The organism is Thioalkalivibrio sp. ALE20 (assembly GCF_000381405.1).
GTDB lineage: Bacteria > Pseudomonadota > Gammaproteobacteria > Ectothiorhodospirales > Ectothiorhodospiraceae > Thioalkalivibrio.
The window spans coordinates 170,068-280,330 of the sequence record NZ_KB906473.1 but is presented as its reverse complement, the minus strand read 5'-3'; the positions used below and the strand labels follow the sequence as shown (position 1 = coordinate 280,330).

The following is a 110,263-nucleotide window of genomic DNA, read 5'->3' as shown; positions in this document are numbered from 1 at the left end:
ACGACGTCCGCAGCGCGGACATCTTCAACGGCCGCAACGTGGTGGTGTTTGCCCTGCCGGGCGCCTTCACCCCGACCTGCTCCTCGGCCCACGTGCCGCGCTACAACGAGCTGGCGCCGGTTCTGAAGAAGCACGGCATCGACGAGGTCGTGTGCATCTCGGTCAATGACGGCTTCGTGATGGAAGCCTGGCAGGCCGACCAGGAAGCCGACCGCATCACCTTCCTGGCGGACGGCAACGGCGAGTTCACCGAGAAGATGGGCATGCTGGTCGACAAGAGCGACCTCGGCTTCGGCGAGCGTTCCTGGCGCTATTCCATGCTGGTGCGCGACGGCGTGATCGAGAAGCAGTTCATCGAGCCGGACGAGCCGGGCGACCCCTTCGTGGTCTCCGACGCCGACACCATGCTGTCGTACGTGGCGCCGGATGCGGCCTGCCCCGAGGACGTGGTGGTATTCACCAAGCCGGGCTGCCCGTACTGCGCCAGCGCCAAGCAGATGCTGGAGGACGCGGACCTGGACTACGAGGAGATCGTGCTCGGCCGTGACGCCAGCCTGCGCAGCCTGCGCGCCGCCACCGGCGCGATGACCGTGCCCCAGGTGTTCGTCGGCGGCCACCGCATCGGCGGCTCCGAAGAACTGGAGCAGTGGATCCACCGCGAGCGCCAGGCGGCGTGATCCCGGATCCGGGGCGGGCCCGGCCCGCCCCGGCCACCACGGGTGGCCATCCGTGTCCGCAGGCCGCCCCCCCTCGGACCTGCGGACACGGATGGCGGACCCCGGCGACCGCTCCTTGAGCGCTCGCCATGGCAGACTTCGAATCAGACCGACAACGAACAGGGAAAAGAGCATGGAACACTACGACATCATCGTGATCGGCGGCGGCAGCGGCGGCCTGGCGGTAGCCGAACGCGCCGCGCCCCATGGCGCCCGCGTCGCCGTGTTCGACCCGAAACCGCTGGGCGGGACCTGCGTGAATGAGGGCTGCGTGCCGAAAAAGCTCACCTGGTACGCCGCGGAACACATGAGCCAGGCCCGCCAGGCCGCCGAATTCGCCGTGGACGTGGACATCCGGGGCATTCGCTATGGCGACCTGGCCGAGCAACGGCAAAAGCTGCTCGGCAACCTGAATGACTTCTGGGCCGGGCACCTGGAGAAGCTGGGCGTGACCCATATCGCCGAGCGTGCCCGGCTGAACGGAAGCGACCGCGTGATCAGCGAAAGCGGCACCGAATACCGAGCCGACCGCATCGTGCTGGCCATGGGCGGCGCGCCGGTGGTGCCGCCGCTGGAGGGCGCCGAACTGGGCGCGACCTCGGACGACTTCTTCCAGTGGACCGAACTGCCGGAGTCCATCGCCGTGATCGGGGCCGGCTACATCGGCCTGGAGATGGCCGGGATGCTGCGCTCCATGGGCGTGCAGACCGACGTGGTCGCGATGGAGGACCGCGTGCTGGAGATGTTCGATCCCGCCATCAGCGAAGCCCTGGACCAGCACATGGAGCACCAGGGCATCGGCCGTCACCTCGGGGTGAAGGTGGCCGGGCTGGGCGGCGAACCGGGCGCGGTCACCGTGCAGCTGGAAGGCGGTGAAGAACTCGGCCCCTACCAGCAGGTACTGTGGGCCGTCGGCCGCAAGCCGGCGACCGCGGACATGGGGCTGGAAGAGGCCGGCGTGGAAATCGGTCCCGGCGGCACCATCCCGGTGGACGAATGGCAGGCAACCAATGTCGAGGGGATCTACGCCCTGGGGGACATCATCGGCAAGGGCCCGCTGACCCCGGTGGCGATCGCTGCCGGCCGGCGTCTGGCCGAGCACTGGTATGCCCCCGAAAACAACCCGGTGCCGGTGGACTACGAACAGATCCCCACGGTGACCTTCACCCATCCCACCGCCGGCATGGTCGGACTGACCGAGCCGCAGGCGGTGGAACGCCACGGCGATTCGGTGCGGGTCTACGAGACCCGCTTCGGTGGCCTCGACCGGGCCTTTGCGGAAGGCGAGGTCCCGCCGGTGGTGATGAAGCTGGTGTGCGCCGGGGATGACGAAAAGGTGGTCGGCATCCACATGATCGGCCCCCACGTCGACGAGATGCTGCAGGGCTTCGCGGTGGCGGTGCGCATGGGTGCGACCAAGCGCGACCTCGACCTGACCATCCCGCTGCATCCCACCAGCGCCGAGGAACTGGTGACCCTCAAGCAGGGCCGCCCCGGCCGCGCGGAGGGCCTCGCCGAAGCCGCCTGACCTGCGCTACGGCACCCCGCCGCGCAGGCGCGTGCTACGGGGTTGCGGGCCACCATCCGGGCGACGGCCCATGGGACCTGCAACCCCGAAAGCCGGTGGCTGTAGCATACTTCACGCCACAGAAACGCCGCACGGAGTGCATCTTTTGGCTACCCGCACGGATGTCGAAAACTTCCTCGAGAAACTGCGAAGCGACCTCGACCGGCAGCTGGTGGACATCCCCACCCTGCCGGACATCTCCGTGCAGGCGCTGTTCATCGTGCAGGACGACAACAGCACGATCGCCGACCTGGTCAACCTGATCTCGCGCGACACCGCCCTGGCCTCGCGTCTGGTACGCCAGGCCAACAGCCCCGCCTATCGCGGGCTGCATCGCTGCTCCACCATCCACTCGGCCGTGACCCGACTGGGCATGGAACGAGTGCGCCAGGTCGTGCTGACCCATTCGATGAAGGAAGTCTTCCAGACCGGCAACGAGGCCATCCGCGAGCGCATGGAACAGCTCTGGGCCCACAGCCTGGAGGTCGCGGTCCTCAGCTACCTGCTGGCCCGCCGGCAGCGCCATCTGGACGCGGACATCGCGCTGCTGGCCGGACTGGTCCACGACATCGGCGCCGTGCCCATTCTGCGTCGCGCCGAGAAGGTGGAAGAGATCTACGAGGATCCGCGCGCGATCCAGGCCGCGATCGACGCGGCCCACGTGGCGATGGGCCGGGCGATGCTCAAGAGCTGGAACTTCGACCCGGAGATCGTGCGCGCGGTGGGCGATCACGAAAAGATCCGCCAGGATCCGGGCGCCCACGAGCCGGTCTCCTACACCGACATCCTGCAGGCCGCCAACATCGAGTCCTACGGTGGCACCCGCCACCGCCTCGCCACCGTGGACCGGAGCGAGGTCCCGGCCTTTCGCCGCCTCACCGGCGACCCCGACCGGCTGACCCTGGACTGGGACACCGACGAGACCGGCCTGAACCACGTCAACCAGATCTTCGAGTAGGACCGCCCCTCGAGCAGGGGGCGGGACTCACTCCCACTCGATGGTGGCGGGGGGCTTGCCGGAGATGTCGTAGGTCACGCGCGAGATGCCGGGGATCTCGTTGATGATGCGGCGCGAGACGTGGTCGAGGAAGTCGTACGGCAGATGCGCCCAGCGGGCGGTCATGAAGTCGATGGTCTCCACCGCGCGCAGCGCGACCACGTAGTCGTAGCGCCGGCCGTCGCCCATCACCCCCACCGACTTGACCGGCAGGAACACCGCGAACGCCTGCGAGGTCCGGTCGTACAGATCGGCCTTGCGCAGTTCCTCGATGAAGATCGCATCCGCCCGACGCAGCAGATCGGCGTATTCCTTCTTCACCTCACCGAGGATGCGCACGCCCAGGCCGGGCCCCGGGAACGGGTGGCGGTAGACCATTTCGGTGGGCAGGCCCAGTTCGACACCGATCTTGCGCACCTCGTCCTTGAACAGCTCGCGCAGCGGCTCGACCAGACCGAGTTTCATGTTCTCCGGCAGGCCGCCCACGTTGTGGTGCGACTTGATCACATGGGCCTTGCCGGTCTTGGAGTCGGCCGACTCGATCACGTCGGGGTAGATCGTGCCCTGGGCCAGCCACTTCACGTTTTCCAGCTTGCCGGCCTCCTCGTCGAACACGTCGATGAACAGCCCGCCGATCACCTTGCGCTTGGCCTCGGGGTCCTCGATGCCGGCCAGCGCGCTCATGAAGCGGTCTTCGGCATCCACCCGGATCACGTTCACGCCCAGATGGCGGGCGAAGGTCGCCATCACCTGGTCGCCCTCGCCCTCGCGCAGCAGGCCGGTGTCCACGAACACGCAGGTGAGCTGGTCGCCGATCGCCTTGTGCAGCAGCGCGCCCACCACCGAGGAATCCACCCCGCCGGACAGGCCCAGCACCACGCGCTGGTCGCCGACCTGCTCGCGCACCCGCGCGGCCATGTCCTCGATGATGTTGTCGGCGGTCCACAGCGCCTCGCAGCCGCAGATCTCGTAGATGAAGCGTTCGAGAATCCGCTGTCCCTGCGTGGTGTGGGTCACCTCGGGGTGGAACTGCACGCCATAGAAGCCGCGGTCCGGGTCGGCCATGCCGGCGATCGGCGCGGAGTCGGTGGAGGCCATCAGACGAAAGCCCTCCGGCAGCTCGGTCACGTGGTCGCCGTGCGACATCCACACGTCGAGCATCCCGTAGCCCTCGGGCGTGGTGTGGTCCTCGATATTGCGGAGCAGCGGGGTATGGCCGCGGGCGCGCACCTGGGCATAGCCGAACTCGCGGCGTTCGGAGGGTTCGACGCGTCCGCCCAGCTGTGCGGCCATGGTCTGCATGCCGTAGCAGATGCCCAGCACCGGCGCGCCCAGCTCGAACACCACGTCCTCGGCACGCGGTGGTGCCTCGACGTTCACCGACTCCGGTCCGCCCGAAAGGATGATGCCGGTGGGCGCGAACGCACGGATGTCCTCCGCCGGCATGTCCCAGGCATGGACCTCGGAATAGACTCCGGCCTCGCGGACGCGGCGGGCGATCAGCTGGGTGTACTGGGAACCGAAGTCCAGTACCAGAATGCGGTGGGCGTGCAGATCCTGGGTCATGAGGTCATCCACTGCCCCGGCCGGGCGGCCGGGGTCTGTGTCGGGGATCCGGCCGGCGGGCCGAATCAGTCCATGCGATAGTTCGGGGCTTCCTTGGTGATCGCCACGTCGTGCACGTGGCTCTCGCGCATGCCGGCGGCCGTCACGCGCACGAACTGTGGCTTGCTGCGCATTTCGGCGATGTTCTGCGCGCCCACGTAGCCCATCGAGGAGCGCAGGCCACCCATCAGCTGATAGATGATGGCGACGATCGAGCCCTTGTACGGCACGCGGCCCTCGATACCCTCGGGCACGAACTTGTCGGCCGGGGCGTTCGGGTCCTGGAAGTAGCGGTCGGAGGAGCCCTGCTGCATCGCACCCAGCGAGCCCATGCCGCGGTAGATCTTGTAGGAGCGCCCCTGGTAGAGCTCGACCTCGCCCGGCGCCTCCTCGGTGCCGGCGAACATCGAGCCCAGCATCACGCAATGGGCACCGGCGGCCACCGCCTTGGCAAGATCGCCGGAGAAGCGCACGCCGCCGTCGGCGATCAGCGGCACGTCGGTCCCTTCCAGGGCCCCGGCCACCTCGGAGATCGCGGTGATCTGCGGCACGCCGACCCCGGCCACCACGCGGGTGGTGCAGATCGAGCCCGGGCCGATACCGACCTTGACCCCGTCGGCGCCGGCGGCCACCAGGTCCTTCGCCGCATCGGCGGTGGCGATGTTGCCGCCCACCACCTGCACGTCCGGGTAGTGCTTCTTCACCCAGGCGACGCGATCCAGCACCCCCTGCGAGTGACCGTGAGCGGTATCCACCACGATCAGGTCCACGCCGGCCTCGACCAGCGCGGCGACGCGCTCGTCGGTGCCCTCGCCCACGCCCACCGCAGCGCCCACGCGCAGGCGGCCGCGCTCGTCCTTGCTGGCATACGGGTGTTCGGTGGACTTCTGGATATCCTTCACGGTGATCATGCCACGCAGCTCGAAGGCGTCGTTGACCACCAGCACCTTCTCGATGCGGTGCTTGTGCAGCAGACCGAGGATTTCTTCGCGCCCGGCACCCTCGCGCACGGTGACCAGCCGGTCGCGCGGGGTCATGATCTCGGAGACCGGGGCCTCCATGCGGGTCTCGAAGCGCAGATCGCGCGAGGTCACGATGCCGCGCAGATCGTTGCCGTCCACCACCGGCACGCCGGAGATGTGGCTGTCCCGGGTCAGCCGCACCACGTCGCCAATGGAAGCGTCGGGCCCCACGGTGATCGGCTCGCTGATCACCCCGCTTTCGTATTTCTTGACCTGCCAGACCTCGCGGGCCTGGGCCTCGGCCGGCATGTTCTTGTGGACAATGCCGATGCCGCCCTCCTGCGCCATGGCGATCGCCAGGCTGGCCTCGGTCACCGTATCCATGGCCGCGGAGACCAGCGGCGCGCTGAGCGTGATCCCGCGGCTGATCCGGGTGGAGATGTCGACGTCGCGCGGGATGACGTTCGAGTGCCCGGGAATCAGCAGAACGTCATCGAAGGTCAGGGCTTCACCGAGTATCCGCATGCACCACTCCAGACAGGGCCCGGGGACCGGGAGGAAAGAGCCGGACAGTATAGAATCCGGGGCTTGACGGGTAAAGGCGGATCGGGCACGTGCGTCGCATCCGCGGCGCTGCGAAGTTACCCTTGTATCTCCGCATTCCGAAGGGTCCAGACATGTCATCGACATCCCGCCTTGCCGGCCGCCGCCGTTTCCTGTTCCGCCTCCTGCCGGGAACCGCCCTGCTGGCCGCCGCACCCGCCGGCGCCGACTGGTGGGAACGCGGCCGCGAGGCCCTGGGAAGCCTGACCGGGGGCGACAATGGCAGCGCTCTCAGCCAGGACGAGCGCATCGACGCCCTGCGCGAGGCGCTGTCCATCGCCACCCGCAACGCCACCGGCCAACTGGCGCGCCACAACGGCTTCTGGGGGAACCCGGAGGTGCGCATCCCGCTGCCCGGACTGGTGCAGTCCACGCGCGACACCCTCGACCGCTTCGGTGCGGCGGGCCCGGTCGACGACCTGCACGAACGCATGAACCGGGCCGCCGAGGATGCCGCCCCGCAGGCCCGCGAGCTGTTCCTGGACGCCATCGAGGACCTGACCCTGGACGAGGCCCGCGAGATCATCCAGGGCCCCGACGATGCCGCCACCCGCCACTTCGAGACCCGCATGAGCGACCCGCTGGCCGCGCGCATGGAGCCGGTCATCGACGAGGCCCTGCGCGAATCCGGTGCCATCAGTGCCTACAACGACCTGCTGTCCGAGGTCGAGGACATCCCGTTCGTCGCCGACATCGCCTTCGATCCGGTGGACCACGTACTGGGCTACGCGATGTCCGGTCTGTTCGACACTTTGGCGAAGGAAGAGGCGGCGCTGCGCGCCGACCCGGTCGGCCGCGGCACCGAACTGCTGGAACGCGTGTTCGGGGGCGGCGAATGAGCGATACCGCCGCGGTCCTGACCGTGGCCCAGCTGAACCAGTGCGCGGACGGACTGCTGCGCGACGGACTGGGATCGGTGCGGGTCGAGGGCGAGGTCTCCAACCTGCGCCGCTACCCGTCGGGCCACCAGTATTTCTCGCTGAAGGACGAGAACGCCAGCGTCAACTGCGTGCTGTTCCGCGGCAACGCCCGGCGCGCAGCGCCCTTCGCGGACGGCGATGCGGTGCAGGTGGGCGGACGCGCGGGCATCTACCCCGCCCGCGGGCAGTTCCAGATCGTGGTCGAGCGGCTCGAACCCGCCGGCGAGGGCCGGCTCCTGGCCGCCTTCCAGCAGCTGAAGAAGCAGCTCGAGGCCGAGGGCCTGTTCGACCCCGCGCGCAAGCGGCCGCTGCCGGCGCGGACCCATCGCCTGGGCGTTATCACCTCGGCCCAGGGCGATGTCCGCCACGACATCGAACGCACGCTGGCGCGCCGGTTTCCGCTGCTGCTGCCGGTCACGCTGTATCCCGTTGCGGTCCAGGGCGCCGCGGCGGCCGAACAGATCGTCGCCGCCCTGCAGCGTGCCGGCGAGGAACGCGCGGTGGACGTGCTCCTGCTGGCACGCGGCGGCGGTTCGCTGGAGGACCTGCAGGCCTTCAACGAGGAGAATGTGGCGCGCGCGATCGCGGACTGTCCGATCCCCGTGGTGACCGGCGTGGGCCACGAAAGCGACGTCACCATCGCCGATTTCGTCGCCGACCTGCGCGCCTCCACCCCCACCGCGGCGGCCGAGGCGGTCAGCCCCGACGGCCCCGCCCTGCGCCAGCAGCTCAACCAACTGCGCGCACGCCTGGAACAGCGGCTGGCGCGTCGCATCCACGAGGATCGCGCACGCCTGGAAGGGCTCGCCGGCCGCCTGCAGCGGCGCCATCCGCGGCAGATCCTGGAACGCAACCTCCAGCGCCTGGACGAGCAGCGCGAACGCCTGCAACGCGCCGGGCGGCTGCGTCTGGAACGCGCGGAACAGCGCCTGCAGCGCGCCCGCCTGCGCCTCGCCGGGGCCTCTCCCGGGGCGCGACTGAACCACGCCCGCCTGCGTCTGGACCACCGGCGCCAGCGGCTGCAGCAGGTACGCCCCGACCGCGATCTGGCGACCCGGCGCGAACGCCTCCACCGCCTGGATCAGCGCCTGCGCAGCGCGGCGCAGCGCCAGCTGGATGCACGCCGGCGCCAGTTCGAGGCGAGCCGGCGCCAGCTGCACTCGCTGGATCCCACCGCGGTACTGCGCCGCGGCTACGCCATCCTGTCCACCGAGGACGGCGGACTGCTGCGGGATGCCGCCGACGTGAACCGCGGAGACGCGGTTTCCGCCCGCCTGGCAAGCGGCCACGTCGATCTGACAGTGGTCCGCAGCCACCCGGCAACGGAAGACCCGCAATGACCCTGCACCTTGAAAAGCCCCGCGACCCGTTCGTCCGCGGCCCCGCCGAACCCGACCCCGCCGCGCTGGAGCGCGAGGTGGCCGCCGCGCTGGAGGAGGACCTCGGGCCCGGCGGCATCGCAGCCGACGTGACCGCGGCGCTGGTCCCGGCCGGGCGGCATGCGCGCGCCTCGCTGTGGCTGCGCGAGGATGCCGTCCTCTGCGGCCAGCCCTGGGCGGAACGCGTGCTCGCCCGGCTGGACCCGAACCTGCGCATCGAATGGGCGGTCGCCGAGGGCGAGGCCTGCGCGGCCGAGACCCGGATCGCCCGCATCGAGGGCCCGGCCCGCGCGCTGCTGGCCGGCGAGCGCGCCGCCCTCAACCTGCTGCAGACCCTGTCCGGCACCGCGACCGAGACCGCCCGCTGGGTGGCGCGCCTGCAGGACCACCACGCGCGCATCCTCGACACCCGCAAGACCCTCCCCGGCCTGCGCCACGCGCAGAAGTACGCGGTGCGCATCGGCGGCGGCCACAACCACCGCCTGGGCCTGTGGGACGCGGTGCTGATCAAGGAAAACCACATCGCCGCCTGCGGCTCCATCGCCGCCGCGGTGCAGCAGGCGCGCACGGTGGGCGCCGGGCGCTGGGTCGAGGTGGAGACCGAAAATCTGGAGGAGGTCGACCAGGCGCTGGCCGCCGGGGCCGACGTGATCATGCTGGACGAGCTGGAATCCGCGGATCGCGCCGAGGCAGTGCGGCGCATCCGCGGGCGTGCGATCTCCGAGGCCTCCGGCGGGGTCTCGGCCGCGACCCTGCTGGAAGTGGCCGACTCGGGGGTGGACTACATCTCGGTGGGGGCGCTGACCAAGCACCTGCGGGCGGTGGACCTGTCGCTGCGTCTCGACAGCGACGCCTGACGCCCTACCACCACTTCTCGTATTTGAGCTGCGCCTCGGGGATGCCCCACTCGCCGAGCAGCGTGGCCATGTCCTCGATGAACTCGCGCGAGCCGCAGAAATAGAACAGCGCATCGCGCGGCAGCTCCAGCGACTCCAGCAACGAATGCGAGATCCGCCCGGTGTGCCCCAGCCAGTCCTCCGCCTCGCGGGTCACGGTCAGGGTCACGTCGATGTTGTCGGCCTGCGCCAGGCGCTCCAGCTCCTCGGGAAACAGCACCTCGTCCTGCCGCGCCACACTGTAGACCAGGTGCGCATTCACCTCGGGGGCCGACTGGTGCACATAGCGCAGGATGCTGAACAGCGGGGTCACGCCGATGCCGGCCCCCAGCAGCACCACGTTGTCGGCCATGCCGCGCTCGAAGCAGAAATCCCCCTGCCCCGGCGTGATGTAGACGGTGTCGCCCTCGCGCGCCGCGGTATGCAGATGATGGGTGGCCGCATGGTGATCGGCGTACTTGATGGCCAGCTCCAGGCGGCCGTCATCGCGCGGCGCGGAGACCACCGAATAGCCGCCGACGAAGGGTTTGGCATCGCCCTGCGGGATCACCAGGTCCAGCCACTGGCCGGCGCGCGACACGAAGCGCTGCGGATCCGCCGCCAGGGTGAAGCTGCGGATCAGCGGGGTCACCTGCTCGATGCGCTCGATGCGCGCGGGCATGAAGTGATCGGGCAATGAATCAAGGCCGTGTTCCATGCGGGTTCCTTTATCTCGGGACGGATGCCCGGCTTTTCAGGGATTATTCGGGGGGGTTGATTCGGGATCGCCGCGGAGCTGGCGACGGGCCTGCTGATACAGGGTCTCCTGCTGGGCGAAATCGAGCGCGGACAGCGACTGCCCGCGGGCTTCGGCCAGGGCCTCCATGCGCCGGTAGCGGGCCTCGAACTTGCGGGTACTGCCGCGCAGCGCGCCCTCGGGGTCCACGCCCAGGTGGCGCGCCCAGTTGGACACCGCGAACAGCACGTCGCCGACCTCCTCGGCCACCGCGTCCGGATCGGCGCCGGCGGCGACGGCCTCGTTCACCTCGGCCATCTCTTCATGGATCTTGTCGACCACCGGTCCGGCATCGTCCCAGTCGAAACCGTCACGCGCGGCCCGCCGCTGGGTCTTGACCGCGCGGGCCAGCGCCGGCAGCGCCAGCGGGATGTCGTCCATCGCGCTGGCATGGCCCCGCTGCTCGCGGGAGGCGGCCTTGTCGGCCTCCCAGGCCGCCTCGCGTTCGGCATCGTCGACGAAGGCGTGGCCGGCGAACACGTGCGGATGGCGCCGCACCAGCTTGTCGGCGATCCCGCGGGCGACATCATCCAGATCGAAGCGCCCGGCTTCCTCGGCGATGCGCGCCTGGAAAACCACCTGAAACAGCAGGTCGCCCAGTTCTTCGCGCAGCTCGGCGGTGGCGGCCGCGTCGCCGGCGTCCCGCGCCACGGCGTCGGCCAGCTCATAGGCCTCTTCGAGGGTATGCGGGACGATGCTGGCGGCGGTCTGCGCACGGTCCCAGGCGCAGCCGTACTCGGGGTCGCGCAGCTGCGCCATGATCGCACGCAGCCGGGCCATCGGATCGGATTCGCTCATGCCGAGGCAGTGTACGGGTGGCCTGCCCCCGGCGCCAACGACTCCGTACGAGCGACCGGGAGAATCGTCGCGAACATCCCTGCGCTCAGGCCGGGTTCAGGCGCGGATGGGTCTCCTCGCCCCACCACCAGACCAGGGCCCCGGACAGGAACATCGCGATCACCACGAACCAGAAGCCCCATTCCACCGAGCCGCCCAGGTGCGCGACGATGCCCAGCCCCAGCGCGCCGATGCCGTAGCCCAGGTCGCGCCAGAAGCGGTAGGTCCCGATCGCCGATCCGCGCCAGTTGGGATGTGCGATGTCCGCGACCGCCGCACTCAGGTTGGGATACAGCAGGGCCATGCCGAAGCCGGTGACCACCGCGGCGAACGACCACCAGATGATCCCGGAACCGAGCAGGGTCAGCCCGACCCCGGCGCCACAGATCCACATGCCCCAGACGATGGGTTTCATGCGACCGATATGATCGGACAGACGGCCGGTAAAGAACTGCGAGCCGCCCCAGACGAAGCCGTAGATGCCGACGATCCAGCCGATCGCCGCCAGACCGAGGCCCTGCTGGTACAGGAACACCGGATAGAAGACCCACACCAGCGCGTCCACGAACTTCTCCACCAGCCCGGCCTGACTGAACGCCGCCATGCGCCGGTCGCGCCAGGACATCAGGGTGAACACCTGCCAGGTCGTGGGGGCGTCGGGGATGTTCTGCGGATAGCGCGCCACCGGCCCGTCGTTGCGACCGGCCGCATGGCGGGCCCCCTCGGCCTTCGCCCAGTCGAGGGTCTCGCGCACCAGCAGGAAGGTCATCACGATCGCCAGCGCGATCACCACCAGGCCGAAGACCAGCAGGCCGACGCGCGGACCGAGGGCGGACGCCATGTACCCGGTGACGATGCCGGCGACGGCCACGCCGACATAGCCGGAGAACTCGTTTATGCCCATGGTGAAGCCGCGCTCGTTCGCCCGGGTGATGTCCATCTTGGCGGTCTGCGTCATCGACCAGGCCAGACCCTGGTTCACGCCCAGCAGCACCGTGGCGGCGACGATCCAGCCCCAGGTCGGGGCGTACAGGATCATGAACGGGATCGGGATGGCGGACAGCCAGCCCAGCAACAGGACATTCTTGCGGCCCATGCGCTCGGACAGCCGGCCGGCGACGAAATTGAGCGCGCCCTTCACGATCCCGAAGGCCACCACGAAAGCCGTCAGCAGCATGAACGAGCCCTCGGCAACGCCGAACTCGTCCTCCGCCAGCGCCGGGATGACCGTGCGCATCATCCCGATGGTCAGGCCGACGAAGAACACCTGGATCAGCTGCTGGCTGAACTGCCCGAGGTTCTCGCGGATCCCGTGCGTGATGTGATCGTAGGCCTCGGCGGCCTTGTGCTTGTCCATGTTCCGGTTTCCTCTGGAAATGCGTTATCTCGCAGCCGGGGCCTCGGCCGAGTCAGTCCGGCTCGTCGGCCAGCGGCAGGCCTGCGTGGCGCCATTCGGCCACGCCCTCCTCCACGCGTTGCGCGGCGATCCCGTGCTCGCGCAGCAGGGCGACGGCCTCTTTCGCCATCAGGCAGTAGGGGCCGCGGCAGTAGGCGACCACCGGGCGGTCGGCCGGCAGTTCCTGCAGGCGCTGATTCAGCTCCTGCAGCGGGATGGAACGCGCGCAGGGGAGATGCCCGGCGGCGTACTCGACCCCGGGGCGCACGTCCAGCACCACCACGTCGCCGCGCCGGGCCTGTTCCAGCAGCTCCGGACCGGCGACCGGGGCCAGCTCGTCGGCACACTCGGTCAGCTCGCGGGTGGCCGCCTGCAGCTCCAGCAGGCGCTCCTCCGCGAGGGTGCGCAGCATGACCCAGAAGTCCGCGACGTGGCGGTTGGCGAGACGATAGTGGACATGACGCCCGGCGCGACGGGCCTCCACCAGGCGGGCCTCGCGCAGGGCCTTGAGGTGGGCACTGGCCAGCTTGACGCTGATATCGGTGTCCGCTGCCAGCTGCTCGACGGTCTTCTCGCCCTGCACCAGCACCTCGATCAGCTCCAGGCGCCTGGGGCTGGCCGCGGCGCGCGTGATCCGCGCCACCTGTTCGTACAGCACGTCCTTCAGTTCGCGTTCGTCCATCGCGGGACACTCTACATTCCAATATTCGTTGGAATGCACGATATCTCGGGCCGGACACCCGAGACAACCCCGACCGTCGCATGCCCTTCGGTCCGTGTGCCTTTGTTGCGTAAAGCCATTTCCTGAGTAGATTGGTCAACAATTCATTCAGCACATGCTGATCCGCTGAATGAAGCGACAATGCCCGAGGGCATCTTCCGCAAACTGAGGAGGTCGTTATGAGCAACCTGATCCAGAACTTTCCGCCGGACGGCGTGGTGACCATCAACCGGGTCATCCTGAAGCCGGAATACAGCATCGACGACCTGCAGGAACGCGTGGCCGTGCTGTGCGAGAACGTGAAGACCTATCACTCGGACACCGGCTTCGTCGGCGGCTTCGTGGCCCTGAACTCCGGTGCGGTCTCCAACGAGGGTTCCACCATCGGTCAGGCCGTGGAAAGCCCGATGAAGGACAAGGAAGCGCTGATCATCACCTTCTGGCGCACGATGGAGGAACACGAGGCCTCCCATCGCAGCGAGACCTTCCAGCCCCTGTTCCAGGAAGTGCTGGAGCTGTGCGAGAACGGCAACGAGGAAATCGCCTACGAAATGCTGTGGTCCGGGGCGGCCTACGATCCCGAAGAAGCGAAGGCCGCGCGCGAGGCGAAGGAGACCCACGCGGCCTGATCCCGGGCGTCTCTCCGGACACCCCTTCGTACGTGAAGCGTGAACTTGCCGGGGCCTGCGGGCCCCGGCTTTTTTGTGCGCGCGGCGCGGGGGTACGGGATGGGCCGGTCGTGACCGGACCCCAAGGGATCGGTCAGCCGCGGTCGCGTTCTTCGGCGGGGGCAGAGGATTTCCTGTCCTCCGGCTTGTCCTCCGAAGCGAGGGTGTGGGTCTCGGGATCGTAGCGATCCTTCAGTTCGTCCTTGAGGGTCCCCTCCCAAAGCGGGATGCCGACGAAATAGCCGGCGCGGCCGATCAGGTGCGCGGCCACCGGGGCAGTCAGGATGATGAACACCACGATCGCCAGCGCGCGGGCGGTGACGGCGCCGTCATCGAAGAACACCGCGGCCGCCACCACCATGGTGCCGCCCCCAAGGGCGCCGGCCTTGGTGGTCGCATGCATACGGGTCAGCAGGTCGGGCATGCGCAGCGCGCCCAGCGCCGCCAGCAGCATCAGCAGCGAGCCCAGCAACAAAAGGAAGGCGGTGATCCACTCAATCATCACTGCGGTAACCTCCCTTCTCCAGATACCGCGCGAAGCCCACCGCGGCGAGGAACGCGGTCAGCGCCAGCACCACGGCCACGTCGAGGAAGTTGGCCGCCCCCGTCGCCACCGCATGCGTGGCGATGAACCCCACCGTCAGCGAGGCGATCAGCTCCAGCGCCACGACCCGGTCCGGCAGGCTGGGGCCCTTGATCAGGCGTATGAAGATGATCACCAGCGCCAGGCTGAGGATCACGAAGGTCGCGTTCACGGCCCAGTCGAGAATCGGCATCAGTCGATCAACTCCATCACGCGGCTTTCCATGTCCCGCAGTTCCTGCCGCAGCTTGTCCTCGTCCTGCAGGTACATCGCATGGATATACAGCACCTTGCGATCGGTGGAGACATCCAGACTCAGCGTGCCCGGGGTCACCGAGATCAGGTTGGCCAGCACGGTGATCTGCGCATCGGTATGGGCCCGCAGCGGGAACGCGATCACACCGGGCTTCATCAAATGGGTGGGCGTCAGGACGTCCCAGGCCACCACCAGGTTGGCCTTGATCAGATCATAGATGAAGAACGCGATGAAGGAGATCACCTTCGGCACCTTCCAGAAGAAGCTGCTGTGATCCGCCTTGCGGTTGAACGCGACCCACAGGGCCATGTAGCTGAACACCAGACCGGAGAGCAGGCTGGTCGCGGTGAAGCTGCCCGTGAGCATCATCCAGGCCAGGGCCAGCAGGAGGTTGAGTGCGAGCAGGTTCATTGCGCGTCGCCCCCCAGAATCGCCTCAACATAGGCATCCACGTCCAGCATCTGCTCACCGGCGGCCATGGCCAGCTGCAGGAACGGCTCGGCCGCCACGCCCATCAGCACCGCCAGCCCGGCCAGGGCGGCCACCGGCGCATACAGCAGCCACAGCCCCCCGCGCTCGGGCCAGGCCGGCCCGTTCGCCGGGGCCTGCTCGCCGCGCGGGTCGGCCTTCCAGAACGCCTCGGCCCAGATCTTGACCATGGAGTAGAACGTCAGCAGGCCGGTGATCAGCGCGATCGCCACGATCCAGTAGGCCTCGATCTCCAGACCCGCGCGCACCAGCATCAGCTTGACCAGAAACCCGGACAGCGGCGGCAGCCCGGCCAGCGACAGCGCCGAGATCAGGAACAGCACCGACAGTCCGGGGTGCGTGCGGTACAGCCCGCCAAGATCCTTCAGCTCGTGGGTGCCACGGGCGAAATAGGAGATCCCGCTGATCAGGAACAGGTTGGTCTTGACGATGCTGTGATGGAGGATGAACAGCAGCGAACCGGCCAGCGCCAGCGGGGTATGCAGGGCCAGGCCCATGATGATGTAGCCGATCTGGCTGACGCTGTGGAAGGCCAGGATGCGGCGGAACTCGAACTGCGCCGCCGCGCCCAGCACGCCCACCAGCATGGTGAAGCCGGAGCCCCACAGCAGGATGTTCTGGGTGACCTCCGGGGCCTCGGTGAACATCAGGGTGAAGAAGCGGATCAGCGCGTACACCCCGACCTTGGTCAGCAGCGCGGCGAAGATCGCCGAGATCGCCACCGGCGGGGTGTGGTAGGAGGCCGGCAGCCAGAAGAACAGCGGGAATGCCGCGGCCTTGATCGCGAAGGCGACCATGAACAGCACGCCCACCACGGTCACCAGACCGGTGTTCTCGGCCTCGCCCATGTAGGCCGCCAGCTCCGCCATGTTCAGGGTGCCGAACAGGCCGTAGGTCAGACCCACCGCGGCCAGCAGGATCAGCGACGACACCAGGTTGAGGGTGACGTACTTGATCGCCCCCTCCATCTGCGCGCGCTCGCCGCCGAGGATCAGCAGCGCGAACGACGCGACCAGCAGGACCTCGATCCACACGTACAGGTTGAAGATGTCCCCGGTAAGGAAGGCCCCGGCCACCCCGGCGAGCAGCAGCTGCAGCAGCGGGTGGTAGCCGAAGCGCTCGTGATCCGGGGTCATCGAGACCAGCGAATACAGCGCGACGATCAGCCCCATCACGCCGGTCAGCAGGACCATGGTCGCACTCAGCAGGTCGGCCGCCAGCACGATGCCGAACGGCGCCTGCCAGCTCCCCATGTGCATGGCCAGCACGCCTTCGTTCCACACCGCCACCAGCAACCAGATCCCGGCGGCGGTCAGCGAGAGGCCACCGACCACGCCGACCACGCGCTGCACCCCGCGCCACTGCCAGAAGGCCAGCGCGAGCGCCCCGAAGAACAGGGGGATGATGACCGGAAGGGCGACCTCGATCCTCACGTGTCCGTATCCTTCATTTCGTCCAGGTCATCCGCGCCCACCACCTCGTAGGCGCGATGGATCAGCACCACCGCAAAGGCGAGCACGCCGAAGCTGATGACGATCGCGGTGAGGATCAGGGCCTGCGGCAGCGGGTCGGCCACCGCACCCTCGGGCGTAAGCATGCCTTCGGGGATCAGGGGCGGCGCGCCGCGGGTCAGGCCCGAGGTAGCGAAGATGAGCAGGTTGGCGGCATTGGACAGCAGGATCAGGCCGATCACCAGCTTGACCAGGCTGCGCCGCAGCATCAGGTAGGTGGCCGTGGCGAACAGTACGCCCACCAGGATCGCGAGCAGGGGTTCCGCAGTCATTCTTCCGCCTCCGCCAGGGCCAGGACGATGGTCAGCACGGTGCCGATCACCACGAGGTACACGCCGATGTCGAACACCAGCGGGGTGGAGAGCTTGAGCTCGCCGAACAGCGGGACCTCCACGTCCCACCACAGCGAGGTCAGATAGGCACGCCCCTGCAACAGCGCGGGCACTCCCGACACGGTCGCCAGCAGCAGACCGATCCCCAGCATGTTGCGCGGGTCGATGCGCAGAATGGCGCGCGCCTTGTAGACATCGAAGGCAAACATGTACAGCGCGAAGGCCATCGCCGCCACCAGACCGGCGATGAACCCGCCGCCCGGCTCGTCATGGCCGCGCAGCAGCAGGAACACCGAGAACAGCAGCAGCAGTGGCAGCAGCAGCCGCGTCCCCGTCTGCAGGATGAGCGAGCCGGCCATCATGACTTGCGGTCCTCCGCACGGAACTTGATCATCGCGTACACGCCCACCGCGGCCAGCGCGAGCACGAACAGCTCGCCCAGGGTGTCCAGGGCACGGAAGTCGACCAGGATCACGTTGACGATGTTGCGCCCGTAGGCCGACGGCTCGGACTCGGCGGTGTGGTATTCGGAGATCGCCGGGAAGTACTGCACGCCCAGGGTGGCCATCAGCACCGCGGTCATGGTCACGCCTACCGCCAGCGAGGCGATCACGTCACGCACCCGCGTGAGCGGATTGGAGAACTTCAGGAAGCTCGGCAGGCGGAACAGCACCAGCACCAGCAGGATCACGGTCAGGGTCTCGACCAGGACCTGGGTGATCCCCAGATCCGGCGCGCTGAAGAACACGTAGATCAGCGCGACGCCGAAGCCCACGATGCCCAGCGAAGCCACCGCGGCCAGCCGCGAACTGGTGGTGGCCACGAAAATGGCGGCCAGTGCGACCAGGGCGACGATCACCCACTCGTGGATCAGGATGTCGTCGAAGCGCACCGAGATCTCGAAGCCGCCCAGGGCCGCAAACGTGCCCACCACCAGCGCCACCGTGGTCAGCATGGTGACCATCACGTAGGTGCGCAGGTAGCCGTTCTGCAGCACCCGCGTCTGGAACGCCGAGAACCACACCAGTCCGTCCATGAAGCGTTCGTAGCCACGCTCCGGCGCGATGCGCCCGGCCGGCACCATGATGCGTCCGATGCCGGCACGCACCGAATCCCAGAAGCGATAGATCACCAGACCCGCGGCCAGACTCAGCAGCGACATGCCCAGCGGCAGATTGATGCCGTGCCACAGCTTGAGCTCCATCCCGGTATCGGCCCCGTGGATGGACATCGCGGTGGCCGCCACCAGCGGCTGCGCCAGCGCCGGGAACAGACCGAGGATCAGCCCCAGCACGGAGAGTACCGCCGGCCCGGCCAGCATCGCACCCGGCGATTCATGCGGGGTGCGCGAATAGTCCGGCCGTTTGCCAAAGAACGGCCGCAGGCCGACGATCGCCGCCACCGCCACCACCAGGATGGCCGAGGCCAGCGCCAGCAGCGGCAGGACCACGGCCAGGGCGTCGGGGGCGCCCAGGGCTGCCTCCAGCATCAGTTCCTTGCCGACGAAGCCGAACAGCGGCGGCAGCCCGGCCAGCGACAGCGCGGCGATCACCGAGAACGCCGCGGTCAGGGGCATCGCGCGGCGCAGCCCGCCCATGTTCGGGACTTCCTTCTCGCCGGTGCCGTGGTCGATGGAACCGGCGAGCATGAACAGCGCGCCCTTGTACAGCGAATGCGCCAGCAGGAAGGTCGCGCCGGCCATGGCGGCATACGGCGTGCCGATGCCGATCAGCATGGTCAGCGTGCCCAGCGCCATCACCGTGGAATAGGCCAGCAGCTTCTTGATCTCGGTGCTCTGGATGGCCATCCAGGCGCCGGTGAACATGGTCACCGCGCCGAACAGGCCCAGCGTCCAGGTCCACAGCTCGGTGCCGCCCAGCTCCGGGTTCAGGCGCGCCATCAGATACACGCCCGCTTTCACCATGGTGGCCGAGTGCAGATAGGCCGAGACCGGCGTGGGCGCGGCCATCGCGTTGGGCAGCCAGAAATGGAACGGGAACTGGGCCGACTTGGTGAAGGTGCCCAGCAGGATCAGGATCACCAGCGGCAGGTACAGCGCATGCTCGTGCAGCGAATCCTCGCCGGCCAGGATCTCCGAGAGCTCCCAGGACCCGGAGGCAACGCCCAGCAGCACCAGACCGGCCAGCAGCGCCAGACCGCCACCCACCGTTACGATCAGGCCCTGCAGCGCGGCCTTGCGCGCCTTGAGATCCTCGTGGTTGTAGCCGATCAGCAGGTAGGAGGTGATGCTGGTCAGCTCCCAGAAGATGAACATCAGGATGATGTTGTCGGCCAGCACCAGCCCCAGCATGGAGCCCATGAACGACAGGATCAGCACGTAGAAGCGCCCGAGGTCGCGATGCGCCTCGAGGTAGCGCCCGGCGTAGCTGACCACGAACACGCCGATGCCCGCGATCAGCAGCGCGAACATCAGCGACAGGCCGTCGATCAGGAAGGAAAACTGGACATCCAGCCCGGGCATCCACTGCCAGGCCAGGCGCACGCTCTCGCCCGCCGCGACGGCGGGCAGGAAACTCGCGAAGTAGACGAACAGGGCCGCCGGCAACAGGGCCAGCACCCAGCCGCTGTGGCGCCCGGTGGCCCGATGCACCACGGGCGCCAGCGCCGCCACCACGAAGATTGAGAGTATCGCGAACAGCATCCAGATGGACGTCCTGACAGGGATCGGGGCAGACGCCCGGCGGGCGCCCGTCACAGAAGGGCGAAGGCTACCGGGTCAACCCGGGGCGCGCAACAGCACGCCCCGGCCGAGGGTCATCAGTTCAGCCAGTCACTGCGCCGACGGCGGGTCGGCAGGCGCGTGAGGATGATCCCCAGGATCGCGCTGCCCACCGCCACCGCAGCCCCGGTCATGAACCAGCGGCGGTCGCTGTCGGCGCGCATGACCTCGACCTGACGCCGGTAGTCCTCGGCGGCTTCGCGGGTCTCCAGGAGTTCCTCTTCCAGGCGCTCGTTGCGCCGCTGGATTTCCTGCGGCCGTTCGGCAATGTCGCGCAGCTCCTCGAGCTCTTCCTGCATGCCGGCCATGCGTTCGGACTGTTCTTCGACCTCGCGCTGCAGTTCATTGCGCTCGTCCAGCAGTTCGGCGATGCGGCCTTCCTGGTCGTCGGCGCCGGAACGGATCTCGGCCAGCTCCTCTTCCACCTCGGCGAGGCGTTCGCGCGCATGCGGCTCGTCCTGCAGGTAGCGGGTCAGGATCCATGCCTCGTTGCCACTGGGCAGACGGATACGGCTGTAGCCGCCGTCGTCCTCCAGCACCTGTACCTGGTCACCGGCATCCACCGAACTGACGATCCGTCCGCCCTGGGGACTGCTGTAAACGGCCGTCTCCAGACTGTCCGAGACGTATCGCGTCTGCGCCGCAGCCGGCGCAGTGCCTGCGACCATCAGGGCCCCCGCCAGCGACAGCACCACCAGCCCGTTTCGGATCTGCAACCTGCGCACCATGCCTTGCCTCGTCATTGGCCGCGCCCGAGCGGAGCGCGGCGATGTTTCGGAAGAGGGATCATTCTAGGGAAACACTGACCAATGTACACGCTCGCGTTGGCACCCCGGGTTTTCCGAGACAAGGCGCGTCGTGCAGCGGGTAGTGGTTCTACCCGCAAGCGGCGCAACGCAGGATCGGGGAACCCGGGGTGCCAACCCCCACAAGCCATTGAACACAGGGGCTCGGCCGCTTTTGCGCGCGCACGGCGTTGCGGTTCCCTTGTGCAGAGTAACTGCACGGCAGTCACCGCGCCTTGTTCGCACGCAAAAGCGACTCGAGCGCGAGCGTGTACATTGATCAGTGTTTCCCTAGGCAGGCGCTGGCGAATGTGCACGCATCCCTCCGGCTTCCGGTGACACGGTTCACGCCCCGTTGCGGCGCGCGGCCAGCCAGCGCCGGATGGCGGCCGGAACGAAGATGATCAGCTCGAAGGTCGCCGGCAGCAGACGCCGCAGTTGACAGGCCCCTACCGCCGCCAGGTACAGGATGCCCGCGAGCACGCCGAGCCCGGCGCTCAGCACCCCCCCGGCGAGGATGCGGGTCGCCTGCAGAAAGCCCACCACCCACACCGGCACCAGCGCCAGCAGCAGCGGGATCAGCAGCCCCAGCGCCGCCCCCACCAGCTGTTCGGCATGACGGATGCCGGCTGGCAGGGCGCGTTCCTCGCCTTCCAGCAGCAGGGTGACCAGTTCATGCTGGTAGATGAGCCAGTCGAGATGGAACCCGGTGAACGCCGATACCGCCGCCACCAGCACCAGAACCGCGATGGACAGTCCGGCCAGCACCCGCGGCGCCCAGCCGCCCCCCTCCATCAGCGCATGCGGCAGGACCCGGGTCACGCCGCGGGTCTCGGCCAGGATCCATCCGGCCAGGGCGGCGGTCCCCAGCAGCAGGTACAGCATCCATTCCGACCCGGGTGCCAGTGCGCCCGATGCGTTGGCGGTCTCCGGGAACATGCCGGCCAGCGCCGGGCCGAAGACATGCTGATGGACCACCACGGCCAGCGCGGCCAGGGCCAGGCCGGCCGCGCCCATCAGCCACTGGGTCGCCGCCTGGGCATGCGCCGGGAGGGCGCGCCGGACCGGACGGTCGACCTCTTCGCAACGCCCCAGCGCCCGGTCCAGGCGTTCGCCCTGGCGCTCCAGCCGGGCCAGGCGTTCCTGTACCCGCTCCAGATTGCCGACCATCTCGCGCAAAGGGCTGTCCGCGCGTCGCCGGGCCGACAGCAGCGCGCTGGCCGAACGCCGCTGCTCCTCCAGCCCGGAGCGGGCGATACGCAGGATGGTGTCCTCCATGTCCTGCGCCAGGCGCCGGCTTTCCGGCGTATCACTGGCAGGACCGCGCGCCAGGGCCTCCAGCCGTTCGACCCATTCGGGCTCCTGGATCAGCCGCTGCTCGTCGCGCTGATAGGCCTCGTCCAGCACGCGCAGCGTGTCGCTCGCCTGCTGGCGCAGGGCCGGGAGCTGGGCCAGGTCGTGCCCGACCATCTCCCCGTAACGCCGCTCCAGTGCCTCTACCGCGGAATGGATGCGTTCGGCCTCCAGGCGTTCCAGATGCCCGCCATGCCAGTCGCGCACCGCATCCCGCAGATGCAGGACCTGGCGGCGCAGGGCGCATACCCCCCGTGCGACCGCACCCGCCAGCGCCACGAGAAAACGCCGCAGCGGTTGTCGCGCAAGATCCAGCACGCCGATGGCGATCACGATCGCCAGGCTCCACAGCAGGACGGTAACCGCCACTCTTCCCCCTTTCGGTCCGCACCCGAAGCGACCGGAAGGCCGGCGTCCCCGGGAACGGTTTCGCGGTCTGTATGATGAACCCGATTATGCACGACCCGTACCCGGCTCGCCGCCCGCACCACCGACGCTGGGCGATCGTTCCGGCCTCAAGTTCCGCGGGGCCACGCCGATACCCCGATTAAATCTTCGGAGGATCCGCGATGCTTGATCTCGATCTCCTGTCCGGCCCGTCGGTGACCACCCGCGAGGAGCCGGAATGGCTGGACACCGGCTTCACCGCGGGCTGGATTCCGGCCTTCCGCCACCGAGGGAACGGCCAGGTCCATGCCAGTCAGCTGGAGGACGGGCGCCTGGCCAGCGCCCACATCCTGGACACCCTGCCCGCCGAGTGGGTGGCCGAACGCGACGCCCGGGGGCGCCCCGGCGCTCTGGTCCCGGAAGTCCAGGCCGGCTATCTGCGCGGGGACCGTTTCTTTACCCTCGCGGAGTTGCTGCGCTACCCGGCCGACGCCTGAACCGGCCTTTTCCCGCCGCCGTGCAGCGCGGCGGGAATTGCTTTTGCCCGCCGGTTTCGGTCCAATACCGGGCTTTTCCCCCGAGCATCTTTCAATGCAGAAGAATCAGTACGATCGCGATGAACTCCTGGCCTGCGGCTACGGCAACATGTTCGGCCCGGGCAATGCTCAGTTGCCGGTGCCCAACATGCTGATGATGGACCGGGTCACGGAGATCAACAGCGACGGCGGGCAGTTCGGCAAGGGCGAGATGGTGGCCGAGCTGGACATCCACCCCGATCAGTGGTTCTTCGCCTGCCACTTTCCGGGCGATCCGGTGATGCCCGGCTGCCTCGGGCTGGACGCGATGTGGCAGCTGGTGGGGTTCTATCTGGCATGGCTGGGCAACCCGGGGCGCGGGCGCGCGCTGGGCGTGGGCGAGGTGAAGTTCACCGGCCAGGTGCTCCCCACCGCGGAGCGGGTCACCTACCATGTGGAGATGAAGCGGGTGATCTCGCGCAAGCTGGTGCTGGGGATCGGCGACGGCACGGTGCAGGTGGACGGCCGCACGATCTACGAGGCCAGTGACCTGCGCGTCGGCCTGTTCACCTCCACCGAGAATTTCTGAGCGGCGTCACCCGGCAGCCACCCCCGAGCCCCGTCCCGGGGCCGGGGGCAGCCCCAGTACGTCCCGATGCCCGACGCGCAGGCGGCAGCCGTCGCCGATCACTGCATCCCGGCGCCGCGCGGCCCAGGCCCGAAAGTCCCCGGCCCGTGTCGGCTCCATGGCAGCCGCCGCTTCGGCCCAGCCGTCGATCAGGGCCCGCACCAGCGCCGGCCTGGCCGCATCCAGCTCCCACGGTGAGGCGGCCGCCTCCACGCGATAACCATGACGCTCCAGCGCCCGCTCCAGGTGCATCGCCGCTCCCGGCCCCAGCGACGGCCCGAAACCCTTGTCGGTGCCCTGGTGACGATTGACCGCCGCCAGCAGGTCCGCGTCCTCCGGGTCCGGCTGCGACCATTCGATCCGGCCGTCGTAGCTCAGCGCGAACAGTACCGCGGCCCCGCGCGCGGCACAGGCAGCGACCAGTGCATCCAGCCACCGGGCCGAGACCAGATCCAGCAGCGCCGCGCCGGTCACCAGCAACGGGTCGGGCGCCGCGCCCGGCAAGGCCGGAGGCGCGGCAGCGAAGTCCTCGACCCGCAGGTGTTCCACGCGTTCGCCGCCGGCGTCGCGGCGGGCCGCGTCCAGCAGGGAGGCATCATGATCCACCAGGGTCCAGAGCTGCAGGTCCGGCAGCCGCGGAGCGAGCCAGCGCAGGTTCGAACCGGTGCCGGCGCCCAGATCCAGCACCCGCAGCGGTGCCTCGTTCGCTCCCCGAACCCGCACCACCCACTCCGCGAGCGCGTCGGCCAGGGACGCCGGGCGCGCCGCATGATCCACGGGCTCGCGCAGGCCCAGCCAGTCGCGATCGAAGTGCTCGCTCATGGTGTCAGCTCGCGCAGCGCCCGATCCATCGCGACGACCGCCTGTGGCCAGTCGGGCATCTGCCGCGCGGCCCGTCGGCCGGCGGCCCCGGCGGCAAGCCAGGCTTCCGGGCGCTCCAGATAATCCGTCAGCGCGGCGCGCAACGCCGGGACGTCGCCCGGCGGCAGGCGGGCACCCGCGGCGGCCGGCACGGTGTACGGGATCGCACCACCGGTGGTGGCGATCACCGGCAGGCCGCGCGCCATGGCCTCGGTATACACCATGCCGAACCCCTCGTATTCGCTGGGCAGGACGAACAGCGACGCGCCATCGAACCAGGCATCGAGATCGGCCTCGTCGCAGGTTCCGGTGACGGTGACCCGGTCCCGCAGACCGCTGTCCTCGATCTGCTGGCGCAGGCGACACACGAATCCCGGGTCGCGATCCGCCGGCCCGGCCAGTACCAGATGCCAGGCGCGATCCGTGAGTCCGGCCAGCGCGGCGATCAGGTGGTGCTGCCCCTTGCGCGGGATCAGGGCCCCCACCGCCAGCAGGCGCGGCGGCTCCCCGGGACCGGGTCCCGATGCCTCCGCCTGACGTTCCACACCGGGCGGGACCACCCGCAGACGCGGACGCTCGATTCCCCATCCGGCCAGCACGTCGGCGGTATACGCGCTGGTGGTGACGATCCCGCGGCTGCTTCTCAACCCGGCCCGCTCCAGCGCGAGGAGCTCGCGGCTGCGCGCGGGTTCCAGGCCGGTCTCCAGCCCGAGCGGGTGATGCACCAGCGCGAGCAGACGCAGCCGCTGGGCATGGCGCTCGAGCACCTCGGGGAAGGCGCCGCCCGCGAGGCCGTCGACCAGCACCCGCTGGCCGTCGGGGGCCGCCGCCAGGGCCGCATCCAGCGCCGCCGCAGCGTCCGCGGAAGGCCCGGGGAAGTCGCCCTGAAGTTCGTCGACCGCCGTCTTCCAGCCGTGCTCGCGCAGGCCCGCCAGCATGCGCGCATCGAACCGGTAGCCACCGGTGGGCTGATCCAGCGCCCCGGGAACCAGCAGGCGCAGATCGGCGGCCTCGCTCAAGGAGCCGCCTCGTAGGCGGCCCAGGCCACGTGGGATTCGTGCAGGGTCACGCAGACCGCGTCCAGGCCCCGTGCGGAAGCGCCCAGACGCTCCTCGTGGATGGCGGTGGCGATGCGTCCGTGAATCGCCCGGGCGAGGAATTCGGTTGTGGTGTTCTGCCCCTCGAACTCGGGTCGGTCGTCCAGGTTCTGGTAGTTCAGTTCCGCGAGGATGCTGCGCAGCACCTCGCCGGCCCGGCCGATGTCGACCACCAGACCGTCGTCATCCAGCTCGGCCCGGCGGAAGGTCACGTCCACCTCGTAGGTGGCGCCGTGCAGGTTCTGCGCGGGACCGAACACCTCACCGGCGAAGCTGTGGGCAATCATGAAGTGATCGCGGACGTTCAGGCTGTACATGCGGGAGTCTCTCCTTGGCAATTCGGTCGGACTCGTTCAGACCCACACGGGGTCGGGATCGGGATAACGGATGCGATGGCACAGTGTCGTGGCGGCCTCGGGCCCGGCTACCCGCGGCATCACCCGCGGCAGGTCCTCGAAACGATCCTCGCCGCTGATCAGGACCTCCAGCACCGGATCGGCGAGCAGCTCCAGCGCCAGCGCCAGACGCCGGTGGTAATCCCAGCGCGCGGCGCGTGCCGGCGGGATACGGCCCACCTGGCTGCTGCGCAGCTCCAGACGCCGCGAATGGAACCCGGCGCCCAGCGGCAGACTCACCGGCGCATCGCCATACCAGCTGGCCTCCACCACCCGGGCCTCGGTGCCCGCCAGCTCCAGCGACTGCACCAGCCCGTCGCCCTGACCGCTGCAATGGATCACCGCATCGCGCGACGCGGGAGGCAGCGCCTCGCGGGCATCCGCCGGCGTATGCAGCGTCAGACCCAGCGCCCGCGCCGGTTCCGCCCGCGCGGGCTCGGGGTCGATCAGATCCACCTGCGTGCCCGGGATTGCACGGATCAGCCAGGCGCACAGGAACCCGACCACCCCCGCACCGATCACCGCCACCCGGTCGCCGGGACCCGCTCCGGCGTCCCACACGATGTTCACGGCCGTTTCCATGTTCGCCGCCAGTACCGCGCGCGCGTCCGGGACCGCGTCCGGGATCGGCACCAGCATGGAATCCGGCGCGTTGTAACGGTCCTGGTGCGGGTGCAGACAGAACACCCGTTCGCCGGCACGCTTGCCGGACTCGACCACGCCTGCGCTGATGTAGCCGTATTTCACCGGCGCCGGGAAATCCCCTTCCTGCAGCGGTGCCCGCATCGCGGTGTACTGATCCGGCGGCACCCGCCCGCGGAACACCAGCGACTCGGTGCCGCGCGATATCGCGCCATAGCGGGCCCGCACCCGGCACTCCCCGGAGGCCGGCGGCGGCAATTGCGCATCGCGGATCTCGCCCTCGCCGGGCGCGGTGATCCAGAAGGCTCGTGCGCGGTTCATGCGGGCTTTCGCGACCAGAGGGACACTGCGCCATCCTCCCGGTGAATGAAGCCTGCAGTGTAGCCGAGGAAAGCCCGTCCATGCCCGCCCCCACCGCCCTGCACAGGCCGCTCCGCTCCACCGATCTGGTTCTCGGCGGACTGCTGGCGCTGGGTGTTGCGACCCTCATTACGAGCCTGACCCCGGTCGGCCCCGCTCTGCTGCCCGCAACCGCCCTGCTCTGGGCGCTGCTGTGGGGGCTGCTGGTGACCGGTGCCGGGCACGCCGGCGGCCTGCCCGCGGTCCCCGGGCCCGGCAACCGCGTAACCCTGATGCGCGCGGCCCTCGCGGCCCCGGTCGGGGGCCTGGCGCTCCTCGCACCGATGCCCGCGTTCCCCCTGCCCGATGCCGGACTGGCCTGGGTCGTCGTCCTCGCCCTGCTGGTGCTGTTGCTGGATGGGCTCGACGGCGCCGTGGCACGGCGCAGCGGCACCGCGTCGGCGTTCGGCGCGCGTTTCGACATGGAACTGGACGCGGCACTCATCCTCGCGCTGTCCGTGCTTGCGTGGCAGCCCGGACCCGCTGGCCCCTGGGTGCTGGCAATCGGGGCCATGCGCTATCTGTTCGTGCTGGCCGGGCGCGGACTGCCCTGGCTGCGCGCGGATCTGCCGCCCAGCCGGCGCCGCCAGGCGGTGTGCGTGCTACAGACCCCGGCCCTGCTGATCGCGCTCACCCCTGCCGTTCCAGCGGCGGCGGCCGTCGCCGCAGCGGTCCTGGCGCTGGCCATGCTCACGGTTTCATTCGCCGCGGATATCGTCTATCTGTATCGGAACAGACCCGGTTCACATCCCCAGACCCCGGAGGAAACCCCATGAGCCACCGATTCCGCACCCTGGCCGCGACGGCCCTGCTGAGCCTGGCATCGGTGCTGCCCGGAACCAGCCTGGCAATGGACGAGTGGGAGATCGACACCGAACATTTCGCGGTGGGCTTCCTCGTCGATCATGCCGAGTTCGCCCGGGTCCTGGGCATGTTCCTCGAGGCCGAGGGGTCCTTCATGTTCGATCCCGACACGGGCGAGCTGGGCGAGGGGTATTTCGTCGTACAGACCGACAGCGTGTTCACCAACCACGAGGAACGCGACGACCATCTGCGCAACGAAGACTTCCTCGACGTGGAGAACTACCCCGAGATGCGGTTTACCGCCACCGACTACGAACCCACCGGGGAGGACAGCGGGCAGCTGACGGGGGATCTGGAACTGCTGGGCGAAACCCGGCCGATCACCCTGGACGTCACCATCAACAGGGTCGGACGCTACCCGTTTCCGCTGGGCGGCATCTTCTCCCGCCCCTACGTGCTGGGCGCCTCGATGCGGGGCGAATTCCAGCGCAGCGACTTCGGCATGGATTACGGACTGATCCGCAACATCGTGGGCGACACGGTGGAACTGATCATCGAATTCGAGGCACAGCGGCAGTAACCGCCCGAGCCCCGCAAAAAAAGGCCGGAGACCGTCGATCTCCGGCCCTGCCTCAGGCCGTGGTATTGACCAGCGTCCCGACATTGTCGGGCAGCGCTGCGGCCGCACCGGCCGCTGCTTCCACCCCGGCACTGCCCGAAACGTCGGGCATGCCGTCGATCAGCTGCGCCACCGCGGCTTCCTCGGCCTCCATGGCACGATTCATTACCGCGACATCCTTCTGCTGCATCAGGCTGGCTTGCTGCATCTGCACGGCCTGGGATACCGCTGCGTTGACATCCATGGGTACCTCCCTGGCGTTGACAGGCGTTTGCGAATGGACAGGACGCCTGCAGGGGCGTTAGCGGCGGCTATCGATCAGACTTGAGGGTCCTCCTGAGCCTTTTTTCCGGATCCGGCGGGACGCGCGGTGAAGCGCCGCATCACGCCCCGGGCCACCCGGTCCTGCGGATCGATCGCAAAACCGGCGGCGGACACAGCGGCTTCGGTATCCCGGTTGGGATGACAGCCACCGGCCACACAGGTCCAGGCCGGCTGCACATGGTCCTGCATCCGCGCCAGCAACGGACGCGTGTGGCGCACATGCTCCAGCATCCGCAGCTCGCCCTCCGCGCCAAGGACCCGCCGCACCTCGTTCAGGGCAGCGGGCGGATCCTGCACCGAACAGAACACCAGCCCGGATACCACCGCATCGAACTGCCCCTCGACGAACGGCAGGGCCTCGGCGCGGGCCACCACCAGCGGCACCCCGGGAGCGCGGCGTCGCGCACTCCGCAGCGCGAGGAAATCCGGCTCCACGCCAATGACTTCCGCCGTCTGCGGATACAGCGGCAGATTGCGCCCGGTTCCGCAACCGACCTCCAGGATCCGTCCCCGGGCCCCGGATACCAGGCGCAGCCGCCAGCGACGCAGGCCCAGCGCATCGGCCAGCACCATGAAGCCATCGTAGAGCCAGGGGATCTGTTCCAGTCCGCGCATGTCCTCGTTCCGTATTGATTCACTGTCGGAGAAACCGTGAACTGTATCGCATGTCGCACCCGCAACCGGAACCTCTCTCCGGTTATCCCGTCACAGCTGACGAGTGGTGACGAAAAACCCTCCACGGGTGTTTCCGTAACCCCGGTCACGATGTGGCCACTGCATGGTGTTGACCCGGTCCCCGACCGGTACACCGAGACAACCGACTCCCTCCGTCACACGGTTGTTTCAGTACCTTGAGCCCGGCTCCCGGCCGGGCTTCTTTTTTATGCCCTTCCCCTCCGTTGCCCTTGTCGCCCTTCCAGTTGACACGGATCAACAAAGAAAGGGATCTTCGGCGGCTGATTCCGGACCAGAACGAAAAAGGCCCGGATCCAGTGCGTCTGGATCCGGGCCCTTGGAATATGGCGTCCCCACGGGGATTCGAACCCCGGTCGCTGCCGTGAAAGGGCAGTGTCCTAGGCCTCTAGACGATGGGGACGCAGAGGCAACGTCATGCTGCAAACTAGTCAGGAGGTCCTTGCGGCCTTTCACTTCCGCGGCTGTCTTTCGGACGATGCAGGATGGTTGTCACCACACCGTTGAAAACCAGCAGGAACCCCAGCGGGACCATTGCGACCAGTGGCTTGGACCATGTCTGCTCACCGGCAAACATCAACCCGAAACCGCCGAACAATCCCACAATCGACAAAACCAGCCCAACGTAGATGGAGATCATTCCAAAACGATGCATCGCTGATCCTGCCATTCGCCGTAATGGTGGAGCCAGGCGGGATCGAACCGCCGACCTCCTGCATGCCATGCAGGCGCTCTCCCAGCTGAGCTATGGCCCCGTAACCGGCGAGGTGCGTAATGTAGCCACACCCCTTATTCGTGTCAACCCGCTTGTGCGGAAATCTTTGCGATGGCCCGCTCGATCCGTTCCAGCGAGCGCTCGCGTCCGATCAGCTCCAGCGTGTCGTCGATCGGTGGCGATACAGTACCGCCCGTCAGCGCCACACGCAATGGCTGGGCGACCTTGCCGAGCTTGAGTTCCAGCCGCTCGGCGGTGTGCTGCACCACCTCGTGCAGCGCCTCCTTGTCCCAGGCGCCGAGGGCACTGAAGCCGTCATGCAGAGTCTGCAACACCTCGCGGGCCTCCGGCGTCAGCTGCTTGCGCTCGGCCTTCGGATCGTATTCGTCGAAGTCGCGATAGAAATACACGCTGTTCTCGGCCATCTCGCGCAGCGTCCGCGCCCGTTCCCGCTGCGCCAGCACCACCTGCCGCAGTTCCGGCCCCTCGGCGGGATCCACGCCCAGCTGCCCGAGATGCCAGCCCAGCTCCAGCGCCACATGGTCGGGGTCCAGGGTCTTGATGTAGTGCTGATTCAGCCACAGCAGCTTGTCGGGGTTGATGGCCGAGGCGGACTGATTGACGTCCTCGATATCGAACAGGCGCACCAGCTCGTCCAGCGAGAAGATCTCCTGGTCCCCGTAGGCCCAGCCCAGCCGCACCAGATAGTTCAGCAGCGCCTCGGGCAGGTAGCCCTCCTCGCGGAACTGCATCACCGACACCGCCCCGTGGCGCTTGGACAGCTTCGCGCCGTCCGGCCCCATGATCATCGGCAGGTGCCCGTAACGCGGCGGTTCCACACCCAGGGCCCTGAGGATGTTGATCTGGCGCGGGGTATTGTTCAGGTGGTCGTCGCCACGCACCACATGGCTGATGCCCATGTCCATGTCGTCCACCACCACCGTGAGGTTGTAGGTTGGCGAGCCGTCGGAGCGGGCGATGATCAGGTCGTCCAGTTCGCTGTTCTGGAACGCCACCTTGCCGCGCACCATGTCATCAACGATGGTGGCGCCCTCGTCCGGGGTGCGGAAACGGATCACCGGATCCACGCCTTCGCGCGGTTCGGTTCGGGCGCGACAGCGGCCGTCGTAACGCGGTTTTTCCTTGCGCGCCTTCTGCTCCTCGCGCATCGCATCCAGCTCTTCCTTGGTGCAGTAGCAGCGATAGGCATGCCCGGAGGCCAGCAACTGGTCGATCACCTCGCGGTACCGGTCGAAACGCTCGGTCTGATAGAACGGCCCCTGGTCATAGGTCAGGCCCAGCCAGTTCATGCCCTCGAGGATCGCATTCACCGACTCGGCGGTACTGCGTTCGAGATCGGTGTCCTCGATACGCAGTACGAACTCGCCACCATGGTGGCGGGCGTAAAGCCAGGAGAACAGCGCGGTGCGGGCACCGCCTATGTGCAGATAGCCGGTCGGACTGGGGGCAAAACGGGTACGAAAGGCCATGCGCGAACACTCGCTTCCGGTAGTCAACAGGGCCACACAGGGTAGCAGACGACCGCGTCCTTGACCCCGCCCCGGACCGTCTACACTTCCTTCAGGGACCCCGAGACCCGGTCCCTGCGCCCTTCACCCGGAAAAGGAGATTCTCCGATGATCAGAAACCGGATCTTCATGGCCTCGTCCGTGGCCCTTGCCGCCGCGCTTGTCCTGCCCGTATCGGCGCTCGCCGATCGCCCGGCACCCGCCGAGGGGACCGAGGTCTACTTCATCAGCCCGCAGGATGGTGACACCGTCGAGGGCCCGGTACATGTACGCATGGGACTGCGCGGCATGGGGGTAGCCCCGGCCGGCGTCGACGCCGACAACACCGGGCACCACCACCTGCTCGTAAACAAGCCTCTGGACGAAGTGGACCTGGATGCCTCCCTGCCCTTCACGGACCACAAACACCACTTCGGAGGTGGTCAGACCGAAGGTGAGGTAGAACTGGAGCCCGGCACCCATACCCTGCAGCTGCTTTTCATGGACTATCGCCACATCAGCTTCGACCCGCCGGTGGTTTCCGAAAAAATCACCATCACGGTGGAATAGCGGCACCCATCAAAAAGGCCCCCTCCAGGACATGGAGGGGGCCTCGAAAGCCTCGACGAAGGGGGCATCAGGGTTCAGCCGCTGAGCCCCCGATGGATCACGGCAGGGCCGGGATGGTGATGTCCGGCATCTCGCCGGTCAGGGCGTGCATGAACGCCTCGATGTCTTCCAGCTCGTCTTCCGTGAAGTCGGTGTCCAGCATCTCCTGACCCATGATTTCAATGGCTTCCTTCAGGGTCTCGGTCTCGCCATTGTTCATGTAGGGGTAGGTCAGGGCCACGTTGCGCAGCGTCGGGGTCTTGAAGGCGTACTTGTCGCGTTCCTCCCCGGTCACCAGATAGCGCCCCTTGTCCTCGGAACCGGGCACCTGGATCTGGTGGAAATTCGAGTCGGTCAACGCCGGGCCACGGTGGCAGGCCACGCAGCCGTTGTCCGCGAACAGGGCCATGCCGCGCTTCTGCTGCTCGGTCATCGCGTCGTCGTCACCCACCAGCCAGCGGTCCAGATCGGAGTTCGGCGTGTTCAGGGTACGCTGGAACGAGGCCAGGGCCTTGGCCACGTGATCGGTGTTCACGACGTTGTCGCCGTCATAATCCGGGTACGCCGCATCGAACATCTCGATGTACTCGGGGAAGTCCTCCAGGCGCGCGATCGCCTCTTCCAGCGGCATGGCCATCTCCACCGCATCCTGGATCGGACCCAGGGCCTGGCCTTCCAGGTCATCCTCGCGGCCATCCCAGAACTGGGCCTCGAAGAACCCGGAGTTCAGCACCGTCGGGCTGTTGCGCTCGCCCACCTGGCCGGCATGCCCAACGGCACGCGGGATGCGGTCGGCCCAGCCCAGCGCGGGGTTGTGGCAGGTGGCGCAGGAAATGACGCCCGAGCTGGAGATGCGCGGCTCGAAGAACAGGAACTTGCCCAGCTCCACCTTCTCGTCGGTCAGGGAATTGTCGGCCGGGATCGGCGGCAGGGCCGGCAGCGGCTCGAACATGTCGCGGTACTGGTCGTAATCGCCGGCGAACGTCGGGGCGGAGAGGCCCAGGGCCACGGCCGTACAGGCCGAGACGAGCAGCCCCCGGAAAATGCGCTTCTTCTGCATGGTTCGCTCCTTTTTATTGGTCTGGATGCGGCCCGGCTACAAACCGTCACCACATGGACTCAGTCTAAAAGAAATACCCCCATCACGGGCCGGCCGGGTGGTGCAATCCTGCGTAACCTTGATACAGATCAACCCGGCTCCGCCCTTGCCCGCGTGACGGGACGCGGTTACAGTCCGCCCGCCTTCAGGTGCCCCGGCCCACGACGCCGGGGATAATCGGGAAGCCGGTGCGTGAATCGACGTTCGCAATGCCGGCACTGCCCCCGCAACGGTAGGCGAAGACAGGCGGATCCAGTGCCACTGCGGCGCATCCACGGGATGCCCGCGGGAAGGCGATCCGCCCGGGATGTCCTGCATCCCCTTCGCGAGTCCGGAGACCGGCCTGGAGGAAACCCGACGCCGCGGCGGGCGGCCGAGCGGGACGGGGCCGGTGTGTCCGCCCCCTTCCCCCCTGCTCCCTTGCCCGACTGCCGGCGTCGTTTCATCCACGGCGTGCGGGGTCGCACGTCCAGGGGAGCAACACAACAATGAAAAGCACCCAACCTCAGCCGGGGCGGCCTGCCGTGCCGGCCCTGGCCTCTCTGTGCCTGATGGCGGCCGCGGGCATCGCACCGGCGCAGGCCGGTTTTGAATTCGGCGACGCGGAGGACGGCCTGCAGGTCACTCTGGATCCGCTGATCCAGGGCCGTTACAGCTACGAGCATGACCCGGACGGCTCCAGCAGCGAATTCGATTTCCGGCGCGCCTGGCTGGACACCTCGGGCACCCTGTTCCACCCCGAACTGAGCTTTCGCCTGCAGCCGGATTTCAGCAGCGGCGAGCTGTCCATGCGCGACATCTGGCTGCAGTACGGCCCGGGCGAACACCTGGGCCTGCGGGCGGGCCAGTTCACCGTCCCCTTCGGTCTGGCGCGGGACATCGGCGGCCCCAACCGCCTGTTCACCGAACTGAGCATCGCCGGCAACCAGTTCGAGATCCCGGCCGGACGCGATACCGGGCTCGCCCTGCTGGGTGGCGCGGGCGACGACCGCGCCTGGGCGGTCGGGATATTCGATGGCCGCGGGCGCCTGGATCAGCGCGACGACCGGCCCTCCACCTCCGGGCACCTGTTCAGCGCCCGTGGCGCCTGGGCCCCGGTGGGGTCGGTCCCGCGCGACAACACCACGGTGGGCCGGGCCGTGGAGCGCACCGTTGCCCTGGGCGCCGGCCTGCAGGCCGCCAGCCGCAACCACCTGCGTGACTGGAGCCGCGGGCAGGAAGACACGGTCGACCGGCAGCGCGCCGACTGGGTCACCGCCACCGCCGATGCGGTGGTCAAGTTCGACCATACCTCGCTGTCGCTGGCGGCCTACCGCCGCAATGTCTCCCCCGACCGCACCGCGAGCTACCACGACCTGGGGGCCGAGCTGGAACTGGCGCAGTCGCTGCCGCTGGAGGACCTCGAGCTCGCCGCTCGCCACGCGGTACTGCGCCACGACGCCGGCGACGACCTGGACGGCGACGAGCGCTGGCAGCGCGAATGGGGCGCCGGCCTTAACTGGTACCACCGGGGGCAGCGACAGAAAACCCAGCTCATGTGGCTGGACCGCGACACCGACACCTCGAACTGGCAGCTGCACCTGCAGCACCAGTTCCGCTTCTGAACAAACAGAGAGAATCGCCATGAAACGGATGCCATCCATGCGCCGGCCGCTGACGGCCGGCCTGTCGCTGGTCCTGCTGCTCGCAGCGACCGGTACCGCCGGCGCGGAAGACGAGATCAGCGTGCCGATGCCGGGCCCCTGGGGCGAAGACTACGCGGAGACCCTGGACGACCCGGCCCGAGTCGACGCCACCGAGGCCTTCCAGCGCTTTCGGCAGCAGAGCATGCAGGGGACCTCGGCCACCTACCGCAGCATCGAGCAGATCCTGCGCTACGACGCACCGTTCGCCGAACGTCTGCCCGAGCTGGCCGACGAACTCGCGCGCGGGGCCGACGACATCGACACCTGGTTCGCCCGCGAGACACCGGCGCCCGACGGCGAACCCGGGGCCCTGCCCGCGGCCTGGGAGGACCCGGCGTTCGCCGAGTACAAGGCGGCATACCGCGAGGCCACGGCCGAGCTGCAACGCAAGGTGGAGGCGGCCGACGACCTCGAGGACGAGGGCTTTCAGCTACGCGCCACCGAGGCCCTGAACGGCGTGCGCCACCAGTGCCTCGCCTGCCACGACAACTTCCGCCGCCGCTGAACCACGCGGGAAAACGCGGAAACCGGGGCCGCCGCCCGGCGGTCCCTTTCCTTCATCCTGACCAGGAGCGCTCCACCTTCGCCTGCAAGCAGGCTCCTACATCGTCGCCAACTTGCAGTAGCCTGCTTGCAGGCGAAAAGCCCCGTGTCCCACGACACTCACCGGCGTGATCCCTGCCTGCGGAAGATCGGGGGCACCGCCGCTTAGTCCCCGTCCATGCCGCGGTAACGGCGCACATGCGCCGGGTCGTACAGCGCACTGTCGCGGAAATCCCCCGGGTCCAGCGCCGGGCCCACCAGGATCAGCGCCGAGCGCCGTGTGGTCAGGGCCTGCGCCCGTTCCGCGATATTCCCCAGCGAACCGCGCACCACGGTCTCGTCCGGCCAGCTGGCGCGGAAGACGATCGCCACCGGGCAGTCGCAGCCATAGTGCGGCCGCAGGTCCTCGACCACGGTCTCGATATTGTGCAGCGACAGGTGGACCGCGAGCGTCGCCCCGGTGGCGGCAAAGCTCGCCAGCCGTTCGCGCTCCGGCATGGAGGACGCCCGTCCCGGCGTGCGCGTCAGCACCACCGACTGCGCCACCTCCGGCACCGTCAGTTCCCGCCCCAGGGTCGCGGCGGCGGCGGAGAATGCCGGCACGCCGGGCGTGATGCTGTACTCGATCCCGGCCGCCTCCAGCCGACGGATCTGCTCGCCCAGCGCGCTGTAGACCGACAGGTCGCCGGAGTGCAGGCGCGCCACGTCCTGGCCCGCCGCGTGGGCGCGTTCGATCTCCCCCATGATCGCGTCCAGCGTCAGTGGCGCGGTGTTGACCACGCGCGCCCCCTCCGGGGCATGTTCCAGCACCGCCTCCGGCACCAGCGAACCCGCGTACAGGCACACCGGGCAGGCCGCGATGCGATCGCGCCCGCGCAGGGTCAGCAGATCGTCCGCACCCGGCCCCGCTCCGACAAAATGAACCGTCATCAAAACTCCTCGAAATTCCCGTCTGTCCCGTTCACCGTCCGCACCGCGACCGCGCAGCTCGCCCGTGCCGAGAGCCGCCGCGGCAGCAGCAGGCGCGCCCCGTCGCCGGCCACCGCCAGCGCCGCCGCCTCCGCCACCGAACCGACCCCGGCGACGGCACGCGAGCGCGCCGACTCCGTGGACAGGGCAGCGTCGCGCGCGGCCAGCGCGGCCGCCGACGCGAACACCGGCTCCAGCTCCAGGTCGCGCGCGGCCGTCCACAGCACCGGACTGTCGCCCTTGTGCGCCGGGGCCGCCAGCTGCCGGATCTCGATCGACTCGCCGCCCCCCGCCCGCAACCCGGCGTGCGCCTCGGCCAGCACCTCGCGGACCAGCGCCTCCAGTTCGCCGGCCGTGCAGGTCGAGGCGAAGCCGACGCCGGGGATCACCCGGACATGCGCCCCGCTCGGCGTTTCCCTCAGCTCCGGCGCAGCGACCACAGGGTCACCGGCCGCAGCGGCTGCCAGCCGGCCATGCCGCCCAGCGGCTCCGCGCGGCTGACGTTGATCCGCGTGAGCTCGCCGCCGTGGCGCTCGTGCGCCGCCGCCAGCACCGCGTCCCCTTCCACGGTCACGCTGCTGGCAACCAGCCGCCCGCCCGGGCGCAGCTGGCCCATGCAGTGCTCCACCAGCCCCGGCGTGGTCAGCCCGCCGCCGATGAAGATCGCGTCGGGTGGCGGCAGGTCTTCCAGTGCCTCCGGCGCCCGCCCGTGGACGGGACGCAGCGCCGGCACCCCCAGCGTGCTCGCGTTGCGCGCGATGCGTTCCAGGCGCTCCGCGCGCGGCTCGATGGCCACGGCGGTGTTGGCCGGATCCGCCAGCATCCACTCGATGCCGATGGCTCCGGAGCCGGCGCCCACGTCCCACAGGCGTTCGCCGCGTCCGGGCGCCAGCAGGGCCAGCGCCACCGCCCGCACCTCGCGCTTGGTGATCTGTCCGTCCTGCTCGAACTGCGCCTCCGGCCGCCCGGCACTCGCCGCCAGCACCTGCGCCGCCGGATCGGCCCGGCATTCCAGCGCCATGGTGTTCAGCGCCTCGATCGCGACCTCCGGCCAGGCCCCGGCGCGCGCGCGGACGGCCGCCTCGCGGTCCGCGCCCAGCGACTGCAATACGGTCAGGGTGGAATCGCCGAAGCCGAGTCCGGTCAGCCAGTGCGCCAGTTCCGCCGGGGTATCCCCGTCGCGGCTCAGGATCAGCAGTCGCGCGCCGTCATGCAGCCAGGGCCGCAGCGCCTCCATCGGCCGGCCGTGCACCGACAGGCAGCGGGTCTGCTGCAGCGGCCAGCCCATGCGCGCGGCGGCCAGACTGAACGCCGAGGGCGCCGGCCAGACGCAGGTCTGCGCGACCGGAAAACGCCGCATCAGGGTCGCGCCCACCCCGAACCAGAAGGGGTCGCCGCTGGCAAGCACGCACAGCGGCTGCCCGGCGCGCGCCTCGATCCAGTCCAGCGCGGTCTCCAGCGGCGACGGCCACACCAGCCGCTCCTGCCCCGGCCGCTCCGGCAGCATCTCCAGATGCCTGGCGCCGCCGATCACCGTCGCCGCCGTGTCCAGCGCCATGCGGGCATCCGGGGCCAGCCCGGCGACCCCCTCCGCGTCCACGCCGACGATGTTCAGCCATGGCGCTCGCTCCTCGTTGGTGGCTAGACTGGTCATCCTCATGAGCTCCCGTTCATCCACCGATACCGCCCCCCGGGCGGCGCGCCCGCGGCAGATCCTGCTGCTGGGCGGCACCACCGAGGCCGCGGCCCTGGAACCGCTGCTGGACGGCCACCCGCGGCTGCACGCCACCGTGTCGCTGGCCGGACGCACGCGCAGGCCCGCGCCCTCGCGACTGCCGCGGCGCACGGGCGGCTTCGGCGGCGCCGAGGGCCTCGCCGCCTGGCTGCGCGACCACGCGATCGACGCCGTGGTGGACGCCACCCACCCGTTTGCGCGGCAGATCTCGGCCAATGCCGTCGCCGCCACGCGCCGCGCCGGCGTACCCCTGGCCCGGCTGACCCGGCCGCCGTGGCAGGCCGGCCCCGGGGATCACTGGCTGCGCGTGCCCGACCTGGAGGCCGCCGCCCGCGCGCTCCCCGGCCTCGGCCGGCGCGTGCTCATCACCACCGGGCGCCAGCACCTGGAGGCCTTCGAGGCCGCGCCCGACCGGGACTACGTGATCCGCACCATCGACCCGCCGGAACCGCCGCCGGCGCTGGCCCGGGTCACCTGGCTGCGGGCCCGCGGCCCGTTCAGCCTGGCCGACGAGCACCGGCTGCTGGAGACCCACGCCATCGACGTGCTGGTCACCAAGGACAGCGGCGGCGCGGCCACCGCCCCCAAGCTGCAGGCCGCGCGCGAACGCGGCATCCCGGTGGTGATGGTGGACCGGCCGCCGGACGCCCCCGGGGTGCCCCGCTTCCACGCCCCGCAGGCGGCCCTGGAGTGGCTGGAAGGCCTCCCGCGCGTTCACTGCGACTCCGCCGACTCGACATAGCGCGGGGTATACACGTGGCGCCGGCCGGAGGGGCGCTCCAGCACCCGGGTGGAGGCGGCACCGACGATCACCAGCGTGCTCATGTTGGCCGCCGCCGGATCCACCTCGCCGAGGGTGGCGACCCGCAGCTCCTCCCGCTCGCCGCGGCCCACCGCGGTGGCCAGCACCACCAGGGTGTCCGGCCCCTGGACCTCGCGCACGATGTCCAGCGCGGCGCCCAGCTGCCACGGTCGCGCGCGCGAGATCGGATTGTAGAAGGCCATGGCGAAGTCGGCCTCGGCCGCCAGCCGCACCCGGCGCCGGATCAGCGACCACGGCTTGAGATTGTCCGACAGCGAGATCGCGCAGAAGTCGTTGCCCAGCGGCGCCCCCAGCCGCGCCGCGGCCGCCTGCATCGCCGACACCCCGGGCAGCACCTCTACCGTCACCGCATCCCAGCGGCCCGGCTGCGCGCCCTCCAGGGCCTCGAACACCGCCGCGGCCATCGCGAACACCCCGGGATCCCCCCCGGAGACCACCGCCACGTCGCGCCCCTCGGCGGCCATGTCCAGCGCATGCGCCGCGCGCGCCAGTTCCTCGCGGTTGTCGGAGGCATGCACGCGGTGATGCGCCCCGGCCACGCGCTCCAGGTACGGCCCGTAGCCCACCAGATCGGTGGCATCCGCGAGCAGCGCGGTCACCTCCGGCGTGATCCATTCGGAGCCGGCCGGCCCAACCCCGACCACGGTCAGACGCCCGCTCATCGCCGCACCCCCTCGCCGTGGATCACGATCAGGGAGAAATACGGCGCCTCCCCGGGCGTCTCCTCGAGCGCCTCGGCCAGCGGCCGCACGCGTTCCTCGTCAAAGCTCGCGCGTTCGATGTACCAGGCGCGCGCGGTCAGCCCCAGGCGCTCCAGCACGCGGCGGATCTTCGGCAGCTGCTTGCCGAGCTTCATGATCACCGCAGCCTGCGCGGGCGCGAGCGCCGCCTCCAGTTCCGTCTCCGGCAGCGTCCCCGGTACCACACTCAGGGTGTCGTCGCGCATCACCAGCGGCGCCGGCAGTTGCGCCGCCGCGGCGATCGGCGAGATCACCCCGGGTACCACCTCGCTGCGGAAGCGCTCGCGCAGGCGCAGGTGCACGTGCATGAACGAACCGTAGAAATACGGATCACCCTCGTTGAGCACGCAGACCGAACGGCCGGCCTCCAGATGCACCGCCAGGCGTTCGGCGCACTGGTCGAAGAACGCCTCGATGCGACTGCGGTAGCTCTCCTCTTCGTGGGCGATCTCGTTGGTCACCGGATACTCCAGCGCCTCCTCGATCTGCCCGGGACCGATATGCGCATCCGCGATGCGCCGCGCCTGCCCGGTGGTCCCGCGCTTGCAGAAATACGCCACCACCGGCGCCTCGGCGATGCGCCGCGCGGCGCGGAAGGTCATCAGTTCGGGGTCCCCGGGGCCGGTGCCGACCCCGCAGAGCACCCCGGGTTCGATCGTTCCGGGTTCGATCATTCCGGGCCCGCTCGTGTGCGCCGCACTCATGCCGGCTCCCTCCCCAGGCCGTTGACCGCCCCGGCGGTGATCGCGCTGCCGCCGCGGCGCCCGGCCACGGTCAGGTATTCCAGCCCGAACGGGTTGTCCGCCAGCGCCTGCTTGCTCTCCACCGCGCCGACAAAGCCCACCGGGATGCCGATCACCGCCGCCGGGCGCGGCGCGCCGTCGCGCAGCATCTCCAGCAGGCGGAACAGCGCGGTGGGCGCATTGCCGATGGCCACCACCGCGCCGGCCAGCTCGGGGCGCCACAGCTCCATCGCCGCGGCGCTGCGGGTGTTGTCCAGTTCGCGCGCCAGCTCCGGCACGCGCGCATCGCGCAGGGTGCAGCGCACCGGGTTGTCCGCCGGCAGGCGCGCGCGGGTGATGCCGTGGGCCACCATCTCGCTGTCGCACAGCACCGGGGCGCCGGCCTCCAGCGCCTGACGGAGCGCACTGCCGACACCCGGCGAGAAGCGGATGTCCTGCGCCAGATCGGGCATGCCGCAGCTGTGGATCATGCGTTCCACTGCCGCCACCAGATCCGCCGGGAAGCGCTCCAGGTCCGCCTCGGCGCGGATGATCGCGAACGACTCCGCATAGATCGCCTTCCCGTCGCGCTCGTAGCGCCAGGCCTCAGTCTCCGTCACGTTCATCCTCCTCGCACAGCGCCGCGTCCACCGCGGCATTCCAGGCCTCGGGCCCGATCCGTTCCAGCATGGTCTGCAACTCCTCTCCAGCATTGCGTTGACGGGCGAACGCCCGCTCCAGCGCCGCGATCCGGGCGCGCGCCTGCGCCGGGGCCAGCCCGCTCCATTCAAGGGCCGCACCGGGCCGCGAGCGCAGCACCACGGCATGGCCGTCCGGCCGCGCGACCCACTCGACCACCCCGGCTTCCGTCCGCGGCGGCGCCGCGCAGCGCTTGTCGCAGGCGGAGACCTGCAGCCGCACCCCGCTCGCGGCCAGGGTCGGCATGCGCTGCACCAGCGCGGCGGCCTCGCTGCGCGCGGCGATGTGCGCCGAGGCGCAGCCCGGCCGCCCGACACAGGCATCCGCCGCCAGGCGCCGGTCGGCCGGCTCGGTCACCGCACCCAGTTCCCGCAGCAGTTGCTGCAGCTCCGGGGCGGCATCCGCGGCCACGCCGGTCGCCAGCAGCGCCCGCCACGGCGTCAGGCGCAGGCCGCCGCCGTGCGGCTCCAGCCACGCGGCCAGACTCTCCAGCCGGTCGGCGTCGATCACGCCGAACGGGAAGACCGCCCCCACCCAGGCCCCACCGGCCGCCGCACCGAGCCAGTCCCCGACGCGCACCGGCGTGTCGGCGTTGGCAACCACCCCCGGCGTCTCCCCCTCCGAACCCGGCAGGCGCAGCGCCTCGCTCCCGGGCATGCCCACCGCGTCGCGCAGCCGCCCCGGCGGCGGATCCAGCACGGCGCGCTGCTCGAGGAACACGCGCAGGGTGCGCACCACCGCCGCCGGGGCATGCTGCGCCGAGACCTCGCCGAGCGGGGTCGCCGTGGCCGCGGTGCCTCCGGCCGCCACGCGGAAACGAGGCCCCGCGCCGGCGAGCGGATCCAGACGCAGATCCGCCGGCACCCCGCGCAGCGAGGCACGCCCGCCACCGTCGACCACCACGCCCACCTTGGCCGGCAGACCTCGCAGCGCGGGCTCGTCGACGATCGCGGCGCTCACCGCGCGCGCCAGGGCCAGCACGTCCACCGCCTCCGGGTCGAGGTCCGGCACCGGCGCCGCCAGCACGTTGCGCCGGGCCTCGCGCTCCGCCTGGGCATCCACCAGGCCGGTGGGGGCCAGAGCCGCGCGCGCCGCGTCCAGGTCGCCGGCCGCCACGCCGCGCAGCTGCAGGTTGCCGCGCAGGGTCAGTTCCAGTTCGCCGTTGCCCAGGCGCCGCGCGGTGTCCGCCAGCACCCGCGCCGCGGCCGCCCCCAGCCCCCCGATCGGGTGGCGCAGGCGCAGCAGATAGCCGTCCCCGGTGGCCATCGGCGCCGCCACCCCGGGGCAGGCCCCGCGCACCCGCGGCGGCTGCGGCGCCGCCGGACGGTTCATGAGCGCAGCCTCCGGCTGTGGGCCAGCAGATACCAGGCCCCGCCCGCGACCAGTACACAGGCGGCGGCCAGCACCGCGAAGGTCGTGGTCCAGGCGACCGCGCTGACCCCCAGCAGGCCGTGGCGGAAGCCCTCGATCACGTAATAGAGCGGGTTCAGCTGCGCGACCCCCTGCCAGGGATCGGCCAGGCGCTCCACCGGATAGAACAGCCCGCCGAGATAGATCAGCGGGGTCAGCACGAAGGTGCTGATCACCGAGGTGTGGTCGAAGCTGCGCGCGTACAGGCCGTTGATCAGCCCCGCCAGCGAGAACAGCACCGCGGTCAGCAGCGCGATCCCCAGCACCGCCCCGGCGTGGTGCAGCTGCAGCTCGCTGAACGGCAGCGCCACCGCCAGCACCAGCGCCCCGGCCAGCAGCCCGCGCAGTACCCCGGCGGTGGCAAACCCGGCCACCACCAGCCACGCCGGCATCGGCGCCACCAGGATCTCCTCGATGTGGCGCTGCAGGCGCGCGCCGAACAGCGCGAGGCTGCTGTTGCCGTAGGCGTTGGTGACCACCGCCAGCATCACCAGGCCCGGCAGGATGAAGTCGGCATAGGGCACGCCGCCCAGGGTGCCGATCTCGCGCCCCACCAGATGCCCCAGCACCGCGAGAAACAGCACCGCGGTCACCAGCGACGGCAGCAGGTTCTGCACCCAGCCGCGCAGGAAGCGGCGCACCTGCTTCACCACCAGCCCGCGCCAGGCGTACCAGTACAGCGCGGCGTTGTGCAGCGGGCTCATGCCGCGCCCTCCCCGCCGCGCTCGCGCAGCAGTTCGAGAAAGCGGGTCTCCAACCGATTGCCCTTCTCGCGCAGCCCGGCGATGCGCACCCCGGCGGCGGTCAGTTCGGCGAACACCGGGTTCAGCTCGGTACCGCGCGGCACGTCCACCTCCAGGGTGTGCGCATCCACCGGGCGCAGGGTGCCGGCGGACAGCGCGAGCTCCCCGGGCCGCGCCAGCGGCTCGGCCAGCTCCACCACCAGGGTCTGGAAGCGCAGCCCGCGCAGCAGCTCACCGGTGCCGCCGCGGGCGATGATGCGCCCGCCATCGATGATGGCCAGCTCGCGGCACAGGCGCTCGGCCTCCTCCAGGTAATGCGTGGTCAGCAGGATGGTCACGCCATCCGCGTTCAGTTCCTGCAGCAGGGTCCAGAGGTCGTGGCGGGCCTCCAGGTCGACGCCGGCGGTGGGTTCGTCCAGCACCAGCAGGCGCGGCTGGTGCACCAGCGCGCGCGCCAGCAGCAGGCGCCGCTTGAAGCCCCCGGACAGCCCCCAGGCGGTCTGCCGGCGGCGGTCGGCCAGCCCCAGGCGCTCGCACAGTTCGTCGGTGCGGCGGCGCGCCTGGCGCGGCGACAGTCCGTAGTAGGCGCCCTGGGTCTCGATGATCTCGCCCACCGGCTCGAAGCTGTTGAAATTGACCTCCTGCGGCACCAGACCGACCAGACGCCGCGCCGCCACCGGCTCGCGCGCGACATCGTGGCCGAAGATCCGCACCGTGCCGCGCTCCAGGCGCAGCAGCGAGGTCAGCAGCCCGATCAGGGTGGTCTTGCCGGCGCCATTCGGCCCCAGCAGGCCGAAGAACGCCCCCGGCTCGACGTGCAGGCTGACCCCGTCCAGGCCGACCCGGCCACCGCGATAGCGCTTGGCGAGGTCGTCGATGGCGATGGCCGGGGCGCTCATCGCGTCACCTCCGGGGCATCCGCGCCGTCACCGGCCGTCCCCACCACCCGGCCCTGGCGATCCACCGCGACCACCTCCAGCGTGGTGTCGGGCAGCTGATAGCTGCGCGCCTGCTCCAGGGCCAGCGCCGCGATGCGGTCCCCCAGTGCCACGCCGGCCTCCTGACAGGCGGCGAGGGCCTCGATGCTGGTGTTGCAGCCGCGGATCTGCCGCGCCAGCGCGGCATCCGCCCCGGCGGCCTCGGCGGTGGCGGCGATGAAATCCAGGTCGATCGAGCTGCTGCGACTGTGGGTATCCGGGTGCCCGGCGGCGAACTTGCCCAGCTTGGCGAAGCCCGCCACCAGCGCGACGCGCGGCAGCGGCTGGCGCCGCAGGTACTTGAGCGCCGCGCCGAAGAAGTCGCCCATCTCCACCAGCCCCATCTCGTCCAGCCCGTAGCGCTCGCTCGCGGTGCGTTCGCTGGTGCCGCCGGTGCAGCAGGCGACCTGCCGCAGGCCGTTGGCCCGCGCCACGTCGATGGCCTGGTGGATGGAGGCGATGTAGGCGGAACAGGAGAAGGGCCGCACGATGCCGGTGGTGCCGAGGATGGAGATGCCGCCGAGGATGCCGAGGCGCGGGTTCATGGTGCGCCGGGCGATGCGCTCGCCGCCATCCACGCCGAGCGTGACCCGGAACCCGCCCGCATGGCCCAGCTCGCGGGCCAGGCGTTCGAGGTGGTCGGTGATCATCCGGCGCGGCACCGGGTTGATCGCCGGTTCCCCCGGCGGCAGCACCAGACCGCTGCGGGTCACCGTGCCCACCCCGGGTCCGGCGACGAAGGTCACCCCCGCGTCCGGCCGCGGCTCCACCCGCGCGCGGATCCAGGCGCCGTGGGTGGCATCGGGATCATCGCCGGCGTCCTTGATGACGGCCGCCTCGGCACCGCCCGGAACCCGCTCCAGCGACGCCAGCGCCAGGCTGACCACCTGGCCACGCGGCAGCACCACCTCCTGGCTCGTGGTCACGCCGCTGCCCAGCGCCAGCCGCGCCGCCCCCAGGGCCGCCGCGGTCGCGCTGGTGCCGGTGGTCAGGCCGGTGCGCAGCGGCGCCGTGCCGTCGCCGCTCTCCGCGCGCATCGCTCCGGGTTGCGTGCCCGGCTCGGCCATGGGCTCAACCATGGATCCCGTCAACCGCGCCGAGGTCCATCGCGGGCGCCCCGGAAGCATCGCCGGTCAGCCGGGCGCGTTCGCCCACCACGTCGCCCACGATCAGCAGGCTGGGCGACTCCAGCGCCAGCGCCGCGGTGCGCCCGGGCAGGTTCCCCAGGGTGCCGGCGACCACGCGCTGCCCCGGCCGGGTCCCGTGCTCGATGATGGCGGCGGGCCGCGTGGCCGGGGCGCCGGCGGCGACCAGCCCGGCACAGATCTCCGCCAGCGGGTTCAGCCCCATGTAGATCACCACTGTCTGTCGCGGGGCGGCCAGCGCCTCCCAGTCCAGCTCGGTACTGCCGTTGCGCCGGTGCGCGGTCACGAACTGGCAGCGATGGGCATGATCGCGGTGGGTCAGCGGGATGCCGGCGAACGCCGCGCAGCCGCCGGCCGCGCTGATGCCGGGGATGACCCGCACCGGGATGCCGGCCGCCGCCAGCGCCGCCGCCTCCTCGCCACCACGGCCGAAGACATACGGGTCCCCACCCTTCAGCCGCACCACGTAACGCCCCTCGCGGGCGCGCTCGATCATCAGCGCGTTCAGCTCCTCCTGGCGCAGGCTGTGGTTGGAGCGCGCCTTGCCCACGTAGCAGCGTTCGGCCTGCGGACTGGCCATCGCGAGGATCGCCTCGGGGATCAGGCGGTCGTGCAGCAACACCTCGGCGTCGCGCAACGCCGCGGCCGCGTCCAGCGTCAGCAGCCCGGGATCACCCGGCCCGGCGCCGACCAGATCCACGCGGCCGGCGGCCGGCGTGCTGTCCGTGAACACCCGGCTCATGACGCGAACAGGGCCGCGGCCGCCTCCGGATTGGAGGGGAACCAGGCGTGCAGATAGGTTGCGGTCAGCCGGCCATCGCGGTAGACCGCCTCGCCGGTGGAACCGGCGCCGCGGGCACGGGTGCAGTGCGCGACAGGTTCCAGCCCGACCTCGGCCCGGGTGTGGTGGAAGGTATGGCCGCGCAGCTCGCCCTCGGGCAGCGGCGCGGCCTGCAGCCCGAGGCCCTGCAGCTTGTCCTCCAGACGCGCATGCCCCGGCAGCAGACCGGCCATCGGCGCGCCGTGGCCGTCGCGGTCCGCCAGCTCTTCCAACAGGTAGAGGAAGCCGCCGCACTCGGCCAGGATCGGCCGGCCGGCCCCGTGGTGCGCGGCCAGGTCCGCCTTCAGGCCGGTGTTGGCCGCCAGTGCATCGAGGTGCAGCTCGGGATAGCCGCCCGGCAGCCACACCGCATCCACCTCGGGCAGGCGATCGCCGGCCACCGGGGAGAAGAACTCCAGCCGCGCGCCCTGTGTGCGCAGGAACTCGAGGTTGCCCGGATAGGTGAAGGCGAACGCCGCGTCGCGGGCGATGCCGATGCGCAGCCCGTCCAGCCGCGGGGCCCGCTCGCTCCCGGGGTGCGAGTCGGGCTCCGCACCGGCGTCCGCTTCGGGGGCGAACGCCACCGGGGCCGGCAGCTCGGTCACCCCGGCCTCGGCGATCGCCTGCGCGGCGGCCTCCAGACGGGCGTCCAGGTCGGCGACCTCGCCGGCCTGCACCAGCCCGAGGTGGCGATCGGGCACACTCAGGGCCTCGTTGCGCTGGATCGCGCCAAAGAAATGCACGCCATCCGGGGTCGCATCGCGCAGCATGCGCCCGTGCCCCGGGCTGCCGGTGCGGTTGGCGATCACCCCGGCCAGTGGCATCTCCGGGCGCCAGGTCGCCAGCCCGTGCACGATGGCGCCGAAGGTCTGGGCCATGCCGCCGGCATCCACCAGCGCCAGCACCGGCAAGCCGAAGGCCACCGCCAGATCGGCACCCGAAGGGTCGCCGTCGAACAGGCCCATGGAGCCCTCGACCAGGATCAGGTCGGCATCCTGCGCGGCGGCATGCAGCTTCGCCCGGCAGGCCGCCTCGCCCACCATCCACAGATGCAGCGGATCCACCGGATGCCCGGAGGCCTGCTCCAGGATCATCGGATCGAGGAAATCCGGGCCGGTCTTGAACACCCGCACCCGGCGCCCCTGGTTGCGGTGGTAACGCGCGATCGCGGCGGTGACCGTGGTCTTGCCCTGGCCCGAAGCCGGCGCCGCCACGAACGCGGCCGGGCAGCTCACCGGGGCACTCATGCCGACACCTCCGCCTGCAGGCCGGCCGCCTGCCGGGCCCGGTGCCCGTCCGGCCAAAGACCGCGCGCGGTCAGGCCTCGCTCATAGGGGGCTCGGTATCCGGCGGTGCGTCCTCGAAGATGCGCCCGCCTTCCAGTGTCAGGCCGACGCTGCGCAACTCCACAGTATCCTCCATGGAATCGCGTGGATCGTGCGTGTACAGCACCCAGTGATCCTCCGGGTCGCGCCGGTAGAGCTCCACCGCGCCACTGGCCGGGTCGATCATCAGGTATTCCTGCAGCGAGGCCAGGGAGCGGTAGGCGGCAAACTTCGCCCCTCGGTCGAAGGCCTCGGTCGACGGCGACAGGACCTCCACCACCAGCAGCGGGGCCTGCTTGTACTGCTCGCGCCCCCGGTCCTGCGGATCGCAGGTGACCATCACGTCCGGATAGAAGAAGGCATCGGCCGCTTCCACCCGCAGCTTCATGTCCGCGATGAAGGTCCGGCAGGGTCCGCCGCGCAGGTGTTCGCGCAGGGCTGAAGCCACATTGAGCGAGATCGTCACGTGCCGATCCGAGGCCCCGCCCATCGCAAAGACCTCGCCGGCCACGAACTCGTGCTTCTCCGGCTGTTCGGCCTCCCACGCCAGAAAGGCGTCGGCATCCATCTGTGCGGGTTGCGGGTTGCCCATGCTGGAGTCTCCGGTTCGGGCCGTCATCCCCCTGATAGTAGCGCAGCGCCATGGCTGCCCGCAGCGTCCGCCGTGTCACAGCTCGATTCCCTTCTGCGCCTTGATGCCGGCCTGGAAGGCGTGCTTGACCACGCCGATCTCGCTGACCGTGTCGGCGGCGTCGATCAGGCCCTGCGGGGCCGCGCGGCCGGTGGTGATCACGTGCTGCATCTCAGGGCGCGCGGTAAGGTCCCGCACCACCTCGTCGACATCCAGATAGCCGTACTTCAGCGCGATGTGCAGCTCGTCCAGCAGCACCAGGTCGATGGCCGGATCGGTCAGCATGTCGCGGGCGTGGGCCCAAGCCTCGCGCGCGGCCTCGCCGTCCTTCTCGCGATCCTGGGTCTCCCAGGTGTAGCCCTCGCCCATCACGTGGTACTGCACGTTGTCCTGGCGCTTGAAGAAGGCCTCCTCGCCGGTGGCGAAACGGCCCTTGATGAACTGCACGATGCCCACCTGCATGTCGTGGCCCAGCGCGCGCGCCGCCATCCCGAAACCGGAGGAGCTCTTGCCCTTGCCGTTGCCGGTCAGCACCAGGAACACGCCGCGTTCCTCCTGCGCCTCGGCGATCTTGCGGTCCACCACTTCCTTCTTGCGCGCCATGCGCTCGGCGTGGCGGCGCGCGCGTTCGTCCTGATCACTCATGGTCCTGTTCCTCGATTGGGTTTGCGGCCATTGGGCGGCCGGCTCGGGTGTACTCAGTCGCCACCCTCGATCAACAGCATGCGGCCGGTCTCCGGGTCGCGGTAGACCTGGCCCATGGATTCGAAACCGGAGCCGGCCTCGCCGGCGCCGTCGGGCAGTTCGGGAACCTCCTCGCCGGCCTCGACGTCCACGCCGCCGGCTTCCTGCTGTTCCAGTCCGTCGTCGGCGGCCACCAGGGCCACGATCAGGCCGACCGCGAACACCAGCATGATGTCCGCGAGGTTAGCCAGCGGCCCCATGGGTTCCTCGTCCGGCGCGTCGAACCGGCTGGCGCGGTAGTGCGGGACCCTCATGCGGCCTCCATGCGTTCCATCGCGCCGTCATACCAGCGCCGGCGCAGGCGGCCGAGCAGGAAGCCGAGGATACCGATCAGCAGCCCCAGGACCGTGGTGTTGAAGGCCACGGTCACCGCCTGCGCCAGTACGTCGAGTTCGCCCCGGCCCATGGCCGCCAGCCCCGGTCCCAGCGGGATCAGCGTCCCCATCAGCCCCAGCATCGGGCCGATACGCGCCAGGAGGTCGGCACGGTCGATGCGCCGCCGCGCCAGAAACGCCAGCCGCTCGGCATTGCCGCTGGCCTCCAGGCGCCGCACTCCGCCGGTACGCTCGCCGATGGCCTGTCCCAGCTCCCAGACGGCCACCGCGACCAGCACCAGCAAGCCGATGATCACCGGCTCCAGCAGCCAGCTCACCACCGTGTCCATCAGTTCCATCGTGATCGAGAACGACATTCGCGTTACCTCATCAATTTTTGTTCAGCGCTTCCTTAACGGCGCCGACCGGCGACGATGCCTCCGAGCAGCAGCACGAACAGGGCCCCGGAGACCAGCCAGGAGAGCCACGGCATGGCGCGCGCCTCGCCCGATTCGCGGCGGTCCTCGGCCTCCGCCGCCTCGACCTCGGCCGGCTCCGGGGCCTCCTGCATCTCGCGGGCATCCGGCTGTTCCAGCGGCTGGATCTCGGCCATGCGCGCCGGGTCGGTCTCGGCGGGCTCGCGTTCGATCTGCGCGGCCTCGCGCACGGCGTCGAAGGCCTCGGCCAGTTCCGCGTCGTCCAGGCGTTCGGCGACTTCGTCGAGCACGGGGTGATCCGGCCGCGTATGACCGCTGCCGGGCAGGCCGTGCTCGGCCACCAGTTCGGCGAAGTCCTCGGACAGCGCCTCCAGGACCTCGGGATCGGCGTCCCAGAACTCGCGGCTCGCGGCCACCAGCAGCGTGGCCTGCATGTGCGTCTTCACGTGCACCTTGTGGCCATCTTCCAGGAACTCGTCGAGCCCCAGGTCGTGCCGGTCCTGCAGGTAGACGTCGTGCACGTGGTCCCAGGCTTCGGAGCCGATCACGTGGGGACTGGTTACCTGCCAGCCCCACAGGTTGTTGACGAAATCGGCGGTGAAGGTCCGCGCCCCGGCATAGCCGTGGTCCATCAGCGGCTCGATCCACTGCGGGTTCAGATTCTGCCCGTGCAGCTCGGTCATCAGCGCACGCTGCAGGCTCTCAACGCGCGGGTTGTCGGAGTCGGCATGCTGCAGGATGCGATTGTCCGGCGGGGATCCGCGGGCGTGTTCCACCGCGGCCGACAGACCGCCCTGGAAGTCGAAGCCGTCGTCGTTGTCGAGCAGGCCGTAGAGATGGCTGGCGCGGCCCAGATAGGTGCGGCCCACGCCTTCCAGGCGCGCATCGAAGGCCTCGTGGGCGGGCTCGCCGCGGGTCCCGGCGCCATAGGCATGCCCCATGCGCCGGGCATAGGCGTCGGCCAGCTCGGCGCGATCCTCCCAGGCCCCGGAGCGGTCGGCCAGACGGTTCACCCCGGCGCCATAGGCCCCCGGCGCGGTGCCGAACACCCGCAGCGCGGCCTGACGGCCGGCCTCGACCGCCTCCACGCCATCGGATTTCAGCGCCCGGGTATCGGCCACCCACTGGCTCGCCACGTCGTTGCGCTCCAGCGGCTCCCGGCCCGGATCCCTCAGGTCCTCGCCCAGGGGTTTCAGGGCCTCGTCCAGTGCTTCGTCCAGGTGGGGATATTCGGCGCGGATGGTCTTCGACGAGCCGTCCAGGGCCAGGCGCGCGGCCTGGTCCAGCCAGACCAGCTGATCCTCGTAGAGGTCGCGGAACAGGCCCGAGGTGGTGAACAGGGCGTCCCGGCGACGCTCACGATCGGCCTCGTCGAGATCCATCAGCTTCAGGCCCTCGACGATCCCGCGGCTGTTCCACTCGGGCTTCACCCCCAGCATGTCGAGTCCGAAGGCCACCATCACGCCTTCGTCGCGCACGGTGTCGGAGGCCCACAGCACCACGGCCTCGCTGCCTTCGGCTTCGGGGTCGCCCTGCTCGCGGGCATCCGCGGCCAGGTCCTGGCCCAGGCTCCAGGCGATGCGAGTGGGCACCAGATCGGAGGACAGGGCGTGGAAATTGCGCCCGGTGGGCAGCACATCCGGGGTGCGCACCGGATCGTTGCCGCGGCTCGGCGGCACGAAGCGGCCCTCGAGCCCGGCCAGCAGGTTCGCTCCCTCATTGGCTGGCGAGCCCTCCAGGTCTTCGCGCATCGCCGCGTCCGGCTCCGCGTCGCCGGCCATGGAATCGAGCATGGTGTCCACGGCCTCGCCATCCCAGTCGCGGGCCAGCACATGCAGTCCGAGGGGCATGTGCTCCTCCTGCATGTCGGTCACCCAGTGACCGATGTCGTGGACCATCAACTCCTCGTCGAGGTCCGCCAGACCACCCTCGTGAGCCGGATCATGGTCATGTCCGTGGTCGTGGTCATGTCCGTGGTCGTGGTCATGTCCGTGGTCGTGGTCATGTCCGTGGTCGTGGTCATGCCCGTGATCGTGGTCATGCCCGTGATCGTGGTCATGGCCGTGGTCGTGGTCATGCCCGTGGTCGTGGTCATGCCCGTGGTCGTGGTCATGCCCGTGATCATGGTCATGGCCGTGGTCATGGTCATGGCCGTGGTCGTCACCACCATCATGCGCATGATCGTGATCATGGCTGTGGTCGTGGGCATCCATCGCCTCCTCGATGGTCTCGCTCAGACCAAGCTCCTCGATGCGGGCCAGCAGCGTCTCCGCGGCCCGGGCCTGAGTCGGCGAATTCGGATCGGTGCTCGCCTCGTAGCTTTCGACCAGCTGGCGCAGTTCCAGCAGGTCGTCGTAGAGCTCGGTGGTCGCCAGCGCCGGCGTCAGATGGCTGATGATCACGCCCTGGGCGCGACGCTTGGCCTGGATGCCCTCGCCCACGCCATCGACGATGTAGGGATACAGCACCGGCAACGGGCCGCCGAGGAGTTCCGGATAGTCGTCCGGGGCCAGCCCGGCGCGGCGCCGCGGCAGGAATTCGCGGGTGGAGTGGCGCCCCATGTAGACCAGCGCATCCGCCTCGAAATGGTCGCGCAGCCAGTGGTAGAAGCCCACGTACTGATGGGTGGGCGGGAACGTGGTGTTGGCGTGCAGCAGGCGCTCGCTGACTTCCCAGCCCCGCGGCGGCTGTGGGCCGATGAACACGTTGCCGTATTCGATCCCGGGGAAATGCATCGCCCCGTCGTGGGTCATGGCCTCGCCCGGGGGTTCGCCCCAGCCGCTCAGGCCCGGGATGCCGGTGCGCGTGAGGGCGTCGCGCAGGGATTCCGCCTGCGCCAGGTCGCCGCCGCCGTCCAGCAGCGCCTCCCACTCGCGCTCCAGCTGGTCGATCAGTGACTGCGCACGCTGCTGCGCGTCATGCGAGTAGTTCTGCACCATGTGGCGCAGATCGCCGATGCCGTTCTCCAGCGCGCGCTCGGCGGCGTCGGTCGCGCCCAGTTCGCGGGCCTTGAGCAGCCGCTCGTGCAGATAGCCCACCGGACCGTGCACCAGTTCGGCCTGTACGGTCTCCGGCAGGGTCTCGAACCAGGAACGATAAGTCTCCGCATCCAGGCTGGCCACGCGGCCGGCGATGTCGGCGGCCGCGTCGGCATGTTCGGGCAGGTTGACGCCGCGATCCTGGATATCGTCCAGCAGGGCCTCGGCATCTTCCGGGTGATCCCCGGTGTCGTAGCCCGCGTCGCGCAGCAGATCCAGGGTCTCCAGCAGCGACTCGGGGACATCCAGCTTGTCGGCGCCGATGTTGTGGCGCCCCGGCGGATGGTTGTAGTAGACGATGGCCACGCGCTTGTCGGCATTGGAGCGCTCGCGCAGGCGCTGCCAGCGGGCCATGCGTTCGGCCACCGCGTCGACCCGTTCCCGGATCGGCTCGGAGAGCATCAGGCGCACGCCGGTGCGGTCGTCGATCTCGGGCTCGCCGGCGGCGGCCAGCACCGTGGGCTGGCTCACGCCCTGCAGTTCGGGCATGGCGACCTGGTAGTGGATGCTGTCCCAGGGGATGCCGTCATGCGCGACCCGCCATTCATCCTCGCTCCGCGAGGCCAGGCGCAGGCCCTTGACCACCGGCACGTCCAGCTCGCCCAGCGCCCCGGCAACCGCCTCGCGATTACCGCCGCCCCCGATCACGAAGTCCTGCAGGGAGACGATGCCGGCGAGATCGGCGGGTGCCGCCGACTGCGCCAGGTCCTCCACCGCCTGCCGGCTGGCGCCGCCCCAGCGCGCCAGCACGCCGAAGCACTGCAGATCGCGCGATTCCAGCGCGTCGCAGGCGGCATCCAGCAGTGCACGGTCCCCCGGCCGGTCGCCGGTGTCCAGGTCCAGCAGGGCGACCGCCGGGCGTTCATCCAGATCCATTGCGGCGGCGTCATCCACCGCGCGGCCGTCGTGGTAGAAACGGATGGTCTCGCGCGGATCCGGCTGCGGCACGTCGATGTCGTGGCCGGCCTCGGCGGCCAGCCAGCGCATCAGGCCCTCCATGCTCTCCGGCGTACGCCCCTGGTAATACGCCCGGCCGGTGAGCCAGCCGGCCTGTTCGGGAAACGCCTGCCGCTGTTCCCGCAGGTGTTCGCGCGGATCCTCGTCGGCATCCGGATTGGTCGCCAGCTCGGTCCGCTCGTCGGCTTCCAGGCCGGCCAGCACGCGCTCGCCCCGCAACCGGGTCAGCGCCGTCAGCTGCCGGTCGCTGTTGATCGCCAGCAGCGGCACTTCGGCATCCGGACCGCGCTCGCGCAGCAGCCGCGTCAGCCGGCCGACCTCGTCGCCCAGCACCGCCGCCACCAGCACGGCGTCCGCGTCCTCCCACAACGCGGTGACCTCGGAGTCATCCTTGTCGGCCAGCTGCTCCGGCGTACGCAGGCGCACGTCGGATTCGGGGAAGGCCTCGAGGAAACGATGCGCCCCGGCCGTGACCTCGGCGGCGGAGCGATCCGAGACGATGCCGAGGATATGCGGGGACGCGTCCGTGTCCGCCGCCGGAACCCCCGGCAGCAGTAGCGCCAGCAACAGGGGGTAGCGTTTTTTCCATGTACTCATCATTCAACACCCGGATACGTGCACACACTGCCGCCGGGACACTCGAGGCGTCCCGACGGAGCGTGGATAAAAGGGGAGCGGCCGCGGGTCGCGTCAGCGTCGCGGCATTACTGTCGATCGGGGCCGTCGCGGATCCGTCATCACGACGCCGCGGGCAGAATCAGCCGCCGGAGGCCTCGCGCCGAGCGGCGGGCTGCCACAGGACCTCGGAACCGTTCTCGTGGCGCGCCAGCACCCGGCACAGCACGAACAGCAGATCCGACAGGCGGTTGAGGTAAGCCAGCGAGCTGGGCCGCAGGGCCTCGTGGTGATTGACCGCGACCAGCCGCCGCTCGGCGCGGCGGCAGACGGTGCGGGCAATATGGCAATCCGCGGTGGCCGGGCCACCGCCCGGGAGGATGAACTCCTCCAGCGGCGGCAGCTCGTCATTGAAGCCGTCGAGCTCGACATCGAGGCGCTCCACCGACGCCTCCGGCAGCGCCTGATGCCCCGGCACCGCCAGCTCCGCGCCCAGGTCGAACAGCTCATGCTGGATCAGCGACAGCGAACGCCGTACGTCCTCGGGCAGCTCGTGCACCAGCACCCGCCCGATGACGCTGTTCAGCTCGTCCACGTCACCAAAGGCTTCGACGCGATGCGAGTCCTTGTCCACGCGCGAACCGTCACCCAGGCCGGTACGCCCCTCGTCACCCGTGCGGGTCGCGATCTTCGACAGTCGATTGCCCATGACCTTACCTCTGCTGCTGATAACGCAGTTTCACGAACGCGGCGCGGCCCGGGGTATTGAAACCACCCTGGGTCTCGTAATCCCGGTCGAAGACGTTGGTCAGGGAGCCTTCGACCGTCCATTCGGGGTCGAGGGCATACGCCGCACGCAGGTTCATGGTGCCGTAGCCCGAAAGCCGTTCTTCGTTGCTGGCATCGTCGTAAGTCCGGCTACGGGCGAGGATCGTACCGCCCACGGAGAAATCGCCAATTTGACGATCCAGATCGAAGCGGGCCGAGACCGGCGCCCGGCGCGCCAGCTCATTCCCCGTGTCCCGGTCCTCGGCGTCCAGCAGGGTCAGCGAGACCCGCGAATTCCACGGGCCAAGGTCATGCCCACCTTCGATTTCCATTCCTTGAATCCGCGCGTTTTCGACATTGCCTGGCTCATAGACATCACTAAACGGATTGCCATCATCACAATTCGCCACGCAGCGGTTCACAATAAGGTCATCGACCCTGGTTTCGAACACCGCCACATCCACATAGGCAAGACTGGCTGAATACCTCCCGCCCAGTTCAAATGTTCCCGATTCTTCCGGGGCAAGGTCCGGATTACCTCGGAACCACCCCTCATCGGGCCAGTAAAGGTCATTGAAGGTCGGCGCCTTGAAGGCGGTGCCATAGCTGGCGCGCAGCCGCAGAGCGTCGGTAGCCTGCATGCCCCAGGCGACCTGACCGGTGGTCTTGTCACCGAACTGCTCGTTGTCGTCGTAGCGCAGCGAGCCTTCCAGATCATGGTTGCCGAGCTCGGTGCGCACGACTGAATAGACGCCTACGTTGTAGCGCGAATCCTCATCAAAATCTTCGTTACTGTCGACCCGATCTTCGTAGGCATCCACCCCGGCGATCAGGTCGGTGCGTTCACCCAGGCGGACATCGTTACGCCAGGTCAGCTGATCCCGCCGGGTGTCGAAACGGGAGTCGGCAACCCCGTTTTCGAAATTTTCGTTTTCGTCACGGCTTTGAGCATAGGCAAGCTCCGTATCCCATTGCTCCAGGACCGGGAAACGGACTCCGGCCTGCACTGCCCCGTGAACAAAATCCGTCTCATCCGTACTGAAAGCGTCGACTTCAGTGTTACCTTCGGAATAGAGGAGATTGCCGAAGAGTTCGATCCCGTTGTCGAGGCGGTGAGCAACCTTGCCGGCCAGCGAGGTGTTGTCATAGCCGTCGGGATCGTCATCACCCATGTCATCCTGGACATTGATGCCTTCGGTGTCATACATGCTCACGGACAGGCTGTAATCGGTGCGCCCGGTGCCGCCGGCCACGCCGAGCCCGGCCTCCCAGGTGCTGAAGCTGCCGGCGCCGAGGAAGGCATTGACCCGCGGCGGACCTTCGCGGCCCGCGCGGCTGAAGACCTGGGTCACCCCGCCGATGGCATCGGAGCCGTAGATGGAGGTGCGCGGCCCGCGCACGATCTCCACGCGGTCGATCTCCTCGGGCGGCAGGAACTGCCAGCTGGCACCGCCGGTGGTGGCCGAGCCCATGCGCACGCCGTCGATCAGCATCAGGTGGTGATCGGATTCGGTGCCACGCAGGCGCACGCTGGACTGCTTGCCGAACGGGCCGGCGCTGGAGACGGAGACCCCGGCGCGCCCCTCCACCAGATCGGTGAACTGGCGCGGTTGCAGGCGTTCGATCTCTTCGCGGTCGATAACGGTCACCGAGGCCAGGGCCTCGTCCACGGTCTGGCTGAGACGGGTCGCAGTGACCTGAACGGGTTCCAGGGTCGCGGAATCGGGGCCGGTACCCGGCGCTTCGTCGGCCACGGCCGGGGACACGGCTGCAACGATGGCTGCGGAAAGGATACTGCGTTTCATGTCTTCGGATCTCCCGGCGAGCCGCCCGCACGCCGCTGGTTCACGGGGATCGCGCCGGCGCGAGGGATGAAGACGAGGAACGCATTCCCGGCGGGAAACGGGTACGGGGACCCGTGGCGGGAACGGTCATCCGTCTCGCACGCCCTCCGCGTGCCGCACGACCATTCCCCGGCCGGTCTCCGGGCTGACGAGCGGGAGATTCCCGGCGGGCGGCGCCTTCCCGTGTCCATGACACAGTGGCATTCGGCCGCCAGCCTCGAGGATCCACTGCCGAAGGACTCCGGAATGGATCCGCGCTCGATCACCGTTGCGGGGGCAGCGCCGGACTCGCGCGTGAGCGCTCACCGGACTTCCCGTTTAACCCGGCGGCGAAACCGCCAGGGCACCGAGGAACGGGGCGCAGGGTACATGAGGGCCCCCTGATTTTCCACCCGCGTTCTCCGGCCGACCGCACGGCGTTCAGGTCTGCCGCACCTCCTCGGCCTGGCGATAGCGGGCGCCACGACGCAGCAGGCGGCCCCATTCCTTGTCCTGGACCATCGCGTCGAATTCCGGCGAGCGCTCGGCACGCAGGGCCACCGGGTGGGACTCGTCCCCGGTGTTCTGCGCCAGCATCGCCAGGCGCTCGGGGTTGGCCCGGTAATGGGTCTCGAGAAAGCCGCGCATGCCGTCGGTCAGCGGCAGGTGGTAGACCCGGGTCAGGCGCAGCGCGAGCCGCTCCGCCGCGCGCCCGAGGTCCTGACGGACCATGCGCACCATGGCGGAGCCCAGCCCGGCCTTGGCGTCGGCGCTCATGCCCACGTACAGCCCGCCGAGATAGGCTGCGGGACTCGCATAGATCGCCCGCTGGATACCGGGGTTGCTCAGCTCCACCAGCGGGTCGAGCAGCAGCGCCAGCTGGATGCCGATGCGCTTGGCGGTATCGCCGTCCAGCGGCTTCTTGCCGAAGAAGATGAAATCGCCCTCGCGCCGGATCTGCAGCTCCTCGAGATATTCGCACAGACCGTCGGCCAGCCGGATCTTCTGATCATCGTCCAGTTCGATCAGCTCCTCCGACACCCGGATCCGCCGGGCCGAACGCTTCTGCCAGCGCTGAGCACCCTTGCGGTCCCGTTCGCGCCGGCGCAGGTTTTCCCAGCGTTCCACCGCATTGGCGTAACGGCTCTGCGCCTGCATCAGGCGGTCCCGAGCTTCACGCAGTTCTTCCACCTGCGACATCGCGGCACCCAGGATACGGCCGTCGGGGCTCTTCACGTCCGGCTCCGCCTCCAGCATGGTCCGCAGGCCGGCCAGCACCTGCTGTCCCATGACCGGCAGGGGTTCGCGCAGATGCTGCTGGGTGATGCCACTGGTCTCGCTTTGCGCCAGCAGCATCCCCAGCGAGCGGAGACGGCTGATCACCCCGGCCTGGGCCACGCGGAAGCGATTGCTCTGGTATTCCAGCCGGTCCAGCGCCCGGCCCAGCTGCCAGGGCCCCGACCATTCGAAACTCAGGCGCTTGATCTGGCGGCCGTTGACCAGCTCGAAGGCGAGCACGACAATCGCCTGGACATCATCCAGGGTGCAGCGCGTAAGGTCATCCGCATCCGCTGCGGAGAACAGGCGTTCGAGAAACTGGTCGATGCGGCGCACGCCATCCTCGCGCGTCGGCGCAACCCCCTGCAGCCGGTCGCGCAGCAATTCCGCCAGCTCCGAATCCTCGGCATGCAGCCGCTCGAGCGCGGCCATGCGCGCGTCGGCGGTGGCCTCCACCAGGTCCGCGACCCGCGCATGCAGCCCCAGACGCCGATAGATCTCGATCTGCTCGGCGGTGGAGGCCAGCGTCGGGTCGCCGGTCATTTCGCGCACCGCGACCGCCACCGCCTCCGGGGAGACCTCCACCTCGTGCAGCAGCACCGCCGCCGACTGGCGCCGCCGCATGTCCGGCGTCATCTCGCCCATGGCCAGGTCACGGGTCGCGAACAGCAGATCCGGCAGCAGATCGATGGTATTGCGCAGCTGGACCTGCGAGCGCTCCTGACGCCGCCCGCGGGTCGCATCGGCGACAAATCGCGCAACCAGGCCGATCACCCCGAACAGCAGGGTATAGACCGCGAAGAAGACGAAGTTCTGGGTGGGAGCCGCATGGCCGAACCCGAGGAAATACCCGCCCTGCATCGCGAGGAAGGTCACGGGGCCGGCCGCCCACAGAAGCTGCAGCAGGTTCAGCGACCACGGGACTTTGCGGGCACTGGTCGCCACCTCGGTGATGCGGCTGCGTCCCGCAGCCTCGATCAGGACCTGGTCCTGATTCGACTCCTGCGTTTCGGGGGCCCCCGATGCCTCGGACTTGCGTTGACGAAAAAGGCGGAACACCCCTACTCCCCGAACACCGGAATCCCCGGTCAGTGTAAAGCTCGAACGCCCCGCACGTCGCCGTCACGAACGGCGGGGATCCACACTGGACCCGTACCGGAGCCCGGGGTTCACCGCGCGGAAGAAATCAGCTCGTTCGCCGGCGGCACCGAACGCACCCCGGGGTCTTCGCGCCCGCAGAGATAGTCACGGGTGAGCGGAACGGCATCCTGCCGACGCGCCATCTGGATATGGAACACCACCTGCTTCCACCAGCGGAAAGTGCCCTCGCAGCTGGCCAGATAGAACTCCCACATGCGGCAGAAGCGCTCGTCGAAACTGGCCGCCGCCTCTTCACGGACTGCCTGAAAGCGCCGGTACCATTCGGCCAGGGTTTCGGCATAGTGCAGCCGCCAGAATTCAATGTCGGTGGTGTAAAGCGGCGTGGGCTCCAGCGCTTCCATCACCTCGGACAGGGCGGGGGTGTAACCGCCGGGGAAGATGTATTTCTTCAGCCAGGGATTGGCCGTGCCCGGTGGCTCCTGGCGACCGATGGTGTGCAGCACCGCGATCCCGTCGGGCTTGAGCAGGTCGTTGACCCGCTGGAAAAAGGTGCCGTAATTCGGCTGCCCCACGTGTTCGAACATGCCGACACTGACGATCCGGTCGTACTGATCGTCGTGCTCGCGATAGTCCTGGTACAGGAAGCGCACCTTGTCCTCCAGACCCCGGCGCTTCGCTTCGTCCTGCGCTACCCGCAGCTGCTCGCGCGACAGGGTGATGCCGTCGACCCGGACATCCGCGTGCTCGGCCAGATACATCGCCAGCCCGCCCCAGCCGCAGCCGATGTCCAGCACGCGCATGCCCGGCTCCAGGCACAGTTTCTGGCGCAGGACCTCGCACTTGGCCTGCTGCGCCTCCTCCAGGCTCATCCCCGGCTCGGCGAAATAGGCGCAGCTGTAGAACATCCCCTCGTCCAGGAACCGCCGGAACAGCCATTCGTCCACGTCGTAGTGGTGAGAGATGTTCTTGTAGCTGCGCGCCACCCGGTTGCCCTGCTCCACGAGGGCGCGCAGCGAACGCGTCAGGAAACCGACCCGCTTCTGGAACATCGGCGCAAAATTGCGCATGGTCATATCAAGAAAGGCCCGCAGCCCTTCCGGACCGGGCGACCACAGCCCGTCCATGTAGGTCTCGCCCAGCTCGAAACCGGGATCCCGCGCAATGCGCTTCAGGGCGCCGGCATCATGCAGCTGCATGACCACTTCCGGCTCGCCGCTGCCAAAACGCTGCTCGGTGCCATCCGGGTGACGCAGGGTCAGCGTCCCGTAGCGAACATGCTGTTCCAGCATCCGTTCAATCATTACTGAGTGCCCCCGATTCCCTGAAATCCGGCACGATTCCGTGTCCGGCTATTTTTATACTGAGTCTAACTCTCACCCCCGGGCCCGTCCAGTGGAGCCGGTCCGCACACCATCCGTTGTACCAACGCATCAAGCCCAGGGAAACACTGATCAATGTACACGTTCGCGTTGGCACCCCAGGTTTTCCGAGACAAGGCGCGGTGCGCAGCCGGTAGTGGTTCTACCGGCAAGGGCCGCAACGCAGGATCGGGGAACCCGGGGTGCCAACCCCGAAGGGGCTCGGCCGCCCGTTGTTGATCAAAAACGGGCGCGCGCACGGCGTTGCGGCTCCCTTGTGCAGAATGACTGCACGGCGGTCGCCGCGCCTTGTTCGCACGCAAAAGCGACTCGAGCGCGAGCGTGTACATTGATCAGTGTTTCCCTGGGGGAACACCGCCACCGCGAGCGCCGGCGTAAAAATCCGCGGCGTCTTTCCACATTGCCGCAAACGGGCTACCCTCCGGACATGACCTTGCGCCCGACTCAAGCCTGCGATCAGTGCACCCTGCGTCAGCTCTGCCTGCCCATGGGTCTGCCGGATACCGAGCTGTGGCAGCTCGACGAAATCGTGCAGCAGCGCCGTCCGATCGAGAAGGGCAGCACGCTGTTCGCCATGGGGTCGCCGTTCGAATACCTGTATGCGGTACGCACCGGCGCGATGAAAACGGTGCTGATGGGTGACGACGGGACCGAGCAGATCACCGGCTTCGCGCTGGCCGGCGAACTGCTGGGACTGGATGCCATTCACCAGGGGTCCCATCCGGTCACCGCCATTGCCCTGGAGTCCACCAGCGTCTGTGCGGTGCCCTGGTCGCTGGTGGATGACCTGTCCGGCCGCCTGCCCACGTTTCGGCAGCACCTGATGGGGGTGATGAGCCGCGGTCTGGCGAGCGAGGAGAACCTGCACGCCCTGCTTGGCCAGCGCAGCGCGGAGCAGCGTCTGGCCACCTTCCTGCTCTCGCTGTCGCAGCGTCATCAGGCACGCGGGCTGGCGGCCGACCGTTTCATCCTGCCGATGTCGCGCGCGGAGATCGCCAACCACCTGGGCCTGACGCAGGAAACCATCAGCCGGCTGTTCACGCAGATGCGGCGCCAGGGCCTGATCGAGCTGCACACCCGCGATCTGCACATCCCCGACCTGGATGCCCTGCGGACCACGGCCGGCGTCAGTACATCCGCCGCCGGCAGTGCCTGACACCCGGGCCACCGGGGATTTCTGGTCGTTCGCCGAGACCGCCTGGAACGATCCGGCGCTGCACGAGCGGCTGATGGCCTGGCAGGATCACCATGGGGCTGACGTGATTCGGGTGCTGTTCGCCGCCTGGCACCCCGGTCCACTGGCCGCCGACGATCTCGATCGGCTGCACGCCCGGGCACGCGACTGGAGTACCCGCGCCACCCTCCGGATCCGGGCCCTGCGCCGACGCCTGCACACCCCCGAACGACATGCCCTGTACCGCGCCCTGCTGGAACTGGAATTGCGCGCGGAGCACCTGGGGGCGCTGCACCTGCTGCAGGAATGCCCGCCTCCGGCCGCCGCCGCAGCCCCGAACCGGCGCCCGCGCGCGGAAACCATCGGGGAGCGCCTCGCCCGCCTCGAACCCGGACTCCCGCCGGACGAACGCACCCGCGGGGCGGCCGAACTCGCGGCGATCCCGGATCCGGACTGACCGGCCGCGCCGGTAAAACACCCCACGCCCGGGCCGCCCCCTGCACGCGGCCCGCGGTTCCGGCTATCCTGACGGGTTCCACTCAGCCAGACGGCAGCCGAACATGTCCGACGCAATGCGCGACCAGCTCCTCAAGGCGGGACTGGTCGACGAAAAGCAGGTCAAGAAGGCCCGCAGCGAACAGCACAAGGGCAAGAAAAAGGCCAAAAAGCCGAAGAAGGCGGCGCCACCCGCGGCCGAGCCCACGGCCGCCGAGCAGCGTCAGGCGGAACAGGCCGAACGTTCGCGGCGCAAGAACGAGGAACGCCAGGCGCGCGCCGCGCGCAAGGCCCTGACGGCCCAGCTGCGCGAGCTGGTCAGTTCCAACCTGTATCCAGTGCCCGCCGGCGAGGACGCCGAGGACTATCACTTCCAGCAGGGCGGGCGGATCCGCAGCCTGCCGGTCACGCCGGCCCTGCGGCGCCAGCTGGCCGACGGACGCGCCGCAATCGCCGGCCTCGACCACCGACCGGAGGCCGGTTTTCGCCTGGTGCCCCGCGAGACCGCGGATCGCATCCGCGAACGCGACCCGCAGTGGCCGCTGGTCATCCCCGCCGAGGAGGCCGCGGACAGCGAACCGGCCGCCGACGACCCGTATGCGGATTACGTGGTGCCCGACGACCTGATGTGGTGAGACTCCGTCGCGTCAGTCGTCGTCGGTGCGCTTGACGTCGGCGGCCGGCATGCCCCGCTGCTGCGGGCGCCGCACGCCCTCGTTATCCGTCGGCTGCGGCTCCATCTGGCGCTCGCCGAGGGCCTGAGGCGGACCGTCCTCCGCCTGCGGTTCGCCGTCGCAACCGGCCAGCCACAGGCCGGCGGCCAGCAGCAGGGCCGGACTTATCTTCCGCATGTTCATGTCTTTCCAATCTCCTCCGAAGGCTTCGCCGTCAGCGTGCCGGCGCAAGGGCGCGGCGCCAAGAACTCGGGTCGCAACCGGGGGCACGTCCGTTACGGGCTCACCCGGGTCCCGGCGGTCCCGGCGAGGAGGGCCGCGGCCGACTCCAGCGCCCCGATACCCGCGATGCGGCCGCCCGCGGCCACCCGCCGCGCCGCATCCAGCTTGGGCCCCATGGACCCCGGCGGCCATTCGGCCGGATCAATGTCGCTGCCCTTCAGGCGGTCCAGCCGCCGGGCCCGGTCCGTGCCCCAGTCGGCATAGACCGCATCGACATCGGTGAGCATCAGCAGGGCATCGGCCTCCACCTCGGCGGTCAGCAGGGCCGCAGCAAGATCCTTGTCCACCACCGCCTCCACGCCCGAGAGCCGGCCGTCGGCATCGCGCGCCACCGGAACCCCGCCGCCGCCGGCACACACCACCAGGGTCCCGGCAGCCGCCAGGGTCCGGATCGCCGGCACCCCCAGCAATGCGCGCGGCTCGGGCGAGCCCACCACCCGCCGCCAGGCCCTGCCGTCGCGAGCGATGCGCCAGCCACGCTCCTGCGCCAGGCGCCGCGCGGCCTCCTCGGCGTAGGTCGGTCCGATGAACTTGCTCGGCTCGTCGAAGGCCGGGTCCTGCGGGTCGACCTCGGTCTGCGTCAGCAGGCTGGCCACGCGATCATGCCCCAGCGCGTTGTGCAGCTCCTGCGCGAGGATATAGCCGATCATCCCGTGGCTCTCCGCACCCACCACGTCCAGCGGCCAGGCGATGCGGTCGCATTCCGCCTGGTTCGCCAGCAACCCCACCTGCGGGCCGTTGCCGTGGGTCACGATCACCTCGTGCTCCGCCGCCAGGCCGGCGATGGTCGCGGCCGCGCGCCGCGCGTTGTGCCGCTGATTCGCGGCCGAGGGCGTCTCCCCCCGCTGCAGCAGTGCGTTGCCCCCCAGGGCGACCACGATGCGCATGCCCGTACCTCCCTTACCCGTCGATCAGGGTGACTTTGCACCCCAGTGCAACAAAATCGATTCAGGCGAAACATTTGTGTTACAAAAATCCAAAAGTGCAACAAAACGATTACGCAGCCGTCGGTTGATCAGGAAGCGTCGCCGTAATCCTCGTGCAGCCAGTCGCGCAAATCCTCGAACCCGGGGATGTCCTCGTCCCCGGTGGCCGGCGGCAGCTCGAAGCCGTCGTGAAAGCCGCGGGCCCGGAACGGCTCCAGCAGCTCCGGGTCCCCGGAGATCACGTGCACCGGCACCGCCCACGAGGGGTCCGGGCCGGTGACCAGGGCCGCCGGCTGGTGGTCGCCCGGCATCAGGAACAGGGTGTCCTCGTCCACGTGGTCACGCGCCCAGTGGCCGCTGACCTCCAGCGAGTAGCGCACCGCCTCGGCGTAATGATCGCGGACGCGGTCAAAGTCCCGCCACAGCACCTCGGGGGCGGGCCCGGCGCCGGCCTGTTCGTGGAACACCCGCCCGTCGTCCATCGCATCCGGGTCGTCCAGCACGTCCAGCACCGGGGTCCACGGGGCGTGACTGCTGACCAGCGCGAGCATCGCGAACACCGGCGCCTCCCCGCCCTGCGGGTCCGGCCGCACGTCCTGTTCGAAGCGCCACCAGGTGAATTCGTCGGGCATGGTGACCCAGAAGAACGGGGGCCCGCGGTAGTCCATGCCGTCGCGGTCCAGGATCCGGTCCCAGCCGAACCAGCGCCCCTCCGGCCAGTCGAGGGTGATAGCCGGGGCCAGCATGGCCGTGTGGTGGCCGGTGGCCGCGAAGTCCTGCACCAGGGTCGCCCGCTCGCGCTCCTGCAGCCGGCGGTACTGCCCGGCATGCCGCACGGCCACGCCCGACAGCAGGGTGGCATGCGCCAGCCACGACTGCCCGCCGGCGATCGGGGCCTTCATCACCCCGGTCACCACGTGCAGATCCCGCGCGGCGAGATCCTGCTGCAGATCCTCCAGCGTCGGCTCGATCACCTCGGCATAGCGCGGGATCTCCAGCGCCGAGACCCCGTAGGACTCGATCAGGCCAACCACCACGTCGACGCCGGCCAGGCCCTCCAGCGGCCGGGGTTCGGCCAGCCGCGAATCCTCCTCCAGCCGGTGCGCCAGCGCGCGATCCTCGCGCCGCGCCTCGCGCATGCCGTCGACCTGCTCCGTTACCAGCGCCACCGCCGGCGCCGCCGTGCGCGGCGGCTCCACGCCCGTCGCGTGGCCCGCGAGCCCGGCGAGGCCCGCGCCCAGCAGCACGAAACCCGCGCCCCGGGGCACGACCGGGCGCGCCAGCAGACGCGCCAGCGACCACACCGCCAGCCCGATCACGGCCAGCAACGCCGCGACGGCCAGGATCACGCCGACAGTGGGCAGGTTGCCGGTCAGCAGCCGGAACACGGCATCCAGCAGGCCGATGTCCACGTAGACATTCAGCGGACGGGCGAGGCTGACCCGGGCCAGCGCATCGAACAGCGCCAGTACGATCAGTGCAAGGAGGGCAGAGGCCACGACCCGCGCCAGTACGCGCGCGGTGGCCAGAGGAAGAACGGCAAACAGTCCGGCCAGGACCACGGCCTCCCAGGCCAGCCACCCCGGCCCCGGGCCCGCGTGGCGCGGGATGTCCAGGGCCAGGACCAGTCCGTTCAGGAGCAGCAGGGTCAGCAGGACGCGGACCCCGCCGGGGACGGCGCGCAGGCGCCGGCCGGACTGTTCGGGCGGGAAGCTCAACCCGCCCGAATCAGAAGCTCATCGAGCGATCAAACTCGGCCACCGCCTGCACGTAGTGGCCCATGCCGGCGTATTCGGCGGTGGCCAGGAAGTTGTCCGGGGTCACGTCCCGACCGCGGCCGCAGGCCTCGCAGACCCACAGCGGCACGCCGGCGTCGACCAGATCCTCGACGATGTCCTTCATCGCCGGCATGTTGTGGCCGACGATCTTGTCGTAGACGTTGCGGTTGGCGATGTTCGCCGCCTCGCCCTGCAGCCATACGGTCACGTCGTGGCCCTGATCCTTCGCCACCTTGGCGGCGATCATGCCCAGCGTGGCGCGGGTGGGGTCATCGGTTCCGGCGGTAACGGCAACGATAAAGCGCATGGTCGATTCTCCTGTGTCGTCGCGTGTCGGCCTTGCGGCCGGTTGGCGGACCCGGCGGGTCCGTTGTTGTTACAGCAATCCGCAGCGTACCCGATCAGGCGCCGGTCCGGCTCTGGCGGGCCAGACGCAGCGCCATCAGCAGCCACGGCAGTCCGTGCAGCAGCAGACCGCCCCAGCCCGCCGCACCGGCGAGTTCACCGGCCAGCAGGTCGCGCACCAGTCCGGCGATCGCCGGCTCCGGCTGCCAGGGCCACAGGCCCACGGTCGCCACGATCAGGGCAAACAGCCACAGCGGCAGGCGGTCGAACAGGCGCAGAACGGTCGGCATGGCGCGCATCCTATCGCATACGAACGGCGGCGCCGCATGCCCCGACACGGCGGCGCGAATTCAGTGGCGAAAATGCACGAACAGCCGACCGTGATTCTTCGAATCCTTCTCCACCCGGTGGTAACGCGCCTTGACCTCCGGCTGCTGCAAAAAACGCAGCACCCGCTTTTTCAGCTGCCCGCTGCCCTTGCCGTGGATGATCTCCACGGTCTTGATGCGTTTCTCGCAGGCCTCGTCGATCGCGCCGTTGAGCGCCTGATCGATGCGCCGGCCATCACGAAAGCATTCGTGCAGGTCGATGGAAAGCCGCGACATACGGGCCTCCGTTCACACGTCCACGTCGGCCAGGTGCCCCTTGCCCTCCAGCCAGGCGCGGCGTTCCCCGGCGCGCTTCTTGCCCAGCAGCATGTCCATCAGGCTGCCGGTCTCCTCGGCCGAATCCAGGGTCAGTTGCACCAGCCGGCGGGTGTCGGGATTCATGGTGGTCTCGCGCAGCTGCATCGGGTTCATCTCGCCCAGCCCCTTGAAACGGGTCACCGCGACCTTGCCCTTCAGCTTTTCCGCCTCGATACGCTCCAGCACTCCGGCCTTTTCGTCCTCGTCCAGGGCATAGAAGGTCTGCTTGCCGACATCGATTCGGTACAGCGGCGGCATGGCCATGAACACGTGGCCCTGCTCCACCAGCGGGCGGAAATGCTTCAGGAACAGCGCGCACAACAGCGTGGCGATGTGGGCGCCGTCCGAATCGGCGTCCGCGAGGATGCAGATCTTGCCGTAGCGCAGCCCCTCCAGGCTCTGCGTCCCCGGATCCACGCCCAGCGCCACGGCGATGTCGTGGATCTCCTGCGAGGCCAGCACCTGGTCGGGCTCCACTTCCCAGGCGTTCAGGATCTTGCCGCGCAGCGGCATGATCGCCTGAAAATCGCGGTCGCGCGCCTGCTTGGCGGAGCCACCGGCGGAGTCGCCCTCGACCAGGAACAGTTCGGTGCGCGCCAGCTCCTGGCTGGCGCAGTCGGCCAGCTTGCCCGGCAGGGTCGGGCCCTGGGTCACCTTCTTGCGCACCACCTTGCGCCCCGCGCGGCTGCGCTTCTGCGCATTCTGGATGGCCAGCTCGGCGATGCGCTCGCCCTGCTGCGGGTGCTGGTTGAGCCACAGACTGAAGGCGTCCTTGATGACCCCGGAGATGAACGGCGCGGCCTGGCGCGAGGACAGCCGTTCCTTGGTCTGCCCGGCGAACTGCGGATCCTGCATCTTGAACGACAGCACGCTGGAGACCCGTTCCCACACGTCCTCCGGCGCCAGCTTGATCCCGCGCGGGATCAGATTGCGGAACTCGCAGAACTCGCGCACCGCATCGGTCAGCCCGGTGCGCAGGCCGTTCACGTGGGTGCCGCCCTGGGTCGTGGGGATCAGGTTCACGTAGCTCTCGGACACCACCTCGCCGCCTTCCGGCAGCCAGGTCACCGCCCAGTCCACCGCCTCGCTGTGGCCGGAGACCGACCCCATGAACGGCTCTTCCGGCAGGCGTTCCAGCCCCTCCAGGGCCTCCACCAGGTAGTCGCGCAGACCGGCCTGATAGCACCACTCGCAGGCCTCGCCGGTGGTCTCGTCGCGAAACGTCACGGTCAGGCCCGGGCACAGCACCGCCTTGGCGCGCAGGATGTGCTTGAGCCGCGGCACCGAGAATTTCGCCGAGTCGAAGTACTGCGCATCGGGCCAGAAATGCAGCGTGGTGCCGGTATTGCGCTTGCCGACCTCGCCGACCGCTTCGAGGTCCTGCAGCTTGTGGCCACCGGCGAAGGCCATCTGCCAGCGCCGGCCATCGCGCCGGATGTCCACGTCCAGGCGCTCGGACAGCGCGTTGACCACCGATACCCCGACCCCGTGCAGCCCGCCGGAGAACTGATAGCTCTTGTCGGAAAACTTCCCGCCGGCATGCAGCGTGGACAGGATCACCTCGACCCCCGGGCGGTTCTCGCGCGGGTGCAGGTCCACCGGCATGCCGCGCCCGTCATCGGTGACGGAGACCGAGTCGTCCTTGTGCAGGACCACGTCGATACGGCTGGCGTAGCCGCTGACCGCCTCGTCCACCGAGTTGTCGATGACCTCCTGGGCGAGATGATTGGGCCGCGCGGTGTCGGTGTACATCCCCGGGCGCTTGCGCACCGGGTCCAGGCCCTCGAGGACTTCGATGTCGGATGCGGAATAGCTCACTCAGGAACCCCTTTGTTGATCGTGCCCTTTGCCGGGGCCGCCCGCACAGATCGCCACGGCGCTGCGCGCCTCGCGATGACGGTACCTGAGCGCCGGTCATTGCGAGGCCCGAAGCGGCCTCCGGGCCCGGCCTGCCGAACAGCGCCGTCATTGCGAGGAGCGAAGCGACGAAGCAACCTCCGGACGCAACCCGCGGCCCCGCGCGCCGCACAGTGCGCAGCGTACCAGAGCTCGCGGGGGCGGGGCTGCTTGCAATCGCCGGGACGATCCCAACAATGCACCGCATATCCCGTATTCCGATCTTTCAGGAGGTTTCCGATGACCGAAGCCGAAAACGCCACCGGCGATGCCATTCTCGACGTCACCCGCGACAGCTTCCAGCAGGCGGTGCTGGACGAATCGCACCGGCGTCCGGTGCTGGTCGACTTCTGGGCCGCCTGGTGCGGACCCTGCAAACAGCTGATGCCCCTGCTGCAGAAGATCGCCGAGGATTACGGCGGCGCGTTCCGGCTGGCCAAGGTCAACAGCGACGAGAACCAGGAACTGGCGGGGCAGTACGGCGTGCGCAGCCTGCCCACCATCATGTGCTTCCGTCACGGCGAGGTGGTGGATCAGCAGATGGGGGTGCAGCCGGAATCCACCATCCGCGAGATGATCGATCGCCACGTCGAGCGTCCCTCCGACGCCCACCGCCAGCAGGCCCTGGCCGCCCTGCAGGCCGGGGACGCGGCAGGCGCCGTGCGTGCGCTGGAAGAAGCCGTGGCGGTCGATCCGGGCAACAAGGACCTGCGCTCCGAGCTGGCCCGCGCACAGATCCGCGCAGGCGACACCGCGGCCGCCCGCGCCACCCTGGAGTCCGCGCTGGAGGCCTTCCCCGAAGACCCGGATCTGCGCATCGAACTGGCGCGCGCGCTGTCTCAGGCGGGTGACCCCGACGCCGCCGAGGCGCAGCTCAATCAGCTGCCGCTGAACCGCGCCGAGGATGATGCGGTGAAGACCCTGCGTGCCCACCTGCGGTTCTCCCGCCGGGCCGCCGGCGCCGACCCGCAGGCGCTGACACAGGAGATGCAGCAGGGCGATCCGGCGCCGGAGACCCTGGAAACCCTGGCCGCGTATTCCATGCTGCACAGTCGCTACGAGGAGGCCCTGGGCCTGTACCTGGAGCTGATGAAGCAGCACCCGGACTACAAGGACAACGAGGGCGACAACGCCGGCAAGAAGGGGCTGCTGGCGGCCTTCGACGCCCTGGGCAACGACAATCCGCTGGTCAGCCAGTACCGCCGCAAGATGATGGCCGCGATGTACTGACCGCCGGCCGGCCCGCTGCCGGTCGGGAAGCGGTTTCAGTCCGCGACGGCCACCTGATCGCGGCCGCTGTTCTTGGCGGCGTAGAGGGCGTCGTCGGCCCGGCGCACCAGGCGCTGGTAGTCCGGGTGGCCGTCGTGACTGGCCAGTCCGATGCTCACGGTCAGCCCGAGCTGCTGGCCATGGGCACCCTGGAACGGCTCGGCACGGACCGCGGTGCGCAGTTTCTCGGCGATGCGTTCGGCATCGCGCGGAACCACGTCCACCAGCATCATCAGGAATTCCTCGCCGCCCAGGCGAAAGAGGTAATCGCCGGCCCGCGAGTTGCTGACCAGCAGCGTGGCGAACTGCTGCAGGATGCGGTCGCCGGTCTCGTGGCCATGTTCGTCATTGACCCGCTTGAAATAATCGATATCCAGGGCCAGTACCGCGAAGGGGGCATGGGTCTGCTGTACGCCGGCGATATGCCGTCCCAGCACCACGGGCAGGAACTTGCGGTTCAGGGTCCGGGTCAGGACGTCGCGCCCGGACTCCAGTTCGTTGCTGCGTTCGAACAGCTGACCCAGATGGTAGTCGATGCTGCGGACCTGCTCGCGCACGTCACGCAGGTAATCCTGCCGCTGCCGGGCCTCGACGCAGACCAGCGACGGCAGCAGGAACTCGTCGATGCGGGCGATGGCCTCCAGCACCCGCTCGGTTTCCGCGGCCCCGCCAAAGGCGTCCACTCCCTTGTGCCGGAACCACAGGCCGAACTCGGAGGCCGCCAGCCGCGGCAGCTGCTCGCCCGAGGCCCCCATGGCCAGATCGAACATCAGCCCGTTCTCCCAGTCCAGCAGGCAGGCCCGCTGGCGGTCTTTCTCACTGGCGAGGTTCTCCGACACCGCGAACAGACGGTAGGCCTCCTCGGCGCGGGCGTTGCGCTCATGCGAGCGTGAATAGGCGTGGCTCATCAGCTCCATCGCCATGTCGATGCTGTCGGAGACATGCCGCGCCGCCTGCAGCCGCATTTCGTGCCCCATCGCGGAATCCAGCTCCAGCAGGGTCAGGAACTGCTCCTTCACGCAGCGCGCGCCGCGCATGACCAGATGGATGGGGATGGAGATGCGCGCGTGGATGCCGCCCACATGGGCCTGGCGCGCGGCCTGTTCTTCCACGCCGCTGCCGCTCTCCACCGAGAAGATGCCTCGGATCCATTCCTGCAGAGAGGCGTCCAGCCGCGAGTTGACGTCCTCGTGGTCGAGAAACACGCAGGCATCCGGGTCCGCCAGCATCTCGGCATAGAACCGTTCCGCCAGCATGGCGCGGTGCTGCTCCGCGAGCTCGCGCACGCGTGCACGAACGCGCCCGGGGCAGCGTTCGAGGCGCCGCTGCCACTCGTCGACCAGCTGCTGCGCCACCGCCCCTGCGGGCTCTCCTTCAGACATCCTTCACTCCCGGTCGCATGGCGCGCACCGGCCTCACGCCGGTCGCGGGGTGGTCATTGGACCCCGCAGCATGACAGGCGTCAACGCGAGGGTGCACATTGACCAGCGTTTCCCTAGACTCCCGTCGATCAGGCGTCACGAGGAAACGCGAATGAACCGGTACGGCGGATGCAACGGTCCGGCCCTGCTGCTCGGCCTGCTGGGGGTGCTGCTGGCCCTGCCGGCCGCGGCCGGACAGGCCTTCGTGAACATCGGCACCGGCGGGGTCACCGGAGTGTACTATCCCGCCGGCCAGCACCTGTGCCGGCTGTTCAATGCGGCGCGCGACGAACACGGCATGCGCTGCACCGCCGAAAGCACCGGCGGCTCGGTGTTCAACCTGAACATGATCCGTTCCGGCGACATGGACTTCGGCGTGGCCCAGTCGGACCTGCAGCACCACGCCTACCACGGCAGCGGACGCTTCGAGGCCTTCGGGCCGGCGCGTCACCTGCGGGCGATGTTCAGCCTGCACCCCGAACCGCTGACCCTGGTGGTGCGCCCGGACTCCGGCATCGAGAGCCTGGATGACCTGCGCGGCCAGCGGGTGAACATCGGCAACCCCGGTTCGGGTCAGCGCGCGATGATGGAAGAACTGCTGGACGAACTCGGCTGGGACCATGACACCTTCGCCCGGGTCGCCGAACTGCCTTCGCGCGAACAGGCCCAGGCCCTGTGCGACAACCGGGTGGATGCCTTCGTGTTTTCCGTCGGGCACCCGTCGGCTGCGATCCAGGAACCCATCGCCACCTGCGACGCGCGCCTGGTCTCGCTTCAGGGCGAGGCCATCGACCGCCTGGTGGACGAGACCCCGTACTACATGGCCGCCGAGATCCCCGCCGGGACCTATCCCGGGCAGGACGAAACCATCCGCACCTACGGGGTCGGCGCGACCCTGGTCACCTCGGAGCGCACCAGCAGCGAGGCCGCCTACGCCCTGACCCGCGCGGTGTTCGAGAACTTCGATACCTTCCGCGGCCTGCACCCGGCGTTCGCGGGACTGGAGCGCGAGGCGATGGTCGACGAAGGCCTGTCCGCGCCGCTGCATCCGGGGGCGCGGCGCTATTTCCGCGAGGCAGGATGGATCCATGACTGAGCCCGAACGCACACCCCCGCAATCCGCCGCCCCGCAGGAGATCGAGACCGGCGCCCGCCATCCCGGCACCGCGACGCGCAGCCTGATCTTCGTGGTCGCGGTCGCGTGGTCGCTGTTCCAGCTGTGGATCGCCTCGCCGCTGCCGGATGCGCTGGACTGGTTTACGGTCTCGGACACCGATGCCCGCGCGGTGCATCTCGCCTTCGCGGTGTTCCTCGCCTTCCTGCTGTTCCCGGCGCTGCGCCCGGGCGGCGGGCGCGCGGTGCTGCCCCGCAGCTTCGGTGTGGCCTACGCCCTCGGCGGGCTCGCCCTGCTGGGTCTGGGGGCCTGGCAGTTCATCGGCCTGGAACGTCTGGGCGAGGTCTACGCCGCGCTGGGCGCGGCCCTGCTGCTGGTGGCCTGGCCGCTGCTGCGCGGGCGCGATCCGCTGGACCGGGTCCCGGCGTTCGACTGGCTCTATGCCGCGGTCGCCGCATTCAGCGCGCTGTATCTGTACCTGTTCCACGAGACTCTCGCGGACCGCGCCGGCGCACCCACCGAAGTCGATCTGATCGTCGCGGGGATCGGCCTGATCCTGCTGCTGGAGGCCGCCCGGCGGGTGCTGGGGCCGGCGCTGACCATCATCGCGGCGATCTTCCTGTTCTACACCTTCGCCGGGCCGCTGATGCCCGACCTGATCGCCCACCGCGGCGCCAGCTACCCGCGCGCGATGGCGCAGCAATGGCTGTCCAACGAGGGGGTGTTCGGGATCGCGCTGGGGGTCTCCACCAGCTTCGTGTTCCTGTTCGTGCTGTTCGGCGCGCTGCTGGAACGCGCCGGGGCCGGCGACTACTTCATCCGCGTGGCCTTCGCCCTGCTGGGGCATATGCGCGGTGGCCCGGCCAAGGCCGCGGTGATCGCCTCGGGCATGACCGGACTGGTCTCCGGTTCCTCGATCGCCAATACCGTGACCACCGGCACCTTCACCATACCGCTGATGAAACGCGTCGGCTTCCCCGCGCACAAGGCGGGGGCCATCGAAGTCGCCAGCTCGGTCAACGGCCAGCTGATGCCGCCGGTGATGGGCGCAGCCGCGTTCCTGATGGTGGAGTACGTGGGCATCACCTACGTGGAGGTCCTCAAGCACGCCATCCTGCCGGCCCTGATCGCCTACATCGCGCTGCTCTACATCGTGCACCTGGAGGCCTGCAAGGGTGGCATGGAAGGCCTGCAGCGCGCGGTCGGCGGGACCCTGCGCGGGCGTCTGATCGCCTTCGGCCTGACCCTGAGCAGCCTGATCATCCTCGCCGCCGCGGTGTACTGGGGTCTGGGCTGGATCAAGGACGTGGCGGACGAGCGCGCCGCCTGGATCATCGCCGGACTGCTGTTCGCGGCCTATCTGGTGCTGCTGTGGATCGCCGCGCGCGAGCCGGACCCCGAGCCGCTGGACACCGACCGCCCGCTGCCACGCATCGGCCCCACGGTGCTGGCGGGCATGCATTTCATCCTGCCGCTGGTGGTGCTGGTCTGGGCTCTGGTGGTGGAGCGCCTGTCCCCCGGCCTGGCCGCGTTCTGGGCGGTGGCCTTCATGATCTTCATCGTACTGACCCAGCGGCCGCTGGTGGCCCTGTTCCGCCGCAGCGGCGGCCTGCTGCAGGCCACCTGGGCCGGAATCTGGGAACTGTTCAACGGGTTCGCCACCGGCGCGCGCAACATGATCGGCATCGGCGTGGCCACCGCGGCCGCGGGGATCATCGTCGGCACGGTGGCGATGACCGGACTCGGGCTGGTGCTGACCGACGTGGTCGACACCCTGTCCGGCGGCAACCTGCTGCTGGTCCTGCTGCTGACCGCGCTGATCAGCCTGATCCTCGGCCTGGGCCTGCCGACCACGGCCAACTACATCGTGGTGGCCACGCTGATGGCCCCGATCGTGGTCGAGCTGGGCGCCCAGAACGACGTCCTGATCCCGCTGATCGCGGCCCATCTGTTCGTGTTCTACTTCGGCATCATGGCGGACGTCACCCCGCCGGTGGGTCTGGCCTCGTTCGCCGGCGCGGCCGTCGCGAAGGCGGACCCGGTACGCACCGGGGTACAGGCCTTCGCCTACAGCCTGCGTACCGTGGCCCTGCCGTTCTTCTTCATCTTCAACAGCCAGCTGCTGCTGATTGGCGTGGACAACGTGTTTCAGCTGGCGCTGGTGTTCCTCGGCTCGCTGGCGGGGATCCTGGCGTTCACCGCGGCCACCCAGGGCTGGTTCCTGACCCGCAGCCGCTACTGGGAGTCCGCGCTGCTGCTGGTGGTGGCCTTCACCCTGCTCGCGCCGACCGTGCTGATGGACCGTATCGCCCCGGCCCATGTCAGCGAGGACCCGGCAACCCTGACCGAGGTGGTGGACGCGGCCCCGGACGGGGCCAACCTGCGCCTGCGGGCGACCGGGCTCGACCTCGAAGGGCGCGAGGTCACCCGCACGGTGATGTTCCCGCTGGGCGAGCGGCGCGACGACCCGCTGGAGCGCCTGTCCGAGGCCGGGCTGGACGTGGATCCGGAGGAAAGAACGCGCATCCGCACGGTTGCTTTCGAGAGCCCCGCCGCCCGCGTAGGCTTGGAAGGCGGCTGGGAGATCACCGCGGTGCTGGTGCCCGCGGAGCGTCCCAGTCCCTACTGGTTCTACCTGCCGGCGCTGGCCCTCGGGCTGATGGTCGCGTGGAACCAGCGCCGGCGCGATCCGCCTGCGGGGCCCGGCCCGGCAACGGCGGCGCCAACGCTCCCGGCCTGAACCGCGCGGGTCCGGTCCTGACCGGCCGGACGCCGACCGCACCCGCGCGCCGCCACCCGAACCCGCGGGAGACCGATGTCCGAGACCGCCGACCACAGCCAGGAACTTGCCCGCGCGGTACGCGAGGCCGCTGATGGCGGCCGCCGGCTGTGGATCGCCGGGGGCGGGACCCGGGCGGCGATCGCCCGCCCCGACCCCCTGCCGGGTGACGTCGAGTCCCTCGATGTGACCGCACACCGCGGCATCACCCATCTCGCCCCCAGCGAGCTGGTGGTCAGTGTGCGGGCCGGCACCCCGCTGGCCGAACTGCAGGCCGAGCTGGCGGCGGTGGGCATGATGCTGCCGTTCGAGCCGGGGGATCCCGGGCCGGGCGCCACCGTGGGGGGCATGGTGGCCACCGGACTGTCGGGTCCGCGCCGGCCGTGGACCGCCAGCCTGCGCGACGCCGTACTGGGCACCCGCGTGATCAACGGCTCCGGCGAGATCCTGCGCTTCGGCGGCGAAGTCATGAAGAACGTCGCCGGCTTCGACGTCTCGCGCCTGATGGCCGGCAGCCTGGGCGGTCTCGGGGTCCTGCTGGAGGTCAGCTTCAAGCTCCTGCCGCGCCCCGCTCACGAGCTCACCCTGCAGCGGAACCTGGACGCCGCCGGCTTCATCGACGCCTGTCGCGAGCTCGGTCGTACGGCCCTGCCCCTTTCCGGGCTGGCGTGGAACGACGGCCGCATGTACCTGCGTCTGAGCGGCGGGGAACAGGCGGTCACGGAAGCCGCCGAGCGCCTGGGGGATGCCCCGGCCGCGGATGGCGAAGGCTTCTGGAGCGGTCTGCGCGACCATCGCGCGGAACCCTTCACGCGCGAACCCGCACCCGGCGAGCGCCTGTGGCGCATCGTCGTGCCCCCGGCCACGCCCCTGCCGGAACTGCCCGGCGAGTGGCTGCTGAACTGGGGCGGCGGGGAGCGCTGGCTGCGCAGCGAGGCCGACCCGGCGCGGGTGCGCACGGCGGTGGAGGCCACCGGCGGACACGCCCGCATCTGGCACGGGGACCCGGCCGGTGCGCCGCGCCTGCATCCGCGCGGCACCGCCCTGGAGGGGCTGGAGGCCCGGGTGCGACAGTCCATGGACCCCGAAGGCATGTTCCACAGTCCGCTGCTGCCCGGCTCCCCGGCCCGCGCCACCGGTACCTGAAGCGAGCACTCCCATGGACACCCGTATCCACGAACGCTACGCCGACGACCCGGCCGCCCGCATCGCCGCACAGGCCCTGCGCAACTGCGTCCACTGCGGTTTCTGCAACGCGACCTGCCCCACGTACCAGGAGCTGGGCGACGAGCTGGACGGACCGCGCGGGCGCATCTACCTGATCAAGCAGGTACTGGAACAGGGCGAGGCCGATGCGGCCACCGGGCGCCACCTGGATCGCTGCCTGACCTGCCTCAACTGCATGACCACCTGTCCCTCCGGGGTCAACTACGCGCATCTGGTGGAATTCGGCCGCGAGGCGGTGGAACGCGACGTCCCGCGCGGCTGGCGCGAACGTCTGCTCCGCGCCATGCTCAAGCGCACGCTCCCCGCCGGGTGGCCGTTCCGCCTCGCCCTGGGCGCCGGGCGCCTGGCCCGCCCGCTGCTGCGCGGCGAACTGCGGGCCAAGGTGCCGGCCGCCGTTCCGGCCCCGCCGCGTCCCGGGCGACCCGGCGGCGGGCCGGTGCTGCAGGGCGGGGCCGTACCCTTCGAGCACGGCCGCGTACTGCTGCTGGCCGGCTGCGTGCACGATGCCATCGACGCCCGCATCAACGCGGCGTTCGAGCGCCTGATGGCCGCGCGCGGCATCGCGGTGGAACGGGTCTCCGCCGCGCGCTGCTGCGGCGCGGTGGAACACCACCTGAGTGATGCGGAACGCACCCGCGCCCGCCTGCGCGCCAATCTCGACGCCTGGGCACCGGCACTGGCTCGCGGGGTGGACGCGGTGGTGTCCACCGCCAGCGGCTGCGGCGCGATGCTGCGCGACTATGCCCACCTGCTGGAGGGCGACGACGAATACCAGGAGCGCGCGTGCGAACTCACCGCCCTGGTGCGCGACCCGGCCGAGCTGTTCGACGCCGATACCGTCACCGCGCTGGGGATCGAGGTCACCGACGAGGACCGCCGGATCGCCTGGCACGCCCCCTGCACCCTGCAGCACGGCCAGGGCCTGGCCGGACGCGTGGAGCCGCTGCTGCAGGCCGCGGGCTGCGAGGTCCTGCCGGTCGCCGAGGGCCACCTGTGCTGCGGCTCGGCCGGCACCTATTCCATCACGCAGCCGGCCATGGCGCGGCAGCTGCGCGACCGCAAGCTGGGAAACCTGGAGGCCGCGGCCCCGGCGCGCATCGTGTCGGCCAACATCGGCTGCCTGAGTCACCTGCAGTCGGGCACCGAACGCGGGGTGGAACACTGGCTGAGCCTGCTGGACCGCCACCGCCGGGAAGGGTGACCATGAATCGGCGCGGGGAACTCCCGCCGCGCGGTGGGGGCGCTTGCCCGTACCCCGGGCGGGGCCTACATTCGCGCCATCCGATTTCCCGAGTACAGCAGAAGGTTAAACGATGACCGCTTCTTCCTTTCTTCCGCCGCAACGCACCCTGATGGGGCCCGGCCCCTCCGACGTGAACCCGCGCGTGCTGAGCGCGATGAGTCGCCCGATCATCGGCCACCTGGACCCGGTGTTCGTCGGCATGATGGAAGAGATGAAGGGCCTGCTGCAGTACGCCTTCCAGACCGAAAACGCGCTGACCCTGCCGGTCTCCGCCCCCGGCTCGGCCGGCATGGAGACCTGCTTCGTGAACCTCGTCGAACCGGGGGACAAGGTCATCGTCTGCATCAACGGCGTGTTCGGGACCCGCATGAAGGAGAACGTCGAACGCTGCGGCGGCACCGCCGTGGTGGTGGAAGACGACTGGGGCAACCCGGTCTCCCCGGACAAGGTCGCGGACGCCCTGAAGGGCAATCCGGATGCAAAGGTCCTGGCGTTCGTCCACGCCGAAACCTCCACCGGCGCGCGCTCGGACGTCGAGACCCTGTGCCGGCTGGCCCGTGAGCACGACTGCCTGACCATCGTCGACTCGGTGACCGGCCTCGCCGGGAGCCCGCTGTACGTCGACGACTGGGGCGTGGACGCGATCTATTCCGGCACCCAGAAATGCCTGTCCTGCACCCCCGGCCTGTCGCCGGTCAGCTTCAGCCAGCGCGCGGTGGACCGCATCCAGGCGCGCAGCCACAAGGTGCAGAGCTGGTTCCTCGACCTGAACCTGGTCATGGGCTACTGGGGTGGCGGCAGCAAGCGCGCGTATCACCACACCGCCCCGATCAACGCCCTGTACGCCCTGCACGAGTCACTGGTGATCCTGCAGGAAGAAGGCCTGGAAAACAGCTGGGCGCGGCACTGCCGTCACCACGACGCTCTGCGCGCCGGCCTCGAGGCCATGGGTCTCGAATTCCTGGTGGCCGAGGAACACCGTCTGCCGCAGCTCAACTCCGTCCATGTCCCCGAGGGCGTGGACGAGGCGGCGGTGCGCGGCGAGCTGCTGGAACGCTACGGCCTGGAGATCGGTGCCGGCCTGGGGCCGTACGCCGGCAAGGTGTGGCGCATCGGCCTGATGGGCTATGGCGCGAACGAACGCAACGTGCTGACCTGCCTGTCCGCTCTGGAGGCGGTACTGGCGGATCGTGGCGTGGTGGAACCCGGCCGGGCGATGGCGGCGGCGCGTGCGGCCTATGCCCGCATGGATGCCGCCGGCAGCACCGGCTGAACAAACGACCCGAGGAGGCTTTGATGACCCTGAGCGAACTGCTGAACTACCTGGATCGGCACATGGACACGGAATTCCTGGACGGCGATGCCGCCGGCACCCTGACAAAGGCCCGCAACGGCGAACACAAGGACCCGATCGTGGCCGAAATCCTCACCGCGCTGATGGACGGGGCCGGTGCCGACGGCCCCGACACCACGCTGGAGCGTGCCGAGGCGGTCAAGTCGATCGGCCCGGTGCGCCTGAAGTACATGGCCGACGATGCCCCGGTGGAGGGTTTCCGCCTGGTGGAGAAGACCATCACCACCATCGACGCCGCCTACAACGAGGAGGCCCTCGCCGCCCGCGGCTGACCCGGACCCGCGTCCGTGGTCAGGTGATCCGCCGGAGCATGCCGCGCCGGCGGGACACCCGGGCGAATACCCGCCCGGTGTGGTACCAGTGCAGCAGCCAGGCCTCGCGCCACAGTACCGCCCCCCGGGCAGCATGACGGTCGGGCTCGGCGGGGCACGGCTGCAGGTGCAGCCCCAGCCCGCGCGCAATCGCCAGCGCCCGGGCCAGGTGATAGCGGCTGGTCACCAGCACCGCCGGCGGATCGTCCGAGCCGGCGCTCTCCTCGCGCATCAAATCGCGCGCATGGCGCAGGTTCTCCAGGGTATGCGTGGAGCGGTCCTCGATGCGGATGCGCGCGTTCGCGACGCCCCGTTCACGCAGGAACGCCGCCCCGGCCGCGGCCTCGCTGGGCCCCTGCGCCGAAGTCTGCCCGCCCAGCACCAGCACCCGCGCCTGCGGATGCCGGCGCAGCAGCCGCAGCGCCCGCAGCAGCCGCATGCGGTACCCGGGGGCCGGATGCCCCTCTTCCAGCTGCATCCCCGCCACCAGCACGGTCTCCACCGCCCGCGGCCGGCAGGGTGCATGCGCGGTGCGGCGCACGCCGTGCCACGCCAGCAGCAGGCTGACCCCCAGGGTCGCCAGGATCACGACCTGCGACAGCGCGAACATCGCCAGCCCGTCCGCACCCACGCGCTCCAGGGTTACCCGGCGATGCTGCGCCAATGTGACCTCCATGATCAGGATGAGAATGATCGGCATCCAGGCCTTGCCGAAGGCTGACACAACCCGACGCCGGAGTAACACCTTCGTTTGAAGGGTACCAAGCCCGGGGTCTTACCGGTATCATCGCCCCCGACCAGGGACATCAGGGGGAAGTTATGGGGGCGCAGACGGCATTCGAGCAGGAAGTCGCCCGATTGATCGTGGACAGCCTGAACCTCGAGGAAACGGCGCCGGAAGACATCGAGCCGGAGGCCCCGCTGTTCCGCGAGGGTCTGGGGCTGGATTCCATCGATGCCCTCGAGCTGGCTCTGGCGATCGGTCGCGCGTATGGCGTGCAGATCCGTTCCGATGACGAGGACAACCTGCGGATCTTCGCGTCCCTGCGTGCGCTGAGTGAACATATCGAGGCGAACCGGACGTCCTCGTGACGGCAAGGCTGGCTGCGGCGGTTGCGCTGGCCTACCCGGTTTCGGTGATCGCCGGGCAATGGATCGAGCTGCAGCCGTTGCCGCTGGCCCTGCTGACGCTGCTGGTGTTTCTCGCCGTCGCCTCGTCCCTGCGCCCGCGGGCACGAGTACTGCTGGGCACGGGGCTGCTGGCGGCGCTGGCGCTGTTCGGCCTGACCCCGGCCGGCGAGTGGCTGATCCACGCGGTGCCGGTGCTGGTCCCGGGCCTGATCGCGGCGCTGTTCGCGCGCTCGCTGCGGTCCGGTTCCACGCCACTGATCACGCGGTATGCCCTGGAAATGGGGGCCTCGGACAGTCCCGCGGTCCATCGCTATACCCGGGTGATGACCGCCATCTGGGCCAGCACCTGCGCCCTGCTGGCGGTGGTCTCGGCCGGTCTGTCGGTGTTCGCGCCGGCGACCGTATGGGCGGTCGTGGCCAACGGCCTGAACTATCTTCTGCTGGGAGTCCTGTTCATGCTGGAATATCCGCTGCGTGCCCGTTTCCTGCCGGATGAACCCCGCGAAGGCTTTGTTGCCTATCTGATGCAGCTGGCGCGGGCCGACCATCGACGGATCCTGAGGCAGCCATGAGCGAAGCCGCTCCCCTCGCCTGCCCGCTGCTCGCGGACGCCGACACGCCACTGGCCCGGATCGGCGGACACCCGGTGTCGCGCGCCGCCTGGCTGGCCGACGTCCGCGAGCTGGCCGCCCGCCTGCCCGAGGCGCCGGCGGCCTTCAACCTGTGCGAGGACCGTTACCGGTTCTCGGTCGCCTTCGGCGCCATCCTGCTGCGCGGACAGATGAACCTGCTGCCGCCGGCGCGCGGGCGCACGGTGCTGGGCGAGATCGCCCGTGGCTATCCCGAAGCGGTCGCCCTGGTGGACTCCTGCGAGGAGGACTTCCCCCTGCACACCCTGGCGGTCAGCGCGCGTGGCGACGCCGGGGGCGGGAACGAAGACCGTCCCGCGGACATCCCGATGATCCCCCGGGATCGCACCGCGATCCTCGGTTTTTCATCCGGCTCCACCGGGACACCCACCGCCCATCCGCGACGCTGGGGGGATCTGGTCGCGGTCACCGAGCAGGCGCTGCAGCGCCTGGAGCTGGACCGCGGCCCCGGACATGCCCTGGTCGCCACCGTGCCGCCGCAGCACATGTACGGCCTGGAGTCCACGGTACTCCCGGCCCTGCTGGGCCCCAACACCCTGCTCGCCGAACGTCCGTTCTACCCTGCCGACGTGCACGCGGCGCTGGAGCGCGAGACCCGTCCGGTGCTGATCTCCACGCCTTTCCACCTGGGGACCTGCCTGCGTTCCGGCCAGTCGGCCCCGGCCGCGCCGCGACGCATCCTGTCCGCCACCGCACCGCTGGAAGCCAGCACCGCGAAGGAGCTCGAGGCGCACTTCGGCGCCCCGGTCAACGAGATCTACGGCTGCACCGAGGCCGGTGCCATCGCTTCCCGCCGCACGGTTCACGAAGAGCACTGGACGCCGTACCCGGGGGTACGGGTGCGCGCCGACGGGGATGCCTCCGGTCTGGCCCTCGCGCATGGTCCGCAGCATCGCGAGCCGGTTCCGCTGCCGGACTGCATCGAGGTCGCGGATGACGGCCGCTTCCGCATGACCGGACGCCTGGCGGACATGCTCAATATCGCCGGCAAGCGCGCCTCGCTGGTGGAGCTGAACCGTCATCTGCAAACCCTCCCCGGGGTGCGGGACGGGGTCTTCATCCCGCCCGCGGACAGTTCGGATGCCGACGGGATCACCCGGCTGGCGGCGCTGGTGGTGGCCCCGGAGCTGAGCGAATCCGCGATCCAGGAGCAGCTCGCCGAACGGCTCGACCCGGCGTTTCTTCCGCGCCCGCTGGTACGGGTGGACCGCCTGCCGCGCTCGGCGACCGGCAAGCTGCCGCGCCAGGCCCTGCTGGACCTGCTCGCCTGCCACGGGGAGCCCGTCTGAAATGACCGGCCTGACCAGCCGGCCGCGCCGCATACCGGAGGACCATCCGGCCCTTCCGGGGCATTTCCCCGGCAACCCGGTGGTACCCGGCGTGATGATCCTGGAACAGGTCGCGGCGGCCGCGGAGGAGCTGGGCCTGACCGCTCCCGCGCGTTTTCCGCAGATCAAATTCGTCGCGCCGCTGCCTCCCGAGACCGCGTTCCGGGTGGAGATCGACGAACCCGGGCGCCGCGGGACCCGCGCCTTCCGCTGCATCCGTGACGACGGCTCCGATACGCTGCTGTGCGCGGGGCAGCTGGACCCCGAACCGCCGGCCGACCCGTCATGAGCGGGGACTGGCGCGCTCAGGAAGAACGCGGCAGTCCCCTCGCCCTGCGCATCATCCTGTGGGTCGCGCTGCGCCTGGGACGCCCGGCCGGGCGCCTGCTGCTGTACCCCATTACCGCCTATTTCCTGCTGCTGGCACCGCGCGCACGGCGGCACAGTCGGCAGTATCTGCGGCGGGTGCTGGGGCATCCGCCGCGCGTGCGCGATGTCGCCCGCCACCTGCACAGCTTCGCCGCGGTGATCCTCGACCGGGTGTTCCTGCTCGCCGGGCGCGAGCAGGCCCTGGACATCCGGGTGCATGGCGCCGAGATCTTCCACCAGGCACTGGACTCCGGGGAGGGCGCGATCCTGCTGGGGGCCCATCTGGGCAGTTTCGAGGCCCTGCGGGCCCTGGCCGTGGGCCATCACGACTTCCCCGTCCGGGTCCTGATGGACGCCGACCACAACCAGGTCATCACCCGGCTGCTGGATTCGCTCAACCCCGAGGTCGCGCGCAGTGTGATCCCGCTGGGGCGTACCGACACCCTGATCCGCGCCCGCGAGGCGGTGGAACGCGGCGAAATGGTGGGCATGCTGGGCGATCGGGTGGTGGAAAACGATCGCACGGTGGAGTGCGAATTTCTCGGCGACCGCGCGGTCTTCCCCATGGGGCCGATGCTGCTGGCGACGGTGCTGAAGGTGCCGGTGATCCTGTGTTTCGGACTCTATCGCGGCGGCAACCGCTACGATATCGTCTTCGAACACTTTGCCGACGCGATCGAGGCGCCGCGGGCACAACGCGACGCGGTGCTGCAGGACTGGACCTGCCACTATGCCCGCCGCCTAGAGGCCCATGTGCGGAACGCCCCGTGGAACTGGTTCAACTTCTATGATTTCTGGCATGACGACTGACCACCACCGCACCCGCGGGCCCGCCCGGCTCGCATGGCTGGCCCTGCTGCCCCTGCTGTGGCTGCCGCTGCCGGCCGCCGCGGACACCCTGGATGCGATCCTGGCGGCCCTGAGCCTCGACGCGCCCGCGGAGATGGCCTTTCGCGAAGTCCGCCAGGACCCGATGCTGCAGTCGGAGGACCGCCAGAGCGGCCGCATCGCCTTCGAGCCCCCGGATACCCTGATCCGCGAGACCGACGGCCGCCGCGGCGAGCACGTGCGCATCGAGGGCCGCGAGCTGACCCTGACCCGCGGCGATTCGGTGCGCGAGATCCGTCTGGACGAACAACCCGGGCTGGAGGCCTTCGCCGGGCTGTTCCGCAGCCTGCTGCAGGGCGACCGCGAGGCCCTGGAAGCGGGCTTCGAGGTCGAACTGGACGGCGATCTCGACGCCTGGGAACTGGAGCTGCGCCCGCGCGACCGCGCGCTGCGCCGGGCGATCATCGAGATCACCATCCGCGGCCGCGAAGGCGAGATCCGGCGCATGGACACCTGGGAATCCGGCAACCGCACCAGCCGCATGCATTTCGAAGCACCGGCATCCGGCGACCCCTCCAGCGAACGCGACTGACCACGCATGTCGTCCCTCCCCTCGCGTGCCGCGGTCACGCTGTGGCTGGCCGGTCTGCTGATCGCGGCCCTGGTCCTGGCCCTGCGCGGCGAGATGGCCACCGATCTCGGACGCTTCATGCCCGACCCCGGCGCCGAGGCCGGACTGCCGCTGGACGTCGACGCCGGGCCGGGCGCCCGCCAGCTGCTGCTGGCCATCGAGGGCGGCGATGCCGCACGGCGCGCCGCGGCCTCCGACGGACTCGCCGAGGCCCTGCGCGGGGATCCGGCGGTCGCCGGCGTGCATAACGGACGCGGCGATTTCGACCCCGAGGCGCTGGAGGCGATCCTCGACCTGCGCTATCTGCTGAGCCCGGCCGTCACGCCCGAGCGCTTCTCCCGGGAACACCTGGACAGCGCGTTCGCCGAGCGCCGCGACGACCTCTCCAGCGCGGTGCCGGCGATGCCGCGCGAGCTGATCCCGCGCGACCCCACCGGCGAACTGCTGGAACTGGGCGATCGCCTGCGCGACCCGTTCGGCGACGCGACCCGCGGGCAGCACGGCGTATGGACCGACCCGGCCGGCGAGCGGGCCCTGCTGGTCGTGCGCATCGCGCCGGCGGCCGAAGGCCTGGAGGAGCAGACCGGGCTGCTGCAGCGCGTCGAACAGGAATTCGCGGCCCTGGAGGAGGCCGACCTGCGCCTGCTGCAGGCCGGGCCGCCCGCGATCGCGGTGGAATCGCGCGAGCGCATCCGCGCCGAGGTCACCGCCTTCAGCCTGGCCGCCTCGCTGGCGCTGGCGGTGCTGCTGCTGGTGGTTTTCCGCCACCCCCATCCGGTGTGGCTGGCGGCGATCCCGCTGGGCAGCGGGATCCTCGCCGGGGCGGCCATGGTCACGCTGGTCTTCGGCCATCTGCACGGGATCGCGCTGGCCTTCGGCATCACCGTGCTGGGGGTCGCGCTGGACTACCCCCTGCATCTGTTCGCGCACACCGGCCGCCGGGGGGCCGCAAGGGTCGCCGGCGAACTGTGGCCCGCACTGGTGCTGGGTGCCGGCTCCACCGCACTGGTCTACGCGCTGATGGCCGCGACCTCGTTCCCCGGCATGGCCCAGCTGGGCCTGTTCGTACTGACCGGTATCCTGGTCGCCGCCGCGGTCACCCGCTGGGTCCTGCCGGCGCTGCTGCCACGCGGCGCACGCGAACGGGGCCTGCCGGAACCGCGACTGCCCCTGCCCTCGCTGCGGCCACGCGGACAGCGAGCGGGTCTCGGTCTGCTGCTGGTGGCGGTGCTCGCGGCGCTGGCCGTGCTTTTGAGCCGCGACCCCTTCCCGTGGAACGACCAGCTGACCGCGCTGAACCCGGTCCCCGAGGAGGCCATCGCCCTGGATCGCGAACTGCGCGACGCCCTCGGCCTGCCGGACGTGCGCCATCTGGTGCTGATCCGGGGAAAATCCGCCGACGCCGTGCTGCAGGCCGCGCACGCGCTGGACGAACCGCTGGAGGCGCTGCGCGACGCGGGGGCGATCACCGGTTTCGACCATCCCGCGCAGATACTCCCGGATACCGCGACCCAGCGCGAACGCCAGGCGGCCCTGCCCGAGCGCGACACCCTGGCCGAACACGTGGAACGGGCGGTGCGGGACCACGGCTTTCAGGCCGAGGCCTTCACGCCGTTTCTCGATGACGTGGAACGCAGTCGCGAGATGGACCCGGTGACCCCCGCCAGCCTGCCCGACGGGCCGCTGCGCCAGGCGCTGGAACCGCTGCTGCTGGCCCCGGGCGAACATTCGGCGGCGGGCCATGAACGGGCCTGGATCGGACAGGTGCTGCTGCGCGGTCTGAGCGACGCCGACGCCGTCAGCGGGCATATCGACCGCCACAATGCGGCCACCGGTATCCAGGTCGAACTGGTCGACCTGCGCGCCACCACCGAGGCCATGGTCGCGGATTTTCGCACGGCGGCCCTGACCCGCCTGGCCCTGGCCGCGCTGGCGGTCACCGCCCTGCTGTGGCTGCTGACGCGCGACCCCGGGCGCAGCCTGCGGATCGTGACCGCGGTCGCCGCCGGGCTGCTGCTGACCACCGCCAGCCTGCTGCTGCTCGGGATCGAGCTGACCCTGTTCCACCTGATTGCATTGATGCTGGTGATCGGGCTGGGGCTGGACTACGCAGTATTCCTCGGCCGCCCGGGCGCCATGGAACCGGACGAGGCCCGGCGCACCCGCCGCTCGGTGACCCTGTGCGCCCTGTCCACCGGTCTGGTGTTCGCCCTGCTGGCCCTGTCCAGCCTGCCGGTGCTGCGTGCCCTGGGTCTCACCGTGGCCCTGGGCGTGGTATTTTCCTACGTGGCGGCCCTGTTGCTGGCCCGTCCCGTGAACCCGCCCCCGACGTCCGCGGCCTCCGGCTCCGGACCGGGGTTATTGCGCTCGAGGATCAAACCGTCTCCATGAATGCCCTGGCCATTACCGCCCACACCCAGACCAGCGCCGCCGGCACCGGCAACGCCGCGGGCGCGGCCGCGCTGCGCGCGGGCCGCAGTGGCCTGCGGCGCTGCGACCTGCCCGACGTGGATCTGGAGACCTTCATCGGCCGCGTCCAGGGCCTGGAAGATCACCCGCTGGAGGGCGAGCTGGCGCCGTTCGACTGCCGCAACAACCGCCTGGCCGAACTCGCCCTGCAGCAGGACGGCTTCCTCGACGCGGTCGCCGGCGCGGTGCGGCGCCACGGCGCCGACCGGGTCGCAGTGCTGCTGGGCACCAGCACCTCGGGGATCGCGGCCACCGAGGAGGCCTATCGCCGGCGCGATCCGGAGACCGGCGCCCTGCCCCCCGACTACGACTACCGCCACACCCAGAACATGTATTCGCTGGCGGACTACGTGGCCACGCGCCTGTGCCTCAGCGGGCCGGCGATGGTGGTCTCGACCGCCTGCTCCTCCAGCGCCAAGGTGTTCGCCGATGCCTGGCGTCATCTGCAGGCGGGGGTCTGCGACGCGGCCATCGTCGGCGGGGTCGACTCGCTGTGCGGGATGACCCTGTACGGCTTCAACGCCCTGCAGCTGGTGGCGCCCGAGCCCTGCACCCCGCTGGACCGGCAAAGGCGCGGGATCTCCATCGGCGAGGCGGCGGGCTTCTTCCTGCTGGAACGCGCGGAGGATGCCCCGGCGGACGCCCCGCGCCTGACCGGCCACGGCGAATCCAGCGACGCCCACCACATGTCCGCACCCCACCCGGAGGGCGCGGGCGCGGCGCGGGCCATGCGCGAGGCCCTGCAGCGCGCCGGATGTGCGGGCACCGACGTGGACTACGTACTGATGCACGCCACCGCGACCCCCGCCAACGACCGCTCGGAGGCCCGCGCGCTGGCCGATGTCCTCGGCCCGCGGGCGCGCTGTGCCGGTACCAAGGGCCTGACCGGACACACCCTGGGCGCGGCCGGCGCGGTGGGCGCGGCCCAGGCCCTGGCCAGTCTGGGCGGCGGCTTCGTGCCCGGCACCGCCGGACTGACCGACCCGGACCCCGAGCTGGACCTGGATGCGCGCGCGGCCAGCGAGGCACGCCCGGTGCGCCGGGTGATGCTCAACGCCTTCGGTTTCGGGGGCAACAACTGCTCACTGCTGCTGGAGGCCCCGTGCTGAATCCCGTCGGCATCCACGCGATCGGGCTGATCGGACCGGGGCTGACGGATTTCCCCTCGGCACGCGAGATCCTCGCCGGGCGCGAGGAGCACCTGTACGCCCCCGTGCAGATCCCGCCCACCAGCCTGCTGCCCGCCAACGAGCGTCGGCGTACCACGCAGACCATCCGCCTGGCCCTGCATGCGGCCGAGGAGGCCAGCGAGGGCGGCGACCGCGCGTCCATGCGCAGCGTGTTCGCCTCCTCCAGTGGCGACATGGACATCATCGACCGCATCTGCGAGACCCTGACCCAGCCGGACCCGGCGGTCTCGCCCATGCAGTTCCACAACTCGGTGCACAACGCCCCGGCCGGCAACTGGTCCATCGCCACCCGCAACCCGGCCCCGGCCACCGCCCTGTCCGGCTTTACCGGCACGGTGGCCGCCGGGCTGCTGGAGGCGGTGACCCTGCAGCTGGCCGAGGGGGGCGAGGTCCTGCTGGTCTGTTATGACGTGCCGTCGATGGAGCTGTTCCGCGAGGTCCGCCCGGTGCACGAGAATTTCGCCTTCGGCCTGCGCCTGGGGCCGGTCGCGGGGGCGCAGTGGCAGCTGCGCCTGGACCCCGCGGCGATCGGCCCCGAGACCCCCTGCCGGGCGCCGGCGCTGGAAGCGCTGCGCGCCACCAATCCCGCGGCCCGGGCCCTGTCCCTGCTGGAACGGCTGGCCGGCGCCCACCACGACGCAGTGGTCCTGGAAGCCCCCGCCGGGCGGGTACTCGGGCTGCACGTGGAGGAAACCACGCCATGATCCTGGACGCCGCCGCCATCCGCGAGCGCCTGCCGCATGCCGGCGCGATGAGCCTGCTGGACGAGGTGGTCGCCCATGATGCCGACGCCATCCACTGCCGCGCCCGATCGCACCGCGATCCGGACAATCCGCTGCGTGGTACGGGCGGGCTGCACGCCCTGGCGGCACTGGAATACGGCGCCCAGGCGATGGCCGTGCACGGCAGCCTGGGTGCGTCGGACGGCGCACCACCCCGAGCGGGCTATCTCGCCGCGGTGCGCGACCTGCAGATCCACGCACGGCGCCTGGACACCCTGGACGCACCGCTGGAGATTCATGCCCGCCAGGTGATGGCCGACGCCCGCAGTTCGATCTACGATCTCGCCGTGGAGGCCGCCGGCGAACCGCTGCTGGCCGCCCGCGCGACGGTCATCCTGGAACCCGGAGAAACCCCATGACGCGACGCGCACTCGTCACCGGCGGCAGCGGCGCCATCGGCGCGGCCATCGCCCGGGATCTCGCCGCCGCCGGCTGCGAGGTCTTCGTCCATGCCAACCGCAACACCGAGGCCGCCTCGAACGTCGTCGAAGAAATCCGCGCCGACGGCGGCCGCGCCGAGGTGCTGGGCTTCGACATCACCGACGCCGACGCCACCCGCGCGGCGCTGGAAGCCGAGATCGCCCGCGGCCCGTTCCAGATCCTGGTGCACAACGCCGGGGTCCACGACGATGCCCCGCTGGCGGGCATGACGCCGGAACAGTGGCGCCGGCCACTGGAGGTCTCGCTGCACGGCTTCTACAACGTGGTGCAGCCGGCGCTGCTGCCGATGATCACCACCCGCTGGGGCCGGGTCATCGCGGTCACCTCGGTGGCCGGAGTCACCGGGAACCGCGGCCAGGCCAACTACGCCGCGGCCAAGGCCGGCCTGCATGGGGCGATCAAGTCGCTCGCCCAGGAGGTCGCCAGCCGCGGCATCACCGCCAATGCGGTCGCGCCCGGGATCATCGAGAGCCCGATGAGCGAATCCGCATTCGATGCCGACACCATCCGCCGCATGGTACCCATGCGCCGCGCCGGCGAGCCCGCCGAGGTCGCCGGGCTGGTGGGCTATCTCGCCTCCGAGGCCGCCGACTACGTGTCCGGGCAGGTCATCGGCATCAACGGCGCCCTGGCCTGATGCCCCGGCCTCCGCAGCCATGACCGCCCCCGTCGTGTTCGCCGTGATCCCGGCCCACAACGAGGCCGCAACCATCGAGGCGGTGACCGCCGCCACGCGGGAGCAGGTCGACCGGGTACTGGTGGTGGACGACGGTTCCGCCGACGACACCGCCACCCTGGCGGCCACCCATGCCGAGGTCCTGCGCCTGGAACCCAACCGCGGCAAGGCCGGCGCCCTGTGGGCCGGGATGCAGCAGGCGGTGGCCGAGGGCGCCGACGCGGTCGTCACCCTGGACGGCGACGGCCAGCACGACGCCACGGAAATCCCGGCGCTGATCGCCGCCTGGCGGGAACACCCCCGACACCTGATCCTCGGTGCCCGGCTGAAGGACCGCGAACGCACACCGCCGCTGCGCCTGTTCGGCAACCGGGTCGCGGATTTCTGGATCGGCTGGGCCTCGGCGCAGCCGCTGCGCGATTCGCAGTCGGGCTTTCGCCTTTACCCCGCCGACCTGCTGCGGCAGATGCGCATCCCCCACGGGCGCGGCCGCTCGTTCGTGTTCGAGAGCGAGGCGCTGATCGCGGCCGAACGGCACGGCTTTCCGGCACGTCTGGTGCCGGTGCGCTGCATCTATCCCGAGGATCGCCGTCCCAGCCATTTCCGCCCGGCGGCCGATACCCTGCGCATCATCTTCATGGTCGCCGGTCACCTGCTGCGCCGCGGAATGCGCCCGCTCGGACTGTGGCGCTCGCTGCGCCGGCCGGAGACGGCGCCGACCGTGGAAAACAGCTGACCGGAACTCTACACTCAGGTGCCGTTGCAGCGCACACCGAAGACCTGGAGGGAACCGAACCATGCACTACAAGACCCTGCTCATCGTCGTTGTCACCAGCCTGTTCCTGGTGGCCGGCTGCCGCGGCACCGCCCCGGTGCATAACGTCAGCGACACCACCATCACCAATGCACAGGGCGAGCGTCCCGATGCCGAAGTGATGTCGCAGGCCATTCGCGATGCGGGCGCCCGGCTCGGCTGGCGCATGGAGGAGGTCGAACCGGGCGTGATGGAAGGGGCGATCCGCGTGCGCGATCACACCGCCGTGGTGGAGATCCCGTATTCCGCCGGGCAATACCGCATCGACTACAAGGACAGCACGAACCTCAACCACACCAACGGCGAGATCCACCCGAACTACAACCGCTGGATCGAGAACCTGGACAACCAGATCCGGGCCGAGCTCTCGCGCCGGTAGCCCGGGATCCGCACGGGTCGGTTCCGGGGCTGGACCGCGAGCGGCTCAATCGGGGCTCAATCGGGGCGCGGGCGTTTCGGATCGGACCGGCGCTCGCGCTGCCCGGCCTCTTCGGGATCGGAGGCATCGGACAGGCGTCCGGACTCCTGCGGGCCCCGGTCGCCCGACTCCGAAGATTCGCCGCCGCCCTGACCGGGATCGAAATCGCGCTGGTGGGTGTTCGCCAGCATCTTGCCCGCCCGATCCTCCAGGCGTTCGCGGGTGGGCTTGTCGGCCAGCTCCTCGGCGCTCTGCGCCAGATGGTGATAGAGGTCGCGGTAGGTGCCCGCCATGCTGGCGAACAGCGTGGCCGTACGGTCGAAATGATCGTTTACCTGCGAGCGGTAGCGCGTGAGCTCCTGCATGCGCTGATCCAGCTCTTCTTCCAGCTGACGGATCAGCTTGCGTTCGTCGCTGGTCACCCGGCCGACCCAGAAGCCGACCAGCGCCGCCACCACGATCGCCAGGATGCCGAGGGCCACCCACAGCCCGACTGCCGTCTGTTCTTCCACCGCTGTCACCTTTTTTCGCTCCGGCGTGCCGCCGGCGTTGCTTCCGGAGCCCCGGGCCTTTCCCCGGAGCGTCCCGGGGCCATTGTGCCCCACGCTCCATGGGAACGCACATGCTACCCTCGCACAAACCCCCGGAAAGCAAGGATTCCCACGATGCAGGATTCGCCGCGCGCGCAGCAGATCCGGCAGGCCCATGCCACGCTGATCCATCTGGTGGTGCAGGCCTGCCAGAACCCGCAGAGCCGGCAGGAGCTGGAGCCCGTCCTGGAACAGGCGATCCAGGGCGGCTGGACGGACCTGGTCGCCCGCATCCGTCAGGTGCTGGACGGCCAGCGCGACCCGTCTCTTTTGAACGGTCTGGACGAGGAAGACAGCGCCATTCTTTCGTCCATTCTCACCGGCCTGCACGACCCGGCCACACTGCCGGATCCGAACCAGACCGCCGATGCCGCGCAGGCCGCGCCGGGGCTGGCGCAGATGATCCACGGAGCATCCCGCGGCGATCCGCAGTCGCTGCACTGGCTGTCGCAGATGGCCGAACAGATGACCCGCGCGGGCGGCGACATGGCGCGTCTGGGCGGCATCACCAAGCGCCTGGTGGATGGCGAACGCGATCCCGAGGTGCTGTGTCAGGGCATGGGTCCGCAGGGCGAGAGCCTGGTGCAGTCCATCCTGAACGAGCTGGGCAAGCTGGAACGTCACTGACGGAAACCGCGAGCCATCGATGCCCCGGCCCGCTGTCCCGTATCTCCGCGTCCCCCGGACCGTTCTCCTGGTCCTGCTGGCCGTGGCGTTCGCCGGCTGCGCACCGGTACAGGTGCAGCCGCCTCCCGATCCGGAACCGGCGACGCAGGTGCTGATCATCGACCATGGACGACACAGCAGTCTGCTGCTGCCGGACGCGGACGGCCGGCACTGGCTGCGTTATTCCTACGGGGACTGGCGGTTCTATGCCGAACGCCGTACCGGGCCCTTCAGCGCGCTGGCCGCACTGGCCTGGCCGACCCGGGCCGCGCTGGGACGCCAGGTGCTGACCGGCGAGGCCCCGCAGGCAGCCCTCCGACGTGACCTGCGAGTCCCGGTACGCGAGGTGCACACCCTCACGGTGGATGCCGACGAGACCGCCGCCCTGCGCGAGGATCTGGAAGCCCTGTGGCGACGCGGCCAGGACGACCGCCGCGAAATGGCGGTTTGGGACATGGCCTTCGTCGAGCACCCGACCCGGTACAGCCTGCGCCACAACTCCAACCGCATGATCGCGCTGTGGCTGGCCGAACTGGAGGTTCGGGTATCCCGGCCGCCGATCCTGTCGCGCTGGCAGGTGTGTCCGGTGCCCCCGGGCAACACAACGGAAGACAACGACGCACCGGACTGCTGACCGGGCGCTCCGGGCGTACCGGTTACAGCGCGCGTACCCAGCCGAGTACGGCCTCCTGCAGGCTGCGTCCCGGCCCGATATGGGCGCGCGGATCATTCACCAGCAGAACCACGCGAACGTCATCCCCGCTCTTTGTACGCACGTAGCCGGCCACCGCGGAGACCTCGCGCAGGTGTCCGGTCTTCAGATGCATGTGGCCGCGTTCGGCGCCGTTATTGAAGCGGTTGCGCAAGGTGCCGTCGATCCCGGCCAGGGCCAGCGAGGACTGGAACTCGGGCCGCAGCGGATGCTCCCAGCCGGCCCGGAGGATCTGCCCCAGCTGGTACGGCGACATGCGCGCGTCGCGCGACAGGCCGGAGCCATTGTCCACCCGCATGCCGCCGGGGTTCACGCCCAGCTCGCGCAGGGCTTCCATCAGCGCCTGGCGCGAATGATCCATGGTCGCCGGAGCCCCGTGACGCTCGGCACCCAGGGTCAGCATCAGATGCCGGGTCATCACGTTGGAGCTCCACTTGTTGGAGACCCGGATCAGGTCCGCCAGCGGCCGCGAGCGGTGCGTCACCAGGGGCTCCTGCTGCAGGGGCGTCATGCGCCCCGGACGGATCTCGCCGTCCAGCTCCCCGCCCCATTGCGACCAGTGCAGACGGAACAGCCCGGCGTGATTGCGTTCGGGCTCGGTCACCGAACGCAGCAACTCGTATTCCCCGCAATGCACGGGATACTCGCCGGTCAGCGTCAGGCGACCGTTGGCGCGGTCGGCATCGATCTCGATCCCGCGCTGAAAATCGCCGCACCGCCCGCGCCCGGGGCGCAGCCGGTTGTCGATCTCCACGTCCGGCAGCGGGGGATCCAGGCTGACCCGGACGGTCTCGCCGTTGCGCCCGGGCCGCACGCGGATGCGCTGGGCGTTGGAGTTCACGTGCAGGGCGTACACGCCCTGGTTATAGGCCCGCAGCGGCTGCCCGTTGAACGCGGCCGGGTCCTGCGGCCCCGCGTCGAAATGCGAGGCGTCCAGGATCACGTCGCCGGCGATGCGTTCCACGCCGGCCTGACGCAGCTGCCCGAGCATGCGCCAGTGCTCCTCGTTGACCATGCCGGGGTCGCCAGTGCCGCGTACCACCAGGTCGCCGTCCAGCACCCCGTCGCGCAGCTCGCCGACGGCCCACAGCTCGGTCTTCCAGGTGTAGTCCGGCCCCAGCTGATCCAGCGCCGCCAGTGAGGTCGCCAGCTTGAGCGTGGAGGCCGGGTTGAAGAGACGATCGGCATTCAACTGGGCGAGCACCTGGTCGTCTCCGGCGCGCTCCACCCACAGGCCCACCGAGCGGGGCGACAGCCCCTGCTCCTCGATCGCGGCCTTGAGCGCCCCGGGCAGGCGTTCGAATTCGGCTGCGGCCGGGACGGAGGACATCAGCAGCAGGCACAACGCGCCCCACAGCACACGGACTGGATGGTTCATCGACGCGGCCATCACTCTCAGGGAAATCGGGATCCCCAGTATTCGCCGCCACGCGCGCGCTGGCAAGCCTCCCGACGGCGGGCATGCCCGATGCCCGGCCCGCCGGGACGCGGGATTCAGACGAGCGCCGGCGCGCGAGCGCCGGCGATCCGCGTACGGCTGCGCAGGGCCAGCAACCCGGCCAGATTGATGTCGCCCACCAGCGCCCCGGCGGCATCGGGCAGCGGGATCGCCAGGGTCACACAGAAATCCTCGGAGGCCGAGGACAGATAGATGTCGGAGACAAACGGCTGGCCGCGGCCCACGGTTTCGTGGAAGTACGTCCGGGTGGAGCGGTCGACCCCCATGCCGCCGGTCTGGATGCGCCCGCGCATCTCCGGATTGACCCAGTTGGCGTAGCGCTGGTGCCCCTGACCATCCAGCTCGTAGACCAGTTCGAAATAGGGATGCTCGCGAAACCACGCGTCGAGATCATGCCCGCCCTGCCCGCGCGGACCGCGGGCAACCCGTTCCAGGGCCGCCACCGCCTGTTCCTGCCAGGAATCATCGTCGCCGTCGCGCACCGGCTCCACCGGCAGGCAGCGCGGCGGGTCACCGTCCAGCACGATCACGGAGCCCGAGTGGCACTTGGCCTCCTTTTTCAGCGCAGCGGCCCGTTCCGACAGCGCCACGCTGTCCATGCCCGCATCGGGGGCGGGCAGGACGACCACCGCGGACAGATTCGCCACCGGGAAGCACGAACCGTCGTCGCCGGTGAAGAACCCGCGTTCGAGGTCCTCGCGGTCGTAGAGATGGCCGCACAGCTGATCGAAGCTGAGCGCCAGTTCGTGCAGCCGGTTGAGCCATACCTCCGCGGCGGCCGGTCCCGCCACCATGAAGTCGTCGCCCCCGATATGGCCGAGGTCGCATTCGCCGTGATCGCCGAACGCCGCGCGCAAGCACTCTGCCAGAAGTTTGATCATCGCGTCGCCGCGCACGAAGCCGTAGCGATCGTTAAAGGCCTTGAAGTTGTCGAGGTCGATGTACAGCAGCGCCTGAGGCTGCCCGGCCAGGCGCCGCTTTTCCAGCAGGCCCCGCAGTGCCGGCCCGGTGGACAGCCCGGTCAGCGGATGGCTGCCCTCGTCGGTCCCCTGCTTCAGGGCTTGCTCCAGCAGCTGCCACGGCTGGATCACCCCGGTCAGCTGGCCGTGATCGTCCACCACTACCCACGGGTCGTGCACCTCGCGGCAATGGAACAGCCGCCACAGGATCTGGCGCACCGGCACGTGCCCGCGCAGCACGTTGCACAGCGGACGCACCAGGCGACCGATGCCGGCATGGTCGCGCGACGGCGGTTCGCGCAGGAAGCGGTCGCGGGCGATGAAGCCCAGCGGCCGCCCCTCGCCCACCACCAGCAGATGGCCCATGTCGCCGTGGCAGCGGAACATCTCGCGCACCCGCGCGCGATCCGCCTCGATCGGCAGGGTCGGCACCCGGGTCACGTAGTCCATCAGCCGCATCTCGCCCGCCTCTCCGGCGGGGTTGCCGGCCTCCGGACGCGGTGGCAGCGGGGCCGGCTCCACCGGCACCGACGCCGGGTGCCCGATCAGGAAGCCCTGCGCGAAATGCACCCCCAGATCACGGCACAGCTCGAGATCGCGTTCGCTCTCCAGACCCTCGGCCACGGTGGCGCAACCGAGCCGACGGGCCATCGCGATCAGGGTCTCCAGCATCACCGAGCGCACCCGGGACCCGTGCGCCTCGTGCACCAGCCCGCGGTCCAGCTTGATGAAATCCGGGCGCAGGCTGGCCAGCAGGGCGAGGCCGTTATAGCCGGTACCGAGATCGTCCAGGGCGATGCGGAACCCCAGCCCGCGCAGGGTATCGCAGGCCGCCGACATCGCGTCGATGTCCTCGACGTGATCGCTCTCCACGATCTCGATCACCACGTCTTCCGGCGCCACGCCCAGCCGCCGCAGGCAGGACAGCGACGGATGCCGGTGCAGATCGGTCCCCAGCAGGGACTGCGGCAGGGCATTGATGAATATCGGCGTGCCCGCCGGCAGCATCTCGGCCTTGCGCGCCAGGGCACGGATCTGACAGGCCTGTTCCAGGTCATCCAGGCAACGGGCCCGGCGCGCCAGGGCGAAGGTTTCGGCCCCGCCCAGCAGACCGCGTTCCGGATGGCGCGCCCGGCACAGCATCTCGTAACCGTACACCTCGCCCTGGCGGGCGAGATCCACGATGGGCTGGAAATGGGACTCGACCACGCCGGCCAGCGGGCCGAGGATCCACGGCTCGTGCAGACGCGCATGCATCACCGCCAGCGGTTCGAGCTGGTCCAGCGAGGCCAGCGACAGACCGGCGGCCGGATCCCCGGTGGACCACAGCCCCAGACAGTCCTCCAGCCGCTCCTCCGGGGTCTCCAGCACGATCGCCTCGACCAGGTCGGCCAGGTCCATCCGATCCGGCAGCGGGAAACACCAGATCTGCGGGCTCTCGGGGGACAGAGGATGCCCCCAGCGGGTCCAGTCACGCGGCGCACGACCGCCCTGAATACGTACCACCAGCATGTATTGTTCCGGGTCTTGAGGGTTGCGACCCGGGGTCCCAGCAATTCCCGGACCAGTGCCCTGCCCGGACCCGATTCCCGATACGCCGCGGCCACGGCGGGGCGGTCGACAACCATTGCCCCTTCACGGGGCAGGCCCCGCCCCGCCACGGGGCATGCAGGGGGCCGGCGGGGCGGGATGTCAGTGACCAGCCAGGTTCTCCATCACCCCGGCGAGGTATTCGGCGGTGACCAGCTTGATGCCCATGCGGTTGCCCAGCTTGCGCATGCCCTGGTCGGCGGTCGCCAGTTCGGCATCCAGTTCCATCGCCAGCAGCACCGCGTCCACGTCCTCGCGCGAGTCCACCAGGCCCTTGCGCATCGCCTCGCGAAAACGCTCGCGCAGCTGGGTGATCAGCTCCGGGCGCAGGGACTCGGCCGCCCCGGCCTCGCGGGTATGCTCCTCGGCGATGCGCAGGCCGCGGTCGATCCGGGTACGAACCTCGTCGATGAACTCGTAGAGGATGTCGCTGGGCAGGGTCAATGCGAAGCGACGCGGCGAACGCACCCAGACCACGGTCTCGAAATCCGCGGCCAGCGGCTCGAGGTCGCGCATGGTGCGGAATTCCTCGTAGACCGACAGCGGCATGTAGAACTCCGCGCTGCAGTCGCGCGCGAGCCGGAGAAACTGCTGCAGGACCGCCTCGGGGGTCTCGCCGAACTGCGCCGAGACGTGCGGGTTGGTGAAGACGCTGGTGTCCAGCACGAAGCGGCGCATGGGGACCTTCCGGTGGCTGTGGGACGAGGTCCCATCATCGATACCCCCCGCGAGGGGGTCAACCGGGGTGTTACGCCGCGGCGTTACGGGCCGTTACGCGGCGTAACGAAGGGTGTTACGCCGCGTAACACCCGCCACCCCTTCTGCGTCACAAACCCCTGTTTTTACAGGCCTGGAATCACTGGCCCGCGACTTGCAACGGGCGCGGGACGCCGATTCCCGCAGCCGACACGATGTCCGACGCCCTCGACAGCACCCGCGAGTTCCTGCACGCCCACGCGCCCTTCGACCAGCTCGAGGCCGAGGCGCTGGAATTCGTGTTGCCGCGCCTGCAGACGCGCTTCTACGAACAGGGGGCGCGCATCACCGACCCGGAAGCGGGCCCGGCGCAGCGCTTCCACATCATCCGTCAGGGACGCATCCGCGGGGAGAGCCCGAGCGAGGACGAACAGCTCTCCGGCAACGCCTGGGAGCTGATCCCCGGCGAATGCTTCCCGATCGGGGCCCTGCTCGGCCGGCGCGCGGTGCATACCGTGCATCGCGCGGCGGAGGACACCCTGTGCCTGGAACTGAGCCTGGAGGATTTCGACCGCCTGCGGGCCCGCTCGCGGGTATTCAACGACTTCTGCACGCGGCGTCTGGCCAACCTGCTGGACCGCCTGCATCAGGGCCTCGACAGCCTCGCCAGTCATGACGCGGCCGGCGGAGGCCAGCTGAACACCCCGCTGGCACTGCGCCTGGCGCGCGAACCGGTCACCTGCCGCCCGGACACCCCGCTGCGCGAGGCCCTGAGCACCATGCGCGACCAGCGCGTGGGCTCGATCGTCGCGGTAAATGCCGAACATGCACCGGTGGGCATCTTCACCCTGCACGACCTGCTCAACCGCGTGGCGCTGGAAGGGGTCGGGCTGGATACGCCGGTGCGCGCGGTGATGACCGCGGACCCGGTCGCGCTGGAGGAGAACGCCCCGGGCTTCGAGGGCATCGAGGCGATGACCGAACACGGGATGACCCACCTGTGCGTAGTGCGCGACGGGCGCCTGGCCGGGGTGCTGGGCGAACGCGATCTGCTCACCCGCCAGCCGCTGACCCTGGACGGGCTGGTGCGCGAGATCCGCCAGGCGACCGCGGTCGACGAGATCGCCGGGCGCCTGCGTCAGGTCCCGCGGCTGGTGGAGGCGGTGATCACCCAGGGCGCCGAGGCCGACCAGGTCCTGCGCCTGATCACGCGTCTGAACGAACACGCGACCCGCCGGGTGCTGGCCCTGCTGCGCCCGCAGTACGACATCGAGGGCATCGATTTCACCTGGCTGGCGTTCGGCTCGCAGGCGCGCGAGGAGCAGGCGCTGATCACCGACCAGGACAACGGCATCCTGTTCGATGCCGAGCCGGGCGACGAGGACGCGATCCGCGCGCGCCTGCTGCCCTGGGCGCAGGCCGTCAACCGGGCGCTGGCCGAATGCGGTTTCACCCTGTGCCCCGGCAACATCATGGCCGGCAATCCGGAGTGCTGCCTCAGCGGACCGGAATGGGAAGCCCGATTCACCCGCTGGATCGAACAGGGCACCCCGGAACACCTGCTCAAGAGCACCATCTTCTTCGACCTGCGCGCGGTGGACGGCGACGCCTCGCCGGTGGAGGCACTGCGCACCTTCCTGCTGCAGAAGACCGCCTACAACTCGCGCTTTCGCCGGCAGATGGCGGCCAACCAGCAGGGCTTCCGGCCGCCGCTGGGCCTGTTCGGCGAGATCCGCGCCGGTGCCGAGGGGATCGACGTGAAGAAACAGGGCCTGACCCCGTTCGTGGACGGCGCGCGGGTGATCGCGCTGGCCGCCGAGCTGCCGGCCACCGGCAGCCACGAGCGCATGGATCAGGCGGTCAGTGCCGAGGCCATGCGCCCCGGCGACGCCGCCGACTATCACGCGGCCCTGCGCTATCTGCAGATGCTGCGCCTGCGGGCGCAGCAGAAGGCCCTGCGCGAGGGCCGCGAGGACGACAGCCGCATCCGGCCGGAAGAACTGGGCGCCCTGGAGGGACGGGTGCTCAAGGAATCCTTCCGCCAGGCCCGCAAGCTGCAGGGGCAGCTTGCGGTGCAGTACCAGCTGTGAGGCCACCACAACCAATACCTACGAAAAGAGGAGCAACACCATGTCGCAAGACCTCAGTCGCGAGGCGTACTGGAAGGCGAATCTTCGCCTTCTGGCGATCTGCCTCGGCATCTGGTTCTTCGTGTCGTTCGTGCTCGGCATCCTGCTCGCGGCGCCGCTGAACAACTTTCACCTGGGCGGGTATCCGCTGGGCTTCTGGTTCGCCCAGCAGGGCTCGATCTACACCTTCATCGTCCTGATCTTCGTTTATGCCTGGCGCATGAACGTGCTGGACCGCAAGTTCAACGTCGACGAGGAGTAATCCGGCCATGGATCAACAGACTCTCAGCCTGATCGTGGTCGGCATCACCTTCGCGATCTACATCGGCATCGCGATCTGGGCCCGCGCCGGCTCGACCAGCGAATTCTACGTGGCGGGCAAGGGTGTCCACCCGGTCGCCAACGGCATGGCCACCGCGGCCGACTGGATGTCCGCGGCCAGCTTCATCTCCATGGCCGGCCTGATCGCCTTCCTCGGCTTCACCGGGGGTGCCTATCTGATGGGCTGGACCGGCGGCTACGTGCTGATGGCCCTGCTGCTGGCCCCCTATCTGCGCAAGTTCGGCAAGTTCACGGTGCCGGAATTCATCGGCGACCGGTTCTACTCCAAGCCGGCCCGCGTGGTGGCCGTGATCTCGCTGCTGGCGATGTCCATCACCTACGTGATCGGGCAGATGCGCGGCGTGGGGATCGCCTTCTCCAACATCCTCGAGGTGCAGCTGGAAGTGGGCCTGGTCGCCGGGATGGCGGTGGTGTTCATCTACGCCGTGCTCGGCGGGATGAAGGGCATCACCTACACCCAGATCGCGCAGTACGTGATCATGATCTTCGCCTACACGGTGCCGGCGATCTTCATTGCGATCACCCTGACCGGCAACCCGCTTCCGCAGCTGGGCCTGGGGTCGACCCTGCAGGGCTCCGACACCTACCTGCTGGAAGCCCTGGACAACACCATGGTGGAACTGGGCTTCACCCAGTACACCGCCACCGAAGGCGGCATGAGCATGCTCAACATGTTCCTGCTGACCCTGGCGCTGATGATCGGGACCGCGGGCCTGCCGCACGTGATCATCCGCTTCTTCACCGTCCCGCGCGTGCGGGATGCGCGCAAGTCGGCCGGCTGGGCGCTGGTCTTCATCGGCATCCTGTACACCACCGCCCCGGCAGTGGGTGCGATGGCCATCTGGAACCTGGTCAACACCGTGCATCCGGGCGAGATCGGCACCGAGGAAGGCCACCTGGCCTTTGATGACAAGCCGGCCTGGATGGAGCGCTGGGAACAGACCGGCCTGCTGGAGTTCGAGGACAAGAACGACGACGGCGTGATCCAGTACTACAACGACGAGAACGAAGAATTCGCCGCCATGGCCGAGGAGGAATACGGCTGGGAAGGCAGCGAGATCGTCGAGCTGGACCGCGACATCATGGTGCTGGCCAACCCCGAGATCGCCGGTCTGCCGGGCTGGGTCATCGCCCTGGTGGCGGCCGGGGGGATCGCGGCAGCGCTGTCCACCGCGGCCGGGTTGCTGCTGGCGATCTCGTCGGCCATCTCGCATGACCTGCTCAAGGGGGTCTTCACGCCGAAGATCAGCGAGAAGCGCGAGCTGCTGGCCGGACGCATCGCGATGGCCGTCGCCATCCTGTTCGCCGGCTATCTCGGGCTCAATCCACCGGGCTTCGCCGCCGAGGTGGTGGCACTGGCCTTCGGACTCGCGGCCGCCTCGCTGTTCCCGACCCTGATGATGGGCATCTTCATGAAGAAGATGAACCGCGAAGGCGCGATCACCGGCATGCTGGTGGGTCTGGTGACCACCCTGCTGTACATCTTCATGTACAAGGGCTGGTTCTTCTTCCCCGAGACCGCCATGCTGCCGGACACGCCGGAGGGCTGGATCCTGGGGATCAACCCGTCCAGCTTCGGCCCCATCGGCGCGGCCCTGAACTTCATCACCGCCTTCATCGTGATGAAGATGACCGCTCCGCCGCCGAAGGACATCCAGGACCTGGTGGAAAGCGTGCGCGTGCCGCGCGCCGACTGATCCACTCCCGGGTGCGCCCGGAACTGCCCCCGGGATCATCGCTGGATGGTCCCGGGGCAGTCGCGGGTCCGGCCACCCCGGCCGGGCCCGCGGCGATCCCCGCAAGGGGATCGTCCGCAAGTCCATCCACGTGGGCTTGCGGACGATCCTCGCAACCCGCCCCCGTCCACCACGGAGCAGCGCGATGACCGCCGAACTCGACGAGATCCGCGACTTCCTCGATCAGGCACCGGATCTCGCGGAACTGCCCGCCCCGGCCCGCGCCGCCATGGTGCGGCGCCTGACCCTGCGTTACCTGCGCCACGGCGCGGCGTTTCCGCCCGCCGAAAACGGCGACGGCCTGTGGATCGTGCACACCGGGGCGATCGAGCTGTTCGACGCCGGCGACACCCTGTGCGACCGTCTCGGCGAGGGCGACGTGGCACGCGTGACTGGCGGCGAGTGTGCGGCCACCGGACCCGGCGGTCACGCCCGGGTGACCGAGGACGCACTGGTGTATCACCTGCCGCAGGCCCGGGCCGAGGACCTCGCCCTCCACCACCCCGCCCTGGGCGACTTCCTGCGCGCCCCCGGCGGACTGTCCACGCCGGACAACGACGACCCTGGCGACATGGGCGACCGGGATAACCTCGGCACCGCCGACGGCCGCACCACCCTGCTGACCACCCCGGTGGCCTCGCTGATGAGCCCCCAGGTCCTGCAGGCGGATGCCGGCATCTCGCTGCGCGAGGCCGCCCGCCGCATGACCGGGGCGGATGTCTCCGCGCTGCTCCTGCAGGAGGGGGAGGCCCCCGGCCGTCCGGCCGGCATGCTCACGGACACCGACCTGCGCCACGTCCTCGCGGAGGACATCCCGCCCGACACCCCGGTACGCGAACGCATGACGCGCGAACTGGTGACCGTCACCGGCGACACCCCCGCATTCGAGGCCCTGCTGGAGATGGCGCGCCGGGACATCCATCACCTGCCAGTGATGGAACCCGACGGTGAACGCCTGGCCGGGATCCTCTCCGGCACCGACCTGATCCGCCACCAGGGGACCAGCGCGATCCACCTGATCCGCGACCTGCGCCGCGCGGGCTCGCCCGCCGAGCTGAGCCTGCGGATGCAGGCCCTGCCCCGGCTGCAGCAACAGTTGAGCGAGGCCGGGGTGGATGCCCTGCGCTGCGCTCAGGTGCTGACCCTGGTGATCGACACCCTGACCCGTCGCCTGCTGGAACTGGCCGAGGACCGCCTGGGCCCCGCGCCGGCCACCTGGGCGTGGCTGGCCAGCGGCAGCCAGGGCCGCCACGAACAGCTGGCGCATACCGACCAGGACACCGCGCTGGTGTGGGCGGACGATGCCCCGGAGGAGGCGGATGATTGGTTCGCTGCCCTTGCCCGCGAGGTGACCGACGGACTGGACGCCTGCGGCATCCGCCGCTGCCCCGGCGGGGTCGACCCCTCCCACGCCGCCTGGCGCGGCCCGGCGCGCGACTGGCATGCGGCCTTCGAGCGCGTGTTCACCCGGCCGGACGCGCAGGACGCCCGACTGGCCACGCATTATCTCGACCTGCGGGTCATCCACGGCAGCCACAGCCTGTTCATGCCCCTGCGCCAGCAGGCGCTGGAGCTCGGCTACCGGCACGAGAGCGTCCACACCGCGATGGCCCTGCAGGCGCGCGAGCTGCGGCCGCCGCTGGGGTTCTTCCGCCGCTTCGTGCTCGAACACGACGGCGAACACAGCCCGGCCCTCGACCTCAAGCGCCGCGGCCTGCTGCCGATCGTGGCACTGGCCCGGGTATGTGCCCTGCGCGCCCGGGCCGACGCCCGCAGCACTCCCGAGCGGCTGCGCGCCAGTGCCCACGCCGGGATCCTGACGGACGACACGGCGCGCGAAGTGGAGGAGGCCTTCCGCTTCATCGCCGGCGTTCGCGCGCGCCACCAGGCGCGCCAGATCGCCGCCGGCCAGTCCGCGGACAACCATGTGGACCCGACCACGCTCACGGGCCTGGAGCGCAGCCGACTGAAGGCCGCCTTCGTGCGCGTGGCGCAGGCCGCCCGGGCGGCGCTGGGGGGCGAGGGGCAGGCATGAGCAATGCCATGGCCTCGCCCGGCCAGGCCTGCCCGTTCGCCCGGGCCGCCGCCTGGTTTTCCCCCGGGTACTGGCGCTTCTGTCGCGCCCGCAACCGCGCGCGGCTGCAGACCCCGGCCGGCCCGCTGCGCGACTGCCTGGAGACCCCGCCGCCGGCGCCCGCGCAGGCGGTGGCCCGCACTCGCTTCCTCGCGGTGGACATCGAGACCACCGGCCTCGACCCGGAGCAGGACGCGATCCTCAGCATCGGCTGGGTGGCGCTGGAGGGCACGGCCATCGATCTGGCCACTGCCGGCTACGTGCTGGTCCGCCCGGACCGCGAGGTCCCGGAACAAAGCGCGGTGATCCACCACATCACCGATGAACACGCGGCCCGCGGGTTCGACGTCGGGGAGGCCCTGGACGCGCTGTTCCGCGCGCTCGACGGCCGTGTACTGATCGCCCACCACGCGGCCCTCGAACTGGGCTTTCTGGCGCGCGCCTGCGAGCGGCGCTACGGCACCCGCCCGCCCCTGCCGGTGGTCGACACCCTGCGCCTGGCCGAGACCGCCCGGCGCCGCGCCGGCCGTCCGGTAAGTGCCGGTGGCCTGCGCCTGCACGCCCTGCGCGGCGACTACAACCTGCCGCCCCGGCGCAGCCACGACGCCCTGCTGGACGCCCTTGGCGCGGCCGAACTGTTTGCCGCGCTGATGGCCGAACGCGACCCGACGGGCACCCTGCCGCTGCGGCGAATCCTGTTCCGCCCCGGCCGTTTCTGGTAAGCCGGACACGCCCGACAGGCATGCTATCCTCGCGCCCGTGAGACCCAACCCTGACGAATCCGCTGGAACCACGCAGAACATGGAGGCCCGCATGAGCGACACCATCGAGTCCACCCTCACCGAGACCCGCCATTTCGATCCGCCGGCGGCATTCACCGCGAACGCCCGGCTCAAGCCGGAGGACGTGGAGGCCCTGCACAACAAGGCCCGGGCCGACTACGAAGGCTTCTGGTGTGACCTGGCGCGCGAGAAGATCGACTGGCAGACCGAGTTCACCGAAGGGCTGGACAGCTCGAATGCGCCGCATTTCCGCTGGTTCGCCGACGGGCGCATGAACGTCTCCTACAACTGCATCGACCGCCACCTCGAGGCCCGCGGCAACAAGACCGCGATCCGCTTCGAGGCCGAGAACGGCGACACCCGCAACCTCACCTACCGCGAGCTCTACAACGAGGTCGGCAAGCTGGCCAACGCACTCAAGGGCATGGGTGTCGAGAAGGGCGATCGCGTGGTCATCTACATGCCGATGAACGCCGAGGCGGTGATCGCGATGCAGGCCTGCGCCCGCATCGGCGCGATCCACTCGGTGGTGTTCGGCGGTTTCTCCGCCGATGCCCTGCGCGACCGCGTGGTGGACTCCGGCGCCACCGTCATCATCACCGCCGACGGCGGCGAGCGCGGCGGCAAGGTGGTGGGCCTGAAGGCCGGCGTCGACAAGGCGCTGGCCAGCAACCCCGCCGAGGTCGAGAAGGTGATCGTCTGCCGGCGCGCCGGCAATGACGTGACCATGCAGGAAGGCCGCGACGTCTGGTGGGAAGACGCGGTGGACGGCGAATCGGTCGACTGCGAACCCGAGTGGGTGGAATCCGAGCACCCGCTGTTCCTGCTCTACACCTCCGGTTCCACCGGCAAGCCCAAGGGCATCCAGCACTCCAGTGCCGGCTACCTGCTGGGCGCGATCATCACCAACGAGTGGGTGTTCGACCTGCAGGGCGACGACATCTTCTGGTGCACCGCCGACGTCGGCTGGATCACCGGCCACACCTACGTTGCCTACGGCCCGCTGGCGGTGGGCGCCACTCAGGTGGTCTACGAAGGCGTGCCCACCGTGCCGGATGCCGGACGCTGGTGGAAGATGTGCCAGGACCACGGCGTGACCGTGTTCTATACCGCCCCCACCGCCATCCGTGCGCTGATGAAGGCCGGCCCCGACCTGCCCGAGCAGTACGACCTGTCGAAACTGCGCCTGCTGGGCACCGTGGGCGAGCCCATCAACCCCGAGGCGTGGATGTGGTACTACCGCGAGGTCGGCGGCGAGCGCTGCCCCATCGTGGACACCTGGTGGCAGACCGAGACCGGCGCCAACATGATCGCCCCGATCCCCGGCGCCACCACCCTGGTCCCGGGCTCCTGCACCCGCGCCCTTCCGGGCATCGACGCCGACGTGGTGGACGAGGACGGCAACAGCCTGGGCGCCGACGAAGGCGGCTACCTGGTCATCAGGAAGCCCTGGCCGTCGATGCTGCGCACCGTCTGGGGCGACGACCAGCGCTACAAGGACACCTACTGGCCCAAGTTCGGCGGCAAGTACTACCTCGCCGGCGACTCCGCCCGCCGCGACGCGGAAGGCAACTTCTGGATCATGGGCCGCATCGACGACGTGCTCAACGTCTCCGGGCACCGCATGGGGACCATGGAAGTCGAATCCGCGCTGGTGGCCCACAAGGACGTTGCCGAGGCCGCGGTGGTCGGGCGCCCGCACGACGTGAAGGGCGAAGCCATCGTCGCCTTCGTGATCCTGCACGGCGACCGCCCCACCGGCGACGAGGCGGACCGGCTGCTCAAGGAGCTGCGCGAATGGGTGGGCGAGCAGATCGGCCCGATCGCCAAGCCCGACGACATCCGTTTCGCCGACGGCCTGCCCAAGACCCGTTCCGGCAAGATCATGCGGCGCCTGCTGCGCTCCATCGCCAAGGGCGAGGAGATCACCTCGGACACCTCCACCCTGGAGAACGAGGCGGTCATCCCGCAGCTGCAGGGCAAGGCCTGACGCCGGACACGGGGGCCGTGATCCGAACCTGGTACGCCTGCCGAGGCACCAGGTTCACGGCCCCGCGCCCGGGCGTTCAAGCAAACAGATCGTCCAGGCCCACGCCGAGCGCATCGGCCAGGGCACGGGCGGTCACGATGGAGGGCACCTTTTTCTTCCGCTCGATTTCGTTCAGCATCGCGGGCGAGATACCGGCTGCGGAGGCCAGGGCGCGCTGGGATAGCCCCCGTTCTTCCCGCCAGAGGGTCACAAGGCTTTCTCCGGCCAGGTGACGTTCGACCGCGGCGAGGGGCAGGGTGGGAGCATTCCGCCGCTCGGCGATGACGGCCCGGTCTTCGGCATCCTCCAGACGCGCCAGCAGGGCCTCATACTCGCCCCGATCAAGAGTGATTTGCTCGGCCGTTTCAGTCATAGGCTTTGCTCCGATGGCGAATGGCGGTGACTTCCATGATGGTCATGGTGCCGTCTTGAAGGATCACGAACAGCACCCGGTAATCCCCGACGCGAAGTCGATATTCCTCTCGGCCTTTCAGCCCTTCACATTGTTCGCCAGGCTGTCCGGCTCGGCCGCATATTGCCGGATTTTTGCCAGGACAAGGTCGCTGGCCACTCCGGCCTTCTTCAGTTCCTTGATCGCTTTAGTCGTAAACCTGACGTCCATGTCATCCATCCCTTACTCACGGCAGTATTCGCTCCAAGCGAACACCATGTCTAGACTGGAGTACCTCGAGAGATCCTGCCCCACCGTCGGGGAAATAAACCTCGCACCTCAGTCGGCGATGACACGGGTCCCGGCCTGCACTTGGTCGCCCGGTCGAGTCACCACCCGTTCCCCGGCCTCCAGACCCTCGCGGATCTGCGTGGTGAAGTCGCTGCGGCGGCCGACCTCGACCCGGCGCGGCCGCGACCGAGCCCTCGCAGCAGCGATGCCGGTGCAGCACCACGCCGCCGGCCGGCGCACGCACGGCCAGCGATTCGGTTTCCTCCTCGCTGCGTTCGCCGGTGGCGATGTCGAGGATCACCCGCGCCGCCTCGACCTCGCTGCGTGCGACCTCCACCGCCGACTCGCCTGCCTCCACTGCCGAGCGGGCGCGGTCACGCCGGGTCTCCACCCGCTCCAGGTCGCTGGCGGACACCGCCCCGTCCTCGAACAATTCGCGGTGACGCCGGTACTCCGACTCCGCCAGCCGCGCCTCGGCCCGCAGGTCCTCGAGGCTGGCCCGCGCCCCCTGCAGACGCGAACGTGCCGCGGCCAGGTGCTCGCGGGCCTGCTCGCATGGAAGATGACTTCGCGCCGGCCGGAACCGGCGGCCGGGGCCGGAATGGCGTTCACCCCGGAATCGACGTTACCCGCACCGCCGGGGCCGGAGGTTCAGCCGCCGGGGCCGCCCCGCTGTCCGGCGCACCGGGCAGCAAACCGCCGCCGTTGCCGTCGAGGCCCGCCGACCACAGGCTCAGCAGCAACAGCAGGAGGATCAGGATCGGGATCAGGATGCGTGGTTTCATCGGACAGGCCCTCGCTCGCGGCAATAGCTCCATGCTGCCACAAAGCCCCCGGCACGGCGCTGCCCCGCTCCCGTCATCGCGAGTCGCGAAGCGACGTGGCGATCTCCATCCGAAGCCGCCTGTTCCTGCGTGCAGACAACTTTGGCCGATTGCCACGTCGCCTTCGGCTCCTCGCAATGACGGATCGCAATGACCGGGGCACGAACGGCGTCGCTCGGGCCGCCGGCGCCACCCGTGGCGGTCGCGACCGGCGCTTCATCCCGATGCAGCACTGATATACTTGGTCATATGCGCCTGTCCCCGGAACAGCAAACCGTCATCCGTCAGGAAGTGGCCCGTGCATTCGGCCCGGACGCCCGGGTCTGCCTTTTCGGGTCCCGCACGGACGACTCGGCGCGGGGAGGTGACATCGACCTGTACGTCGAGGCCGAGGGCACGCCGGACGAACTCCTCGAAAGCGAACTGAAGCTGCATGCCGCCCTGCAGCGGCGGCTTGGCGAGCGCCGCGTGGACCTCGTCGTCCATCGGCGCGGTACTCCCGCGCGGCCCATCGACACTCACGCCCGACGCACCGGACTCCCGCTGTGACCACCGATTCGCCTGCACGCCTGGCCCGGCTGCTGAACCTGGTCGATCGCGAAGACGAACACCTGCTGGGGGTACGGGAGCGGCTCCTCGCGGGTGATTGTTCGGTTTCCCCCGACCGTGTGCGAGGCATCCTTGCTGCCGACAGCGGCATCGACCGGCTCGAATCCTTCGGTGCCAAGTTCGGGCGGATGCAGGACACGATCATGGACAAGCTGGTCCCGGCCTTTCTCACCAGTGCGGGCGAGAAACCGGGACCAGCCATCGACAATCTGGCACGCCTTGAAAAGCTGGGGCTCATCGAACAGGCCGATGACTGGTTACAGATGCGCCATCTGCGCAACCGGCTGGTCCACGAGTACATCGAGAACCCCGATGACCTGGCCCCGGCCCTGCAACGCGCCTGTCATTTCACCGACCGAATGCACACCGATTACCAGCGCCTTCGGGGCTATGCCCGGGACCGCCTGGCGGTCGAGGTCCCCGGCAACACGGGAAACTGAAGCCCCCGCGGGTACGGGAGCGAGGGTCACGCGGCGTCGATTTGTTGTTTTGCGCCCAAATATTTACCCTGTGCGCACCGTCCGGCCCGCCGCAGACGCGCCGCGCACCCCGCAATCGCGCGCCGCAGGGCCGTTTTGACGCCACATCGGCGTCATCCGAACCGCTTCAACAACGCAAGGAGTCAACATGTCCGCTCTGATCTGTGGGTCCATGGCCTACGACACCATCATGGTGTTCCCCGACCGCTTCAAGAACCACATCCTCCCGGACAAGGTGCACATGCTGAATGTGTCCTTCCTGGTCCCGGACATGCGTCGCGAGTTCGGCGGCTGCGCCGGCAACATCGCCTACAACATGAAGCTGCTGGGCGCCGACCCGACCGTAATGGCCACCGTGGGCGGCGATTTCACCCCGTATGCCGACTGGATGGACCGCC

General features: G+C 69.7%; 111 protein-coding genes, 2 tRNA genes, 1 pseudogene and 2 riboswitches (2 of these 116 running past the window's edge). Of the genes and pseudogenes, 49 read left to right on the top strand and 65 right to left on the bottom strand.

The genetic code is table 11. The annotated features are described in order from the left end of the window. From F790_RS0106895 to F790_RS0106885, 3 genes are all read left to right on the top strand, one after another. A protein-coding gene (locus F790_RS0106895; RefSeq protein ID WP_019591195.1) for a glutathione peroxidase crosses the window boundary here: on the top strand, positions 1–677 show its 3' portion. The gene continues 73 nt to the left of window position 1, outside the view; 677 of the gene's 750 nt are visible here — the last part of the coding sequence; the start codon falls outside the window, past its left edge; it ends in the stop codon at positions 675–677. A 172-nt stretch (positions 678–849) separates the two neighbouring features. Beyond that, the gene (gorA, locus tag F790_RS0106890; RefSeq protein ID WP_019021909.1) at positions 850–2,244 is read left to right on the top strand and encodes a glutathione-disulfide reductase; all 1,395 of its coding nucleotides are present in this window, start codon (positions 850–852) and stop codon (positions 2,242–2,244) included. Positions 2,245–2,389: 145 nt separating this feature from the next. Continuing rightward, a complete protein-coding gene (locus F790_RS0106885) occupies positions 2,390–3,241 on the top strand; it encodes an HDOD domain-containing protein (RefSeq protein ID WP_019589677.1) in 852 nt (283 codons plus the stop codon). Positions 3,242–3,268: 27 nt separating this feature from the next. Here F790_RS0106885 and guaA read toward each other — a convergent pair whose 3' ends face one another. Beyond that, entirely contained in the window at positions 3,269–4,846 is a 1,578-nt protein-coding gene (gene guaA, locus F790_RS0106880; RefSeq protein WP_019589678.1) for a glutamine-hydrolyzing GMP synthase, read from the bottom strand. A gap of 65 nt (positions 4,847–4,911) precedes the next feature. Next, the gene (gene guaB, locus F790_RS0106875) at positions 4,912–6,372 is read right to left on the bottom strand and encodes an IMP dehydrogenase (RefSeq protein WP_019569751.1); all 1,461 of its coding nucleotides are present in this window, start codon (positions 6,370–6,372) and stop codon (positions 4,912–4,914) included. Between the two features lie 152 nt (positions 6,373–6,524). On the opposite strand from guaB, the gene F790_RS0106870 reads away from it, so the two are divergent. From F790_RS0106870 to nadC, 3 genes are read left to right on the top strand one after another with little or no spacing between them, the layout of a single operon-like run. Then, the gene (locus F790_RS0106870; protein ID WP_019569750.1) at positions 6,525–7,289 is read left to right on the top strand and encodes a DUF4197 domain-containing protein; all 765 of its coding nucleotides are present in this window, start codon (positions 6,525–6,527) and stop codon (positions 7,287–7,289) included. Next, positions 7,286–8,710: an exodeoxyribonuclease VII large subunit gene (gene xseA / locus F790_RS0106865; RefSeq protein WP_019591193.1), complete on the top strand. Its 1,425-nt coding sequence runs from the start codon at positions 7,286–7,288 to the stop codon at positions 8,708–8,710. The genes F790_RS0106870 and xseA overlap by 4 nt, the downstream gene beginning before the upstream one ends. Beyond that, a complete protein-coding gene (nadC, locus tag F790_RS0106860; RefSeq protein WP_019591192.1) occupies positions 8,707–9,606 on the top strand; it encodes a carboxylating nicotinate-nucleotide diphosphorylase in 900 nt (299 codons plus the stop codon). The genes xseA and nadC overlap by 4 nt, the downstream gene beginning before the upstream one ends. A 4-nt stretch (positions 9,607–9,610) precedes the next feature. On the opposite strand, the gene F790_RS0106855 is transcribed toward nadC, so the two are convergent. The 4 genes from F790_RS0106855 to F790_RS0106840 all read right to left on the bottom strand — a co-directional run bounded on the left by F790_RS0106855 (position 9,611) and on the right by F790_RS0106840 (position 13,335). Further along, a complete protein-coding gene (locus F790_RS0106855; protein WP_019021903.1) occupies positions 9,611–10,342 on the bottom strand; it encodes a ferredoxin--NADP reductase in 732 nt (243 codons plus the stop codon). A 36-nt stretch (positions 10,343–10,378) separates the two neighbouring features. Beyond that, positions 10,379–11,218, bottom strand: a complete 840-nt coding sequence (gene mazG, locus F790_RS0106850; RefSeq protein ID WP_019589683.1) for a nucleoside triphosphate pyrophosphohydrolase — start codon at positions 11,216–11,218, stop codon at positions 10,379–10,381. An 85-nt stretch (positions 11,219–11,303) separates the two neighbouring features. Continuing rightward, complete coding sequence (locus F790_RS0106845; protein WP_019591191.1) at positions 11,304–12,614, bottom strand: MFS transporter; 1,311 nt, start codon at positions 12,612–12,614, stop codon at positions 11,304–11,306. 52 nt (positions 12,615–12,666) lie between these two features. Next, positions 12,667–13,335: a metalloregulator ArsR/SmtB family transcription factor gene (locus F790_RS0106840; protein ID WP_019591190.1), complete on the bottom strand. Its 669-nt coding sequence runs from the start codon at positions 13,333–13,335 to the stop codon at positions 12,667–12,669. A gap of 218 nt (positions 13,336–13,553) precedes the next feature. Between F790_RS0106840 and F790_RS0106835 the strand changes: the two genes are divergently transcribed. Further along, the gene (locus F790_RS0106835) at positions 13,554–14,003 is read left to right on the top strand and encodes a hypothetical protein (protein ID WP_018870182.1); all 450 of its coding nucleotides are present in this window, start codon (positions 13,554–13,556) and stop codon (positions 14,001–14,003) included. Between the two features lie 133 nt (positions 14,004–14,136). On the opposite strand, the gene mnhG is transcribed toward F790_RS0106835, so the two are convergent. The 9 genes from mnhG to F790_RS0106790 form a co-directional block, all read right to left on the bottom strand. Beyond that, the gene (gene mnhG, locus F790_RS0106830; RefSeq protein WP_019589686.1) at positions 14,137–14,544 is read right to left on the bottom strand and encodes a monovalent cation/H(+) antiporter subunit G; all 408 of its coding nucleotides are present in this window, start codon (positions 14,542–14,544) and stop codon (positions 14,137–14,139) included. Further along, positions 14,537–14,818: a monovalent cation/H+ antiporter complex subunit F gene (locus tag F790_RS0106825; protein WP_019589687.1), complete on the bottom strand. Its 282-nt coding sequence runs from the start codon at positions 14,816–14,818 to the stop codon at positions 14,537–14,539. Before F790_RS0106825 ends, mnhG begins: the two co-directional genes overlap by 8 nt. After that, complete coding sequence (locus F790_RS0106820; RefSeq protein WP_018870185.1) at positions 14,818–15,291, bottom strand: Na+/H+ antiporter subunit E; 474 nt, start codon at positions 15,289–15,291, stop codon at positions 14,818–14,820. The genes F790_RS0106825 and F790_RS0106820 overlap by 1 nt, the downstream gene beginning before the upstream one ends. After that, complete coding sequence (locus F790_RS0106815) at positions 15,288–16,802, bottom strand: Na+/H+ antiporter subunit D (protein WP_019021897.1); 1,515 nt, start codon at positions 16,800–16,802, stop codon at positions 15,288–15,290. Before F790_RS0106815 ends, F790_RS0106820 begins: the two co-directional genes overlap by 4 nt. After that, positions 16,799–17,152 carry a Na+/H+ antiporter subunit C gene (locus F790_RS0106810; RefSeq protein WP_018936755.1) on the bottom strand — a complete coding sequence of 118 codons (354 nt, stop codon included), beginning with the start codon at positions 17,150–17,152 and terminating at the stop codon, positions 16,799–16,801. Before F790_RS0106810 ends, F790_RS0106815 begins: the two co-directional genes overlap by 4 nt. Further along, complete coding sequence (locus tag F790_RS0106805; protein ID WP_018946994.1) at positions 17,149–17,574, bottom strand: Na+/H+ antiporter subunit B; 426 nt, start codon at positions 17,572–17,574, stop codon at positions 17,149–17,151. The genes F790_RS0106810 and F790_RS0106805 overlap by 4 nt, the downstream gene beginning before the upstream one ends. Further along, positions 17,571–19,874, bottom strand: coding sequence for a putative monovalent cation/H+ antiporter subunit A (locus F790_RS0106800; RefSeq protein ID WP_019591189.1), 2,304 nt, complete (start codon positions 19,872–19,874; stop codon positions 17,571–17,573). The genes F790_RS0106805 and F790_RS0106800 overlap by 4 nt, the downstream gene beginning before the upstream one ends. Before the next feature lie 116 nt (positions 19,875–19,990). Continuing rightward, positions 19,991–20,680, bottom strand: a complete 690-nt coding sequence (locus F790_RS0106795) for a TIGR04211 family SH3 domain-containing protein (protein ID WP_019569740.1) — start codon at positions 20,678–20,680, stop codon at positions 19,991–19,993. 402 nt (positions 20,681–21,082) lie between these two features. After that, positions 21,083–22,459 (bottom strand): hypothetical protein, encoded by a 1,377-nt coding sequence (locus F790_RS0106790; RefSeq protein WP_019591188.1) that lies wholly within the window; start codon positions 22,457–22,459, stop codon positions 21,083–21,085. A 200-nt stretch (positions 22,460–22,659) separates the two neighbouring features. Between F790_RS0106790 and F790_RS0106785 the strand changes: the two genes are divergently transcribed. Then, positions 22,660–22,974, top strand: coding sequence for a hypothetical protein (locus F790_RS0106785; protein ID WP_018870192.1), 315 nt, complete (start codon positions 22,660–22,662; stop codon positions 22,972–22,974). A gap of 94 nt (positions 22,975–23,068) precedes the next feature. Beyond that, positions 23,069–23,581, top strand: a complete 513-nt coding sequence (fabA, locus tag F790_RS0106780) for a 3-hydroxyacyl-[acyl-carrier-protein] dehydratase FabA (protein ID WP_018870193.1) — start codon at positions 23,069–23,071, stop codon at positions 23,579–23,581. 6 nt (positions 23,582–23,587) lie between these two features. Here fabA and F790_RS0106775 read toward each other — a convergent pair whose 3' ends face one another. The 4 genes from F790_RS0106775 to F790_RS0106760 are packed head-to-tail and all read right to left on the bottom strand — an operon-like array spanning position 23,588 to position 26,936. After that, the gene (locus tag F790_RS0106775; protein ID WP_019591187.1) at positions 23,588–24,442 is read right to left on the bottom strand and encodes a trans-aconitate 2-methyltransferase; all 855 of its coding nucleotides are present in this window, start codon (positions 24,440–24,442) and stop codon (positions 23,588–23,590) included. Beyond that, a complete protein-coding gene (locus F790_RS0106770) occupies positions 24,439–25,500 on the bottom strand; it encodes a glycosyltransferase family 4 protein (protein WP_019589689.1) in 1,062 nt (353 codons plus the stop codon). The genes F790_RS0106775 and F790_RS0106770 overlap by 4 nt, the downstream gene beginning before the upstream one ends. Further along, positions 25,497–25,895, bottom strand: a complete 399-nt coding sequence (locus tag F790_RS0106765) for a 6-carboxytetrahydropterin synthase (RefSeq protein WP_019591186.1) — start codon at positions 25,893–25,895, stop codon at positions 25,497–25,499. Before F790_RS0106765 ends, F790_RS0106770 begins: the two co-directional genes overlap by 4 nt. A 36-nt stretch (positions 25,896–25,931) precedes the next feature. Then, the gene (locus F790_RS0106760) at positions 25,932–26,936 is read right to left on the bottom strand and encodes a zinc-binding alcohol dehydrogenase (protein WP_019589690.1); all 1,005 of its coding nucleotides are present in this window, start codon (positions 26,934–26,936) and stop codon (positions 25,932–25,934) included. 80 nt (positions 26,937–27,016) lie between these two features. Between F790_RS0106760 and F790_RS0106755 the strand changes: the two genes are divergently transcribed. Both F790_RS0106755 and F790_RS0106750 read left to right on the top strand, forming a co-directional pair. Continuing rightward, positions 27,017–27,790: a CDP-alcohol phosphatidyltransferase family protein gene (locus F790_RS0106755; protein WP_018870198.1), complete on the top strand. Its 774-nt coding sequence runs from the start codon at positions 27,017–27,019 to the stop codon at positions 27,788–27,790. Beyond that, positions 27,787–28,398 (top strand): YceI family protein, encoded by a 612-nt coding sequence (locus F790_RS0106750; protein WP_018870199.1) that lies wholly within the window; start codon positions 27,787–27,789, stop codon positions 28,396–28,398. The genes F790_RS0106755 and F790_RS0106750 overlap by 4 nt, the downstream gene beginning before the upstream one ends. 52 nt (positions 28,399–28,450) lie before the next feature. Here the strand turns inward: F790_RS0106750 and F790_RS0106745 are convergent, their stop codons facing one another. The 6 genes from F790_RS0106745 to gltX all read right to left on the bottom strand — a co-directional run bounded on the left by F790_RS0106745 (position 28,451) and on the right by gltX (position 31,659). Then, positions 28,451–28,681, bottom strand: coding sequence for a putative motility protein (locus F790_RS0106745; RefSeq protein WP_018870200.1), 231 nt, complete (start codon positions 28,679–28,681; stop codon positions 28,451–28,453). A 74-nt stretch (positions 28,682–28,755) separates the two neighbouring features. After that, positions 28,756–29,376 (bottom strand): class I SAM-dependent methyltransferase, encoded by a 621-nt coding sequence (locus F790_RS0106740; RefSeq protein ID WP_019591185.1) that lies wholly within the window; start codon positions 29,374–29,376, stop codon positions 28,756–28,758. 405 nt (positions 29,377–29,781) lie between these two features. Then, positions 29,782–29,857 (bottom strand) — tRNA-Glu (locus F790_RS0106735). A gap of 24 nt (positions 29,858–29,881) precedes the next feature. Beyond that, entirely contained in the window at positions 29,882–30,109 is a 228-nt protein-coding gene (locus F790_RS0106730) for a hypothetical protein (RefSeq protein ID WP_026332881.1), read from the bottom strand. Positions 30,110–30,133: 24 nt separating this feature from the next. Continuing rightward, positions 30,134–30,209 (bottom strand) — tRNA-Ala (locus tag F790_RS0106725). A gap of 43 nt (positions 30,210–30,252) precedes the next feature. Further along, positions 30,253–31,659 carry a glutamate--tRNA ligase gene (gene gltX, locus F790_RS0106720; RefSeq protein WP_019591183.1) on the bottom strand — a complete coding sequence of 469 codons (1,407 nt, stop codon included), beginning with the start codon at positions 31,657–31,659 and terminating at the stop codon, positions 30,253–30,255. A 168-nt stretch (positions 31,660–31,827) separates the two neighbouring features. Between gltX and F790_RS0106715 the strand changes: the two genes are divergently transcribed. Beyond that, complete coding sequence (locus F790_RS0106715) at positions 31,828–32,247, top strand: DUF4399 domain-containing protein (protein WP_051076731.1); 420 nt, start codon at positions 31,828–31,830, stop codon at positions 32,245–32,247. A gap of 97 nt (positions 32,248–32,344) precedes the next feature. On the opposite strand, the gene F790_RS0106710 is transcribed toward F790_RS0106715, so the two are convergent. Next, positions 32,345–33,346 carry a cytochrome-c peroxidase gene (locus F790_RS0106710; protein ID WP_018870206.1) on the bottom strand — a complete coding sequence of 334 codons (1,002 nt, stop codon included), beginning with the start codon at positions 33,344–33,346 and terminating at the stop codon, positions 32,345–32,347. Between the two features lie 169 nt (positions 33,347–33,515). Beyond that, positions 33,516–33,747: riboswitch (cobalamin riboswitch) on the top strand. A gap of 126 nt (positions 33,748–33,873) precedes the next feature. Here F790_RS0106710 and F790_RS0106705 point away from each other — a divergent pair. Further along, positions 33,874–34,989 carry a porin gene (locus tag F790_RS0106705; protein WP_026332880.1) on the top strand — a complete coding sequence of 372 codons (1,116 nt, stop codon included), beginning with the start codon at positions 33,874–33,876 and terminating at the stop codon, positions 34,987–34,989. A gap of 19 nt (positions 34,990–35,008) precedes the next feature. Continuing rightward, entirely contained in the window at positions 35,009–35,575 is a 567-nt protein-coding gene (locus F790_RS0106700; RefSeq protein WP_026332879.1) for a cytochrome c, read from the top strand. A gap of 203 nt (positions 35,576–35,778) precedes the next feature. On the opposite strand, the gene cobM is transcribed toward F790_RS0106700, so the two are convergent. Genes cobM through F790_RS0106685 form a run of 3 tightly spaced genes read right to left on the bottom strand, consistent with a single transcriptional unit; the run spans position 35,779 to position 38,236 of the window. Further along, on the bottom strand, positions 35,779–36,543 hold the full coding sequence (gene cobM / locus F790_RS0106695) for a precorrin-4 C(11)-methyltransferase (protein ID WP_019591180.1): 765 nt from the start codon (positions 36,541–36,543) through the stop codon (positions 35,779–35,781). Next, entirely contained in the window at positions 36,543–36,971 is a 429-nt protein-coding gene (locus tag F790_RS0106690) for a cobalamin biosynthesis protein (RefSeq protein WP_019591179.1), read from the bottom strand. Before F790_RS0106690 ends, cobM begins: the two co-directional genes overlap by 1 nt. Positions 36,972–37,000: 29 nt before the next feature. After that, positions 37,001–38,236, bottom strand: coding sequence for a bifunctional cobalt-precorrin-7 (C(5))-methyltransferase/cobalt-precorrin-6B (C(15))-methyltransferase (locus F790_RS0106685; protein WP_019591178.1), 1,236 nt, complete (start codon positions 38,234–38,236; stop codon positions 37,001–37,003). Between the two features lie 4 nt (positions 38,237–38,240). Here F790_RS0106685 and F790_RS0106680 point away from each other — a divergent pair, with 4 nt between their 5' ends. Further along, entirely contained in the window at positions 38,241–39,059 is an 819-nt protein-coding gene (locus F790_RS0106680) for a cobalt-precorrin-6A reductase (RefSeq protein WP_019591177.1), read from the top strand. Here F790_RS0106680 and cobJ read toward each other — a convergent pair. The 18 genes from cobJ to F790_RS0106590 form a co-directional block, all read right to left on the bottom strand. Next, complete coding sequence (cobJ, locus tag F790_RS0106675; protein WP_019591176.1) at positions 39,032–39,802, bottom strand: precorrin-3B C(17)-methyltransferase; 771 nt, start codon at positions 39,800–39,802, stop codon at positions 39,032–39,034. The two genes, F790_RS0106680 and cobJ, sit on opposite strands and share 28 nt — an antisense overlap. After that, positions 39,799–40,584 (bottom strand): precorrin-2 C(20)-methyltransferase, encoded by a 786-nt coding sequence (locus F790_RS0106670; protein ID WP_038036592.1) that lies wholly within the window; start codon positions 40,582–40,584, stop codon positions 39,799–39,801. Before F790_RS0106670 ends, cobJ begins: the two co-directional genes overlap by 4 nt. Next, on the bottom strand, positions 40,581–41,228 hold the full coding sequence (locus tag F790_RS0106665) for a precorrin-8X methylmutase (RefSeq protein WP_019591174.1): 648 nt from the start codon (positions 41,226–41,228) through the stop codon (positions 40,581–40,583). The genes F790_RS0106670 and F790_RS0106665 overlap by 4 nt, the downstream gene beginning before the upstream one ends. After that, positions 41,209–42,633, bottom strand: a complete 1,425-nt coding sequence (gene cobG, locus F790_RS0106660; RefSeq protein WP_019591173.1) for a precorrin-3B synthase — start codon at positions 42,631–42,633, stop codon at positions 41,209–41,211. The genes F790_RS0106665 and cobG overlap by 20 nt, the downstream gene beginning before the upstream one ends. Beyond that, positions 42,630–43,415 (bottom strand): ABC transporter permease, encoded by a 786-nt coding sequence (locus tag F790_RS0106655; RefSeq protein WP_019591172.1) that lies wholly within the window; start codon positions 43,413–43,415, stop codon positions 42,630–42,632. Before F790_RS0106655 ends, cobG begins: the two co-directional genes overlap by 4 nt. Then, positions 43,412–44,353 (bottom strand): ABC transporter ATP-binding protein, encoded by a 942-nt coding sequence (locus F790_RS0106650; protein ID WP_019591171.1) that lies wholly within the window; start codon positions 44,351–44,353, stop codon positions 43,412–43,414. Before F790_RS0106650 ends, F790_RS0106655 begins: the two co-directional genes overlap by 4 nt. Beyond that, on the bottom strand, positions 44,350–45,468 hold the full coding sequence (locus F790_RS0106645; RefSeq protein ID WP_019591170.1) for a cobalt-precorrin-5B (C(1))-methyltransferase: 1,119 nt from the start codon (positions 45,466–45,468) through the stop codon (positions 44,350–44,352). The genes F790_RS0106650 and F790_RS0106645 overlap by 4 nt, the downstream gene beginning before the upstream one ends. A 34-nt stretch (positions 45,469–45,502) precedes the next feature. Then, positions 45,503–46,318, bottom strand: coding sequence for a uroporphyrinogen-III C-methyltransferase (cobA, locus tag F790_RS0106640; protein WP_019591169.1), 816 nt, complete (start codon positions 46,316–46,318; stop codon positions 45,503–45,505). Further along, positions 46,315–47,643 (bottom strand): cobyrinate a,c-diamide synthase, encoded by a 1,329-nt coding sequence (locus F790_RS0106635; RefSeq protein WP_019591168.1) that lies wholly within the window; start codon positions 47,641–47,643, stop codon positions 46,315–46,317. Before F790_RS0106635 ends, cobA begins: the two co-directional genes overlap by 4 nt. Before the next feature lie 70 nt (positions 47,644–47,713). Next, positions 47,714–48,313: a Uma2 family endonuclease gene (locus tag F790_RS0106630; protein ID WP_019569716.1), complete on the bottom strand. Its 600-nt coding sequence runs from the start codon at positions 48,311–48,313 to the stop codon at positions 47,714–47,716. Positions 48,314–48,388: 75 nt separating this feature from the next. Then, positions 48,389–48,997 (bottom strand): cob(I)yrinic acid a,c-diamide adenosyltransferase, encoded by a 609-nt coding sequence (cobO, locus tag F790_RS0106625; RefSeq protein WP_019589707.1) that lies wholly within the window; start codon positions 48,995–48,997, stop codon positions 48,389–48,391. 53 nt (positions 48,998–49,050) lie between these two features. Further along, the gene (locus F790_RS0106620; RefSeq protein WP_018870223.1) at positions 49,051–49,350 is read right to left on the bottom strand and encodes a DUF2149 domain-containing protein; all 300 of its coding nucleotides are present in this window, start codon (positions 49,348–49,350) and stop codon (positions 49,051–49,053) included. Then, positions 49,347–49,787 (bottom strand): MotA/TolQ/ExbB proton channel family protein, encoded by a 441-nt coding sequence (locus tag F790_RS0106615; RefSeq protein WP_019569714.1) that lies wholly within the window; start codon positions 49,785–49,787, stop codon positions 49,347–49,349. The genes F790_RS0106620 and F790_RS0106615 overlap by 4 nt, the downstream gene beginning before the upstream one ends. A 35-nt stretch (positions 49,788–49,822) precedes the next feature. After that, entirely contained in the window at positions 49,823–54,409 is a 4,587-nt protein-coding gene (locus F790_RS0106610; protein WP_019591167.1) for a cobaltochelatase subunit CobN, read from the bottom strand. Between the two features lie 190 nt (positions 54,410–54,599). Continuing rightward, the gene (locus F790_RS0106605) at positions 54,600–55,166 is read right to left on the bottom strand and encodes a cob(I)yrinic acid a,c-diamide adenosyltransferase (RefSeq protein WP_019591166.1); all 567 of its coding nucleotides are present in this window, start codon (positions 55,164–55,166) and stop codon (positions 54,600–54,602) included. Between the two features lie 4 nt (positions 55,167–55,170). Further along, positions 55,171–57,030 (bottom strand): TonB-dependent receptor domain-containing protein, encoded by a 1,860-nt coding sequence (locus tag F790_RS0106600; protein WP_019591165.1) that lies wholly within the window; start codon positions 57,028–57,030, stop codon positions 55,171–55,173. A 152-nt stretch (positions 57,031–57,182) separates the two neighbouring features. Further along, positions 57,183–57,435: riboswitch (cobalamin riboswitch) on the bottom strand. Positions 57,436–57,489: 54 nt separating this feature from the next. Beyond that, a complete protein-coding gene (locus F790_RS0106595; RefSeq protein ID WP_019591164.1) occupies positions 57,490–59,385 on the bottom strand; it encodes a hypothetical protein in 1,896 nt (631 codons plus the stop codon). Positions 59,386–59,495: 110 nt separating this feature from the next. Further along, on the bottom strand, positions 59,496–60,728 hold the full coding sequence (locus F790_RS0106590; protein ID WP_019591163.1) for a class I SAM-dependent methyltransferase: 1,233 nt from the start codon (positions 60,726–60,728) through the stop codon (positions 59,496–59,498). 505 nt (positions 60,729–61,233) lie between these two features. Here F790_RS0106590 and fnr point away from each other — a divergent pair. From fnr to F790_RS0106575, 3 genes are all read left to right on the top strand, one after another. Then, positions 61,234–61,962, top strand: a complete 729-nt coding sequence (gene fnr, locus F790_RS0106585; RefSeq protein ID WP_026332877.1) for a fumarate/nitrate reduction transcriptional regulator Fnr — start codon at positions 61,234–61,236, stop codon at positions 61,960–61,962. After that, complete coding sequence (locus tag F790_RS0106580) at positions 61,955–62,437, top strand: DUF2390 domain-containing protein (protein ID WP_019591161.1); 483 nt, start codon at positions 61,955–61,957, stop codon at positions 62,435–62,437. The genes fnr and F790_RS0106580 overlap by 8 nt, the downstream gene beginning before the upstream one ends. A 103-nt stretch (positions 62,438–62,540) precedes the next feature. After that, positions 62,541–63,110 (top strand): DUF2058 domain-containing protein, encoded by a 570-nt coding sequence (locus F790_RS0106575; protein WP_019591160.1) that lies wholly within the window; start codon positions 62,541–62,543, stop codon positions 63,108–63,110. A 12-nt stretch (positions 63,111–63,122) separates the two neighbouring features. Here F790_RS0106575 and F790_RS0106570 read toward each other — a convergent pair whose 3' ends face one another. The 7 genes from F790_RS0106570 to parE form a co-directional block, all read right to left on the bottom strand. Next, a complete protein-coding gene (locus tag F790_RS0106570; protein ID WP_018870233.1) occupies positions 63,123–63,332 on the bottom strand; it encodes a hypothetical protein in 210 nt (69 codons plus the stop codon). A gap of 92 nt (positions 63,333–63,424) precedes the next feature. Next, the gene (locus F790_RS0106565; RefSeq protein ID WP_019591159.1) at positions 63,425–64,318 is read right to left on the bottom strand and encodes a carbamate kinase; all 894 of its coding nucleotides are present in this window, start codon (positions 64,316–64,318) and stop codon (positions 63,425–63,427) included. Between the two features lie 128 nt (positions 64,319–64,446). After that, positions 64,447–66,075 (bottom strand): hypothetical protein, encoded by a 1,629-nt coding sequence (locus F790_RS0106560; RefSeq protein ID WP_019591158.1) that lies wholly within the window; start codon positions 66,073–66,075, stop codon positions 64,447–64,449. Positions 66,076–66,085: 10 nt separating this feature from the next. Then, complete coding sequence (locus tag F790_RS0106555; RefSeq protein WP_018870237.1) at positions 66,086–66,442, bottom strand: DsrE family protein; 357 nt, start codon at positions 66,440–66,442, stop codon at positions 66,086–66,088. A 94-nt stretch (positions 66,443–66,536) separates the two neighbouring features. Continuing rightward, positions 66,537–66,770, bottom strand: a complete 234-nt coding sequence (locus F790_RS0106550) for a hypothetical protein (protein WP_019021858.1) — start codon at positions 66,768–66,770, stop codon at positions 66,537–66,539. A 60-nt stretch (positions 66,771–66,830) separates the two neighbouring features. Further along, positions 66,831–67,085, bottom strand: coding sequence for a Smr/MutS family protein (locus tag F790_RS0106545; protein ID WP_018870239.1), 255 nt, complete (start codon positions 67,083–67,085; stop codon positions 66,831–66,833). A 12-nt stretch (positions 67,086–67,097) separates the two neighbouring features. Continuing rightward, a complete protein-coding gene (gene parE / locus F790_RS0106540) occupies positions 67,098–68,984 on the bottom strand; it encodes a DNA topoisomerase IV subunit B (protein WP_019021857.1) in 1,887 nt (628 codons plus the stop codon). A 318-nt stretch (positions 68,985–69,302) separates the two neighbouring features. Between parE and trxA the strand changes: the two genes are divergently transcribed. Further along, positions 69,303–70,292: a thioredoxin gene (gene trxA / locus F790_RS0106535; RefSeq protein WP_019591157.1), complete on the top strand. Its 990-nt coding sequence runs from the start codon at positions 69,303–69,305 to the stop codon at positions 70,290–70,292. A 35-nt stretch (positions 70,293–70,327) separates the two neighbouring features. Here the strand turns inward: trxA and F790_RS0106530 are convergent, their stop codons facing one another. After that, on the bottom strand, positions 70,328–71,686 hold the full coding sequence (locus F790_RS0106530) for a diguanylate cyclase (RefSeq protein WP_019591156.1): 1,359 nt from the start codon (positions 71,684–71,686) through the stop codon (positions 70,328–70,330). A 178-nt stretch (positions 71,687–71,864) separates the two neighbouring features. Between F790_RS0106530 and F790_RS0106525 the strand changes: the two genes are divergently transcribed. The 6 genes from F790_RS0106525 (at position 71,865) to F790_RS0106500 (ending at position 79,741) form a co-directional block, all read left to right on the top strand. After that, on the top strand, positions 71,865–72,848 hold the full coding sequence (locus F790_RS0106525) for a TAXI family TRAP transporter solute-binding subunit (RefSeq protein ID WP_019591155.1): 984 nt from the start codon (positions 71,865–71,867) through the stop codon (positions 72,846–72,848). Next, positions 72,841–75,606: a TRAP transporter permease gene (locus F790_RS0106520; RefSeq protein WP_019591154.1), complete on the top strand. Its 2,766-nt coding sequence runs from the start codon at positions 72,841–72,843 to the stop codon at positions 75,604–75,606. Before F790_RS0106525 ends, F790_RS0106520 begins: the two co-directional genes overlap by 8 nt. Before the next feature lie 75 nt (positions 75,607–75,681). Continuing rightward, on the top strand, positions 75,682–76,791 hold the full coding sequence (glcE, locus tag F790_RS0106515; protein WP_019591153.1) for a glycolate oxidase subunit GlcE: 1,110 nt from the start codon (positions 75,682–75,684) through the stop codon (positions 76,789–76,791). A gap of 13 nt (positions 76,792–76,804) precedes the next feature. Then, complete coding sequence (glcF, locus tag F790_RS0106510; protein ID WP_019591152.1) at positions 76,805–78,073, top strand: glycolate oxidase subunit GlcF; 1,269 nt, start codon at positions 76,805–76,807, stop codon at positions 78,071–78,073. A gap of 112 nt (positions 78,074–78,185) precedes the next feature. Beyond that, the gene (locus F790_RS0106505; RefSeq protein WP_019591151.1) at positions 78,186–79,388 is read left to right on the top strand and encodes an alanine--glyoxylate aminotransferase family protein; all 1,203 of its coding nucleotides are present in this window, start codon (positions 78,186–78,188) and stop codon (positions 79,386–79,388) included. A 23-nt stretch (positions 79,389–79,411) separates the two neighbouring features. Further along, positions 79,412–79,741: a hypothetical protein gene (locus tag F790_RS0106500; protein WP_019569695.1), complete on the top strand. Its 330-nt coding sequence runs from the start codon at positions 79,412–79,414 to the stop codon at positions 79,739–79,741. A 19-nt stretch (positions 79,742–79,760) separates the two neighbouring features. Here F790_RS0106500 and F790_RS0106495 read toward each other — a convergent pair whose 3' ends face one another. Then, a complete protein-coding gene (locus tag F790_RS0106495) occupies positions 79,761–80,480 on the bottom strand; it encodes a YdcF family protein (protein WP_051075372.1) in 720 nt (239 codons plus the stop codon). Positions 80,481–80,599: 119 nt separating this feature from the next. On the opposite strand from F790_RS0106495, the gene F790_RS0106490 reads away from it, so the two are divergent. From F790_RS0106490 to F790_RS0106430, 13 genes are all read left to right on the top strand, one after another. Beyond that, positions 80,600–80,872 carry a phosphopantetheine-binding protein gene (locus F790_RS0106490; RefSeq protein ID WP_018870250.1) on the top strand — a complete coding sequence of 91 codons (273 nt, stop codon included), beginning with the start codon at positions 80,600–80,602 and terminating at the stop codon, positions 80,870–80,872. Further along, positions 80,869–81,483: a hypothetical protein gene (locus F790_RS0106485; RefSeq protein WP_019021848.1), complete on the top strand. Its 615-nt coding sequence runs from the start codon at positions 80,869–80,871 to the stop codon at positions 81,481–81,483. The genes F790_RS0106490 and F790_RS0106485 overlap by 4 nt, the downstream gene beginning before the upstream one ends. Beyond that, entirely contained in the window at positions 81,480–82,850 is a 1,371-nt protein-coding gene (locus F790_RS0106480) for an AMP-binding protein (RefSeq protein ID WP_019021847.1), read from the top strand. Before F790_RS0106485 ends, F790_RS0106480 begins: the two co-directional genes overlap by 4 nt. 1 nt (position 82,851) lies before the next feature. Continuing rightward, positions 82,852–83,178 (top strand): hypothetical protein, encoded by a 327-nt coding sequence (locus F790_RS0106475; RefSeq protein ID WP_019021846.1) that lies wholly within the window; start codon positions 82,852–82,854, stop codon positions 83,176–83,178. Beyond that, a complete protein-coding gene (locus F790_RS0106470; RefSeq protein WP_019591150.1) occupies positions 83,175–84,068 on the top strand; it encodes a hypothetical protein in 894 nt (297 codons plus the stop codon). The genes F790_RS0106475 and F790_RS0106470 overlap by 4 nt, the downstream gene beginning before the upstream one ends. Next, positions 84,058–84,678, top strand: coding sequence for a LolA-related protein (locus F790_RS0106465; protein WP_018870255.1), 621 nt, complete (start codon positions 84,058–84,060; stop codon positions 84,676–84,678). The genes F790_RS0106470 and F790_RS0106465 overlap by 11 nt, the downstream gene beginning before the upstream one ends. A 6-nt stretch (positions 84,679–84,684) precedes the next feature. Next, positions 84,685–87,108, top strand: coding sequence for an MMPL family transporter (locus F790_RS0106460; RefSeq protein ID WP_019591149.1), 2,424 nt, complete (start codon positions 84,685–84,687; stop codon positions 87,106–87,108). Beyond that, positions 87,105–88,295: a beta-ketoacyl-ACP synthase gene (locus tag F790_RS0106455; protein ID WP_019021842.1), complete on the top strand. Its 1,191-nt coding sequence runs from the start codon at positions 87,105–87,107 to the stop codon at positions 88,293–88,295. Before F790_RS0106460 ends, F790_RS0106455 begins: the two co-directional genes overlap by 4 nt. Beyond that, positions 88,292–89,080: a beta-ketoacyl synthase chain length factor gene (locus F790_RS0106450; protein ID WP_038036600.1), complete on the top strand. Its 789-nt coding sequence runs from the start codon at positions 88,292–88,294 to the stop codon at positions 89,078–89,080. Before F790_RS0106455 ends, F790_RS0106450 begins: the two co-directional genes overlap by 4 nt. After that, positions 89,077–89,517 carry a hypothetical protein gene (locus F790_RS0106445; RefSeq protein WP_019591147.1) on the top strand — a complete coding sequence of 147 codons (441 nt, stop codon included), beginning with the start codon at positions 89,077–89,079 and terminating at the stop codon, positions 89,515–89,517. Before F790_RS0106450 ends, F790_RS0106445 begins: the two co-directional genes overlap by 4 nt. After that, positions 89,514–90,236, top strand: coding sequence for a 3-oxoacyl-ACP reductase FabG (gene fabG, locus F790_RS0106440; protein WP_019591146.1), 723 nt, complete (start codon positions 89,514–89,516; stop codon positions 90,234–90,236). The genes F790_RS0106445 and fabG overlap by 4 nt, the downstream gene beginning before the upstream one ends. 19 nt (positions 90,237–90,255) lie before the next feature. Further along, positions 90,256–91,011 (top strand): glycosyltransferase family 2 protein, encoded by a 756-nt coding sequence (locus F790_RS0106435; RefSeq protein WP_019591145.1) that lies wholly within the window; start codon positions 90,256–90,258, stop codon positions 91,009–91,011. 61 nt (positions 91,012–91,072) lie between these two features. Then, on the top strand, positions 91,073–91,468 hold the full coding sequence (locus tag F790_RS0106430) for a hypothetical protein (protein ID WP_019021837.1): 396 nt from the start codon (positions 91,073–91,075) through the stop codon (positions 91,466–91,468). A 56-nt stretch (positions 91,469–91,524) separates the two neighbouring features. On the opposite strand, the gene F790_RS0106425 is transcribed toward F790_RS0106430, so the two are convergent. Then, the gene (locus F790_RS0106425; protein WP_019591144.1) at positions 91,525–92,019 is read right to left on the bottom strand and encodes a YhcB family protein; all 495 of its coding nucleotides are present in this window, start codon (positions 92,017–92,019) and stop codon (positions 91,525–91,527) included. Positions 92,020–92,172: 153 nt separating this feature from the next. Here F790_RS0106425 and F790_RS0106420 point away from each other — a divergent pair, with 153 nt between their 5' ends. Next, positions 92,173–92,724: a hypothetical protein gene (locus tag F790_RS0106420; protein ID WP_019591143.1), complete on the top strand. Its 552-nt coding sequence runs from the start codon at positions 92,173–92,175 to the stop codon at positions 92,722–92,724. 19 nt (positions 92,725–92,743) lie between these two features. After that, entirely contained in the window at positions 92,744–93,397 is a 654-nt protein-coding gene (locus tag F790_RS0106415; RefSeq protein ID WP_019591142.1) for a DUF2459 domain-containing protein, read from the top strand. 22 nt (positions 93,398–93,419) lie between these two features. On the opposite strand, the gene dacB is transcribed toward F790_RS0106415, so the two are convergent. The 3 genes from dacB to F790_RS0106400 form a co-directional block, all read right to left on the bottom strand. Next, positions 93,420–94,865: a D-alanyl-D-alanine carboxypeptidase/D-alanyl-D-alanine-endopeptidase gene (gene dacB / locus F790_RS0106410; RefSeq protein ID WP_018870266.1), complete on the bottom strand. Its 1,446-nt coding sequence runs from the start codon at positions 94,863–94,865 to the stop codon at positions 93,420–93,422. 104 nt (positions 94,866–94,969) lie between these two features. Beyond that, the gene (locus F790_RS0106405; RefSeq protein ID WP_019591141.1) at positions 94,970–97,405 is read right to left on the bottom strand and encodes an EAL domain-containing protein; all 2,436 of its coding nucleotides are present in this window, start codon (positions 97,403–97,405) and stop codon (positions 94,970–94,972) included. A gap of 180 nt (positions 97,406–97,585) precedes the next feature. Beyond that, positions 97,586–98,161 carry an RNA ligase partner protein gene (locus F790_RS0106400; protein WP_018870268.1) on the bottom strand — a complete coding sequence of 192 codons (576 nt, stop codon included), beginning with the start codon at positions 98,159–98,161 and terminating at the stop codon, positions 97,586–97,588. Positions 98,162–98,394: 233 nt separating this feature from the next. On the opposite strand from F790_RS0106400, the gene F790_RS0106395 reads away from it, so the two are divergent. From F790_RS0106395 to acs, 6 genes are all read left to right on the top strand, one after another. Continuing rightward, positions 98,395–100,269 (top strand): DUF294 nucleotidyltransferase-like domain-containing protein, encoded by a 1,875-nt coding sequence (locus F790_RS0106395; protein WP_019591140.1) that lies wholly within the window; start codon positions 98,395–98,397, stop codon positions 100,267–100,269. A gap of 40 nt (positions 100,270–100,309) precedes the next feature. Then, positions 100,310–100,570, top strand: coding sequence for a DUF4212 domain-containing protein (locus tag F790_RS0106390; protein ID WP_019589726.1), 261 nt, complete (start codon positions 100,310–100,312; stop codon positions 100,568–100,570). Positions 100,571–100,577: 7 nt separating this feature from the next. Then, positions 100,578–102,347, top strand: a complete 1,770-nt coding sequence (locus F790_RS0106385) for a sodium:solute symporter family protein (protein ID WP_019589727.1) — start codon at positions 100,578–100,580, stop codon at positions 102,345–102,347. Positions 102,348–102,531: 184 nt separating this feature from the next. Further along, positions 102,532–104,421: a putative nucleotidyltransferase substrate binding domain-containing protein gene (locus tag F790_RS0106380; protein ID WP_019591139.1), complete on the top strand. Its 1,890-nt coding sequence runs from the start codon at positions 102,532–102,534 to the stop codon at positions 104,419–104,421. Positions 104,422–104,429: 8 nt separating this feature from the next. Continuing rightward, positions 104,430–105,182, top strand: a complete 753-nt coding sequence (locus F790_RS0106375; protein ID WP_019021831.1) for a 3'-5' exonuclease — start codon at positions 104,430–104,432, stop codon at positions 105,180–105,182. Positions 105,183–105,273: 91 nt separating this feature from the next. Beyond that, entirely contained in the window at positions 105,274–107,232 is a 1,959-nt protein-coding gene (gene acs / locus F790_RS0106370; RefSeq protein ID WP_026332876.1) for an acetate--CoA ligase, read from the top strand. 76 nt (positions 107,233–107,308) lie between these two features. Here acs and F790_RS0106365 read toward each other — a convergent pair whose 3' ends face one another. The 5 genes and pseudogenes from F790_RS0106365 to F790_RS14655 form a co-directional block, all read right to left on the bottom strand. Beyond that, positions 107,309–107,644, bottom strand: a complete 336-nt coding sequence (locus F790_RS0106365; RefSeq protein WP_018870275.1) for a helix-turn-helix transcriptional regulator — start codon at positions 107,642–107,644, stop codon at positions 107,309–107,311. Continuing rightward, positions 107,637–107,765: a type II toxin-antitoxin system RelE/ParE family toxin gene (locus F790_RS14810; RefSeq protein WP_231372039.1), complete on the bottom strand. Its 129-nt coding sequence runs from the start codon at positions 107,763–107,765 to the stop codon at positions 107,637–107,639. The genes F790_RS0106365 and F790_RS14810 overlap by 8 nt, the downstream gene beginning before the upstream one ends. Then, a complete protein-coding gene (locus tag F790_RS14805; protein ID WP_019021829.1) occupies positions 107,762–107,902 on the bottom strand; it encodes a hypothetical protein in 141 nt (46 codons plus the stop codon). Before F790_RS14805 ends, F790_RS14810 begins: the two co-directional genes overlap by 4 nt. 99 nt (positions 107,903–108,001) lie before the next feature. Next, positions 108,002–108,530: pseudogene (locus tag F790_RS14150) on the bottom strand (TolC family protein); the annotation flags it as partial. 31 nt (positions 108,531–108,561) lie between these two features. After that, positions 108,562–108,738, bottom strand: coding sequence for a hypothetical protein (locus tag F790_RS14655; protein ID WP_019569673.1), 177 nt, complete (start codon positions 108,736–108,738; stop codon positions 108,562–108,564). Between the two features lie 288 nt (positions 108,739–109,026). Here F790_RS14655 and F790_RS0106340 point away from each other — a divergent pair, with 288 nt between their 5' ends. From F790_RS0106340 to F790_RS0106330, 3 genes are all read left to right on the top strand, one after another. After that, positions 109,027–109,326, top strand: coding sequence for a nucleotidyltransferase domain-containing protein (locus F790_RS0106340; protein WP_018936842.1), 300 nt, complete (start codon positions 109,027–109,029; stop codon positions 109,324–109,326). Next, entirely contained in the window at positions 109,323–109,826 is a 504-nt protein-coding gene (locus tag F790_RS0106335; protein ID WP_019021827.1) for a hypothetical protein, read from the top strand. Before F790_RS0106340 ends, F790_RS0106335 begins: the two co-directional genes overlap by 4 nt. Positions 109,827–110,013: 187 nt before the next feature. Beyond that, positions 110,014–110,263 carry the 5' portion of a carbohydrate kinase family protein gene (locus F790_RS0106330; RefSeq protein ID WP_019021826.1) on the top strand. The gene runs 683 nt beyond the window's last position, so only the first 250 of its 933 coding nucleotides appear in the window; the start codon lies at positions 110,014–110,016; the stop codon falls past the right edge of the window.

What these genes read in the sequence shown, in the direction of transcription:
- gorA (WP_019021909.1), top strand. Translation starts at nt 850, where the DNA reads ATGGAACACTACGACATCATCGTGATCGGCGGCGGCAGCGGCGGCCTG.
- guaA (WP_019589678.1), bottom strand. Translation starts at nt 4,846, where the DNA reads ATGACCCAGGATCTGCACGCCCACCGCATTCTGGTACTGGACTTCGGT.
- guaB (WP_019569751.1), bottom strand. Translation starts at nt 6,372, where the DNA reads ATGCGGATACTCGGTGAAGCCCTGACCTTCGATGACGTTCTGCTGATT.
- F790_RS0106870 (WP_019569750.1), top strand. Translation starts at nt 6,525, where the DNA reads ATGTCATCGACATCCCGCCTTGCCGGCCGCCGCCGTTTCCTGTTCCGC.
- xseA (WP_019591193.1), top strand. Translation starts at nt 7,286, where the DNA reads ATGAGCGATACCGCCGCGGTCCTGACCGTGGCCCAGCTGAACCAGTGC.
- nadC (WP_019591192.1), top strand. Translation starts at nt 8,707, where the DNA reads ATGACCCTGCACCTTGAAAAGCCCCGCGACCCGTTCGTCCGCGGCCCC.
- F790_RS0106855 (WP_019021903.1), bottom strand. Translation starts at nt 10,342, where the DNA reads ATGGAACACGGCCTTGATTCATTGCCCGATCACTTCATGCCCGCGCGC.
- mazG (WP_019589683.1), bottom strand. Translation starts at nt 11,218, where the DNA reads ATGAGCGAATCCGATCCGATGGCCCGGCTGCGTGCGATCATGGCGCAG.
- F790_RS0106845 (WP_019591191.1), bottom strand. Translation starts at nt 12,614, where the DNA reads ATGGACAAGCACAAGGCCGCCGAGGCCTACGATCACATCACGCACGGG.
- F790_RS0106840 (WP_019591190.1), bottom strand. Translation starts at nt 13,335, where the DNA reads ATGGACGAACGCGAACTGAAGGACGTGCTGTACGAACAGGTGGCGCGG.
- F790_RS0106835 (WP_018870182.1), top strand. Translation starts at nt 13,554, where the DNA reads ATGAGCAACCTGATCCAGAACTTTCCGCCGGACGGCGTGGTGACCATC.
- mnhG (WP_019589686.1), bottom strand. Translation starts at nt 14,544, where the DNA reads ATGATTGAGTGGATCACCGCCTTCCTTTTGTTGCTGGGCTCGCTGCTG.
- F790_RS0106825 (WP_019589687.1), bottom strand. Translation starts at nt 14,818, where the DNA reads ATGCCGATTCTCGACTGGGCCGTGAACGCGACCTTCGTGATCCTCAGC.
- F790_RS0106820 (WP_018870185.1), bottom strand. Translation starts at nt 15,291, where the DNA reads ATGAACCTGCTCGCACTCAACCTCCTGCTGGCCCTGGCCTGGATGATG.
- F790_RS0106810 (WP_018936755.1), bottom strand. Translation starts at nt 17,152, where the DNA reads ATGACTGCGGAACCCCTGCTCGCGATCCTGGTGGGCGTACTGTTCGCC.
- F790_RS0106805 (WP_018946994.1), bottom strand. Translation starts at nt 17,574, where the DNA reads ATGATGGCCGGCTCGCTCATCCTGCAGACGGGGACGCGGCTGCTGCTG.
- F790_RS0106800 (WP_019591189.1), bottom strand. Translation starts at nt 19,874, where the DNA reads ATGCTGTTCGCGATACTCTCAATCTTCGTGGTGGCGGCGCTGGCGCCC.
- F790_RS0106795 (WP_019569740.1), bottom strand. Translation starts at nt 20,680, where the DNA reads ATGGTGCGCAGGTTGCAGATCCGAAACGGGCTGGTGGTGCTGTCGCTG.
- F790_RS0106785 (WP_018870192.1), top strand. Translation starts at nt 22,660, where the DNA reads ATGCTTGATCTCGATCTCCTGTCCGGCCCGTCGGTGACCACCCGCGAG.
- fabA (WP_018870193.1), top strand. Translation starts at nt 23,069, where the DNA reads ATGCAGAAGAATCAGTACGATCGCGATGAACTCCTGGCCTGCGGCTAC.
- F790_RS0106775 (WP_019591187.1), bottom strand. Translation starts at nt 24,442, where the DNA reads ATGAGCGAGCACTTCGATCGCGACTGGCTGGGCCTGCGCGAGCCCGTG.
- F790_RS0106765 (WP_019591186.1), bottom strand. Translation starts at nt 25,895, where the DNA reads ATGTACAGCCTGAACGTCCGCGATCACTTCATGATTGCCCACAGCTTC.
- F790_RS0106760 (WP_019589690.1), bottom strand. Translation starts at nt 26,936, where the DNA reads ATGAACCGCGCACGAGCCTTCTGGATCACCGCGCCCGGCGAGGGCGAG.
- F790_RS0106755 (WP_018870198.1), top strand. Translation starts at nt 27,017, where the DNA reads ATGCCCGCCCCCACCGCCCTGCACAGGCCGCTCCGCTCCACCGATCTG.
- F790_RS0106750 (WP_018870199.1), top strand. Translation starts at nt 27,787, where the DNA reads ATGAGCCACCGATTCCGCACCCTGGCCGCGACGGCCCTGCTGAGCCTG.
- F790_RS0106745 (WP_018870200.1), bottom strand. Translation starts at nt 28,681, where the DNA reads ATGGATGTCAACGCAGCGGTATCCCAGGCCGTGCAGATGCAGCAAGCC.
- F790_RS0106740 (WP_019591185.1), bottom strand. Translation starts at nt 29,376, where the DNA reads ATGCGCGGACTGGAACAGATCCCCTGGCTCTACGATGGCTTCATGGTG.
- F790_RS0106730 (WP_026332881.1), bottom strand. Translation starts at nt 30,109, where the DNA reads ATGCATCGTTTTGGAATGATCTCCATCTACGTTGGGCTGGTTTTGTCG.
- gltX (WP_019591183.1), bottom strand. Translation starts at nt 31,659, where the DNA reads ATGGCCTTTCGTACCCGTTTTGCCCCCAGTCCGACCGGCTATCTGCAC.
- F790_RS0106715 (WP_051076731.1), top strand. Translation starts at nt 31,828, where the DNA reads ATGGCCTCGTCCGTGGCCCTTGCCGCCGCGCTTGTCCTGCCCGTATCG.
- F790_RS0106710 (WP_018870206.1), bottom strand. Translation starts at nt 33,346, where the DNA reads ATGCAGAAGAAGCGCATTTTCCGGGGGCTGCTCGTCTCGGCCTGTACG.
- F790_RS0106705 (WP_026332880.1), top strand. Translation starts at nt 33,874, where the DNA reads ATGAAAAGCACCCAACCTCAGCCGGGGCGGCCTGCCGTGCCGGCCCTG.
- F790_RS0106700 (WP_026332879.1), top strand. Translation starts at nt 35,009, where the DNA reads ATGAAACGGATGCCATCCATGCGCCGGCCGCTGACGGCCGGCCTGTCG.
- cobM (WP_019591180.1), bottom strand. Translation starts at nt 36,543, where the DNA reads ATGACGGTTCATTTTGTCGGAGCGGGGCCGGGTGCGGACGATCTGCTG.
- F790_RS0106685 (WP_019591178.1), bottom strand. Translation starts at nt 38,236, where the DNA reads ATGACCAGTCTAGCCACCAACGAGGAGCGAGCGCCATGGCTGAACATC.
- F790_RS0106680 (WP_019591177.1), top strand. Translation starts at nt 38,241, where the DNA reads ATGAGCTCCCGTTCATCCACCGATACCGCCCCCCGGGCGGCGCGCCCG.
- cobJ (WP_019591176.1), bottom strand. Translation starts at nt 39,802, where the DNA reads ATGAGCGGGCGTCTGACCGTGGTCGGGGTTGGGCCGGCCGGCTCCGAA.
- F790_RS0106670 (WP_038036592.1), bottom strand. Translation starts at nt 40,584, where the DNA reads ATGAGTGCGGCGCACACGAGCGGGCCCGGAATGATCGAACCCGGAACG.
- F790_RS0106665 (WP_019591174.1), bottom strand. Translation starts at nt 41,228, where the DNA reads ATGAACGTGACGGAGACTGAGGCCTGGCGCTACGAGCGCGACGGGAAG.
- cobG (WP_019591173.1), bottom strand. Translation starts at nt 42,633, where the DNA reads ATGAACCGTCCGGCGGCGCCGCAGCCGCCGCGGGTGCGCGGGGCCTGC.
- F790_RS0106655 (WP_019591172.1), bottom strand. Translation starts at nt 43,415, where the DNA reads ATGAGCCCGCTGCACAACGCCGCGCTGTACTGGTACGCCTGGCGCGGG.
- F790_RS0106650 (WP_019591171.1), bottom strand. Translation starts at nt 44,353, where the DNA reads ATGAGCGCCCCGGCCATCGCCATCGACGACCTCGCCAAGCGCTATCGC.
- F790_RS0106645 (WP_019591170.1), bottom strand. Translation starts at nt 45,468, where the DNA reads ATGCGCGCGGAGAGCGGCGACGGCACGGCGCCGCTGCGCACCGGCCTG.
- cobA (WP_019591169.1), bottom strand. Translation starts at nt 46,318, where the DNA reads ATGAGCCGGGTGTTCACGGACAGCACGCCGGCCGCCGGCCGCGTGGAT.
- F790_RS0106635 (WP_019591168.1), bottom strand. Translation starts at nt 47,643, where the DNA reads ATGAGTGCCCCGGTGAGCTGCCCGGCCGCGTTCGTGGCGGCGCCGGCT.
- F790_RS0106630 (WP_019569716.1), bottom strand. Translation starts at nt 48,313, where the DNA reads ATGGGCAACCCGCAACCCGCACAGATGGATGCCGACGCCTTTCTGGCG.
- cobO (WP_019589707.1), bottom strand. Translation starts at nt 48,997, where the DNA reads ATGAGTGATCAGGACGAACGCGCGCGCCGCCACGCCGAGCGCATGGCG.
- F790_RS0106620 (WP_018870223.1), bottom strand. Translation starts at nt 49,350, where the DNA reads ATGAGGGTCCCGCACTACCGCGCCAGCCGGTTCGACGCGCCGGACGAG.
- F790_RS0106615 (WP_019569714.1), bottom strand. Translation starts at nt 49,787, where the DNA reads ATGTCGTTCTCGATCACGATGGAACTGATGGACACGGTGGTGAGCTGG.
- F790_RS0106605 (WP_019591166.1), bottom strand. Translation starts at nt 55,166, where the DNA reads ATGGGCAATCGACTGTCGAAGATCGCGACCCGCACGGGTGACGAGGGG.
- F790_RS0106600 (WP_019591165.1), bottom strand. Translation starts at nt 57,030, where the DNA reads ATGAAACGCAGTATCCTTTCCGCAGCCATCGTTGCAGCCGTGTCCCCG.
- F790_RS0106590 (WP_019591163.1), bottom strand. Translation starts at nt 60,728, where the DNA reads ATGATTGAACGGATGCTGGAACAGCATGTTCGCTACGGGACGCTGACC.
- fnr (WP_026332877.1), top strand. Translation starts at nt 61,234, where the DNA reads ATGACCTTGCGCCCGACTCAAGCCTGCGATCAGTGCACCCTGCGTCAG.
- F790_RS0106575 (WP_019591160.1), top strand. Translation starts at nt 62,541, where the DNA reads ATGTCCGACGCAATGCGCGACCAGCTCCTCAAGGCGGGACTGGTCGAC.
- F790_RS0106570 (WP_018870233.1), bottom strand. Translation starts at nt 63,332, where the DNA reads ATGAACATGCGGAAGATAAGTCCGGCCCTGCTGCTGGCCGCCGGCCTG.
- F790_RS0106565 (WP_019591159.1), bottom strand. Translation starts at nt 64,318, where the DNA reads ATGCGCATCGTGGTCGCCCTGGGGGGCAACGCACTGCTGCAGCGGGGG.
- F790_RS0106555 (WP_018870237.1), bottom strand. Translation starts at nt 66,442, where the DNA reads ATGCGCTTTATCGTTGCCGTTACCGCCGGAACCGATGACCCCACCCGC.
- F790_RS0106550 (WP_019021858.1), bottom strand. Translation starts at nt 66,770, where the DNA reads ATGCCGACCGTTCTGCGCCTGTTCGACCGCCTGCCGCTGTGGCTGTTT.
- F790_RS0106545 (WP_018870239.1), bottom strand. Translation starts at nt 67,085, where the DNA reads ATGTCGCGGCTTTCCATCGACCTGCACGAATGCTTTCGTGATGGCCGG.
- trxA (WP_019591157.1), top strand. Translation starts at nt 69,303, where the DNA reads ATGACCGAAGCCGAAAACGCCACCGGCGATGCCATTCTCGACGTCACC.
- F790_RS0106525 (WP_019591155.1), top strand. Translation starts at nt 71,865, where the DNA reads ATGAACCGGTACGGCGGATGCAACGGTCCGGCCCTGCTGCTCGGCCTG.
- F790_RS0106520 (WP_019591154.1), top strand. Translation starts at nt 72,841, where the DNA reads ATGACTGAGCCCGAACGCACACCCCCGCAATCCGCCGCCCCGCAGGAG.
- glcE (WP_019591153.1), top strand. Translation starts at nt 75,682, where the DNA reads ATGTCCGAGACCGCCGACCACAGCCAGGAACTTGCCCGCGCGGTACGC.
- glcF (WP_019591152.1), top strand. Translation starts at nt 76,805, where the DNA reads ATGGACACCCGTATCCACGAACGCTACGCCGACGACCCGGCCGCCCGC.
- F790_RS0106505 (WP_019591151.1), top strand. Translation starts at nt 78,186, where the DNA reads ATGACCGCTTCTTCCTTTCTTCCGCCGCAACGCACCCTGATGGGGCCC.
- F790_RS0106500 (WP_019569695.1), top strand. Translation starts at nt 79,412, where the DNA reads ATGACCCTGAGCGAACTGCTGAACTACCTGGATCGGCACATGGACACG.
- F790_RS0106495 (WP_051075372.1), bottom strand. Translation starts at nt 80,480, where the DNA reads ATGCCGATCATTCTCATCCTGATCATGGAGGTCACATTGGCGCAGCAT.
- F790_RS0106490 (WP_018870250.1), top strand. Translation starts at nt 80,600, where the DNA reads ATGGGGGCGCAGACGGCATTCGAGCAGGAAGTCGCCCGATTGATCGTG.
- F790_RS0106480 (WP_019021847.1), top strand. Translation starts at nt 81,480, where the DNA reads ATGAGCGAAGCCGCTCCCCTCGCCTGCCCGCTGCTCGCGGACGCCGAC.
- F790_RS0106475 (WP_019021846.1), top strand. Translation starts at nt 82,852, where the DNA reads ATGACCGGCCTGACCAGCCGGCCGCGCCGCATACCGGAGGACCATCCG.
- F790_RS0106470 (WP_019591150.1), top strand. Translation starts at nt 83,175, where the DNA reads ATGAGCGGGGACTGGCGCGCTCAGGAAGAACGCGGCAGTCCCCTCGCC.
- F790_RS0106465 (WP_018870255.1), top strand. Translation starts at nt 84,058, where the DNA reads ATGACGACTGACCACCACCGCACCCGCGGGCCCGCCCGGCTCGCATGG.
- F790_RS0106460 (WP_019591149.1), top strand. Translation starts at nt 84,685, where the DNA reads ATGTCGTCCCTCCCCTCGCGTGCCGCGGTCACGCTGTGGCTGGCCGGT.
- F790_RS0106455 (WP_019021842.1), top strand. Translation starts at nt 87,105, where the DNA reads ATGAATGCCCTGGCCATTACCGCCCACACCCAGACCAGCGCCGCCGGC.
- F790_RS0106445 (WP_019591147.1), top strand. Translation starts at nt 89,077, where the DNA reads ATGATCCTGGACGCCGCCGCCATCCGCGAGCGCCTGCCGCATGCCGGC.
- fabG (WP_019591146.1), top strand. Translation starts at nt 89,514, where the DNA reads ATGACGCGACGCGCACTCGTCACCGGCGGCAGCGGCGCCATCGGCGCG.
- F790_RS0106435 (WP_019591145.1), top strand. Translation starts at nt 90,256, where the DNA reads ATGACCGCCCCCGTCGTGTTCGCCGTGATCCCGGCCCACAACGAGGCC.
- F790_RS0106430 (WP_019021837.1), top strand. Translation starts at nt 91,073, where the DNA reads ATGCACTACAAGACCCTGCTCATCGTCGTTGTCACCAGCCTGTTCCTG.
- F790_RS0106420 (WP_019591143.1), top strand. Translation starts at nt 92,173, where the DNA reads ATGCAGGATTCGCCGCGCGCGCAGCAGATCCGGCAGGCCCATGCCACG.
- F790_RS0106415 (WP_019591142.1), top strand. Translation starts at nt 92,744, where the DNA reads ATGCCCCGGCCCGCTGTCCCGTATCTCCGCGTCCCCCGGACCGTTCTC.
- dacB (WP_018870266.1), bottom strand. Translation starts at nt 94,865, where the DNA reads ATGGCCGCGTCGATGAACCATCCAGTCCGTGTGCTGTGGGGCGCGTTG.
- F790_RS0106405 (WP_019591141.1), bottom strand. Translation starts at nt 97,405, where the DNA reads ATGCTGGTGGTACGTATTCAGGGCGGTCGTGCGCCGCGTGACTGGACC.
- F790_RS0106400 (WP_018870268.1), bottom strand. Translation starts at nt 98,161, where the DNA reads ATGCGCCGCTTCGTGCTGGACACCAGCGTCTTCACCAACCCGCACGTC.
- F790_RS0106395 (WP_019591140.1), top strand. Translation starts at nt 98,395, where the DNA reads ATGTCCGACGCCCTCGACAGCACCCGCGAGTTCCTGCACGCCCACGCG.
- F790_RS0106390 (WP_019589726.1), top strand. Translation starts at nt 100,310, where the DNA reads ATGTCGCAAGACCTCAGTCGCGAGGCGTACTGGAAGGCGAATCTTCGC.
- F790_RS0106385 (WP_019589727.1), top strand. Translation starts at nt 100,578, where the DNA reads ATGGATCAACAGACTCTCAGCCTGATCGTGGTCGGCATCACCTTCGCG.
- F790_RS0106380 (WP_019591139.1), top strand. Translation starts at nt 102,532, where the DNA reads ATGACCGCCGAACTCGACGAGATCCGCGACTTCCTCGATCAGGCACCG.
- F790_RS0106375 (WP_019021831.1), top strand. Translation starts at nt 104,430, where the DNA reads ATGGCCTCGCCCGGCCAGGCCTGCCCGTTCGCCCGGGCCGCCGCCTGG.
- acs (WP_026332876.1), top strand. Translation starts at nt 105,274, where the DNA reads ATGAGCGACACCATCGAGTCCACCCTCACCGAGACCCGCCATTTCGAT.
- F790_RS0106365 (WP_018870275.1), bottom strand. Translation starts at nt 107,644, where the DNA reads ATGACTGAAACGGCCGAGCAAATCACTCTTGATCGGGGCGAGTATGAG.
- F790_RS14805 (WP_019021829.1), bottom strand. Translation starts at nt 107,902, where the DNA reads ATGGATGACATGGACGTCAGGTTTACGACTAAAGCGATCAAGGAACTG.
- F790_RS14655 (WP_019569673.1), bottom strand. Translation starts at nt 108,738, where the DNA reads ATGAAACCACGCATCCTGATCCCGATCCTGATCCTCCTGCTGTTGCTG.
- F790_RS0106340 (WP_018936842.1), top strand. Translation starts at nt 109,027, where the DNA reads ATGCGCCTGTCCCCGGAACAGCAAACCGTCATCCGTCAGGAAGTGGCC.